100 protein-coding genes are annotated in these 113,779 nt (G+C 63.5%); 40 read left to right on the forward strand and 60 right to left on the reverse strand.

Annotated elements, in window-relative coordinates:
• Positions 1-200: 200 nt before the first annotated feature.
• Genes GM658_RS02505 through GM658_RS02535 form a run of 7 tightly spaced genes read left to right on the forward strand, consistent with a single transcriptional unit; the run spans position 201 to position 6,545 of the window.
• Positions 201-1,166 carry an alpha/beta fold hydrolase gene (locus GM658_RS02505; RefSeq protein WP_155452452.1) on the forward strand — a complete coding sequence of 322 codons (966 nt, stop codon included), beginning with the start codon at positions 201-203 and terminating at the stop codon, positions 1,164-1,166.
• Positions 1,167-1,169: 3 nt separating this feature from the next.
• Complete coding sequence (locus tag GM658_RS02510; RefSeq protein ID WP_155452453.1) at positions 1,170-2,615, forward strand: catalase; 1,446 nt, start codon at positions 1,170-1,172, stop codon at positions 2,613-2,615.
• A gap of 20 nt (positions 2,616-2,635) precedes the next feature.
• A complete protein-coding gene (locus GM658_RS02515) occupies positions 2,636-3,292 on the forward strand; it encodes a hydrolase (RefSeq protein WP_155452454.1) in 657 nt (218 codons plus the stop codon).
• Entirely contained in the window at positions 3,289-3,546 is a 258-nt protein-coding gene (locus GM658_RS29185; protein ID WP_170298640.1) for a DUF1427 family protein, read from the forward strand. The genes GM658_RS02515 and GM658_RS29185 overlap by 4 nt, the downstream gene beginning before the upstream one ends.
• Positions 3,543-5,456, forward strand: coding sequence for an amidohydrolase (locus GM658_RS02525; protein ID WP_155452456.1), 1,914 nt, complete (start codon positions 3,543-3,545; stop codon positions 5,454-5,456). Before GM658_RS29185 ends, GM658_RS02525 begins: the two co-directional genes overlap by 4 nt.
• A 1-nt stretch (position 5,457) precedes the next feature.
• Positions 5,458-5,919: a DoxX family protein gene (locus tag GM658_RS02530; RefSeq protein WP_155452457.1), complete on the forward strand. Its 462-nt coding sequence runs from the start codon at positions 5,458-5,460 to the stop codon at positions 5,917-5,919.
• The gene (locus GM658_RS02535) at positions 5,898-6,545 is read left to right on the forward strand and encodes a YoaK family protein (protein ID WP_229416731.1); all 648 of its coding nucleotides are present in this window, start codon (positions 5,898-5,900) and stop codon (positions 6,543-6,545) included. Before GM658_RS02530 ends, GM658_RS02535 begins: the two co-directional genes overlap by 22 nt.
• Here GM658_RS02535 and GM658_RS02540 read toward each other — a convergent pair.
• Complete coding sequence (locus tag GM658_RS02540) at positions 6,519-7,166, reverse strand: response regulator (RefSeq protein ID WP_155452459.1); 648 nt, start codon at positions 7,164-7,166, stop codon at positions 6,519-6,521. The genes GM658_RS02535 and GM658_RS02540 overlap by 27 nt on opposite strands.
• A gap of 107 nt (positions 7,167-7,273) precedes the next feature.
• Between GM658_RS02540 and GM658_RS02545 the strand changes: the two genes are divergently transcribed.
• Positions 7,274-9,154: a putative bifunctional diguanylate cyclase/phosphodiesterase gene (locus GM658_RS02545; protein WP_155452460.1), complete on the forward strand. Its 1,881-nt coding sequence runs from the start codon at positions 7,274-7,276 to the stop codon at positions 9,152-9,154.
• Here GM658_RS02545 and pepN read toward each other — a convergent pair.
• Complete coding sequence (gene pepN, locus GM658_RS02550) at positions 9,151-11,805, reverse strand: aminopeptidase N (RefSeq protein WP_155452461.1); 2,655 nt, start codon at positions 11,803-11,805, stop codon at positions 9,151-9,153. The two genes, GM658_RS02545 and pepN, sit on opposite strands and share 4 nt — an antisense overlap.
• 70 nt (positions 11,806-11,875) lie before the next feature.
• Between pepN and GM658_RS02555 the strand changes: the two genes are divergently transcribed.
• Positions 11,876-12,325: a GNAT family N-acetyltransferase gene (locus tag GM658_RS02555; RefSeq protein ID WP_155452462.1), complete on the forward strand. Its 450-nt coding sequence runs from the start codon at positions 11,876-11,878 to the stop codon at positions 12,323-12,325.
• Positions 12,322-12,642, forward strand: coding sequence for a nucleotide pyrophosphohydrolase (locus GM658_RS02560; RefSeq protein ID WP_155452463.1), 321 nt, complete (start codon positions 12,322-12,324; stop codon positions 12,640-12,642). Before GM658_RS02555 ends, GM658_RS02560 begins: the two co-directional genes overlap by 4 nt.
• On the opposite strand, the gene GM658_RS02565 is transcribed toward GM658_RS02560, so the two are convergent.
• The 5 genes from GM658_RS02565 to GM658_RS02585 all read right to left on the reverse strand — a co-directional run bounded on the left by GM658_RS02565 (position 12,617) and on the right by GM658_RS02585 (position 22,118).
• Positions 12,617-13,381 (reverse strand): glutathione S-transferase family protein, encoded by a 765-nt coding sequence (locus GM658_RS02565; protein WP_155452464.1) that lies wholly within the window; start codon positions 13,379-13,381, stop codon positions 12,617-12,619. The genes GM658_RS02560 and GM658_RS02565 overlap by 26 nt on opposite strands.
• A gap of 97 nt (positions 13,382-13,478) precedes the next feature.
• Positions 13,479-17,708, reverse strand: a complete 4,230-nt coding sequence (locus GM658_RS02570) for a DUF3857 domain-containing protein (RefSeq protein ID WP_170298641.1) — start codon at positions 17,706-17,708, stop codon at positions 13,479-13,481.
• A 50-nt stretch (positions 17,709-17,758) separates the two neighbouring features.
• Complete coding sequence (locus GM658_RS02575; protein WP_155452466.1) at positions 17,759-18,682, reverse strand: alpha/beta hydrolase family protein; 924 nt, start codon at positions 18,680-18,682, stop codon at positions 17,759-17,761.
• Positions 18,683-18,990: 308 nt separating this feature from the next.
• A complete protein-coding gene (locus tag GM658_RS02580; protein ID WP_155452467.1) occupies positions 18,991-21,153 on the reverse strand; it encodes a DEAD/DEAH box helicase in 2,163 nt (720 codons plus the stop codon).
• A gap of 164 nt (positions 21,154-21,317) precedes the next feature.
• Positions 21,318-22,118, reverse strand: a complete 801-nt coding sequence (locus tag GM658_RS02585; RefSeq protein WP_155452468.1) for an SDR family oxidoreductase — start codon at positions 22,116-22,118, stop codon at positions 21,318-21,320.
• 43 nt (positions 22,119-22,161) lie between these two features.
• Here GM658_RS02585 and GM658_RS02590 point away from each other — a divergent pair, with 43 nt between their 5' ends.
• Entirely contained in the window at positions 22,162-23,763 is a 1,602-nt protein-coding gene (locus GM658_RS02590) for a M28 family peptidase (protein ID WP_155452469.1), read from the forward strand.
• Here GM658_RS02590 and GM658_RS02595 read toward each other — a convergent pair.
• Positions 23,744-26,536 (reverse strand): bifunctional diguanylate cyclase/phosphodiesterase, encoded by a 2,793-nt coding sequence (locus GM658_RS02595; protein WP_170298642.1) that lies wholly within the window; start codon positions 26,534-26,536, stop codon positions 23,744-23,746. The two genes, GM658_RS02590 and GM658_RS02595, sit on opposite strands and share 20 nt — an antisense overlap.
• A 147-nt stretch (positions 26,537-26,683) precedes the next feature.
• Here GM658_RS02595 and GM658_RS02600 point away from each other — a divergent pair, with 147 nt between their 5' ends.
• From GM658_RS02600 to GM658_RS02615, 4 genes are all read left to right on the forward strand, one after another.
• Positions 26,684-27,136: a host attachment protein gene (locus tag GM658_RS02600; RefSeq protein WP_155452471.1), complete on the forward strand. Its 453-nt coding sequence runs from the start codon at positions 26,684-26,686 to the stop codon at positions 27,134-27,136.
• Positions 27,137-27,148: 12 nt separating this feature from the next.
• A complete protein-coding gene (locus GM658_RS02605; RefSeq protein WP_155452472.1) occupies positions 27,149-27,847 on the forward strand; it encodes a dienelactone hydrolase family protein in 699 nt (232 codons plus the stop codon).
• A 67-nt stretch (positions 27,848-27,914) separates the two neighbouring features.
• Positions 27,915-29,183, forward strand: a complete 1,269-nt coding sequence (locus tag GM658_RS02610; RefSeq protein WP_229416732.1) for a PQQ-dependent sugar dehydrogenase — start codon at positions 27,915-27,917, stop codon at positions 29,181-29,183.
• A gap of 64 nt (positions 29,184-29,247) precedes the next feature.
• Positions 29,248-29,691 (forward strand): thioesterase family protein, encoded by a 444-nt coding sequence (locus GM658_RS02615; RefSeq protein ID WP_155452474.1) that lies wholly within the window; start codon positions 29,248-29,250, stop codon positions 29,689-29,691.
• Between the two features lie 9 nt (positions 29,692-29,700).
• Here GM658_RS02615 and GM658_RS02620 read toward each other — a convergent pair whose 3' ends face one another.
• Positions 29,701-30,207 carry a DUF3016 domain-containing protein gene (locus GM658_RS02620; RefSeq protein ID WP_155452475.1) on the reverse strand — a complete coding sequence of 169 codons (507 nt, stop codon included), beginning with the start codon at positions 30,205-30,207 and terminating at the stop codon, positions 29,701-29,703.
• 172 nt (positions 30,208-30,379) lie between these two features.
• On the opposite strand from GM658_RS02620, the gene GM658_RS02625 reads away from it, so the two are divergent.
• Positions 30,380-31,135, forward strand: coding sequence for a DNA-formamidopyrimidine glycosylase family protein (locus GM658_RS02625; protein WP_155452476.1), 756 nt, complete (start codon positions 30,380-30,382; stop codon positions 31,133-31,135).
• 121 nt (positions 31,136-31,256) lie between these two features.
• Entirely contained in the window at positions 31,257-32,762 is a 1,506-nt protein-coding gene (locus GM658_RS02630; RefSeq protein WP_155452477.1) for an HD domain-containing phosphohydrolase, read from the forward strand.
• A gap of 95 nt (positions 32,763-32,857) precedes the next feature.
• Here the strand turns inward: GM658_RS02630 and GM658_RS02635 are convergent, their stop codons facing one another.
• Both GM658_RS02635 and GM658_RS02640 read right to left on the reverse strand, forming a co-directional pair.
• On the reverse strand, positions 32,858-34,819 hold the full coding sequence (locus GM658_RS02635) for a GAF domain-containing sensor histidine kinase (protein WP_155452478.1): 1,962 nt from the start codon (positions 34,817-34,819) through the stop codon (positions 32,858-32,860).
• A gap of 119 nt (positions 34,820-34,938) precedes the next feature.
• Positions 34,939-35,154 carry a hypothetical protein gene (locus GM658_RS02640; RefSeq protein ID WP_155452479.1) on the reverse strand — a complete coding sequence of 72 codons (216 nt, stop codon included), beginning with the start codon at positions 35,152-35,154 and terminating at the stop codon, positions 34,939-34,941.
• Between the two features lie 210 nt (positions 35,155-35,364).
• On the opposite strand from GM658_RS02640, the gene GM658_RS02645 reads away from it, so the two are divergent.
• Together GM658_RS02645 and GM658_RS02650 are read left to right on the forward strand one after the other, a co-directional pair.
• On the forward strand, positions 35,365-35,751 hold the full coding sequence (locus GM658_RS02645) for a hypothetical protein (RefSeq protein ID WP_155452480.1): 387 nt from the start codon (positions 35,365-35,367) through the stop codon (positions 35,749-35,751).
• Positions 35,752-35,804: 53 nt separating this feature from the next.
• Positions 35,805-37,175 carry a serine hydrolase domain-containing protein gene (locus GM658_RS02650; protein WP_155452481.1) on the forward strand — a complete coding sequence of 457 codons (1,371 nt, stop codon included), beginning with the start codon at positions 35,805-35,807 and terminating at the stop codon, positions 37,173-37,175.
• Here GM658_RS02650 and GM658_RS02655 read toward each other — a convergent pair whose 3' ends face one another.
• Positions 37,176-40,109 carry a CHASE domain-containing protein gene (locus GM658_RS02655; protein ID WP_229416733.1) on the reverse strand — a complete coding sequence of 978 codons (2,934 nt, stop codon included), beginning with the start codon at positions 40,107-40,109 and terminating at the stop codon, positions 37,176-37,178.
• Positions 40,110-40,194: 85 nt separating this feature from the next.
• The gene (queC, locus tag GM658_RS02660) at positions 40,195-40,926 is read right to left on the reverse strand and encodes a 7-cyano-7-deazaguanine synthase QueC (RefSeq protein WP_155452483.1); all 732 of its coding nucleotides are present in this window, start codon (positions 40,924-40,926) and stop codon (positions 40,195-40,197) included.
• A 129-nt stretch (positions 40,927-41,055) separates the two neighbouring features.
• On the opposite strand from queC, the gene GM658_RS02665 reads away from it, so the two are divergent.
• A complete protein-coding gene (locus GM658_RS02665) occupies positions 41,056-42,837 on the forward strand; it encodes an autotransporter assembly complex protein TamA (RefSeq protein WP_229416734.1) in 1,782 nt (593 codons plus the stop codon).
• Positions 42,837-47,372, forward strand: a complete 4,536-nt coding sequence (locus GM658_RS02670) for a translocation/assembly module TamB domain-containing protein (protein ID WP_155452484.1) — start codon at positions 42,837-42,839, stop codon at positions 47,370-47,372. Before GM658_RS02665 ends, GM658_RS02670 begins: the two co-directional genes overlap by 1 nt.
• Here the strand turns inward: GM658_RS02670 and GM658_RS02675 are convergent.
• Positions 47,351-47,533, reverse strand: coding sequence for a hypothetical protein (locus GM658_RS02675; RefSeq protein ID WP_155452485.1), 183 nt, complete (start codon positions 47,531-47,533; stop codon positions 47,351-47,353). The two genes, GM658_RS02670 and GM658_RS02675, sit on opposite strands and share 22 nt — an antisense overlap.
• A gap of 85 nt (positions 47,534-47,618) precedes the next feature.
• Between GM658_RS02675 and GM658_RS02680 the strand changes: the two genes are divergently transcribed.
• Positions 47,619-48,140, forward strand: coding sequence for a CcdC protein domain-containing protein (locus tag GM658_RS02680; RefSeq protein WP_155452486.1), 522 nt, complete (start codon positions 47,619-47,621; stop codon positions 48,138-48,140).
• 91 nt (positions 48,141-48,231) lie between these two features.
• On the opposite strand, the gene GM658_RS02685 is transcribed toward GM658_RS02680, so the two are convergent.
• The 3 genes from GM658_RS02685 to GM658_RS28800 are packed head-to-tail and all read right to left on the reverse strand — an operon-like array spanning position 48,232 to position 51,138.
• Positions 48,232-49,671 carry a TIGR01777 family oxidoreductase gene (locus GM658_RS02685; protein ID WP_155452487.1) on the reverse strand — a complete coding sequence of 480 codons (1,440 nt, stop codon included), beginning with the start codon at positions 49,669-49,671 and terminating at the stop codon, positions 48,232-48,234.
• Entirely contained in the window at positions 49,668-50,726 is a 1,059-nt protein-coding gene (locus GM658_RS29640) for a DUF4166 domain-containing protein (RefSeq protein ID WP_308612798.1), read from the reverse strand. The genes GM658_RS02685 and GM658_RS29640 overlap by 4 nt, the downstream gene beginning before the upstream one ends.
• Positions 50,716-51,138: a thiol-disulfide oxidoreductase DCC family protein gene (locus GM658_RS28800; protein WP_170298639.1), complete on the reverse strand. Its 423-nt coding sequence runs from the start codon at positions 51,136-51,138 to the stop codon at positions 50,716-50,718. The genes GM658_RS29640 and GM658_RS28800 overlap by 11 nt, the downstream gene beginning before the upstream one ends.
• Before the next feature lie 235 nt (positions 51,139-51,373).
• Between GM658_RS28800 and GM658_RS02695 the strand changes: the two genes are divergently transcribed.
• Together GM658_RS02695 and GM658_RS02700 are read left to right on the forward strand one after the other, a co-directional pair.
• Complete coding sequence (locus GM658_RS02695; protein WP_155452488.1) at positions 51,374-51,865, forward strand: hypothetical protein; 492 nt, start codon at positions 51,374-51,376, stop codon at positions 51,863-51,865.
• A 69-nt stretch (positions 51,866-51,934) separates the two neighbouring features.
• Positions 51,935-52,126, forward strand: coding sequence for a YgaP family membrane protein (locus GM658_RS02700; protein WP_155452489.1), 192 nt, complete (start codon positions 51,935-51,937; stop codon positions 52,124-52,126).
• On the opposite strand, the gene GM658_RS02705 is transcribed toward GM658_RS02700, so the two are convergent.
• The 5 genes from GM658_RS02705 to GM658_RS02725 form a co-directional block, all read right to left on the reverse strand.
• Positions 52,123-54,942 (reverse strand): ATP-binding protein, encoded by a 2,820-nt coding sequence (locus GM658_RS02705; RefSeq protein ID WP_155452490.1) that lies wholly within the window; start codon positions 54,940-54,942, stop codon positions 52,123-52,125. The genes GM658_RS02700 and GM658_RS02705 overlap by 4 nt on opposite strands.
• Before the next feature lie 3 nt (positions 54,943-54,945).
• Entirely contained in the window at positions 54,946-55,677 is a 732-nt protein-coding gene (locus GM658_RS02710; RefSeq protein WP_155452491.1) for a hypothetical protein, read from the reverse strand.
• Positions 55,670-57,049 (reverse strand): hypothetical protein, encoded by a 1,380-nt coding sequence (locus GM658_RS02715; RefSeq protein WP_211841802.1) that lies wholly within the window; start codon positions 57,047-57,049, stop codon positions 55,670-55,672. Before GM658_RS02715 ends, GM658_RS02710 begins: the two co-directional genes overlap by 8 nt.
• A gap of 81 nt (positions 57,050-57,130) precedes the next feature.
• On the reverse strand, positions 57,131-57,871 hold the full coding sequence (locus GM658_RS02720; RefSeq protein ID WP_155452492.1) for a DUF3108 domain-containing protein: 741 nt from the start codon (positions 57,869-57,871) through the stop codon (positions 57,131-57,133).
• 10 nt (positions 57,872-57,881) lie between these two features.
• Positions 57,882-58,982 carry a DUF3108 domain-containing protein gene (locus tag GM658_RS02725; protein ID WP_155452493.1) on the reverse strand — a complete coding sequence of 367 codons (1,101 nt, stop codon included), beginning with the start codon at positions 58,980-58,982 and terminating at the stop codon, positions 57,882-57,884.
• 87 nt (positions 58,983-59,069) lie between these two features.
• Between GM658_RS02725 and GM658_RS02730 the strand changes: the two genes are divergently transcribed.
• Together GM658_RS02730 and GM658_RS02735 are read left to right on the forward strand one after the other, a co-directional pair.
• The gene (locus tag GM658_RS02730) at positions 59,070-60,227 is read left to right on the forward strand and encodes a low temperature requirement protein A (RefSeq protein WP_211841803.1); all 1,158 of its coding nucleotides are present in this window, start codon (positions 59,070-59,072) and stop codon (positions 60,225-60,227) included.
• 24 nt (positions 60,228-60,251) lie between these two features.
• On the forward strand, positions 60,252-60,902 hold the full coding sequence (locus tag GM658_RS02735; RefSeq protein WP_155452494.1) for a PhaM family polyhydroxyalkanoate granule multifunctional regulatory protein: 651 nt from the start codon (positions 60,252-60,254) through the stop codon (positions 60,900-60,902).
• Here the strand turns inward: GM658_RS02735 and GM658_RS02740 are convergent.
• The 7 genes from GM658_RS02740 to GM658_RS02770 form a co-directional block, all read right to left on the reverse strand.
• On the reverse strand, positions 60,899-61,114 hold the full coding sequence (locus tag GM658_RS02740; RefSeq protein WP_155452495.1) for a hypothetical protein: 216 nt from the start codon (positions 61,112-61,114) through the stop codon (positions 60,899-60,901). The genes GM658_RS02735 and GM658_RS02740 overlap by 4 nt on opposite strands.
• Before the next feature lie 3 nt (positions 61,115-61,117).
• Entirely contained in the window at positions 61,118-62,842 is a 1,725-nt protein-coding gene (locus tag GM658_RS02745) for a response regulator (protein ID WP_155452496.1), read from the reverse strand.
• Positions 62,839-63,540: a sensor histidine kinase gene (locus GM658_RS02750; RefSeq protein WP_155452497.1), complete on the reverse strand. Its 702-nt coding sequence runs from the start codon at positions 63,538-63,540 to the stop codon at positions 62,839-62,841. Before GM658_RS02750 ends, GM658_RS02745 begins: the two co-directional genes overlap by 4 nt.
• A 29-nt stretch (positions 63,541-63,569) precedes the next feature.
• Positions 63,570-65,297: an FAD-dependent 5-carboxymethylaminomethyl-2-thiouridine(34) oxidoreductase MnmC1 gene (mnmC1, locus tag GM658_RS02755; RefSeq protein ID WP_371865018.1), complete on the reverse strand. Its 1,728-nt coding sequence runs from the start codon at positions 65,295-65,297 to the stop codon at positions 63,570-63,572.
• Complete coding sequence (locus tag GM658_RS02760; protein WP_155452499.1) at positions 65,290-65,862, reverse strand: DNA-3-methyladenine glycosylase I; 573 nt, start codon at positions 65,860-65,862, stop codon at positions 65,290-65,292. Before GM658_RS02760 ends, mnmC1 begins: the two co-directional genes overlap by 8 nt.
• The gene (locus GM658_RS02765) at positions 65,859-68,576 is read right to left on the reverse strand and encodes a diguanylate cyclase (RefSeq protein ID WP_371865019.1); all 2,718 of its coding nucleotides are present in this window, start codon (positions 68,574-68,576) and stop codon (positions 65,859-65,861) included. The genes GM658_RS02760 and GM658_RS02765 overlap by 4 nt, the downstream gene beginning before the upstream one ends.
• A gap of 86 nt (positions 68,577-68,662) precedes the next feature.
• Positions 68,663-69,316: a DUF4142 domain-containing protein gene (locus GM658_RS02770; RefSeq protein ID WP_155452500.1), complete on the reverse strand. Its 654-nt coding sequence runs from the start codon at positions 69,314-69,316 to the stop codon at positions 68,663-68,665.
• Positions 69,317-69,423: 107 nt separating this feature from the next.
• On the opposite strand from GM658_RS02770, the gene GM658_RS02775 reads away from it, so the two are divergent.
• The 3 genes from GM658_RS02775 to GM658_RS02785 are packed head-to-tail and all read left to right on the forward strand — an operon-like array spanning position 69,424 to position 71,199.
• A complete protein-coding gene (locus tag GM658_RS02775) occupies positions 69,424-69,780 on the forward strand; it encodes a COG4315 family predicted lipoprotein (protein ID WP_155452501.1) in 357 nt (118 codons plus the stop codon).
• Positions 69,781-69,784: 4 nt separating this feature from the next.
• Complete coding sequence (locus GM658_RS02780; protein WP_155452502.1) at positions 69,785-70,282, forward strand: RNA polymerase sigma factor; 498 nt, start codon at positions 69,785-69,787, stop codon at positions 70,280-70,282.
• Positions 70,279-71,199, forward strand: a complete 921-nt coding sequence (locus GM658_RS02785; RefSeq protein WP_155452503.1) for an anti-sigma factor family protein — start codon at positions 70,279-70,281, stop codon at positions 71,197-71,199. Before GM658_RS02780 ends, GM658_RS02785 begins: the two co-directional genes overlap by 4 nt.
• On the opposite strand, the gene GM658_RS02790 is transcribed toward GM658_RS02785, so the two are convergent.
• Positions 71,196-71,693, reverse strand: coding sequence for a winged helix-turn-helix transcriptional regulator (locus tag GM658_RS02790; RefSeq protein WP_057264480.1), 498 nt, complete (start codon positions 71,691-71,693; stop codon positions 71,196-71,198). The genes GM658_RS02785 and GM658_RS02790 overlap by 4 nt on opposite strands.
• 231 nt (positions 71,694-71,924) lie before the next feature.
• On the opposite strand from GM658_RS02790, the gene GM658_RS02795 reads away from it, so the two are divergent.
• Positions 71,925-72,692, forward strand: a complete 768-nt coding sequence (locus GM658_RS02795; protein ID WP_155452504.1) for a response regulator transcription factor — start codon at positions 71,925-71,927, stop codon at positions 72,690-72,692.
• On the opposite strand, the gene GM658_RS02800 is transcribed toward GM658_RS02795, so the two are convergent.
• Positions 72,676-75,237 carry a TonB-dependent receptor plug domain-containing protein gene (locus tag GM658_RS02800; protein WP_155452505.1) on the reverse strand — a complete coding sequence of 854 codons (2,562 nt, stop codon included), beginning with the start codon at positions 75,235-75,237 and terminating at the stop codon, positions 72,676-72,678. The genes GM658_RS02795 and GM658_RS02800 overlap by 17 nt on opposite strands.
• A gap of 328 nt (positions 75,238-75,565) precedes the next feature.
• On the opposite strand from GM658_RS02800, the gene GM658_RS02805 reads away from it, so the two are divergent.
• The 5 genes from GM658_RS02805 to GM658_RS02825 are packed head-to-tail and all read left to right on the forward strand — an operon-like array spanning position 75,566 to position 80,345.
• Positions 75,566-75,949 (forward strand): BlaI/MecI/CopY family transcriptional regulator, encoded by a 384-nt coding sequence (locus tag GM658_RS02805; protein ID WP_155452506.1) that lies wholly within the window; start codon positions 75,566-75,568, stop codon positions 75,947-75,949.
• The gene (locus GM658_RS02810; protein WP_155452507.1) at positions 75,942-77,189 is read left to right on the forward strand and encodes a M56 family metallopeptidase; all 1,248 of its coding nucleotides are present in this window, start codon (positions 75,942-75,944) and stop codon (positions 77,187-77,189) included. The genes GM658_RS02805 and GM658_RS02810 overlap by 8 nt, the downstream gene beginning before the upstream one ends.
• A 13-nt stretch (positions 77,190-77,202) precedes the next feature.
• Entirely contained in the window at positions 77,203-77,529 is a 327-nt protein-coding gene (locus GM658_RS02815) for an energy transducer TonB (RefSeq protein WP_155452508.1), read from the forward strand.
• A gap of 4 nt (positions 77,530-77,533) precedes the next feature.
• The gene (locus GM658_RS02820; RefSeq protein ID WP_155452509.1) at positions 77,534-78,247 is read left to right on the forward strand and encodes an SIMPL domain-containing protein; all 714 of its coding nucleotides are present in this window, start codon (positions 77,534-77,536) and stop codon (positions 78,245-78,247) included.
• A gap of 10 nt (positions 78,248-78,257) precedes the next feature.
• A complete protein-coding gene (locus GM658_RS02825) occupies positions 78,258-80,345 on the forward strand; it encodes a TonB-dependent receptor plug domain-containing protein (RefSeq protein WP_155452510.1) in 2,088 nt (695 codons plus the stop codon).
• Here GM658_RS02825 and pnuC read toward each other — a convergent pair.
• Positions 80,342-80,905, reverse strand: a complete 564-nt coding sequence (gene pnuC / locus GM658_RS02830; RefSeq protein WP_211841804.1) for a nicotinamide riboside transporter PnuC — start codon at positions 80,903-80,905, stop codon at positions 80,342-80,344. The two genes, GM658_RS02825 and pnuC, sit on opposite strands and share 4 nt — an antisense overlap.
• 43 nt (positions 80,906-80,948) lie before the next feature.
• Positions 80,949-82,442, reverse strand: coding sequence for a tetratricopeptide repeat protein (locus GM658_RS02835; RefSeq protein WP_155452512.1), 1,494 nt, complete (start codon positions 82,440-82,442; stop codon positions 80,949-80,951).
• Between the two features lie 206 nt (positions 82,443-82,648).
• Between GM658_RS02835 and GM658_RS02840 the strand changes: the two genes are divergently transcribed.
• Positions 82,649-83,401 (forward strand): substrate-binding periplasmic protein, encoded by a 753-nt coding sequence (locus GM658_RS02840; RefSeq protein WP_155452513.1) that lies wholly within the window; start codon positions 82,649-82,651, stop codon positions 83,399-83,401.
• Between the two features lie 6 nt (positions 83,402-83,407).
• Here the strand turns inward: GM658_RS02840 and GM658_RS29490 are convergent, their stop codons facing one another.
• The 3 genes from GM658_RS29490 to GM658_RS02850 are packed head-to-tail and all read right to left on the reverse strand — an operon-like array spanning position 83,408 to position 86,001.
• Positions 83,408-83,536 carry a hypothetical protein gene (locus tag GM658_RS29490; protein ID WP_267874948.1) on the reverse strand — a complete coding sequence of 43 codons (129 nt, stop codon included), beginning with the start codon at positions 83,534-83,536 and terminating at the stop codon, positions 83,408-83,410.
• Positions 83,533-83,910, reverse strand: coding sequence for a PH domain-containing protein (locus tag GM658_RS02845; RefSeq protein ID WP_170298644.1), 378 nt, complete (start codon positions 83,908-83,910; stop codon positions 83,533-83,535). The genes GM658_RS29490 and GM658_RS02845 overlap by 4 nt, the downstream gene beginning before the upstream one ends.
• A 57-nt stretch (positions 83,911-83,967) precedes the next feature.
• Entirely contained in the window at positions 83,968-86,001 is a 2,034-nt protein-coding gene (locus GM658_RS02850) for a putative bifunctional diguanylate cyclase/phosphodiesterase (protein ID WP_170298645.1), read from the reverse strand.
• Positions 86,002-86,221: 220 nt separating this feature from the next.
• Between GM658_RS02850 and GM658_RS02855 the strand changes: the two genes are divergently transcribed.
• A complete protein-coding gene (locus GM658_RS02855) occupies positions 86,222-87,091 on the forward strand; it encodes a pirin family protein (RefSeq protein WP_155452515.1) in 870 nt (289 codons plus the stop codon).
• A gap of 85 nt (positions 87,092-87,176) precedes the next feature.
• Positions 87,177-87,815, forward strand: a complete 639-nt coding sequence (locus GM658_RS02860) for a hydrolase (protein ID WP_155452516.1) — start codon at positions 87,177-87,179, stop codon at positions 87,813-87,815.
• Here the strand turns inward: GM658_RS02860 and GM658_RS02865 are convergent.
• The 12 genes from GM658_RS02865 to GM658_RS02920 all read right to left on the reverse strand — a co-directional run bounded on the left by GM658_RS02865 (position 87,812) and on the right by GM658_RS02920 (position 100,198).
• The gene (locus tag GM658_RS02865; protein ID WP_155452517.1) at positions 87,812-88,714 is read right to left on the reverse strand and encodes a DUF2145 domain-containing protein; all 903 of its coding nucleotides are present in this window, start codon (positions 88,712-88,714) and stop codon (positions 87,812-87,814) included. The genes GM658_RS02860 and GM658_RS02865 overlap by 4 nt on opposite strands.
• Positions 88,681-89,130 carry a hypothetical protein gene (locus tag GM658_RS02870; RefSeq protein ID WP_229416735.1) on the reverse strand — a complete coding sequence of 150 codons (450 nt, stop codon included), beginning with the start codon at positions 89,128-89,130 and terminating at the stop codon, positions 88,681-88,683. The genes GM658_RS02865 and GM658_RS02870 overlap by 34 nt, the downstream gene beginning before the upstream one ends.
• Positions 89,131-89,195: 65 nt before the next feature.
• Positions 89,196-90,068, reverse strand: coding sequence for a CPBP family intramembrane glutamic endopeptidase (locus GM658_RS02875; protein WP_155452518.1), 873 nt, complete (start codon positions 90,066-90,068; stop codon positions 89,196-89,198).
• 8 nt (positions 90,069-90,076) lie between these two features.
• The gene (locus GM658_RS02880) at positions 90,077-90,853 is read right to left on the reverse strand and encodes an enoyl-CoA hydratase (protein WP_155452519.1); all 777 of its coding nucleotides are present in this window, start codon (positions 90,851-90,853) and stop codon (positions 90,077-90,079) included.
• A gap of 136 nt (positions 90,854-90,989) precedes the next feature.
• A complete protein-coding gene (locus tag GM658_RS02885; protein ID WP_155452520.1) occupies positions 90,990-92,186 on the reverse strand; it encodes an acetyl-CoA C-acyltransferase in 1,197 nt (398 codons plus the stop codon).
• A gap of 27 nt (positions 92,187-92,213) precedes the next feature.
• Positions 92,214-92,711, reverse strand: a complete 498-nt coding sequence (locus GM658_RS02890; RefSeq protein WP_267874949.1) for a PaaI family thioesterase — start codon at positions 92,709-92,711, stop codon at positions 92,214-92,216.
• A gap of 6 nt (positions 92,712-92,717) precedes the next feature.
• Positions 92,718-95,117 carry a 3-hydroxyacyl-CoA dehydrogenase/enoyl-CoA hydratase family protein gene (locus GM658_RS02895; protein ID WP_155452521.1) on the reverse strand — a complete coding sequence of 800 codons (2,400 nt, stop codon included), beginning with the start codon at positions 95,115-95,117 and terminating at the stop codon, positions 92,718-92,720.
• 13 nt (positions 95,118-95,130) lie between these two features.
• Positions 95,131-96,921 (reverse strand): acyl-CoA dehydrogenase C-terminal domain-containing protein, encoded by a 1,791-nt coding sequence (locus GM658_RS02900; RefSeq protein WP_155452522.1) that lies wholly within the window; start codon positions 96,919-96,921, stop codon positions 95,131-95,133.
• Between the two features lie 59 nt (positions 96,922-96,980).
• Positions 96,981-97,571 (reverse strand): TetR/AcrR family transcriptional regulator, encoded by a 591-nt coding sequence (locus tag GM658_RS02905; RefSeq protein WP_155452523.1) that lies wholly within the window; start codon positions 97,569-97,571, stop codon positions 96,981-96,983.
• Positions 97,572-97,841: 270 nt separating this feature from the next.
• Positions 97,842-98,222 carry an RNA-binding S4 domain-containing protein gene (locus GM658_RS02910; RefSeq protein WP_155452524.1) on the reverse strand — a complete coding sequence of 127 codons (381 nt, stop codon included), beginning with the start codon at positions 98,220-98,222 and terminating at the stop codon, positions 97,842-97,844.
• Positions 98,219-99,382, reverse strand: coding sequence for a cardiolipin synthase ClsB (gene clsB, locus GM658_RS02915; RefSeq protein ID WP_155452525.1), 1,164 nt, complete (start codon positions 99,380-99,382; stop codon positions 98,219-98,221). The genes GM658_RS02910 and clsB overlap by 4 nt, the downstream gene beginning before the upstream one ends.
• A 3-nt stretch (positions 99,383-99,385) precedes the next feature.
• Complete coding sequence (locus GM658_RS02920) at positions 99,386-100,198, reverse strand: endonuclease/exonuclease/phosphatase family protein (RefSeq protein ID WP_155452526.1); 813 nt, start codon at positions 100,196-100,198, stop codon at positions 99,386-99,388.
• 75 nt (positions 100,199-100,273) lie between these two features.
• Here GM658_RS02920 and GM658_RS02925 point away from each other — a divergent pair, with 75 nt between their 5' ends.
• Complete coding sequence (locus GM658_RS02925) at positions 100,274-101,062, forward strand: CPBP family intramembrane glutamic endopeptidase (protein WP_155452527.1); 789 nt, start codon at positions 100,274-100,276, stop codon at positions 101,060-101,062.
• Positions 101,063-101,076: 14 nt separating this feature from the next.
• Positions 101,077-101,736: a penicillin-insensitive murein endopeptidase gene (locus GM658_RS02930; protein ID WP_155452528.1), complete on the forward strand. Its 660-nt coding sequence runs from the start codon at positions 101,077-101,079 to the stop codon at positions 101,734-101,736.
• Here GM658_RS02930 and GM658_RS02935 read toward each other — a convergent pair.
• The 12 genes from GM658_RS02935 to ubiE all read right to left on the reverse strand — a co-directional run bounded on the left by GM658_RS02935 (position 101,729) and on the right by ubiE (position 113,697).
• Positions 101,729-102,628, reverse strand: coding sequence for a DUF3667 domain-containing protein (locus tag GM658_RS02935; protein WP_155452529.1), 900 nt, complete (start codon positions 102,626-102,628; stop codon positions 101,729-101,731). The genes GM658_RS02930 and GM658_RS02935 overlap by 8 nt on opposite strands.
• A gap of 33 nt (positions 102,629-102,661) precedes the next feature.
• Entirely contained in the window at positions 102,662-104,362 is a 1,701-nt protein-coding gene (locus tag GM658_RS02940; RefSeq protein ID WP_371865020.1) for a PAS domain-containing sensor histidine kinase, read from the reverse strand.
• Positions 104,359-105,639 carry an HD-GYP domain-containing protein gene (locus GM658_RS02945; protein ID WP_155452530.1) on the reverse strand — a complete coding sequence of 427 codons (1,281 nt, stop codon included), beginning with the start codon at positions 105,637-105,639 and terminating at the stop codon, positions 104,359-104,361. The genes GM658_RS02940 and GM658_RS02945 overlap by 4 nt, the downstream gene beginning before the upstream one ends.
• 79 nt (positions 105,640-105,718) lie before the next feature.
• Complete coding sequence (gene nudB / locus GM658_RS02950; protein ID WP_155452531.1) at positions 105,719-106,168, reverse strand: dihydroneopterin triphosphate diphosphatase; 450 nt, start codon at positions 106,166-106,168, stop codon at positions 105,719-105,721.
• A 117-nt stretch (positions 106,169-106,285) separates the two neighbouring features.
• Positions 106,286-108,085 carry an aspartate--tRNA ligase gene (gene aspS, locus GM658_RS02955; protein WP_211841805.1) on the reverse strand — a complete coding sequence of 600 codons (1,800 nt, stop codon included), beginning with the start codon at positions 108,083-108,085 and terminating at the stop codon, positions 106,286-106,288.
• Positions 108,086-108,120: 35 nt separating this feature from the next.
• On the reverse strand, positions 108,121-108,708 hold the full coding sequence (locus GM658_RS02960; RefSeq protein WP_155452533.1) for a DUF502 domain-containing protein: 588 nt from the start codon (positions 108,706-108,708) through the stop codon (positions 108,121-108,123).
• A gap of 21 nt (positions 108,709-108,729) precedes the next feature.
• Positions 108,730-109,017, reverse strand: a complete 288-nt coding sequence (locus GM658_RS02965; protein ID WP_155452534.1) for an FmdB family zinc ribbon protein — start codon at positions 109,015-109,017, stop codon at positions 108,730-108,732.
• A gap of 33 nt (positions 109,018-109,050) precedes the next feature.
• Positions 109,051-109,689 carry a methyltransferase gene (locus GM658_RS02970; RefSeq protein ID WP_155452535.1) on the reverse strand — a complete coding sequence of 213 codons (639 nt, stop codon included), beginning with the start codon at positions 109,687-109,689 and terminating at the stop codon, positions 109,051-109,053.
• Complete coding sequence (gene ubiB / locus GM658_RS02975) at positions 109,673-111,232, reverse strand: ubiquinone biosynthesis regulatory protein kinase UbiB (protein WP_155452536.1); 1,560 nt, start codon at positions 111,230-111,232, stop codon at positions 109,673-109,675. Before ubiB ends, GM658_RS02970 begins: the two co-directional genes overlap by 17 nt.
• Positions 111,229-111,837 carry a ubiquinone biosynthesis accessory factor UbiJ gene (locus GM658_RS02980; RefSeq protein ID WP_155452537.1) on the reverse strand — a complete coding sequence of 203 codons (609 nt, stop codon included), beginning with the start codon at positions 111,835-111,837 and terminating at the stop codon, positions 111,229-111,231. The genes ubiB and GM658_RS02980 overlap by 4 nt, the downstream gene beginning before the upstream one ends.
• A gap of 157 nt (positions 111,838-111,994) precedes the next feature.
• Positions 111,995-112,951 carry a Tim44 domain-containing protein gene (locus GM658_RS02985; protein ID WP_155452538.1) on the reverse strand — a complete coding sequence of 319 codons (957 nt, stop codon included), beginning with the start codon at positions 112,949-112,951 and terminating at the stop codon, positions 111,995-111,997.
• Positions 112,952-112,962: 11 nt separating this feature from the next.
• On the reverse strand, positions 112,963-113,697 hold the full coding sequence (gene ubiE / locus GM658_RS02990) for a bifunctional demethylmenaquinone methyltransferase/2-methoxy-6-polyprenyl-1,4-benzoquinol methylase UbiE (RefSeq protein ID WP_155452539.1): 735 nt from the start codon (positions 113,695-113,697) through the stop codon (positions 112,963-112,965).
• Between the last annotated feature and the right edge of the window lie 82 nt (positions 113,698-113,779).

Consider the following 113,779-nt stretch of genomic DNA (forward strand, 5'->3'; position numbering starts at 1 on the left):
TGCGGCGCTGGCTGCCCGGCGGCACGGCCGCCGCAACGCGCCCCGCGTCCGAATAGTCCGGCCCCGGACGGCTGGGTGCGCGGGCCCGGCGCCTCCCCCAAAAGAGGTAGGCGGCGCGCCCCCGGATGGGCGATTTGCGGCAGGCGCCGCGTGGCTATTCTTTTAGTGCAATCAACCACTAAAAAAGAAAGGTCCACTCCATGTCATCCCCTATCAGCAACCGCCGCCGCAACGTCCTGCTGGGCGCGGCCACCGCCGCCGTCGCCGCCGGCGCTTCCCTCTCCGCTTCCGCCGCACCGGCCGCAGCCAAGGCCAGCGCCGCCGCCGGCCGCACTTCCGGCACCTTCACCACCCGCGACGGCGTGGAAATCTATTACAAGGATTGGGGCCCGCGCAACGGCCCGGCGGTCGTGTTCAGCCACGGCTGGCCGCTCAACTCCGACAGCTGGGAATCGCAGATGCTGTTCCTGGCCGACCACGGCTACCGCACCATCGCCCATGACCGCCGCGGCCATGGCCGTTCCAGCCAGCCTTGGGATGGCAACGACATGGACCACTACGCCGACGACCTGGCGCAGCTGCTGGACCTGCTGGACGTGAAGAACGCGGCGCTGTTCGGCTTTTCCACCGGCGGCGGCGAAGTGGCGCGCTACCTGTCGCGCCACGGCAGCAAGCGCATCGCCAAGGCCGGCCTGATTTCCGCCGTGCCGCCGCTGATGCTGAAGACCGCCGCCAACCCAGGCGGCCTGCCGATCGAAGTGTTCGACGGCATCCGCGCCGGCTCGCTGAAAGACCGTTCGCAGCTCTACCTGGACGTTGCCTCCGGACCGTTCTACAACTTCAACCGCCCGGGCGCCAAGCCGTCGCAGGGCCTGATCAACGCCTGGTGGATGCAGGGCATGATGGCCGGCCACAAGAACACCTATGACTGCATCAAGGCCTTCTCGGAGACCGACTTCACGGAAGACCTGAAAAAGATCAGCATCCCGATGCTGGTGCTGCACGGCGACGGCGACCAGATCGTGCCGATCGACGCTTCCGCCAAGGCCTCGGCCAAGCTGCTGAAGAACGCCAAGCTGGTGGTGTACCCGGGCGCGCCGCACGGCCTGACCGACACCCATAAGGACCAGCTGAACGCCGACCTGCTGGCCTTCATCAAGGGCTAAGCCATGGACCGCAAGCTGACAACCGCCGCCGGCGCGCCGGTGGCGGACAACCAGAACGTGGAAACGGCGGGCCCGCGCGGCCCCATGCTGCTGCAGGACGTGTGGCACCTGGAAAAGCTGGCCCACTTCCACCGCGAAGTGATCCCTGAGCGGCGCATGCACGCCAAGGGCTCGGGCGCCTTCGGCACCTTCACCGTGACGCACGACATCACGCGCTACACCAAGGCCGCCCTGTTCGGCGCGGTGGGCAAGAAGACTGAGGTCTTTGCCCGCTTCTCCACCGTGGCCGGCGAGCGCGGCGCGGCCGACGCGGAGCGCGATATCCGCGGCTTCGCCGTCAAGTTCTACACCGAGCAAGGCAACTGGGACGTGGTGGGCAACAACACGCCGGTGTTCTTCATGCGCGATCCGCTGAAGTTCCCGGACCTGAACCATGCCGTCAAGCGCGACCCGCGCACGAACCTGCGCAGCGCCGAAAACAACTGGGACTACTGGACCCTGCTGCCGGAAGCGCTGCACCAGGTCACCATCGTCATGAGCGAGCGCGGCATCCCGGCCTCCTACCGCCACATGCACGGTTTCGGCAGCCACACCTTCAGCTTCATCAACGCGCAAGGCGAACGGCACTGGGTCAAGTTCCACTTCGTCACCCAGCAGGGCATCGTCAACCTGACCGACGCGGAAGCGGCGGAGCTGATCGCCAAGGACCGCGAATCGTCGCAGCGCGACCTGTTCGAAGCGATCGAGCGCGGCGAATACCCGCGCTGGACGCTGAAGGTGCAGCTGATGACGGAGCAGCAGGCGGCGCAGTCGTCCTTCAATCCTTTCGACCTGACCAAGGTCTGGCCGCACAAGGATTATCCGCTGCACGAAGTGGGCGTGCTGGAGCTGAACCGCAATCCGGACAACTACCATGCCGACGTCGAGCAGGCTGCCTTCACGCCGGCCAATGTGGTGCCGGGCATCGGCTTCTCGCCCGACCGCATGCTGCAATCGCGTCTGTTCGCGTATGGCGACGCCCAGCGCTACCGCCTGGGCGTCAACCACCACGCGATCCCGGTCAACACGCCGCGCTGCCCGTTCCACAGCTACCACCGCGACGGCGCCATGCGCGTCGACGGCAACCAGGGCGGCACCATCGGCTACGAGCCGAACTCCAAAGGCGAATGGCAGGAACAAGCCGCCTACGCCGAGCCGCCGCTGGCCCTGGACGGCGCCGCCGCGCGCTGGAACCACCGTGCCGACGACGACTACTACAGCCAGCCGCGCGCCCTGTTCCGCCTGATGGACGAGCAGCAACGTCAGTTTTTGTTCGACAACACCGCGCGTTCCCTGGCCGGCGTGCCGCTGCACATCCAGCAGCGCCACATCCTAAACTGCAACAAGGCCGACGAGGCTTACGGGGCCGGCGTTTCCGCCGCGCTCGATAAATTGCGACCACTCTGGTAATTCAACGAAAGGAAAACAACATGACCATCACCGCTAAAGCCACCCCGGGCGCCCTGCTGCTGACGCCGCGCGACCACACCCTGATCATGATCGACCACCAGTCGCAGATGGCCTTCGCCACCCACTCGATCGACGCGGTCACCCTGCGCAGCAACGCCGCCCTGGTGGCGCACGCCGCCGCCGGCTTCGACGTATCGACCATCATCACCAGCGTGGCCGAAAAGAGCTTCTCCGGCCCGGTGTTCGACGAAATCAAGGAAGCCTTCCCGGGCGCGGAAATCACCGACCGCACCTCGATGAACACCTGGGAAGATGAGAACGTGATACGCCGCGTGAACGCCATCGGCAAGAAACGCATCGTGCTGGCTGGCCTGTGGACCGGCGTCTGCATCGTCGGGCCGGCGCTGTCGGCGCTGGACCAGGGCTTCGAGGTGTACGTGATCGCCGACGCCTGCGGCGACGTGTCGTCCGAGGCGCATGAACGCGCCATGGACCGCATGGTGCAGGCGGGCGCCCGTCCAATGACCTCGCTGCAGTACCTGCTGGAACTGCAGCGCGACTGGGCGCGCACCGATACCTACGAGCTGACCACCGGCATTGCCAAGAAATTCGGCGGCGCCTACGGTTTGGGTATCATTTACGCGCAGACCATGTTCCACGCCAAGGAAGGCCAGTGAAGATCTATCTTCTCTCGCTGGGAGCCGGCCTGCTGGCCGGCATCCTGTACGGCGTACTGAACGTGCGCTCGCCGGCGCCGCCCGTGGTGGCGCTGGTGGGGCTGCTCGGCATCCTGCTGGGAGAACAGCTTCCGCCGCTGGTGCGCCAGTGGCTGGAGCCGAAGGACCAGCAGGTATCCTGGCTGCATGAGCAGGTCAAGCCGCATTGTTTCGGCGAGCTGCCAGGCGCCAGCACCAAGGAGGAAACGCAATGACTGCTGCACCGGAGCTGATACTCCATAACGGCCGCTTCACGACGCTGGACAAGGGCCAGCCCGAGGCCGATGCGGTCGCCGTCACAGGCGGCCGCTTTTCCCACGTCGGCCAGGCCGGCGAGATTTTGCCGCTGGCCGGACCGCAGACCCGCGTCATCGACCTGCAAGGCCGGCGCGTGCTGCCCGGCCTGATCGACAACCACCTGCACCTGATCCGCGGCGGCCTGAACTTCAATATGGAATTGCGCTGGGACGGCGTGCGCTCGCTGGCGGACGCCATGGCCATGCTGCGCGCCCAGGTAGCGATCACGCCTGCGCCGCAGTGGGTGCGGGTGGTGGGCGGCTTTACCGAACACCAGTTCGCGGAAAAGCGGCTGCCGACCATTGAGGAGCTGAACGCCGTGGCGCCCGACACGCCGGTGTTCATCCTGCACCTGTACGACCGCGCCTTGCTGAACGGCGCCGCGCTGCGTGCCGTCGGCTACGACCGCGACACGCCGGAACCGCCGGGCGGCAAGATCCTGCGCGACGGCGCCGGCAACCCGACCGGCCTGCTGCTGGCGAAACCGAATGCCTCGATCCTGTATGCCACACTAGCCAAGGGGCCCAAGCTGCCGCCGGAATACCAGCTCAATTCCACCCGCCATTTCATGCGCGAACTCAATCGCCTTGGCGTGACGGGCGCCCTGGACGCGGGCGGCGGCAACCAGAACTATCCGGAGGATTACCAGGTGATCCAGCAGCTGGCCGACGCCGGCGAGCTGACCATCCGCCTGGCCTACAACCTGTTCACGCAAAAGCCCAAGCAGGAGAAGGAAGACTTCCTGAACTGGGCCGCCAGCAGCAAGTACCAGCAGGGCGACGACTACTTCCGCCACAACGGCGCGGGCGAGATGCTGACCTTCTCGGCCGCCGACTTCGAAGACTTCCGCCAGCCGCGCCCCGACATGCCGGCCAATATGGAAGACGACCTGGAAGGCGTGATCCGCATCCTGGCGCAGAACCGCTGGCCGTGGCGCATGCACGCCACTTACGACGAGACCATCTCGCGCGCGCTGGACGTGTTCGAGAAGGTCAACCGCGAACTGCCGCTGGAGGGCCTGCACTGGTTCTTCGACCATGCGGAAACCATTTCCCCCAAATCCATCGACCGCATCGCGGCGCTGGGCGGCGGGGTTGCGGTGCAGCACCGCATGGCTTACCAGGGCGAGTATTTCGTCGAACGCTACGGCGCAGCGGCGGCGGAAGCGACGCCGCCAGTCAAATACCTGCTGGAGTCGGGCGTCAAGGTGTCGGCAGGTACCGACGCCACGCGCGTGGCTTCGTACAACCCGTGGGTGTCGCTGTCCTGGCTGACCACCGGGCGCACGGTGGGCGGCATGCGGCTCTACCCTCAGCGCAACCTGCTGGACCGCGAAGCCGCCCTGCGCATGTGGACCGAGAACGTGACCTGGTTTTCCAACGAGGAAGGCAAGAAAGGCCGCATCGCCGTCGGCCAGCTGGCGGACCTGATGGTGCCCGACCGCGACTTCCTGCGCTGCGCGGAAGACGAGATTGCCGGCACAACTTCGCTGCTCACCGTTGTGGGGGGCAAGGTGGTGTATGGCGCCGGGCCGTTTGGCGCCTACGATCCGCCAATGCCGCCGGCCATGCCGGACTGGTCGCCGGTCAGCCGCTACGGCGGCTACGGCGCCTGGGGCGTCAAGCCCGGCGCCATGGCCGCCGCCGGCAGCGGCGCAGCGGCGGGCCACGCGCGCACTGCGGCCCTTGCGGCAGCGGCGGCATGCGGCTGCTCCAGCCAATGCGGCATGCACGGCCACCAGCACGCGACGGCCTGGACCCGCTCCCTGCCGATCGCCGACCTGAAGTCGTTCTGGGGCGCGCTGGGCTGCTCCTGCTGGGCGGTGTGACATGGCGCCGCACCTTCCCGGCGCCGCACGCCTGCGCACTGGCCGCGCCAACGCCGGCTGGCGTGTCCTGCGCTGGCTGGCCCTGCTCCTGCTGTGCGCGGCCTACCTGCAGGGCGGCTTGAACAAGCTGCTGGACTTCGGCAGCGCAGTGGGCGAGATGCAGCACTTCGGCCTGGCGCCGGCCGCGCCGCTGGCGGCCGCCGTCATCCTTTTCGAGCTGGGCGCGGCGGCCATGGTCCTGAGCGGCCGCCTGCGCTGGCTGGGCGCTGCCTGGCTGGCATTGTTCACGGTGGCGGCCAGCTTCATCGCCAACCGCTACTGGGAAATGGCGGGCATGGAGCGCTTCATGGCAGCCAACAGCTTTTACGAGCACCTTGGCCTGGCCGGCGGCTTCCTGCTGGTGGCCTGGCACGACCTGGCGCAGAAGGGAGGACTATGGCAATGGCACGCGGAACAAGCCTGAGTTTCCTGGCCGGCTATGTGGACACGCTCGGCTTCGTCGCCTTGCACGGGCTGTTCACGGCCCACGTGACGGGCAACTTCGTGCTGCTCGGGCGCGAGCTGGTGGCGCCGGGCAATGACGTGCTGCTCAAACTTCTGGCCTTCCCAGCCTTCGTGGCAGGCGTGGTTGCGGTGCGCGCGCTGGTGCGGCGCCGCCAGCGCGTGGGCGACGACGCGCTGCGTTCGGCCCACCTGCTGCAGGCGGCCCTGATGCTGGCGGCGGCGGCCGGCGCGCGCTGGGACATGGCGGCCGGCCTGCTGTGCGCCGCCGCCATGGGCGCGCAGAACGGCTACGGCAAGCTGCTGCTGGCCAAGCTGCCGGCCAGCACGGTCATGACCGGCAATGTGACGCAGCTGGTGATCGATTCCCTGGACCGGGTGGGCGGGGCCGAGCGGCCGGCGCTGGCGGCGCTGGGCGGCGGCATCCTGGCATTTGCCCTGGGCTGCGTGGGCGGTGCGCTGGCCTCGCGCTGGGGTATGGCGGTCGGCCTGCTGCCGGCGGTGGCACTGCTGCTGGCGATGGCGGTCCGGTCCGGGACCGACGCTGCCAAGCCCGAAGCGTCAAAGCGCGATAATGCCGCGCTTTAGGGCAATCGTGACGGCGTGGGTGCGGTCGTTGGCACCGAGCTTGGCCAGGATGCTGCGCATATGCGCTTTCACCGTTTCCTCGGAAATGGCCAGCTGGCTGGCGATGCGCTTGTTGGCGTTGCCGGCGGCGGCGCAGCGCAGCACCTCCACTTCGCGTTCGCTGAGCAGGGAAGCGCCCAGGTGGCTGGCCAGCTGCTGCGCAATCTCGGGCGAGATGTAGCGCTGGCCTTCGTGCACGGTGCGGATCATCTGCACCAGCTCCTTGCGCAGGCTGCTCTTTAGCAGGAAGCCGCAAGCACCCGCCTCCAGCGCGCGGCGTACCTGGGCGTCGCCGCCAAAAGTGGTGAGCATCACGATGCGGGCGGCGGGGAAGCGGGCGCGGATCGACTGCAGCGCCTCCACCCCGCACATGCCGGGCATGGCCAGGTCCATGATGGTGACGTCGGGCCGGCTGGCTTCCCAGGCAGCCAGCGCTTCGTGGCCGTCTCCCGCTTCGGCCACGACCCGCATATCCCCCTGGCCGGCAATGGCTTCCGCCAGGCCGGCCCGCAGCAGGGGATGGTCGTCCACCAGGAGCACCTTGATCGGCGCGGCGGGCGGCGGGAAATCGATGATGCTCAACCTTTAACTCCTGTCATACTAGTTTTTCGCCCAAATTTTACCAAGAGTGACACCGCCTGGGTTTGCGCGTACCATCGTCCGTACTTGCGAGATGGAGGATACGCGGCATGCCTGCCCCCGACCAGATCACCCACTGGCGCGAAATGATCTTTGCCCGCCTGGTGCAGGTGGTCCTGATCCTGGGCCTGGCGACGGCCATCCCCAGCGTGGTGCAGTCGGTGCGCGAGGGACTGTGGGGCGTCGTTGCAGTGGACGCCGTCGCACTGGCCTGGCTGGCCGCGCTCTGGCGGCTGCAAGGGGTGGTGGCCTACCCGGCGCGCGCCATGCAATTCCTGCTGATCGCCTTCGCGGTGGGCGTGGCGCTGATGCTGCAAGTGGGCCCGGTGGCGCATACCTACCTGCTGGCCGTGCCCTGCCTGGCCGCCCTGCTGGTGGGGCTCAAGCCCGCCATCTGGCTGCTGATGGCAGGCGCCGCGGCCATCGTGCTGACCGGCTTTGCGCCCGCGCCCGACCCGGCGGCCATGGGCCTGTCGGAGGACAACTTGCTGCGCGCGGCCATCGTGGCGCTCAATTACCTGTTCATCGCCGGCATCCTCACCTTCAGCTGCGGCGTACTGCTGCGCCACCTGGCGCGCTCGCTGTCCGAAGGCGAGCAACTGGCCTTTTACGACCCGCTGACCGGCCTGCCCAACCGGCGCCTGCTGCTGGACCGCCTGGCCGGGCTGCTGGCCAGCTCCGAGCGCCAGCAGGTATTCAGCGCCGTGATGTTTGTCGACCTGGACCGATTCAAGACCATCAACGATGCGCGCGGCCACGCCACCGGCGACCATTTGCTGCGGCTGGCCGGGCAGCGCCTGTCGGAGCTGGTGCGCAAGAGCGACACCGTGGCGCGCATCGGCGGCGACGAATTCGTGGTGCTGCTGTCGCACCTGGGGCCGGAGCTGGCGGCGGCCGGCAATGCGGCGCAAGCCGTGGCGGAAAAGATCCGCATCACGCTGGCGCAGGAATTCGACATCGGCGGCCAGGGCTACGGCTGCTCGGCATCCATCGGCGTGACGCTGCTGCCCAAGTTCGGCCAGAGCGCCGACGACCTGCTGCGCGAAGCCGATACCGCGATGTACCGCGCCAAGGCCGCGGGCAGGAACGGCATTGCCTTCTTCGAAGCGGCCATGCAGGCCGAGGTCGAACGGCGCCTGACGCTGGAACGAGAACTGACGCAGGCCATCGAGCAGGAACGGCTGCTGACGGTGTACCAGCCGCAGTTCGACTGCCAGGGCCGGCTGCACGGCGCCGAACTGCTGATGCGCTGGGAGCGCGACGACGGCAGCATGGTGGCGCCCTCGATCTTCATCCCGCTGGCCGAAGACGCAGGCCTGATCGTCCCGCTCGGGCTGTGGGCGCTGAAGCAGGCCTGCCTGGCGCAGCAGCGCATGGCTGCGCTGGGGTTATCGCTGCCTCTGTCGGTCAACGTCAGCCCGCAGCAGTTCCGCCAGGCCGACTTCGTACAGCAGGTGCGCGGCGTTCTGCAGGCGCACGGCGTGCAGCCGGCGCTGCTGATCCTGGAGGTGACGGAAGGCCTGCTGGTGGAAAAGCTGGAAGAAACCGTGGCGCGCATGAACGAGCTGGCTACGCTGGGTGTGCGCTTTTCGATCGATGATTTCGGCACCGGCTATTCCAGCCTGGCCTACCTGAAGCGCATGCCCCTGTATGAGCTGAAGATCGACCGCAGCTTCATCATGGACATGCCGGACGACGCCAGCGACGTGGTGATCGTGCAGACCATCCTGGCCATGGCCGGCCAAATGGGCCTGCGGGTGGTGGCGGAAGGGGTGGAAACACAGGCCCAGGCCGACTTCCTGGCGGCCCACGGCTGCCATGCTTTGCAAGGCTACCTGCTGGGCCGCCCGGCGCCGTTGCCGGCGCTGCTGGACCTGCTGGCGGCGCAGGCGGCCCTGAAGCCGCACAACGCCACCCGCGCGCCGTTTTAGCTGAACGGAACGGTCAGCGCCTTGCGCATGGAGACGCAGCGCTGGTCTTCCTGGTGCGCCACCAGCAGCGCGCGGCGGGTGCCGGCGCTCAGGTCGGGATTGGCCGCCGCCGCATCGGCCAGGCGCTGCACGCTGGCCGCGGTGCAGGTGGCGGGGATCATGGCGCCAGCGTAATCGCGCATGAAGACCGGGCCGGCCGACTTGTCCAGCGCCGGCAGCTGCGCCAGGCGCTCGGCGGCGCTCTGCTCGTTCAGCGCCACCTGGGTCGAAGGATACAGGCTGTGCATCGCGGCGCGGATGCGCGAGAACGGCAGCTTGGTCTGCTGGTCGCCGATCTTCGCCAGCCATTCCTGCTTCACCTTCGCGTCCGGACGCGCGGCCTGCGCCGCCACTGCGGCCAGTTCGCCGCTGTCGGACTTGTCCTTCGCCTGTTCGGCGGCGATGCGCGCTTCCGCGCCGTCGAAGGCATAGCGGTTCAGAATGGCGATGATGTCCCAGCGCAATTCCTGGCTCAGCGCCAGGCCTTTCACCTTGACCTGGCCGTCGAGCATGGCGGCCAGCCGCTCCAGCGACGCCTTGCTGCCGGCGGCAGCCATGTAAGTGTTGAACCAGCGGCGCTGGAAGTCGCCCGTGGTGGTAGCCGTGCGCGCCCAGGCCATCTTGCCGATACGCTCGGCGGTGTCGCGGGTGTACTTGGCGTCGGCCGACATGGTGCGCAGGTAGCGCAGCGCGTTCTGGGTCTTGCCCAGCACATCGCCCAGCAGCACGTAGTCGCGTTCAGCCGGCGCGTTGGCCAGCACGGTGTCGAGGAACTCGTTCAGAGGCAGGTCGCCGTCGCGCACGTTGTCCCACATGCTGTGCCACAGCATCGTGCGCAGCAGCTTGTCTTCCACCTTGCTCACGTCCTTGCGCGCGGTGGCTGCGGAGCGCGCATCAAGCTTGCCTTTGACGAAGCCCCAGTCCTGGTAGTTCGGGTAGACCAGGTCCGGACAGGCGGCGCCTTTCAGCTCCGCCACTTCGGTAGTGGCTCCCTTGTAGGTCACCGGCAGCACCTTGGCCACGGCCAGCTGCTTGCCCTTCTTCTGCATCAGGGCCAGCTGCACGCGCTGCTCGCGCAGGGTCGGGAACTGCGGCACGGCGCTCTGCTGCAGGCTGAAGGAATCGATCTTGCCGGCCTTGCAGCTGTAGTTGGCGGTGATGGTGTTCACGCCCGGCTGGTACAGCCAGTCCTGGGTCCACTGGCCCAGGTCGCGGCCAGCCGCTTCGGCCAGGCTGCCGATGAAGTCGTCCAGTTTGGCGTTCTTGAACTGGTACTTGACCAGGTAGTTGTGCACGCCCTTGCGGAAGGTTTCCTCGCCCAGCAGGTGGCGCAGCTGCTTCAGGGTGGAGGCGCCTTTCGAGTAGGTGATGGCGTCGATATTGTCAAAGGCGTTGGCGGTCGACGGCACCGGCGTCTCGATCGGGTGGGTGGTGACGCGCTGGTCCTGCACGTAGGCGCCTGCCTTGCCCTGAGAGTAGAAATACTGCCACGCCGAGTCCTTGAACTCCGTCGCTTCGGCGGTGGCCAAGGTGCCCATGAAGGAAGCAAAGCTCTCGTTCAGCCACAGGCCGTTCCACCACTGCATGGTGACCAGGTCGCCGAACCACTGGTGCGCCATTTCGTGCATGATCACGCTGGCCAGTTCGTGCTTCTCGTCGCCGGTCATTTTCTCTTTATGCAGGAAGGCGTGTTCGGCGAAGGTCACAGCGCCGGCGTTTTCCATCGCGCCGTACAGGAAGTCCGGCACCAGCAGCTGGTCGTATTTGCCGTACTGGTAAGGCACGCCGAAGTAGTCGTCGAACCAGGCCAGGCCTTGCGCAGTGTATTTGAACCATTCAGCAGCATCGATCTGGTCGGCCACCGACTGGCGCGCAAAGACGCGCATCGGGTATTTGCCGGTCTTGGTGTCTTCCCACACCTTGTACGGGCCGGCGTGCATCGAGAAGTTGTACGGGCTAAGGATCTTGGAGACCGGGAAGGTCCAGCGCTTGCCATCGCCTGCCGCTTCCACCTTGGTTTCGCGCGTGGTGGAGACCACAGTCCAATCGGCAGGCGCCGTCACATTGACCTGGTAGGTCGCCTTCAGGTCCGGCTGGTCGAACAGCGCGAACATCTGGTGCGCGGCGGCCGGCTCGAAATGGGAATAAGTGTAGACCCGGCCATCGACCGGGTCGACCATGCGGTGCAGGCCCTCGCCATTGGTGCTGTGCTTGCGCTCGAATTCAACGGTCACCGTGTTGCGGCCGGCCTGCAGGTCGGCGGCGGCCAGGGTGATGAACCAGTTGTTGTATTGCGGTGCGGCGATCGCCTTGCCGTTGACCACCAGGCGCTTGACGGTGGCCTTGTCCAGGTCCAGCGTGAGCGGCTGCGCGTTGTCTTTCAGGTCGAAGCTGACAGTGGTGGTATTGCTGAAGGTCTCTTTGCCGGTCAGCGTAAAGTCCAGTACATAAGCTACGTTCGACACGCGCGCCGAACGGGCGGCGGCATCGGACTGGCTCAGGTAAGGGTTTTCCGCGCGCGGGGTATAGGCGCTGTTTTCTGCTGCGATGCCGCTGGTGGCGACGAGTGCACTGACTGCCAGTGTAATGGCATGAGGAACTAGCGATTTCATGGTTATCCTTATTTCTGTCTCACCCCTGACCGGCCCCGGTCAGGTGGCGCGAGGATGATACCATTGGACGATGGACATCAAACTCGAATCTCCCAACCAGCCCGAAGTCGTGGCCCTGATCGACCAGCTGGACGCCTATCAGCTGTCGCTGTACCCGCCGGAATGCGTGTACGCACTCGACATGCATTCGCTGCTGCAGCCGAATGTGCTGTTTGCCGTAGCCCGCAATAACGATGGTGCGGCGGTCGGCTGCGGCGCCATCGTCGTGACGCCCGAGTTTGGAGAAGTGAAGCGCATGTTCGTGCATCCATCGGCGCGCGGCCAGGGCGTGGCGCAGCGCCTTCTCGGCAAGCTTGAACTGGAAGCGCAAGCGCGCGGCTGCCGCCGCTTCATGCTGGAGACCGGACCGTCGCAGCCTGAAGCTATCGGCCTGTATGAGCGCCTGGGCTACCGCGTGCGCGGACCGTACGGCGATTACCCGGACGATCCGATGAGCGTATTCATGGAGAAGGCGGCATGACGGATTCGCTGACCGACTTACGCGACCGCACGCGCGCCTTCGCGGCCGCGCGCGACTGGGAGCAGTACCACACGCCGAAAAACCTGGCGATGGCGCTGTCGGTGGAGGTGGCCGAACTGGCCGAGCATTTCCAATGGCTGCCGACCGGCCGGGCCGGCGAGCTGGCGGAAGGACAGCACCAGGCGATCTGCCATGAGCTGGCCGACGTGCTGCTTTACCTGGTGCAGATCGCCGACAAGCTGGACGTCGACCTGCACGCGGCGGCGCTGGAAAAGATCAAGCTCAACGCCATCAAATATCCGCCGCCGAAGGCGTGACTGGTTGCTTCCAGTAGCGTTCCCAGATGCGGTCGTGATATGCAACCAGCGCCGGCTGGCCCAGCACGTAGTCGTGAATCGGGCTCGGGAAGGGATGGCGTATTTCGGCGTTCAGGAAGCCGAACGCCGTCGCATCGATCAGGCTGGGCTGCCCGCCTAACAGGAAGGGCTGGTCGCCCAGAATTTCCTTCACCGACTTCCAGACTTCAATGCCCATCGCGTTGATGTCTTCGGGCTTGTGCCTTCCCGTGCCCTGTTGCCACGCCATGCGGCGATACTTCATTTGCACGAAGGGGAAAATCAACGGTGCGAAGGTTGTCAGGAATGGCTTTTGCCACGCGGGCGTGCTGCGTTTCGCGTAATCGAGCAGCAGCGGCTTGTAGGCATTGAAGTTGGCCTGCATAGCGTAGCGGTTATACAGCAGCACGAAATACAGGTGCTGCTCGAACAAGGCCCTTAAGGCGCAAGACCGGGCGCGCTCGTCTGCGGAGAGGTTCTGGTCGGAGATGGCTTGAGGGTGGAGATACTGCAGGTGCTGGATGATGAGGCTTGAATCGGGGACCAGTTCGCCGGCAATCATGGCGACGGGTAGTTTCTGGTGCGGCATGGCCTGGTTGGCGCCAGTGCGGGTCTCGTACGGTATGCCCGACATGCGCAGCCAGGTTTCCAGCTTGATCACGAAGGGGCTGATGTCCGGCGAAACCTGGAGGTCCGGATACCCGAATTTGTAGATAATCATGGCGTTCTTTTTATTGATTTATCCAAATTCATTATATCCAGCGCCCCTCCGATAACCAGCCTTTTATTCAGCGGCCAAGCGCCTTGCGGGCGACCGTTCAGCTTTCTTCCGGCATCGCCTGCCCAGGACTCCACTTGGTAACGAACTTTTGGGCCGCTGCCAGCATTTCTGGGGATGCCTTGGCCTTCACTCTTGTCAAGCCAGCCGTCGCCTCGCTCTCGCCGTATTTGCTGGCAAGGAGGTAATAAGCCAGGGGTAGAAATTCGGGCTTGTCGGCCGCAGGATTATTTTCGTAATAGTTCGCCAGGTTCACCATGGCGAAGGTGTGCCCCATTTGCGCGGCGCCGCGCAGCAAGGAGACGGCCCTGTCTATATTGCGAGGGATGCCGTCTTCACCCTGTCGGTAGATTTCGGCCAGGTTGTTCATGGAATCAAGGAAGCCCGACTTGATTGCGAGTTCGTAATACTGAATCGCTTGCGGAACGTCACGCGGAATTCCCTCTCCAGTATGCAGCATCATCGCGAGCGCCTGGGCGGCCTCGCGCTGTCCTAGCGCAGCGCCCTGCCGGAAATACTCGGCAGCTTTGGCCTTGTCGGTCACGCCAGATTTTTCGTTGCGATAAAGTTTCCCCAGCTCGTTAAACGCATCGGGCAGTTTTTCCTGCTCCTGCTTCGCCAACAATTCCATTCCGCGCGTCACGTCTACCTTGACACCCAGCCCTTCAACATACATTCGCCCCAACAGCGCCTGGGCGCTCTCAAGCCCAGCGTCGGCAGCCTGCTTGACCCAGATGAACACCGACTGCAACTCACGCTCGTTTTTGCTCGTATTGAGCACCAGCTTTGAATATTCGAGTTTGGCATAGTTGTTCCCCGCGACCACGGCATCCAGCAGCAAGTTCGTTCCGGCCTTACGTCCCGCCTCGTCCTTTCTCAGTTTCACCATTAACAGGCCCAGTTGTGCCTTATCTTCCCAGTCGTTCTGGTAGTAGCCCTGGGAGGCCCAGAACATCGCAAGGGAATCGTTCTTGGTAGTGCCTTTTCCTTCGAAATACATGCGGCTCAGATAAAACTCGGCACTTGAGTTCCGCATTTCCGCAGCATCCTTCATGAAGCGGAAGGACTGGTCGAGATCTACCGGAAGACCAAGGTCGCCAAACCAGTAAGCTTTGCCAAGGTTATAGGCCGCATGGTGATCGCCATTTTCGGCCGCTTGCCGATAGTAGCTCACTGCACGCATTCCATCCCGCTGGCCCAATTTGCCGAGGGCATAAACCCGCCCCAGCGTATTCATCGCATCAGGATCGCCCTTGGCCGCAGCCGCCTCCAGCAAGGAAACGCCTTTGGCCGGGTCAGCGTCCACGTCCTCGCCATATACGTAACGCCAGCCCAGTGCCCTTTGCGCCGAAGTAATTCCTCGCTCTGCAGCAGCAGTCAAATGGCGTACGATATCGCTACGCGACCCCTTCTTGCCTTCGATTTTCCAGACTTCCCGCATATCCGCATCAGCGTATTCTTCGCTGAATTTGTCACGCGTTGCCAGCACCTCAAACAGACTGCCCGGAAGACTGTAGCGTCTCAGCCAGTTCAGATGTTGATCGGCCAGACGCCTTTCATTGTTTGCGAGATGGGTCTGGCTGATGGCGAAATGCGCCTCCAGCGCAGCGTATTCGCGGGCCGCTGGCGGCAGGGCGTCGACCATGGCCTGCAATTCAGCGTCAGTCAGTTGACCGCGCAGGCGCTTGAACAAGGGCATCGGCCAGGCATCCTGCCGAAGCTCGGACGACAGATTGACAAGTTCCGCTGGCTCGGCCATGCCCATGCGCCGCGATAGCGCCAGTGCCATCATGCCATCGTCAGCGCCCAAGGTATCGGCTGCGTTTTTGGCCTTCAGGAACCGCAGCAAATTGGCACGGGACTGCGCCGGAGCACCAGCGTGGAAGTCGGCCCAAGCCTGCACCATTGTGAGCGGATCGGCGTCGTCGGGCTGCAGCCTGGCCAACTCCTTGCTCGCATTGATGAGATCATGTTTGATCAGAAGCAGCCGGGCGCCGCACAAATCCTTGGTGCGCTGGTCGGCCCGTTCGTCCACGATCTTGTAATAGGGCTCGATCGCCATCCCGATCATCGGATTCCATTCGCTGACCGAGGCGCCCTCCACCACCATTTCGCATAGCGCCCGGTAATTCATCTTGGCATACGCAGCTTCGTCCAGCTTCACCTCGGGCTTTTTGCCGCTGGCCAGTGCCGCCAGGAGCGCATCTTCATGCACGCTAAGCTTTTGCAAGATATCGAGCACGCGCAAAGACGCCTCTTTCGCTGCCTGCGGCGCCACCATCACGGGTGTAAAGCGCAAGTCCGACTCGAACATGGGATTCAGTTTGCGAATCTCGTCAGCCAAGCTTGGCAGCTCGGCCGCTTCGACCTCGGGCTGGTTGATGGCGTAATCGATGAAATAGCTGAGATGGGCGCCGCGCCAGGTGAGCTGGGCGCGCGCATCGAAGTATTTCGTGTGCAGGGCCAGCTTGTCGTCCTCCTTCACAAGGCGCGCTTCGCTCGGCAGCGACGCGTCGAGCGTGTAGCTGGCGCGATAGCGGCCGGCAGCCAACCGGAATGGATACTTGCGCACCAATTTGTCCGGTATGCCCAGCGTGCCTTCCATAATATGCGAGCGCTGCTGCAGATACAGCATGCCGTTCTTTTCCTTCAAGGCCTTGGGGATAATCAGCTGGGCATCAACAATAAAGCTGGTACCGCCGTCACCGTCGCTGAAGGCTGGGGCGCCATCCAGCTTGACGCCGGGATATGTTCGCTCATATTCCGCAAGCATCGCTTTCTTGAGGTCAAACGAGCTCATAGAGCGATAGCCTTGGCGCATTCCTGCTGCAAAGCGGCCACGGTAGACAATCCTGAGTTTCAGCTGCGCGTCACCGTGCAAGGTTTCCAGGTTCAATTGTTCCTTGCGGTCGACCAGCGGCTGGTCAAACGTCTCTTCGGGCAGCATGATCAAACCGGTGCTGTCATTGCTGACAATCAGGGCAGCTGCGGCAGGCACTGGCACCGGCAACGCCGAAATCAAGCCGCGTTCGCCGGCCAGCGTCGGATCGACGAAATAGGGTTTCCCGTTCAGCACAACACGCACAATCGCATGATTGAAATTTCCAGGCGATGGCAGGAACTGCTCCGGTATCTTGGGCGCAGTAGCATGCAGCAATACCGGCTGCGCTTCGATCCCCATGGCATGGTAAAGAGCCACCAGCAGTTGGCTCTTGTCCTTGCAATCGCCAAAGCGCCGCTTCAGAACGACTTCCGGCGGCTGGGGGCGATGCGAGTTTTCTCCCAACGATGCGCTGAAGTAGCGGATGTCATCCTGTACCCAATGCAGGGCCTGCGATGCGCGTTCCTCCAGCGACTCTCCCGTGAATTTTCGCGCCAGCGCTTGCACCTCCGTGACAGGCGTGGTGCCGGAAAACAGCGCACTTGCCCATTGCGCCACCTGGTTCCAGTTTTTGTATTCACTGAAGTCGAGAACTGGCACCGGAATCAGGTTTGGCGGGATGGCAGGTTCATACTCCACCGCCGGCACCGCAGCCTGCTGGAATACCAGCCTGGTGAGGCCGTTGCGTTGCTCAACCTTGGGCTTCGGCAATTCCGCCTGCGGGTCGCCGGACACACGCCACTGCACCTGATGGCCAGCCGGCTGAAGGACGCTCACCTTGCGCAATTCAATCGGTGCTTCCTTCGGCCAAGTGAGAGTCTCGTTCCACGTCGAGCCGAATACCGGGTTGGTGCCTTCGACGGTATAGATAATCCACAAAGTATCGCCGGCCTTCACATCTTCCAGCAGCAATTGGGCCTTTGACGCACCATGATAGTAGCCGCTGGCCGCATTATTTTCATTATCAAGCACGCGTATATTGGCGGTCTTGCTGCGATCCAGCACTTCATTGTCGCGCAAGATTGCCACGCGATGCACGATCAGCTTCTGGTAAGCCGGAATGAACCCGATGGAAAACTGGCCAATTTCCGACAGGCGCGAGGAGGAGTTCACCTGCGTCGCGCGATTCACCAGGTAAGCCGGGTTGGCGCCTGTCCAGAATTGGGTCTCCGACAGGCGGATAACGACAGGCTCCTCGGATTTCGGCGCGGGAACGGGCTCCAGCGGATCAGCCCATTTCGGAAGAACCGGGTTACGTGAAAACGCGCTGGCGCCCGTACGCAGCACGTCCGCTGGCTTTTGTGCAGGCGCTCCTTGCGCCAGGTTGAAGGCAAATATCAGCGCTAGGAGGGCTGGCAATTGGCGGATGAATAAATAATCGCGGTACATGTTCGCTATTGAAATGGAAAACGACTGGCAATACGTGCGCAAGCGGAATCTTAGATGCCAAGCGCTTTGCGGATCTGGGCGCGGATGATCACCCATGATTTGGAATCTGCCGAGACTTCGTCGAAGTGGCTGCCGCCGGGGAGGACCAGCACTTCGGCGGTGTCGCCGGCGGATTTGGCGCGGCGGGCGTAGTTCTCGCCGGTGACGGTGGGCGAGATGGTGTCGAGTTCACCGTGGATCAGCACCGTGTGCACCCCTGCGGGCAGCATTTCGGCTGGCGAGGTGTCGGCGAAGATGTCGGGACGCTGGGCGCTTGGCTTGCCCGCGATGAAGGCCGATTCGCAATCGCAGCTGGTGCGGATCAGGGCTGCTTCATTGCGCAAATCGGCCAGGCCGCCAAGGCTGATCACGGTCTTGATTTTCAAAGGCTGCGGCGCCCAGGCGGGGCTCCATTCCGGCAGCTTGTGGCGCGACACGGCCCATTGCGCCAGGTGGCCGCCGGCGGAGTGGCCGACCGCCACGATGCGGTTCAAATCCAGCGCGCTGGCTTTCGCTTCGTGCTTCAGCAAGTCCACGGCAGTGGCGACGTCCTGGTACATGCCGGGGTAGCCGCCGCCTTCTTCGTCGTAGCGGCGGTATTCCACGCTCCATACTGCGATGCCGTCTTTCGCCATGGCGCCTGCCATATTGCGCATTTGTTCGATGCCGTCATAGTGGCGTGTCCAGCAGCCGCCGTGGATCAGCACCACGACCGGATGTGGCCCCTGGCCGGCGGGCTTGAAGAATTCCACGAACTGGCTCGGTGCGGAGCCGTAAACGATGCGTTTGTCGGGCGCGGGGCCTTTCAGCGCAAGATATTCGTCAAGGCTGAGCGGTTTGGTGACAACGGCGTCGGGCGTGATGGTAGCGGCGGAGGCGCCGACGGCAGCTGCGCCAGCGGCGGCGCACAGAGAATGGCGAATCAGTTTGAGCATGGCTTTCTCGGCAATGTCCGGAACAGCCAGCAGCATAACGTGGGGATGGCAAATCCGGCAACAAGTCTTCATGACGCCGCCAGCCGCGGCTCGCAAGCCGGTGTCCTTTGCACGCTTGTCGGTGACTACTACTGAAAGCCACTGAAACTACTACTGAAACTACTGAAAAAACGCCTGTTTTGGCCGTGATAGCGCTATTTCAGGAAAAATTTCAGTAGCTTTCAGTACATCGGTGCGACGATGATGCGAAGTGGTCCTGACTCACCTGCTCGGCTGGACCGGGCGGCGAGCCCGGCCCTTGGCACGCATCAGCGCTTCGGCTTGGCAACCGGTTTCTTCGGCGGGGTGTGTTTGCCGGACATTGGCGGCATGGCGTCGGCCAGGGTCATTTTCAGCTGCTTGCCGCCGACCCACACTTTGCGCAGGTGCTTGAAGATGTCGTCCGGCATACCGTCCGGCATTTCGACGAAGGCGTGGTTGTCGAACAGTTCAATGCGGCCGATGAAGCGCGATTCGAGACCGCTCTCATTGGCGATGGCGCCGACCAGGTTGCCCGGGTTGATGCCGTCCTGCGAACCTACTTCAACGCGGTAGGCGCGCATTGGCATCGGGGCGCCCTCGCCTGCCTTTTCTTTCTTCTTGCGCTTTGGTGCTTCCTCGAACATCGGCTCGTCGTCATCGTCGCGCGCGGACAAAGGCGGCGCTTCACGCTCGGCACGTTCCGGCTTGGCTGCACGCTCGGGCTTCGTTGCGCGCGGCGCCTTGGCGGCTGGCGCCGGCGGCGGCGTTTCGCCATCGCGGTGCAGGCGCAGCGGCTGGCCGGCGACGCGCAGGGCTTGCAGCGCGTCGATGTCGCCCGGCAGCAGGTCCGCCGGCATGTCCAGCAGCGAGTAGTCGTCGTAAATCTCGATGCGGCCGATGAACTTGGAATCGATGCCGCCTTCGTTGGCGATGGCGCCCACGATGTTGCCCGGCTTGACGCCGTGCTGGTAACCCACTTCCACGCGGTAGGTCGCCATGCCCTGCTCGGGCTCGCGCTCGATGCGTTCCTTCTTCGGACGCGGCTCGCGCGGTTCACGTGGCTCGCGCGGCTCGCGGCCTTCACGCCCCTGGCCTTCCGGGCGCGGTGCGCCGTCTTCGTGCCAGCCTTTTTCGCGCGATTTATCGAGCAGCAGCGGCTTGCCGCCGCAGGCCATCATGGCCAGCGCGGCGGCCACTTCCACCGCAGGGATATTGTGTTCGGCTTCGTACTCGCGCACCAGGTTTTCGAAGAAGGACAGGCCTTCCTGCGCCAGGGTGTCGGTGATCTGGTCCTTGAACTTGCCGATGCGGACGTCGTTGACGGCCTGCAGCGTCGGCAGCGTCATTGGCGTTACCGGCTGGCGCGTGGTGCGCTCGATCAGCTTCAGCAGGTTGCGCTCGCGCGGCGTGATGAACAGGATCGCTTCGCCGCTGCGGCCGGCGCGGCCGGTGCGGCCGATGCGGTGGGTGTAGCTCTCCGGATCGTACGGCACGTCGTAGTTGACCACGTGGCTGATACGCTCCACGTCCAGGCCGCGCGCCGCCACGTCGGTGGCGACCAGGATGTCGATCTTGCCGTCCTTCAGCTGGCCGATGATGCGCTCGCGCGCCGCCTGCTGCATGTCGCCGTTGATGGCGCCGGCCGAGAAGCCGCGCGCCTGCAGGCGTTCCGCCAGTTCCTCGGTGCCGATCTTGGTGCGCGAGAAAATGATCATGCCGTCGAACGGCTCGGCTTCCAGGATGCGGGTCAGCGCGTCCAGCTTGTGCATGCCGGACACCAGCCAGTAGCGCTGGCGGATGTTGGTGTTGGTGGTGGTCTTGGCCGCCACCATCACTTCAGCCGGGTCGTTCAGGTAGGTGGTGGCGATGCGTTTCACCTGGGCCGGCATGGTGGCCGAGAACAAGGCGGTCTGGCGCGAATCGGGCGTCTCCTGCAGGATACGCTCGACGTCTTCGATGAAGCCCATGCGCAGCATTTCGTCCGCTTCGTCCAGCACCAGGGTTTTCAGCTGCGACAGGTCGAGCGAGCCTTTTTCCAGGTGGTCGATGACACGGCCCGGGGTGCCGACCACCACGTGCACGCCGCGGCGCAGCGCCTGCAGCTGCGGGCCGTAGGACTGGCCGCCGTAGATCGGCAGGACGTGGAATTTCGGGATGTGGGTGGCGTAGCGCTGGAAGGCTTCGGCCACCTGGATCGCCAGTTCGCGCGTCGGCGCCAGCACCAGCGCCTGCGGGGCCGCCTGCTTGATGTCGATGCGGGACAGGATCGGCAGCGCGAAGGCGGCGGTCTTGCCAGTGCCGGTTTGCGCGGTGCCCAGCACGTCGCGGTTTTCCAGCAGGTGGGGGATGGTAGAAGCCTGGATCGGAGACGGGGTCTCGTAGCCTACTTCCTTCAGCGCCTTCAAAATGGGGGCGCTGAGGTTCAAATCGGTAAACAGGGTGTCTGACATGGCGGCACTCGTGGGGTTATTGTTGTATCGCCTTGATGCGACGGGAATTCGCTATTTTACCCTTTAAACCCGGTAAACCTGGGTCTGACCCAAGGGTCAGACCCTGTCGGCGCATTCTGCAGTGGATGGGTCTGACCCTTGGCTCAGACCCGGATTTACCGGGTCTAGGTGTGCGGCTTCACATCATCCTTCAGCGCATTCAATGCCATTTTCTCAATCAATCCCGGCGCCAGCAGCTTGAGCCAGCGTCCCAGCCTGCCCTTGGCCGTCATCACCACCTCCCGCTTGCGCCCCTGCATACCCTCAATAATGAGGCGTGCGCATTCGGCCACCGGCATCGCCGCGTCTTCGCGCAGGCTGCTCTTGCCAAGCTCTCCGCCCGCCGCGTTGTAGCCCCGGTAGCGGATCTGCGTATCGACCACGCCCGGATAGGCCGTGGTCACGCTCACGCCATGCGGCTTGAGCTCGGCGCGCAGCGCCTCGAAGAACCCCGCCATGGCGAATTTGGTGGCGCCGTATGCGGTGCGCCCAGGCACGCCCACCAGCCCCGCCAGCGAAGAAACGGCCACAATGCGCCCCTGTGAAGCCTTCAGGTAAGGCAGCGCCGCGTGGGTGCACCAGATCGCGCCCCACAAGTTCACTTTCATCAAATCCTCATACCAGCCCAGGTCCGTGACTTCCTCGAACAGCGCATGCGCCGAGCGGCCAGCGTTATTGACCAGCGCATCGACGCGTCCGAAGCGTTCAACGGCCGCCGCCACAAGATGCCGGCATTGCTCCTGCTGCGCCACGTCGGTCGGCACCACCAGCGTTTCCGCCCCGGCCGCGTTGCATGCGGCGGCCACGGCCTGCAGGGCCGCTTCCTTGCGCGCCGCCAGGACCAGCGCGACGCCTTTTTGCGCCAGCTGGTGCGCCATCTCTGCGCCGATGCCGTCGGACGCGCCGGTGATGATGATCACTTGCATGGGGTCTCCTTTGTTTCGACCATTATGGAGTAAGATCGCCGCCATGAATATCAAGTACTTTATCCCCGCCGGCCTGCTGCTGGCCGCCGCTACCGCCCTGGCGCAGCAGGCGCCCGCCGTCAAGGAAGCGCCGCTGCGCGCCCACCTTTCCTTCCTCGCCGACGACCTGCTCGAAGGCCGCGGTACCGGCCAGCGCGGCGGCGACCTGGCCGTGCGCTACCTGGAAACGCAGGCAGCGGCGATCGGCCTGAAGCCGCTTGCCAATGGTGCATACCGCCAATCCGTGAAATTCCAGGGCACCCGCCTGCTGCCCGGCAGCTCGATCAAGTTCAGCACCGGTGCCAGCACGCTGGCGCCGCGCCTCGGCGAAGATGTCCTGATCGGCACCGGCAGCGGCCGCGCGGACGTGGTGTTCGACGCGCCACTGGTGTTCGTCGGCTACGGCGCCACCGCACCCGAAGAAAACTGGAACGACTACAAGGACGCCGACCTCAAAGGCAAGGTCCTGGTCATGATGGTCAACGACCCGCAGCCGACCGCCGAGGAACCGAACCGCTTTGCCGGCAAGGCCTACACCTATTACGGCCGCTGGATGTACAAGTACGAGGAAGCCGTGCGGCGCGGCGCCGCCGGGGCCTTGCTGATCCACACTACGCCATCCGCCGCCTACGGCTGGAACGTGCCCGCCACCAGCTTCTCGCTGGAGCGTTTCCATGCGCCTGGCGCCGGCAACCTGGTTGAAGGGTGGCTGTCGGAAGATTTCACGCGCACCCTGTTCAAGGCCGCCGGCTTCGACCTCGACACCTTGCGTGCCGCCGCCGAGCGGCGCGACTTCCAGCCGGTTGCGCTGAACCTCAGCGCCCATAGCGAAATCCGCTCCAGCGTGCGCCAGGTGGAACAGTTCAACGTGGTCGGCATCGTGCCTGGCAGCGATCCGAAACTGAAAAACGAAGCGGTCGTGTATTCCGCGCACTGGGACCACCTCGGCAAGGCCGAAGACCAGATCTACAACGGCGCCATCGATAACGGCTCCGGCGCCGCCGCCCTGCTGGCCATGGCCGCAGCCGCGGTACAGAAGCCCGCCAGGCGCTCGCAGGTCTTCCTGTGGCCGGCCGCCGAAGAAGTGGGCATGCACGGCGCGTCCGCCTACGTCGCCAATCCGGCCTTCCCGCTGAACCGCACCCTGGCCGACCTGAATCTCGATTCGATGAATTTCGCCGGACGCACCAGGGATATCGGCGTCGCAGGCGCCGAGCGCAGCACGCTGTACGCCAGCGCGGGCAAGGTGGCGCAGCAAATGGGCCTGAAGCTGGCGCCGGCCATTCCCGATTTGTCGGGCGCCTATTTCCGCGCCGACCATTTCCAGTTCGCCAAGGCTGGCGTGCCGGCCTTTAACGTCGGTTCCGCTGTATTCTCTGGCGACGGCCACTTCGAGTTCGAGCAAGCGCAGGAAGCATCGGCCGCCAGGATCGTGGCCTTCAAGAAGGACTACCACACCGTGCGCGACCAGTACCACGCCGACTGGGACCTGTCGGGCATGGTGCAGCAAGCCCAGTTTACGCTCAACCTGGGCTACGAGCTGGCCAACGGCAAGGACATGCCGGCCTGGAAGAAGGGCGATCCGTTCAGCTTTGTGAAGCGCTGAGCGCGGCCTCGCTCTGCTCCAGCAGCGCGAGGAAATCGGCCGCCGGCATCGGCCGGCCGAAGAGATAGCCTTGCATGTGGCGGCAGCCATGGCGGCGCAGGAAGTCCAGCTGATCCTGCGTCTCCACCCCTTCCGAAATCACATCCAGCCCCAGGTTGCCGGCCAGCGCAATGATGGTGGTGACGATGGCCGCGTCGTCCGGATCGACCGTCAGGTCGCGCACGAAAGTCTGGTCGATCTTCAGCACGTCGATCTCGAAGCGCTTCAAATGCGCCAGCGAGGAATAGCCGGTGCCGAAATCGTCGATCGCCAGTTGCACGCCCAGCTTTTTCAGCTGGTGCATCACTTCCGTGGCATGCGCCACGTCGTCCATCACCGCGCTCTCGGTCAGTTCCAGCTCCAGGCAGCATGGCGCCAGGCCGGTATCGGCCAGCACTTCGGCCACGCTCTGCACGAAATCCGGCTCGGCCAGCTGGCGCGCAGAGACATTGACGGCGATGCGCAATTCCTTGCGCCCCGCTTGCTGCCAGTCGCGCAGCTGGCGGCAGGCCGTGCGCAGCACCCAGGCGCCTATCGCCAGGATCTGGCCCGTCTCCTCCGCCAGCGGAATGAAGCGGTATGGCGCCACCATGCCCATCTCGGGATGGCGCCAGCGGATCAGCGCTTCCATGCCCATGATGCGGCCCGTGGTGCAGTCGACCTGCGGCTGGTAGTGCAGCTCGAACTCGCGCCGCTCGAGCCCTGTGCGCAGCGCGCTTTCGATGCGCAGGCGCTCGCCCAGTTGCTCGTTCATGGCCGCCGTGTAGAACTGGTACTGGTTGCCGCCCATTTCCTTGGCGCGGAACATGGCGATGTCGGCGCGCTCGGCAAGTACGCCCGGCTCCTTGCTGTCGCCGGGGAAAGCGGCGATGCCGGCGCTGGCGGTCAGGAACAGTTCCGTCCCGTCCAGCACCAGCGGCGCCGCCAGGCTGTCCAGCACGCGCTGCAGCTGCTCGGCGCGCGGCGCGTGGCCGCCCCGCTCCGGCAACAGCATCAGCGCGAATTCATCGCCGCCAAGGCGCGCCACCGTGTCCACCGGCCGCACCGCCGACTGCAGGCGCGCCGCGACGATCTGCAGCAGCCGGTCGCCGCCCTTGTGCCCCAGGCGGCTGTTGGTGAACTTGAAGCGATCGAGGTCGATCGACACCAGCCACAGTTCATGCCCTTTGCGCGCCGAGTGCTGGATGGTCTGCGCCAGCCGGTCCTGCAACAGCAGGCGGTTGGGCAGGCCGGTCAGCGCGTCATGGGTGGACTTGTGCTCCAGCTCCGATTCATAGGCCTTGATGGCAGTGATATCGTGCTGGATCGAGATGAAATTGACCAGCTTGCCCTGCTCGTCGCGCACCGGCGACATATACACATCGTTCCAGTACATGCTGCCGTCCTTGCGGTAGCAGCGCAGCACGGCGTGGCCGTCGCGCCCTTCGCGCATGGCCGTGCGCAGCTCGTCAAAGCCCGGCTGTTCGGTGTCCACGCCCAGCAGCATGCGCGGACTGCGTCCGAGCGCCTCGGCGGTGCGGTAGCCGGTAATGCGCTCGAAGGCCGGATTGACGTAGACGATCGGGCTATGCTGCTCGGCCGACGTGATGACCACCGCATTGGTGCTCGATTCGATGGCATGCTGGCGCCACAGCAAGGCCTGGTTGGCCGCCTTCAGTTCCGCCGTGCGCTGCGCCACGCGCTGCTGCACCAGTTGCTTGCGGCGCTTGAGCGAGTCGACGAAGGCGGCGCCGATCAGGGTAGTCAGCACGCCCAGCGCCAGCGCAGCCAGGGAGGCCAGGTGCTCGCTGGCCAGCACGCGCGAGCCGGGCCAGGCCACCAGCAGCCAGCGGCTGCCCGCCACGTCCAGCGGCAGCGTCACCGGCTTGGTGCGCGCAGGATAGAGCCAGGCCGGCAGGGGCAGGCCAACGCCATTGCCCTCCGGCGCCGGGGGCGCGTCGTAGACCAGGGCGCCCGGGTCGGCCTGGGCGCTGGCATAAACCTTCATGTCCAGCGCCGCCGCATCCGGCCCGGCGCTGGCAAAGATGCGTGCAATCATCTCGCCCGGCTGCAAGGTCAGCGCCGTCTCGCCCAGCACACGCCCGCCGCCATATAGCGGCATCGACACCACCACGCCCATGCTGCCGCGCGCGCCGGCGCGCTGCGCCAGGTGCACCAGCGGACCGGCCGCCGGCTGCCCACTGGCATAGGCGCGCTGGCGCGCCGTTTCGTCATGCTGCGGATAGAGTGTATCGAGGCCGAGCGCCTGCTCATTGCCGGCGAGCGGCTCGATATAGTCGATCACGCGATAGCGCGGGCGTACCGCTGCCGGCACTGTCACCCCGTCGTGCATTTCGCGCACGGTGGCGCCGGGCACCAGCGCCTGCAGCGAAGCTTCGAAAGCGGGCCGCTCGGCCTGTTCAATGAAGCGCAAATAGCTGGTACCCAGCACATACGGATGGCGCGCCAGCAGGGGCGCAACGAAGCGCTGGAATTCCTCGCGGCTGGTGTTGGGGCGGCTGACGAAAAGCTGGTTGACCGCCTGCAGGCTGGCCACGGCGCCGTTGATGCCCTCGCGCAGCACGAAGGCACGCGCCTGCACCCGCTGTTCGAAGGCCAGCTGGGCGCGCTGCGCCTCGAGCCGGCTGGCGCCGGCAAACAGCGCGCCCGTCAGGGCGCAGCCGCACAACAGCGCCAACGCCGCGGTGCGGGTACGGAATGCCTGTTGAGGTGCTGTGCTGTCTGCTTGGTCCATAGCTCCCTGCCTTCGCCGTGCGAGCTTACCATTTTCGCACGGCCATACACTTAATGCCATAAAGCAATACTTTCCGCACGGCTCACGCGCGCCCGGCGCCGTACCGGCCGCCTATACTGGACTGCCAACACCACAGGGGAGGCGAGCATGGAAAAGACCTGGATCGTCGTGGCCGACAGCAGCCACGCCCGTATCTTCCAGCTGCGCGACGGCCAGCTGCCAGCCGAGGAAATCCAAGACCTGGCCAATCCGCTGGGCCGGGCCGACAACAAGCAAGTCGCGTCCGACAGCCACGGCCAGTTTGCCGGTCCCGATGGCCACGGCCACACCGCGCCCCGCGTGGAAGAACCGGTGCAGCACGAAGTGCACCAGTTCGCGCGCCACCTGGCGCGCCAGCTCGACACGGCGGCGGCCCAGCAGCGCTTCCAGCACCTGGCCCTGGTGGCCGCGCCGCGCTTCCTGGGCTTGCTGCGCGACAGCCTGGACAAGCAGACGCGCAAGCTGGTGACGGCTGAAGTCGACAAGAACGTGGCCGGCTTGCCGCGCAGCGCGCTCGACGCCTGCCTGCAGGAACTGGCGCGCCCGCGCCACCCGCACTGAGATACATCTGCCATGGACCTCAGCACCCAATGGACCACCGTACGCGGCCCGGACGGCGAGTTCGACGCTTTCCTGGCCTTGCCGCGCGGCGGCCACGGCCCGGCCCTGCTCCTGCTGCAGGAGATCTTCGGCGTCAACGCCCACATCCGCAGCGTGGCCGAGCAGTATGCCGCCGACGGCTATGTGGTACTGGCGCCCGACCTGTTCTGGCGCCAGGGCAAGCGGCTGGAATTCGGCTATGACGAAGCGGACTGGGCCCGCGCAGCGCAGTGCAAGCAACGTGCCGACACGGCGCAGACCCAGGCCGACATCGGCGCCGCTGCGGCCGCCCTGCGCGCCATGCCGGGCGCCGAGGGCAAGCTGGCCGTCATCGGTTATTGCTGGGGCGGGCAGATGGCTTTCCTGGCGCTGGCCAACGGCCATGCCGGGCACGCCGTGGCGTATTACGGCGGCGGCATCCAGAACTGCCTCGCGCGCGCCGCCGCTATCCGCGCCCCGCTACTGATGCATTTCGGCGGGCGCGATGCGCATATCCCGCGCGAAGCGGTGCGCGCGATTGCCGAGCGTTTCGAGCACAACGAGCAAGTCGAGATCCACCTTTATCCCGAGGCAGAACACGGCTTCAACTGCAACCACCGCAGCAGCTATCACCAGCGCAGCGCGGCTGAAGCGCACGGCCATACCTTGCTGTTCCTGAGCGAAAACCAGTAAGTGCGTTCCCGCACAGATGTCCCAACTGTGCAGTCCTAATCTCGAGTGCTGGACCCTTACGGAGGAAATGATGGCTGATGACCTGAATTCCCGGCCTGCACCCGCGGCCGCCGCAGTTTCCCCGGCCGCCACGCTGGCCGCAACCCTGCTGGCAGCAGTCCTCGCTGCTTGCGGCGGCGGCGGTGGCGGCTCTGCCCCGGTGACGCAACCGGAGACGCCCAAGCCCGACCCAGCGCCGCCGACGCCGGCTCCCTTCACCCTGGCTGTGCACGAAGTGGCCAGTGGCCTGCAGACCCCGGTACTGCTGACCGCGCCGGCCAACGACACGCGCCGCTTCATCGTCGAGCGTCCCGGACGCATCCGCATCCTGGCCAGCGACGGCACCTTGGGCACGACGCCTTTCCTCGACTTGACCGGCCTGATCAGCACGGATGGCGAAGGCGGGCTGCTGTCGATGGCCTTCCATCCTTCCTACGCGCAGAACGGGAAGTTCTACATCTATTACACGGACAAATTCGGCAATATCGCGATCGATGAAGCGAAGGTATCGACAGGCAATGCCAACCTGGCTGATGCCAATTCCCTCAAGCGGCTGGTTACCATCCCGCACCCGACCTACACCAACCATTATGGCGGCCTGCTGGCCTTTGGCCCGGATGGCTACCTGTATGCCGGCACCGGCGACGGCGGCGGCAGCGGCGACCCCAGCGGCAATGCGCAGAACCTCGATTCCCTGCTGGGCAAGCTGTTGCGCCTGAACGTCGACACGCCAGTCGCGCCCCTTTATCTGGTGCCGCCAGACAATCCCTATGCCGGCCAGGAAGGCAAGCGCGGCGAGATCTGGGCCTACGGCCTGCGCAACCCATGGCGCTTCGCTTTCGACGCCGCCACCGGCTCGCTCTACATCGCCGACGTCGGCCAGGATATGAAGGAAGAAGTCGACGTGGTGGCAAGTACGCTGAAGCCGGCCAACTACGGCTGGAACGTAATGGAAGGCACGAGCTGCTACAACGCCGCCAGCTGTTCGCAGGCAGGCCTGACCCTGCCGGTCCTCGAATACGACCACGGCAGCAATAACGCCAACGGCTGCGCCATCACCGGCGGCTTTGTGTACCGCGGCAAGGCCATGCCGGAGCTGGCCGGACGCTACCTCTATTCGGATTACTGCAAGGGCTTCCTGAGGAGCTTCCTGTACACCAATGGCGCAGTGAGCGAAGGCAAGGACTGGGCGGTGGGGGATATCGGCCGCGTACCGGCTTTCGGCCAGGACTCCGCCGGCGAGCTGTACATGCTGAGCGAAGGCGGCAAGGTGTACCAGATCGTCAAAGGCCCATGATGCACCCGCGGGCAGCTGCGAAGGCGCGCTACAATGTGCGCTTTCCCACTTGCCCAGTAAAGACATGGCCAGACTGACGCTGTCGTTCCCGGACGATCAATTCTGCTTTTCGACCCAGCTGACGGTGCGCGTGACCGATATCAACGGCGCCAACCACCTGGGCAACGATTCCATGATTTCGATGATCTCGGAAGCGCGGGCGCGCTTCCTGTTCGAGTTCGGCGTGCAGGAAACCGAGGCCGACGGCACCGGCATCATCGTCACCGACCTGGCCACCACCTACCGCGCCGAGGCCCATGCCCGTGACCAGTTGCTGTTCGAAGTGGGCGTGATGGATTTCAACAAGTACGGCGGCGACGTGATCTTCCGCGTTACCCGCCCGGCCGACGGCAAGCTGGTCGCCATGGCCAAGCAGGGCTTTGTGTTCTACAACTACGGGCACAGCCAAGTGGTGCCGATGCCGGACGACTTCCGCGCCAAGTTCAGCCGCGTGAACTGGATCGACTGAGCGCCAGCCTTACTTCTTGCTGAGCTGGGTCGGAGCAACAAAGGTGGCTTTGAACCAATCGTCGATCATCGGTTTTTCGTAGCGCAGCGTATCGCCGGACGCATAGTGGTTAAAGCGCTCCAGGTACATCATGTTTTTCAGATGCTCTTCGCCGCTGGCGATGACCTTGCCATCCTGCTCCAGCGTATAGTTCAGCGACATGGTCGGCCAGTCGGCGCCGCCACGCAGGATGCGCACGTCGTCCACGAAGTGGCGGCGGCGCGGCTCGACCCGGCCTGCCAGGTCGATATCAGTGACTGTAATGTTCAGCTGCTGGTTGGCTGGCAAGCGCTGGGCGAGGCGCTGGAAGTGTTCGGTAAATTCCTTCAGCATTTCCGCGCGGTCGCTTTCCCACGCCGGCACGTCCATGAACTTTTCCGGCTCCTGGTACTTGACGGTCACCGTGCCGGCCGATGCGGCAGCGGCGGCAGCCAGCAACAGCGCGGCGGCGATGCAGAATCGAGTAGCGTGTTTCATGATTGGTTTCCTTTCCTGGATAACCTTCAATATACTCCTCGCCTTCGCCCCCGCTGTCATTGAAACAATTTCTGACAAATAAAACGAGACGGAAAAGACCGCTCACGCACGTGTGCGCGGGCGCACGGCGCGGCGGCCAGCCAGGAGCGACACTGGGCACAGGAGGAAGCCCATGCCCGAAGGTCCATCGATCGTCATCCTGACCGAACTGGTACGCAGTTTCGAAGGCCGCACCATCGCCGCTGCCAGCGGCAACAGCAAAACCGTGCCCTTCGACGAACTGCCCGGCCAGCCCATCCTCTCGCTGCGCAGCTGGGGCAAGCATTTCCTGATCGAACTGCCGCTCTTCACACTACGCATTCACTTCCTGATGTTCGGCAGCTACCGCATCGACGAACGCAAGGAAGGCACCACACCGCGGCTCTCGCTGCAGTTTGAAGAAGGCGGCGAACTGAACTTCTATTCCTGTTCAGTCAAGCTGGTGCCGGGCGAACTGGAACAGGCATACGATTGGCGCAGCGACGTCATGTCGGAGCAATGGAGTCCGCGCCTGGCACTGCGAAAACTGCGCGACGACCCGGAACGTCTTGTCTGCGACGTTCTATTGGACCAGAATATTTTTTCCGGAGTTGGCAACATTATCAAAAACGAAGTATTGTTTCGATTGCACATTCACCCTCTCTCTACAGTAAGTAAATTGCCGCAAGGAAAGTTAAGGGAACTGGTGAAACAGGCACGCCAATACAGTTTCGAATTCAAGGCCTGGAAGCAGGCATACGAATTGAAAAAGCATTGGCTGGTGCATAACCGCCGTGACTGTCCACGCTGCAATATCAAGCTCCACCGAGCCCATCTTGGGCTCACCCAGCGCCGCACTTTCTGGTGCGAACGCTGCCAAAAGCGTTACGGCGACGCAGGGATGTTGTAAAGATTTAGCGTATCCAGTATTGCCTGTTGTTAATAACAATGGGTAAGACTACAATCGTTCAGATGCGCCTAAAAATTGCGCATCGCCCAGGGACTGTGTGTCACATTTGGAATTTGCCAATATGTCTTTCTTGTCTTCTGCTACGCCCAAACTCGCGCCGTGGAGAATCCTGCTGGTCGATGATGAACCCGATATTCACGACATCACCAAACTGACCCTGAGCCGCTTCCGCCTGGAAGGGCGCGGCCTGACTTTCCTGCACGCCTACAGCGGGGCCGAAGCGAAAGAAGTGCTGGCGAAGGAAAAAGACATAGCCCTGGTCTTCCTCGACGTCGTGATGGAAAAGGAAGACTCCGGCCTGGAGGTAGCGCGCTGGATGCGCGAAGACCTGGACAACCAGTTCACCCGCATCGTGCTGCGCACCGGCCAGCCTGGCCAGGCGCCGGAAGAACGCGTGATCGTCAACTACGACATCAACGATTACAAGGAAAAGACCGAGCTCGATCGCACCAAGCTGTTCACCACCACCTTCGCCGCCCTGCGCGCCTACCGCGACATCATGAAGGTGGAAGAAGCGCGCCAGCAGCAGCTGCATTACCGCGAAGGCCTGGAACGCGTGATCGCCGCCTCGGCCCATATCTTCCAGGCGCGTAACCTGAAGGACTTCGCCAACGGCCTGCTGCAGCAAGTGGTAGCGCTGCTGCGCCTTGAGCAAAGCATGCTGGTGCGCCTGCGCGGCGCCACCGCCGTCACCGGCGAAACCGCTTACGAAGTGCTGGCCCAGATCGGCCAGGAAGAGGACAGCCTGCTGACCTCCGACTTGCTGGCGCAGCTGAAGGATGTCGAGCGCAACCAGATCTCGCGCATGGCAGGCGACACCTTCGTCGGCTACTTCCCCAACAGCAGCGGCAAGGCTTCGCTGCTGGTGCTGAAAGGCGTGGAAGAGATTTCCGAGATTGACCAGAAGCTGCTGCAGATTTTCTGCAGCGGCGTCGCGATCGCCTTCGACAATATCCTGCTGACGCAGGAAATCACCGACACCCAGGCCGAGCTGATCATGCGCCTGGGCGACGTGGTGGAATCGCGCTCCAACGAAGCGGGCAACCACGTACGGCGCATGGCCGAATTCTGCCACCTGCTGGCCACTGCGGCCGGCATGCCGGCCGAAGAAACCGCGGTACTGAAACATGCCGCCCCGATGCACGACATCGGCAAGATCGCCACGCCCGATTCCGTGCTGCTCAAACCTGGCAAGCTCGACGCCGCCGAATGGGAAATCATGAAGCAGCACCCGACGGTCGGCCTGTCGATCCTGGACGGCTCACAGCGCCCGATCCTGAAGGCCGCCGCCGTGATCGCCCACCAGCACCATGAAAAATTCGATGGCAGCGGCTACCCGCAAGGCCTGAAGGGCGCCGACATCCACGAATATGCCCGCATCGTCGCCGTCGCCGACGTGTTCGACGCCCTGATGCACAAGCGCTGCTACAAGGACGCCTGGCCGGTGGAGCAAGTGGTCGCCCACATGCGCGAAGTGGCCGGCCAGCACCTCGACCCGAAATACGTCGAGCTGATGGTGCAGAACATCGACAAAGCCCTCGCCATCAACGATCGCTTCCCGGATTAAAGCCGGGGGGGACGGTAAAAAAAAGGGGACGTAACACATTTAGCGCTGCGCGCTAAATGTGTTACGTCCCCTTTTTTTACCGCCCCCCCCGGCTTTTATGCTGATTGCTTGCGCTGGTCGCGCGGGAAGCGCAGGTGGTAGTGCAGGCCCATGCCGGGCGAGCTGACTACTTTCACCGTACCACCCAGGGGGCCGGTCACCAGGTTGTACAGGATGTGCGCGCCCAGGCCGCTGCCGCCGGAACCGCGCTTGGTGGTGAAGAACGGGTCGAACAGCTGCTGCAGCGTGGTCGAATCCATGCCGACGCCATCGTCGCTGTAATCGAACAGTATGTGCTCCCCATCGAGCTTGCCGGTGATGCGGATGCTGCCCTTCTGTCCTTCTTCAAAGCCGTGCACCAGCGAGTTCACCACCATATTCGTGACGATCTGCGAGACGGCGCCAGGGAAGCTTTCGCAGTGGATGTCGGGCGGGCAGTCGACCTGCACGCTGATCGGCTTGCCTTTCAGCTTGGGCTGCAGCGACAGCAGCACCTCGTCCAGGTATTTGCGCAGGTTGAAGTGGCGGATATTGTCGGAAGACTGGTCCACCGCCACCTGCTTGAAGCTGCGCACCAGTGCGGCGGCGCGCTGGGTGTTGGTGGTCATGATCTTCAGCGACTGGTCGACCGTATCGAAGAACTGGTGCAAGCCGTCTTCGTCGAGCGCACCATCGGCGAGGTCGAGGCGGCACAGCCGCAGTTCTTCCACCAGGTGGCTGGTGGCGGTGACGCAGATGCCAAGCGGGGTATTGATTTCGTGCGCCACGCCGGCTACCAGGCGGCCCAGTGAGGCCAGCTTTTCCTGCCGCACCAGTTCCGATTGTGCGGTCTGCAATTGTGTCAGCGCGGAGGCGAGCGCGGTGTTCTGTTCTTCCAGTTCGGCTTTGGCGCGGCGGATCGCCAGGTCGGCGCGGGTGCGCGCGATGGCGGCCGCCGTGTGGTTCGCAACATACGCCAGGATATCGAGTTCGGACTGGGTGTACGTCACCGATGTATCGTAGCTTTGCACGATGATCACGCCCAGCGCCTCTTCGCCGACCGTCATCGGTGCGCCCATCCAGCTGGCAATGCCCTGGTTGCCCAAGGGTTCGTTGATCTCGCCGCTCGCCATCAGCGCGCTGAAGGCCGGGCCGTCGAGCAGCATGGGCTTGCGCTTCTTCAGCACGAAGGAGCTCATGCCGATGCCGTATTCAAAACGCTTGACCGGCGCTTCCAGGTCCTTCTCGTCGACGAAGTAAGGAATCGAGATCTCGTCGCGCTTGGGGTGGTACAGCGCGATCAGGAAATTGCGCGCGGTGATCAGGCCGCCCACGATCTCGTGCAGCCGGGCATACAGCGCCTTGGCGTCGGATTCGGCCGAGGCGGAAGCGGACAGGCTGGCGATTTCGTACAGCGCGCGCTGCAGGCGTTCGGCCTTGCTGCGCTCTGCCACTTCGCGTTCCAGCTCCTGCGTGCGTTCATGAACGGCGCGCTCCAGGCGGTCCATGCTCTGCAAGCCTTGCAGGGCGCTGGAAACGTGGTTGGCGATCTGCGCGAACAGGGCCTGGTCTTCTTCGCTATAGGTGTGCTGCTTGTCGTAGCTCTGGATCACCATGGCGCCGAGCACGTCATGGTTCTGGTCGAGCAGAGGGCAGCCGATCCAATGTTCGGCCACCGTGCCGACACCGAAGACATCGTTCTCGTCGCGCGCACGCTGCTCGTCGCCCGTCATCACCAGGCGCTGCTTGTTCAGGATGACCCAGGCCGTGGGCGACTGGTCGGGCGTGGCCAGCTGCACCAGCTGGTCCTTGTAGGGGTGGTCGTCGACTTCGTCAACAAAGTACACGAAGCGCACCGCATTGCCGGGGGCATCGCGGTCGCTCAGCGCCACATAAAAGTTGGCGGCGTACATGATGCGGCCCAGGGCCGCGTGCACGGATTGCAGGAAGACTGTGATATCGGTGCAGCTGTTGGACAGCTGGCCGATCTCCAGCAGGATTTCCTGGACAGCCTCCAGGCGGCGCAGACGGCTTTCCATCTTTTTCCCAAGATTTACATGCGTCTGGGCAATATATCAGGGTGCGTGCGGGCGAGCCAGCGGAAAACAAAGCCCGCGTTGTATGCGGGCCGACTGGATGTAACGAGGTTTGTGCTATGTCAATGCAAGGACATCGCAGGACGTCGTGGCGGCATGATCGGCGGGCCGAGCGGCGTAATGCGCGGGTCGATGGCCGGATCCGGCGTCTGGTATTTGAAGGGATTGATGATGATTGGTGGAATCGTCGGTGGTGCCGAGGGCGGGCCTTTGGGGCCGCCGCCGAACCAGGAAGATGCGCTGCGCTGGCGCGGTTCGCTGTCGATTCCCAGGAGCAACGATTGGCTCCCGTCTCTTACTAGCCAAGCCATATTCCCCTCCATCTCAGAGATCGGATATTCAGTATAGGCAAACAGTTAATGAATTCAAGCCGCAATCTGCGCGTTTTTTCCATTCATCATGGCAATTCAACCGTTCATCGCAATCCGATGGCTGGGACGGGGCTGCGGGCCTACAGTGACACCATGTTCAACGCCAAGAGGCCCATCATGAAAAAGGTAATTGCCCTCACCCTGCTGCTGCTGTTTTTCGGCATGCTTGCAGCCTGGATGTCGATCGACGCCAATGACCTGGTGGTCACCGTAGGCGACTCGGACTTGGACGGCCCGCTGGGCGCCCTGCTCGGCACCGTGATCGCCGGCGGCGTGTTTGTCATCGTGGCAGTCGTGATGACCTTCGTGGCGGTGCTGGTCGGCTTCATGATGGCCGGTGTCGGCATGCTGGTGATCATGGCTTTGGCCCTGGCTGCGGTCGCGGCCATGGCGGCGGTGTCGCCACTGCTTCTGCCGCTGCTGATCCCCTTCGGCATCTACTGGCTGATGAAGCGCCGCAGCCGCAAGCCCGCCGCGCCCGCCCTGGAACACGCCCCGGTCTGATTGCCCGGGCCGGGTGCTAGAATGCAAATTTGGCAACTACTGGATTTGCTTTCATGCGCCCGACCATTTTGCTGCTTCCCCTCGCCTTAGCCCTTTCCGCTCCCGCCTTCGCCGACAAGCTCGATGACGCCATCTTGGCGGAAATGCAGCGCAGCCATGTGCCCGGCGTGTCCATCGCCGTTGTCAAAGACGGCAAGATCATTCGGGAACAAGGCTATGGTTTCGCCGACCTCGAGAACAGCGTCAAGGTCACGCCGGCGACCATGTTCCAGTCAGGCTCGGTCGGCAAGACCTTCACTGCGGCGCTGGTAATGCTGCTGGCGCAAGACGGCAAGCTGTCGCTGGACGATCCGATTTCAAAGCACCTGGCCAACACGCCCAAGGCATGGGAAGGCATCACCATCCGCCACTTGCTGACGCACACTTCAGGCCTGGGCGACCCTTACGCCAAGCTTGACCTGACCAAGGATTACAGCGAAGAAGAGCTGATCGCGCTGGAAGCGCAGATCCCGGTACTGTTTGCGCCGGGCGAAAAATGGTCGTACTCGAATATGGGCTACCACCTGCTCGGCTTCATCTGCAACAAGGCAGGCGGCAAATTCTATGGCGACCAGCTGCATGAGCGCATCTTCGCACCGCTGGACATGGGCACGCGCATCATCAGCGAAGCCGACATCATCCCGCACCGCGCGCGCGGCTACGAACGCAAGGGCGGCCAGACGGTCAACCAGTCCTGGGTGGCGCCGCGCCTCAATACCACGGCCGACGGGAGCCTGTACCTGACGGCGCGCGACCTGGCCAAATGGGACCTGGCGCTGTACGGCGACAAGGTCCTGCCGGCCAGCGTGCGCCAGGCCAGCTGGACCCCGGCAAAGCTGAACGACGGCAGCGCCACCAATTATGGCTACGGCTGGCAGCTATTCGACCGCAACGGCCACAAGACCATTGCGCACGGCGGCGCATGGCAAGGCTTCCGCGCGCAGTTGTACCGCTTTGTGGACGACAGGCTGTCGGTGGTGGTGCTGGCCAATTCCGCGACCGCGCGGCCGAACAAGCTGGGCGACATCGTTGCCGCCCATTACCTGCCGGCGCTGGCCGTCAAGCCTGTACCGGCGATTGCGGAAACCGAACCTGCGGTCGCCGAGCGCGTGCGCGCCATGTTCGCCAGCATTGCCGGCGGCAAGCAGCCGGACGGCTTGAGCGCCAAGGTGGCCGAAGCCCTGTCGCCCGAATTCATCAAGATGGTGTCGGATGATCTGCGCGAATGGGGCGCGCTGCGCAAGGTCGAAGCGCTCTCGCGCAGCACCGATGGCGAAGTGCGCAAGTACAGCTACCGCCTGAACTACACCAGCGGCGCGATGCTGGTCGACCTCAGCCTGGGCAAGGCCGACCAGGTTGAACAACTGCGCATGCGCCCCGACTGATCATCCTTCCACCCGGTTGCGGCCGCCGCGCTTGGCGCGGTACAGGGCCTGGTCGGCCCGCACCAGGGCTGCATCGCCCGTGCTTTCAACCGGCTCCAGGCCGGCGATGCCGATGCTGACCGTGATGGCGATGGTGCTGCCATTGCGGCCCATCGGCGTATCGGCGATGCGCTGGCGCAGGCGCTCGGCAAAAGCGCGCGCCGCTTCCAGGTCGGCGCCCGGCAGCAGGATGGCGAATTCCTCGCCGCCCACGCGTCCCAGCATGTCGATCTTGCGCTGCGAGTCGCGCATCAGGCCCGCCAGGTGGCGCAGCACGGCATCGCCCCAGTCGTGGCCGTGGGCGTCGTTGATATCCTTGAAGTGATCGATGTCGAGCATCAGCACCGCAGCACGGCCGCCGACGTCGCGCTGCAGGCGGGCCTGCTCGTCTTCCAGGCGCGCCATGAATTCGCGCCGGTTCGGCAGGCCGGTGAGGAAGTCGGTGGTGGCCAGCTGCACCAGTTCCTCATTCATGCGTTTGCGCTCGGTGATGTCGAGGGTCGAGACGATCACGAAATCCAGCGCCTGTTCGTGGCCCGGCATCACCAGCAGCGTCAGTTCGTTCTGGCGCTCCACGCCGTCCAGCCGCAGGAAGCTGCCCTCGGCCTGGAACAGATGGGCGCCCTCCTCCATCGCCAGCAGCGCACGGCCGAAAATGGCCATCGCCGACGGGGCGAAATTCTGCGCCAGGCCAAGCCGGCTTAGCGCCTTATTGGCGGGGTCGGCGCCCACCTGGGCCAGCGCCGCCGAATTGGCGTCGGTGATGCGCACCAGGCTCGCCAGCCGGTGCAGGTGGCTGGGATTGAACTGCAGCCATTGAGCCACATCTTCCACGCCGGATTCGGCCAACTCCTGCAAGGCGCTGCGCACGGCCGACCAATCCTGCTGCCACAGCGCCACCGGGGCGTGGTCATACAGGCTGCGGAAGCGCGCTTCGCCGACGCGCAGGGCCTCGGCGCCGCGCGCCTGCTCCACGGCGATGCCGGCCAGGCTGGCTGCCTGGTCGAGCAAAGCCATATGCGCGACGCTGGGGCGCTGCGGCTCACGGTGGTAGATGGCGAAGGAGCCCAGCACCTTGCCGTTGGCGCCGTGCACCGGTTCCGACCAGCAGGCGCCCAGGCCGGCCCGCAGCGCCAGTTCGCGGTACGGCGCCCACAGCGGGTCGGTGCTGATGTCTTCCGCAATGACGCGGCTGTTGCTGGTGACGGCCTTGCCGCAGGAGCCATTGCCAAAGCCCACGGGCAGGCCGTGAATGGCGTCGTTGAAGAAGGCCGGCAGGCTGGGGCCGGCCGCCACGATCAGGTGCTTGCCCTCCTCGTCCAGCAGCATCACGCTGCAGATCATGCCGGGGTTGACAGCTTCGATGCCACGCAGCAGGCTGTCCAGCACTTCCTGCTGCGGCGCGCCGGCGGCCAGCAGTTCCAGCACCTGATGGCGCCCTTCTTCGCGCCGCTCGTTCAGGGTGCGCTCGGTGATGTCGCGGAAGGACCAGAGCCGCGCCGCTTCGCTGCCCAGGCGCAGCGGGCGCGTGGTCATTTCCAGCACGCGGCCGTCGCGCATCTGCAGGTTGCCCTGGGATTCTTCGTCGTCCGGCTGGTCGTGGGTACAGGCGCGCAGGAAGGCGTCGGGCTGCTCGAGCTGGCCGGCCATATGGGCCAGCAGGATGGCGCCGTCGTTCTGCCAATCGAGCTGCTCCGGTACGTTCCACAGCTGGCGGAAGCGGCGGTTGGAATTCAGGATGGCGCCGCGGTAGTTGTCGACCAGGATGCCGTCCACCGTGGAATCGAGAATACAGCGCAGCACTGCCTGGCTGCCCTGCGCATGTTCGGCCATGGCCAGCAGGGTTTCCTGCCCTTCGCGCAGTTCATCGCCCATGCGGCTGCTGTCCTCCAGGGCAAGGCGCAGGCGCTGGCGGCTTTCCGCCAGCACGTAGGACAGCAGGGCCAGCAAGCCGCTGAACAGCAGGCCGCCGGCCAGGATGGCGTGCGGCTTGTCCGACAGCAGGCCGGCCGGTTTCGGCAGCGCGCTGACTTGCAGTGTCCAGCGGCGCCCTGCCAGGCTAAGGCGCTGGACGCTGTGCAGCCGCTCCGCATTGGCGGTGACGGCCGGCGCGCTGTCGTACATGCGCGCCATGTCGTTGATGTCGTCGCCGTCGTAGATTTCAACGTCCATGCCGCGCTGCGCATCGTGGCCCAGGGCCGACATCACGTCATCCATGCGGAACGGTGCATAAACCCAGCCCTTGGCTGCGGCGCGGCGCTGTATCACGGTATAGCGGCCGACACCGTTCTGGTAGATCGGCAGCGCGATGAGGAAGCCGGCTTGCACCGGCGCGGCCGTCTCCTGTTTCAGCAGCAGCTTGCCGGTCATGGTCGGCAAGCCCGAATCGCGCGCCTGCTCGATGGCGGCGCGTCGCACCGGTTCCGACAGTCCGTCATAACCGAAGGCGCGCTGGTTGCTGCTGTCGAACGGCTCAAGATAGACCACAGGGGCGTACTGGCTGCGCTGGCCGGGCGGCGTGACCGAGTAGTCGGGAAAGCCTTCCGCCTGCACCGTCGCAATATGCGCCGGCAGCTGCGGCCCGGCGACCAGGCGCATGAAGCCGATGCCCTGCATGCCGGGGAAATTCTGGCGCAGCTCAAGGCGCTCCACATAGGTGTGGAATTCGTGGCGGTCGACGAAATCGGAGCTGGCAAACAGGCCCTGCACGCCATACAGGGCCTGGACATAGGCCTGCATGCGCGCTGCGATATTGTTCGCCAGCTCGCGGGCGCGGTATTCAAAGTCGGCACGGGCGTCGCGTTCGGCGTCGATGCGCGCGCTCCACCAGACGCTGGCCGTGGCGGTCAGGCACAGGCCTGCTACCAGCCCCGCCAGCAAGCGGGGTTGGAGCAAGCGTTGGAGCGGCGGGCGGGCAGGTGGCCTCTGCATACCACCATATTAGTTTGTTCAGGGCAAAGTAGTTGCCCTATAGAAAAAGTCAATCGGCGCTGGTATCGCGATTGACAGCCAGTGTGGAATGGTACAGGCGGTAGCCGCGCGCGCGCAGTTCGCAGGCTGGACAGGCGCCGCAGCCGTAGCCCCAGTCGTGCAGGTCGCCACGCTCCCCCTTGTAGCAGGTGTGGGTGTCGGCGCGGATCAGGTCGACCAGCGGCTGGCCGCCAAGCTGCTCGGCCAGTTGCCAGGTTTGCGCCTTGTCCAGCCACATGAGCGGGGTTTCCAGCTTGTTGCGGGTATCCATGCCCAGGTTGAGGGCCACTTGCAGCGCCTTCATCGTATCGTCGCGGCAGTCCGGGTAGCCGGAAAAATCGGTTTCGCACATGCCGCCCACCAGCACGCTCAGGCCGCGGCGGTAGGCCAGGGTGGCGGCCACAGTCATGAACAGCAGGTTGCGGCCGGGGACGAAAGTGTTCGGCAAGCCGTTTTCCTGCATCACGATCTCAATGTCTTCAGTCATGGCCGTCTTCGACAGCTGGGAGATCAGGCCCAGGTCGACCATATGGTCTTCGCCCAGGCGTGCGGCCCATTCAGGCTTCAATGCGCGCATTTTTTCCAGCACGCCAGGGCGCACGGTCAACTCGATCGCATGGCGCTGGCCGTAATCGAAGCCGATGGTTTCGACGCGCGGGTAGCGCTCCAGGGCCCAGGCCAGGCAGGTAGTCGAGTCCTGTCCACCGCTGAACAGGACCAGTGCGGCGTCGTTAGTCAGCATCGCAAAATCTTTCTTCTGGTTTTTTTGAAAATCTTAGGGGTACGCCAATTTGGCTGCTGATCCGGTAACATTCGGTTTCGACATCCAGATCACAGACCACGAATTTTGGCACAAACCGGCATAAAAGTATTGAAGGGCCTTGTACTGGGCGGCATCGCCCTGCTGCTGCCCTTGCTGGCGGCTGCCCAGGATTGGCACTACCAGGTGCGTATCAAGGCGCCCGGCGCACTGGAGTCGCTTCTCGAAGACAACCTGGACCTGGTGCGCTACCGCACGAATGCGCGCATGGACCGCGACCAGCTGCAGCGCATGCTGCGTTCTGCGCCCGAACAGGTCAAGACGCTGGTCGCGACTGCCGGTTACTACTCGCCGGAAGTAAACATCCACCTGGACGAAAGCGAGACGCCGACCGTGACCGTGGACGTGGTGCCGGGCGAACCGGTGCTGGTGGGTGAAGTGGAGATTACGCTGGAGGGCTTCGCCTCGACCTCGGACACGGCGTTCGACCAGGCCGCACTGAAGGCTGGCTGGACCTTGCCTACTGGCTCGGTATTCCGCCAGGACGATTGGGAAAAAGCCAAACGCGACATCCTGCGAGCGCTGGTGCAGACACGCTATCCGCGCGCGCAGATGACGGCCAGCGAGGCGGTGGTCGATCCCGACACGCGGCGCGCGCTGCTGCACATCACGCTCGACAGCGGGCCGGAAATGCGTTTCGGCGAACTGAAGATCGAAGGCTTGCGGCGCTATCCCGAATCGGTGGTGCGCAACCTGAACCCGATCAAGCCGGGCGACTACTACAGCGAGGCGGCGCTGCAGGCCTACCAGGGCAAGCTGCAGGACACCGGCTATTTCTCCAATGTTGAAGTAAGCGCCGACCTGTCGTCCGTGGTGGGCGAGCAGATCGATGCAGCCCAGAACAAAGCTGCCGGCGAGCCGCAGCCGATGGCCATGGCCCCGCTGCCCCTGCTGGTGCGGGTAGTGGAGAACAAGCGCAAAAACGCCAGCGTAGGTATCGGCTTCAGCACCAACACAGGCGCCCGCACCTCGCTCACATACGACGACCTGAACGTGTTCGGCCTGAAGATGAAAAGCGCGCTGACTTGGGAAACCAAGCGCCAGGCCGCACGCAGCGACTTCTACTTTCCCACCACGCCGGACGGCTACAACGACAGCTTCGGCGCGCAGCTTGAACGCAAGGACATCGAAGGCGAGATCACGCGCACTGCTTCCGTTGCGGCCAAGCGGGCCTGGGGCACGCCGCTGCTGGAGCGCAGCGTTTCGCTCGAGTACCTGAACGAGAGCAAGACCGTGAACCGGGTAGTGTCGTCGCACAGCCAGTCCTTGCCGCTCACCTGGGCCTCCACCTGGCGCAAGGTCGACAACCTGGTGTTCCCGACCAAGGGCTATGTGATCAATGCCACGTTCGGCGGCGCGCTGCTGCCGGTGCTGACAGACGAAAAATTCATCCGCGCCACGTCGCGCGGCATTACCTACCTGCCGCTGAACGCCAAGTCCACCGTGATCCTGCGGGCGGAATTGGGCGCCCTGGCTTCGGTGCACCAGGAAGGCGTACCAACCACCTACCTGTTCCGCGCCGGCGGCGACAACTCGGTGCGCGGCTATGCCTACCAGGAACTGGGCGTGCAGCAGGGCGACGCCACGGTGGGCGGCCGCTACCTGGCCACCGCCAGCGCCGAATACCAGTACTGGTTCAAGCCGGCCTGGGGCGCCGCGGTGTTCTACGATGCCGGCAATGCCGCCAACTCGCTGGGCGGCCTGCATCCGAAATCGGGCTACGGTGTTGGTGCGCGCTACAAGAGTCCCGTCGGGCCGATCAACGTCGACGTTGCGTACGGCCACGCCGTGCGCAGGGTTCGGTTGCACTTCTCGCTGGGGTTCACGTTCTGATGGAAACACCACGCAAGCCGCCCGCACCGCCGGTTCCGCCGGCACCGCCGCCGCCGGATGCGCCGCCAACGCCTGGCGGCCGCAAATGGCTGCGCCGCACGCTGATCGGCGGCGGAGTGACATTGGCCGTGCTGGGCGGTGCCGTTTGGCTGCTGGGGCGCGAAACCACGTTGCAGCAACTCGTGGCCCAGATTGCCCGTTCCAGCGGCGGACAGATCGTCGTGACGGGCATCAGCGGTTCGCTGTATGGCCGCATGCATATCGACCACGTCACCTACCGCGACGAATCGAGCGTGCTCACGCTCGACAACATCGACATCAACTGGTCGCCGCTGCAGTATTTCAGCGAAGGCGTGGCGATCAGCGAACTGCATGTGGTGAAAGCAGAGTCGCGCGCCACTGGACCATCCAAACCCGCCGTGATGCCGGCTTCGATCTCGCCGCCATTCCGCCTGCGCATCAGCGACGGGCGCGTCAACGCCCTGTCCATCGTCGGGCAGGACGGCAGCCGCACCGAACTGCGCGCCATCAGGCTGCAATTGCTCGGCGACGGCCAACGCTGGCAGTTGAAGGACGCCAGCGCGGAAACGCCCGTCGGCGCCCTCGCCGCCAACGCCGAAATTTCCACGCTGCGGCCGTACAAACTGAGCGCCACCGCCGCCCTCGCGCCCATGCCGCCAACACCCGCGCCCGATCCCGGCCTGGTCCAGCGCAGCGCTACGCGACTGGAAATCCTGGCCAGCGGCGACCTGGCGCAACTGAAACTGGACGTCAAAGGCAAATCGAATTACGCCAACGGCGAGGGCACACTGATGCTGGCGCCTTTCGACGGCCTGCCCCTGCGCAGCCTCCGCCTGCAGGCGCACGACGTCGATCCTTCGCGCTTCGACCCCGCCTGGCCGAAAGCAGCCGTCGACCTTGCGCTGGACGCCGCCATCAACGGCGACAAGCTGTCCGGCAAGCTGAGCGCCACAAACCGCAGCGCGCCTGGCCCGCTCGACCAGCAAAAGCTGCCCTTGCACAGCGCTGCGGCCCAACTGGGCGGCACGCTGGATCATGCCTTCCTCAGCGGCATGCTGATCGACCTGGGTGAAGCAGGCAGGTTCACCGGCGCCGGCGCACTACATCGCCTGCCGAAAGATGGCGGCATCGATACCGCCACCCTGCGCCTGCATACCGACCGCCTCGACTTGCGCGGCCTGCACAGCGCTGCTATCCGCACCGCCATTGCCGGCGACATCAGCGCCGAAACGAAAGGCAGGCAGCACACCCTGCGCGCCGCGCTTGGCGAAGGCAAGCTGCGCCTCGACGCCCACGCCACGCTGCAGGACTTGCTGCTGACGGTGCATCAGGCCCGCCTCAGCGCCGGGCAGGGCAGCATCGCCGCCACCGCCCAGGCCAGCCTGAAAGAGGACAAAGCATTCAAAGCCAGCGCCACGGTGAAGCGCTTCGACCCTGCCGCCCTTGGCGATTTCCCGTCGGCCGACCTGAATGCCGAATTGCAGGCCAACGGCAAACTGGCGCCCGACTGGCGCGCCAACGCCGAGCTGGCGCTACAGCCCAGCAAATTGATGGGGCAAGCGCTGTCCGGCAGCGTCAAACTGGCCGCCGACGCCCAGCATATCTCCGGCATCGACGCCCGCCTCGCCTTCGCCCGCAACAACGCCAGCGCCAAAGGCGCATTCGGCGCGGCCAGCGACAAGCTCGAATGGCAGCTCGACGCCGCCCAACTTTCAGCGCTCAATCCGCAGCTGCAAGGCAGCGCCACTGCCAGCGGCATCCTGAGCGGGGGCTACAAAGATCCGCGCACCAGCTTCAACGCCGAAGCGCGCGCGCTGGCCTACCTGCCCCCGGCAGGCGGCCAGCGCAATGCGGCCACGACACCAGCCGCGGCGCCTGCGCGCTCCGACAGTGTGATCCGCACCAGCGGCGAAGTGGCGCTCTCCGGCGCCATGGACGTCAAGCTGGAGGGCAGCGCCAGCCGGCTCAATCCTGCCAGCTTCGGCGCACCAGTGAGCGGCAATGTCAACGCCGATTTCAGCGCAACGCTGCGCGCCAGCGCCGACTGGCTGGCCAATGCCGACATCCGGCTCCAGCCCGCATCCACGCTGGGCAATGCAGCGCTGAGCGGCCACGCGAAGTTTGCCGCCGCCCCTGGCCGCGTGCAGGACAGCGACATCGACTTGCACCTGGGCCCCAACCTGCTGCAAGCCAAGGGCTCCATCGGTAAACCGCAAGACCGCGTCGACTGGAAGCTGGACGCGCCGCAATTAGCCGTGCTCGGAAGCGGCTGGTCCGGCAGCTTGCGCGGCAGCGGTTATACAAGCGGCGGCAATAGCGCTGGCAATAGCAGCGGCAGCGGACGTCGCCGCAATGGCGGAAACGGAAGCGAGATCGTGCTGCCCACCCTCAGCGCCACGCTGGACGGCGCCTTCCTGCGCTTGCCCGGCCAGCGCGAAATTTCGACCATCAAAGGCAGCGCCACCATCGGCGCAGCCTTCGCGCCGGACGACCCGCTGCAAGCCGACCTGACGATCACGGGCCTGAACATCCCAGGCCTCCAGCTCGACCGCCTGCGCCTGCAAGCCAGCGGCACCGCAGGCAACCACACCCTGCAACTGGCCGCCGCCAATCCCGACTTCGACGCCGCCACCAGAATGCATGGCAGCTTTGCCGCAGACAGCTGGAGCGGCAGCATAGATTCCCTGCAAAACAAGGGCCGCTTCGCCCTCGCCCTGCAAGCGCCTGCAGCGCTGCGCATTGCAGGGCGCAAAGGCGAAGGCATCGCCGGCCTCGCCCATCCGGAGCAGCTCGCGCTGGGCAGTGCAACCATCGGCATGCCCGAAGGCCGCCTGCGCATCGACGTGCTCGAAAAGGATGGCCTGCGCTGGCGCAGCAAGGGCAGCGCCGCCGGCGTGAATGCCGGCTACCTGGCGCAGTTGTCGGAAACCTGGCGCCGCAACGTCGCCAGCACCATGACGCTGGGCGGCGACTGGTCGCTCGACCTGGCCGCGCCGGCAGCCAAAGGTGCAGCGCCGGCGCTGGACGGCTACCTCCACGTGTTCCGCGAAAAAGGCGACATCACGATTACCGGCGGCGAGCGCCCCGTTCCGCTTGGCCTGCAATTGCTGGACACGCGCCTGACAGTGGCCGGCGACCAGTTACGCGTGCAGGGCGAACTGGCAGGCGAGCGCGCCGGCAACGCGCGCCTGGAAGCCAGCGCCCAGCTGCGCGATGGCCGCATTCCTTCCGACAGCCCGCTCACCTTTGGCGCCAGCGCCAGCCTGCCGTCCATTTCCTGGCTGTCGCCGCTGCTCGGCGTGCAGGGCATGGAACTGGGCGGTGCGCTGCGCGCCAGCGCTTCCGGCCACGGTACGGTTGCCAACCCGCTGCTGGATGGCGAAATAATCGGCGAACAGCTGGTCATCAACTGGGCCGAGCAGGGCATCCGCCTGCGCAACGGCGAGCTGCAAGCCAAAGTCGCGGGCGACCAGCTGCAATTGCAGAAATTGCGCTTCGACGGCACCGGCGGCAATGCGCAGGCCGAGGGCTGGCTGCGGCTGGCCAACGGCGACCTGACGATGGACCTCAAGCTGGCCGCCGACAAGCTGCAGGTGTTCAACCGGCCCGACCGCACCCTGGTCCTGAGCGGCAACAGCACCCTGGTGCGCGACGCCAAGCGCTTTGAACTGGATGGCAAGTTCAGGGCCGACCGCGCCAGCATTGAACTGCCATCGCTCGATACACCGACCATCAGCGACGACGTGGTGATCCTGGGCCGTGAAAAACCGAGGGCCGCCGCAGGCAGCGGACAGCCATTGAACATCGATGTGGAAGCCGACCTGGGCGACGACTTCACCCTGCGCGGCAAAGGGCTGGATGCCCAGCTGGCCGGTTCGGTGCGGGTACGCATGGCCGACCGCCGGCCGCCGCGCGTGAACGGCAGTATCCGCGTCGTCAGCGGCACCTACGCCGCCTATGGACAACGGCTGGCGATCGAACGCGGCGTGCTCAATTTCACCGGCGCCTACGACAACCCAAGCCTGAACATCCGCGCCGTGCGCAAGCGCCCTGAAGGCGAAGAACTGAGTGAAACCAATGTGGAAGCCGGCGTCGAAGTGCGCGGCACCGCACTGGCGCCCTCTGCCAAGCTGGTGTCCACGCCATCGGTGCCCGACAGTGAAAAGCTGGCCTGGATGGTGCTCGGCCACGGCACCGCCGACATGGCCGGCAACGAAATGGGCCTGCTCGGCACCGCCGCCGGCGCCCTGCTGGGTGGCAGCGGCGGCCCAAGCCTGGCCAACCGGGTCGGCCTGGATGAACTGGGCGTGAGCCAGGCGAAGGGCCTGGAAAGCACCGTGGTCACGGTCGGCAAGAAACTATCTTCGCGCGCCTATCTCAGCTTCGAGCAAGGCGCCGGCAGCGCCACCAGCCTGGTCAAGCTGCGCTACAAGCTGAATACGCGCGTAACGCTGCAGGTGCAGACTGGCACCAACAACGCACTGGACGTGCTTTACAACTGGGCTTTCGACTGACCGGGCGGCGTCAATTCAGGATTATGGTTGGGCACCGGCTCGTCTTGCGGGACGGGATTATGCGGGCTGTGCGGATGCACCGGCTCAGGGCGCGGCTGGGACTCATCGACAGGCACCGGAAGGTCCGGCGCGCGGTGGGCGTGGATAGGGTGTTTTTCCATGGCTGGCACTCCCGAAAGCGAGATCACGGAGGACTATTCTACGCCTCCGGTTAAAATCCTTCTTTTTCCATGAATTGCGCCCCCCATGCAACTGACTGTCACTACCGTCGTCCTGCTGATCCTCGTTCCGACCCTGTTCTGGCGCGTTTATTCGCGCCTGAAGCTGGTGTTCCGCCGCCAGGAATCGGTCGCGTGGCGGCACTGGGTGGCGGCAGCCGGCCTGCCGATCCTGTTGCTGGCGGCCGGCCAGTCGATGCTGGCCAATATTCCGGCCCTGTCGATGATGGCCGCCGCCGTGATTGCCGGCGCCTGGATGGCCTTCTTCGCGCTCAGGAAGACCCGGTTCGAAACTGTCGGCCTCAAGCTGTACTTCACGCCGCCGAGCCGCACCGCCATCCTGGTGAGCATGCTGTTTGTAGCCCGCGTGCTGCAGATCGGCGTCGAGTTCTACGCCAACCGCCAATCCGAACACCCGCACATCATCAACCAGGCCGAAGTCATGCAGCACCCGCTGACCGTGATTCCCTTCGGCCTGCTGATCGGCTACCTCACCGCCTACTCCATCGGCCTGCTGCGCTGGCACATGGCACAGAAGCCGCAAGAATAAAAGTCGGGGTCACAGAAAAAGGGGACGTACCCCTTTAAAAGGGTAGGCCTCTTTTAAAGGGGTACGTCCCCTTTTTCTGTGACCCCGACTTTCAAACCAGATCAGACAGTGCTTTTTCTACTGTCGGGAAGCGGAAGGTAAAGCCGCTGGCGAGCAGGCGCGCGGGGGCGATGGCGGCACCTTCCAGCAGCAGGGCCGATTGTTCGCCGAGCAGCAGCTGTACTGGCCAGGCTGGCGCTGGCATCAGGCTGGGCCGGCGCAGGGCCGCTGCGGCAGATTTGGCAAATTCCAGTTGCGTGGGGTGCTGGGGTGCGGTGAAATTCCAAGCGCCGTCGGCTTGCGCGCCCAGGCGCCATACGTGCGCCATTGCGGCGAGCAAGTCGTAGAGGTGGATCCATGAATTGCGTTGGCGCCCCGTCCCCATCCTGCCACCAAATCCCAACCTGAACGGCAGCAGCATGCCTGGCAGCGCGCCGCCGTGGCCGAAGACGACGCCGAAGCGCGCCAGCGCGACCGGAACGCCATACTCGCGTGCGCGGCTGGCGGCGGCCTCCCATTCCTGGCAGAGCTGCGACATGAAGATGGCTTGCGGCGGGCTGGCTTCATTCAGCACTTGTTCACTGCCCTGCGGTTGAATGCCGTAATAGCCGATTGCGGAAGCATTGATCATCAGGCGCGGTTTGCGCCCTGCCTTCGCGATCCAGTCCACTACGTCTTTGGTGAGTCCGGCGCGGCTGCCGCGCAGCACGGCCTTGCGGCGCTCGCTCCAGCGCCAGCCGAGGATGCGGGCGCCGGCGAGGTTGATAATCACGTCGACGCTTTCCGCCGGCGCCAGGTCGCACATGCTGGCAACGGCACGCACGGCCCCGCCGTACTCCCAGGCCGCTTTGCGCGGTTCGCGCGAGAGAACGATGACCCGGTGGCCGCTGGCAAGCAAGGCCGGCACCAGGGAACGGCCAATGAATCCAGTGGCGCCCGTGACCAGCACCGTTTGCGGCCCGCCGTCGAAGTGCACGGGTTCCATTGCGGCTGGCGGCAAGGCGCGCGCTGCAAATGCGTCGCGCATGCCGGAGGCAAACACGCCCACGCCGCACAATGCGAGGAAGACGCTCAGCCAGCCTTGCGGTGCGTACTGGAAGCCGGGCGGTTCGGCCAGTGCTGCGGGCGCGCCAAGCAATAGCAGGCAAATGAAGGCGCCGCCGTTAATTGCCAGCACGGTGTGCGTTACGCGCTCGCTTGCCGGCAGCAGGCGGGTCTGGTCTTCCACTACGAAATCCCATAGCGTGAGGACGATCTCGATGCCGAACAGCGCCAGCAGCACCCACGTCCAGGCTCCCTGCCACACCCAGGCCGACAGCCCGATAAACAGCGCGCCGTAGATCGTGGCGCGCACGGCATGGATGGCAAGCTCGCGCCGGGCGGTGGCTCGCTGTGGAAGCGCCTCCGTAAGTTCGTGATGATAGACGGTGTCGAATGCGCCAAGGCAGCCCTGGGCGGCCATCAGCTGCATCGCAAGCAAATGGGTGTTCATGCTGCCTCCTGCTCTGCCTTGCGCCTTTCGTGGAACAAGCCGGCCTGCACGAACGTGGTGCCGAACAAGGCGTGGCGGATTTCGATGCGGATGTTGAAACGGTTGGGCGCTTCATTGCAATGGCGTAGGTAAGTCTTGCCTGGCGTGACAATGCCTGGGAGGGGAATGCGCCATCCGAGGATGTCCCAGAAGTACCCGTCGCTGGTGAAATGCAGGTTGCCCTCCGCCACGTGCAGCTTGAGCTTCATGCCCAGGCCCAGTCCCACGTACTCCAGCACCTCGCCACGCTCGCCTTCCGCCATATAGGACGTGAATTGAATAGGCTTGCGTCCGTTCAGCATATAGATGCGCTGCTTGTAAATGTTCGCCGAGCCTTCCTTGCCATAGACCCGGATGTCGACCGGAAAATCGCTGTCGTCGTAAGGAATCAGTGCGCCCTGGATGAAAGGCTTGCTGACGAAACCAATCAGCTTGCCAACCGGAGAGGCACGCAATTCGGACAAGCTGCCGTAGTACAGCAGCGGCTTGCCAGGCGCGGGATTCCTGGCAAAGCGCTGCTGGATATCCGGATGCAGCTTGCTCCACTCGCTGCCGAGGACCTTGCGGAACAACTCGCCTTCGCCGGCGATGGGCGGCGTTTCGGCATTGGCATGGAAGGCAGCGTCGATCCGGTACAGGCGCCACGCGGCGGGCAGCAGCAGTGCGAGGGTGGCGAGATCGATCCACACGTTTGGCCAGATATGGGCGCGCAGCGAAACCATCATATCCTGCGGCCCCCACAACAGCAGTCCGGCGGCAATCCACAGCCAGGCGCCGGCCTCGCGGCGCTGGTCGCCGAACCATACGAGGGCCAGCATCCACAGGCCGACGCATTGGATCGTTGGGCCGAACAGCGCCAGCCACCAGGCTTGCAGCGGACGCGAGGCCGGGGCGCCGAGCCAGGCGTGGTACCAGTCCAGCGCGGCGGCATTGGCGACCCATGGCAGCGCCAGGCCGATGATGAGGTGCGCGGCGGCGCTGGCGTACATCCAGCGCACCAGCCATTTACGTTCCATGATGGTCCCCGAAGTAGATCTTGCAGCTGTCGCCGTTGCAGGCTTGATGCGCGGCGCCCAGGCCGATCCAGCGCGATACGCGATAGCGGTTGCGGGCCAGGCTGCGGTAGGCCGATGCCAGCATGGGGCGCAGCAAGCGCAGGCGAAGCGGCCAGACCAGCCAGCGGCGGCCGGCCAGCGTATATGCCTCGAGAATGGCGTCGGTGCCTACCAGCATGGCGCCATCGGCGCGCAAGCCGTGCAGTTCAGCGTTCATGGCGGCCAGCGTCACGCCCAAAGGCGCGGGATCGAAACCGGGCGTCGACATATCAACAAACGCCAGGCACCCCGCGCGATCCCAGCGCCGCAGCCGGCTCATTTCGCGCCGGCAAAGCGGACAGGCGCTATCGAAATACAAAGTCAGGTCGGCCATTGCAGTGGTCCTTGTCTTATAAATACAACACTTCATGAACTTGCGTGGCGACACGATTTGTACCGTTGAGCTAGCTCAAACCATCGCTTTCAGAATGAATAGTTGTTGATTTATGTTATTTTTCATTCATTTCTGTCGTTACAGAAATTAAAGACCAAATTTTGACTGATGTCAATTGCTTAAAGGTCGTGTATTCTAAATTCACACGAAATGATTGCCATGAGGAAATATTCTTATGACGACTTACAATAAGACCGACAAGGGCCGAGAAGAGATCGCTGCACGTACATACGGACTGCAATCGCGGATGCGCACCCTGCTGGTGATGATTGATGGCCGCCATCCAATGGAAGAACTGTTGCCGAAGGTAATGGGGCTTGGACTCGACGCGAGCGCCGTGGCCGAACTGCTGGCACAAGGTTTCATCGAAGAAGGCGAAGCGCCGCCACCGCCGCAGGCGGCACCGGTCATGCCGACCGAACAGGAACTCGCTGCGCAGTATCAACAAGCGCGCGACTTCTATGCGCGTACGATCGAGCCGACTTTAGGCCTGCGTGGGCAAGTCCTGCAGACCAAGCTGGAAGCTGCGCAAACGCTGGAAGACTTGAAAGCGATGCGGATCACCTTCTTTGAGATGGTGAACCGCATTCGCGGACGGCCAGTGGCACTGGCGCTGAAGAAGGAGCTGGACGCCATCCTGGGCGCCTGCTCCAAGGAAGCAGCCTGAATTTGATCTAGGTCATTCCCGGCGGGAGATGGCTTTCTTCATACTGGTCTTCAGTTAAAGGAGAAAGCCATGACCATCATCGAGAATATCGGCACGGTGGACCGTGCCTTGCGCGTAGCTGCCGGCGTGGGCCTGATCGCGGCCACCCTGCTTGGCTACATCGGCCCGTGGGGCTGGATCGGCGTCGTTCCGCTCCTGACGGGCATGATCAAGTTCTGTCCCTTGTATCGCGCCATCGGGATTACCACAAGCGGCGACTAGGCCGCAGCCGCCTGGCGCCGCTGCAGCACGAAGATCGGCTGCGCCCAGGTGGTGTCTTTCTTCTTCTTGCTCGTGATGAGCGTGAGGTCGGAAGGATCGTACACGTCCGTGTTGTGGGTCAGCGGCGTCGTCATCAGGTACTGCGCATCGGTGTTCTTCAGGAACTCGCCGACCAGCTGGATGTTGCGGATGTCCAGGTGGGCAAACGGTTCGTCGATGAAGACGAAGCCGCCGGAACCGTCTTCCGACTTCAGCAAACCAATCAGCAGCACCAGCGATTTCATCACCTGCTGGCCGCCCGACGCTTCGCCGTCGTTCAGGCCGATCGGGCCCTTGCCGTCGAACTTGAAGCGTACCTGCAGGCCGGCCTGCGACAGCAGCAGGTCGTCGTTCTCCAGCTTGACCGGCTCGACGTGCACGTCGATATTGGCCAGCGCACCCAATTCCTTGATGTTCTGCGAATAGGTCTTGATGGTGTAGCGCAGGCGCTCGATGTACGCGCCGCGCGCATTGGCGGTCGCTTCGATCGCGCGGTTGTTCTGGTAGCGGCGTTCTTCGGTTTCCGATTTACGGTTCGACAGCTGCTCGTTCAGGCGTGCGTACTGGTCGATCACGGTCGCATCCAGCTCCCAGTCGTCACGCGCCAGCGAAGACTGCAGGCTGGCGATACGCAGGTCGACCTGATGCGCGTTCTGGTGCTGCTGTACCAGCGCCAGACGGCGCGCTGGACGGCGCCATGCACCCGGCAGGTGGCGCCATTGGCGGCGCAGCGCCAGCATGGCGCGTGCGTGGTCGGAGCGCTGCTCCATCTGGCGCTTGAAATTCAGGCGCATGCCGGCTTCCGCTTCGGACAAGGACATGCGGGCGCTCTGCCACGCGGTGTCGGCCTTGGTGCGGGCTACGGTGGCGTTCTTCATCAGGCCTTGCAGTTCGCCCAGGCGTGAACCCACTTCCAGGCGCTCGGCACGCAGCGGCACGGCGGAGCGCGCGGCTTCATCGAATTCCTCGGTGCGGGCGGACAGCTCCTTCACCGCGTCCACGCCGGCCAGGCGGGCTTTCAGCGCGGAGGTTTCGGAGGCCAGCTTGGAAATCTGCAGCGTGTACTTGTCTTCCTCGGCTTCCAGGTTCGGCAGGTTCTTCTGAATCGCATCCATACGCGAAGTCTTGCCGGCGGAGCCGAAGCGGTAGCGCGATGCTTCCACGAATAGCGAGCGGCCGCCGCGGCGTTCCTTGTGGTAGGCCTCAGGCGTGATCCATTCTTCGATATTGCCCAGCTTTGCGCCGTCTTCCACCGACTCGACGCGGGTGATGCGCGACAGCTGGTCGATCAGCCATTCCGGCGCCAGGCCGCTGAACTTCACCACCGACAGCAGGCTTTGGTTCTTCGGTTCGTGCGCCTTCACGCAATCCGGTACGATGAAGTGGCGATAGCGTTCCTTCTCCGCCAGCCGGTAGGCGGCCGAAGCGTCGGACGAGCGCTCCAGCAGCACCACGGAAGCATAGCCGCCCAGCACACCTTCAACCGCTCCCTGCCATTTCGGATCGGTCACTTCGACAATATCCGACAGCATGGCGTGCGGGATGCCCGCATCGTTCAGCGCGCGGCGCATGGCGCGCACATTGTCCGGCTCCGGCATGGCGGTCTTGCCCGACAGCGCGTTGATGGTGGCCTTGTCCTGCGCGATGCGGTTGGATACCGCGTCGCGCTGCGAGCGCAGTTTCAGCAGCTCGGTTTCCTTCGTTTCGAGCTGCGCGGCTGCATCGGCTACGTCGGCGCCCGATTCGGCGGCCAGCTTCTGCAGGCGGGACTTCTGCTCCGCCAACGATTCCAGGGGCTTCAGTTTGCCGTTAATGTGGTTCAGGCGCGAAGTCAGCGCGGTCTGCTCCTGTTCCAGCAGGGTTTCCTGCTGCTGCGCGTCCTGCAGGGCCTTGGCCTGTTTGGCGACTTCATTGCGCTTGTCGGCCAGCACTTGGTCGGCTTGCGCCAGCGGCTTGCGCGCTTCGCGCAGTTGGCGGCTGATGTTGGCAGACTTCTCGCGCGCCTCATGGTATTCCAGCGACGGCAGCACTTCTTCCTGCAGGTTGCGGCGTTCCTTGTGCAGCGTTTCCCACTGGTGGTAGTTGGCGACGCGCAGGCGCAAGCCTTCCAGGTTGGTCTTGGAACCTTCCAGTTCGGCTTCGAAGCGCTTCAGTTCTTCCTCGGTGTCGCGCTGGTGGCGCTTGGCTTCGTCGTAGGCATCCAGCACTTCCTTGTCGCCGAACACCTGGAACACCAGGTCCAGCAACTGGCGCGGCGCGTATTCGCACAGCTTGTCGGTTTCGCCCTGCTCCAGCGCCAGCACTTTGGACATGGCTTGCGACAGGCCGGCGTTGGCCAGGCGCTTGCGGTAGTTCTCAACGCCAAGCCAGTCGTTCGCTTCGGTGACTTCTTCGATGTCCACATTCCCAGGGCGCATCAGGTACTGGCGCTTCCAGTCGCCGCCGTTTTTCTGGATCTGGCAGAACAGCGTCACTTCGTCTTCGGCGAAGAAACCGCTGCTGCGGAACGGGCGGTTGGAGAGCTGCTTGCCCTGCGGCTTGTTGTCCACCACGGCGCGCAGCCAGGCAGTCTGCTGGCCGCTGTGGCGGGCGTAGTGCTTGTAGGTGCGGCCCATCGAGCAATCGAGGCCGAACAGCGTGCGCAGCGCATCCAGCAAGGTGGTCTTGCCGGAGCCGTTCTGGCCCGCGATGGTGATGATCTTGGCATCCAGCGGAATGTTCTTGATGCGCTGCCAGTAGTCCCAGTGGACCAGCTCAAGGGATTTAATTTGGAACATCGATTATTCTTCCGTTGGGGTTTCTTCAGGCGCAGTTTCAGGAGCCGCTTCGTCGGGCGCGGCATCGTTGGCGGCAGCCAGCACTTCGCGCGGGATGTGCACGATCTGCGCAGGCGCGCGTTTGAACACGTCGGCCAGGGCGCCGTTGATGATGCGCTCTTTCAGCAGGTCGGTATCCATCAGCAGGTCGAGCAGCGGGCCTTCGACGATGATCTCGCCGCGGCGCTCGATGAAACCGAGCTTGCCCAGGATGCCGAGGTTCATGTCCATGCGGGTCTTCTTACCCAGCTTGTCGCCGAAGTCGGCCAGCAGGGCCTTGTACGGGATGCCAATGGAAGTGTCTTCCGCGCGCGGCACCGGCTTCTCGGTGCCGAACATATCGTTCTGGTCATCGTCCGCCGCCTGGTGGGTTTCCTGGCGTTCGCGCTTGGGCAGGATGATCAGCGCCCACAGCACTACCAGCAAGGCCACGCCATCGCGCGCCAAGCCGAAATTATTGTTTTGCCAGGTGTCCTTTGCGCCGAACACCTTCGGTTCGATATTGCGCTGCAGGGCCAGGGTCACGTGGTCGGCGTAAACGTTATCGAGCAGCTTCATGCCGCAGGCCGCCAGGCGCGCATCGACTTCGGCGCGGAACAATTCGTCCGACAGCGCGCGCTTGATCATCTTGTCGTCGCGGCGCAGGGTCTGGTGCGCCATCAGGCGCGCGATCAGGATTTGGGAATCGTCACTCATCGGACTTGCCGCTTTCTTTCTTGTCTAATTCGAGGGTGAGCGCGGCCAGGGACATGGCGGCAATCTCCAGGTCCGGCAGCTGCACCATTTCATCCTGCGGCGCGAAGCGCACCGGCAGGCGGGCCAGGTCGGCGGTCGTGCCCTGCATCGACGCTTCGGCCTCGTCGCCCAGCAGCGGCAGCATGGAAGCGCGGTAGGACGCCAGGGCAAAGGACGCCGGCAGCAGCGCTTCATGCACCTTCACTTCGCGCGGCGATTCCTCGGCCACGGACGGGAAGTTGTTCAGCTGCGCGAAGTCGGACAAGCGGGCCAGCCAGTCGTCCAGCTCCTTCTGCATCGCAGGGCTGTCGTTGATCGTGGTCGGCGCATCCTGGCCGGCAGGCAGGCTATTGAGCCCATTGTTATTGGCACGTTCTGTCATTAATTCTGTCTCGGCGACGTCGATCATCTCGGCAGGCGTGATGAACAGCGGTTTCACCGGTTGGTCGATCGCATCTTGCGCCAGCGAGGACAGGTCCTCATGCGCCAGCAGCCAGCGTTTGATGTCGGTAGTGGAAAGGCCGGACTGCCCCAGGTGTACGCGCTGGCGCTCGATCTGGTTCAGCGCGCGCGAGAACATGCCCTGCATATTCAGCAGCTGCGACTGGGCGCGGCCGATCGCCTGCGCGGCGCGGTGGGTGGCGCTGTCCGCATTTTCATCGGTGGTGATGGCACGCAGGATCTCGGAGCCCTTTTCGACCCAATCGCAGGCCTGGTGCCACTTTGCCTGCGACTCGCGCAGGCGGAATTCGGATCCGGACGCGATGGCGTCGCGGAATTCTTCGGTCAAATCAACCAGGCGGCCCAGCAAATGCTGCAACTGCTCGGTGGTCACGCCGCCCACGGCTTGGGCGCCGGCCACCTGCGACAGCAGGAAGCCCATTTCGGCATCGTCGTCTTCGGGTGCGGCCAGGGCCAGCAGGCTGTCGATGGAAGCCAGCACATTGCGCGCCATCGGCGTCACGCGGTAGACGGATTGCTGCGCATCCCAGGCCAGCAGGCCGTTGGAACGCAAGCGGTTCAGCACCGTCTCCAGGCTCTCCGGCAGCAGGTAGGCCAGGCGCGTGTTGATATCCGCCCGCGAAAACGCGGACGAAGTTGTATCATTGGCAAGTTCGCGCAGAACGAGCAGGCGCACCAGCACCCCCTCGAAGCCGCCATGGAACAGGGCCGTGAACACCTGCAACAGCGGCTGGGCGCGCTTCAGGTGGTAGACCTGCTCGATCTCGTCGGCGGAAATGTGGGGCTGGAAGTGGGCCTGCAGGGCATCCTGCTGCTCTTGCTCAGTCGGGTTGGTGTCGGCCAGGGCCGCACTTGCCATTAAGTCAATCATTACACTCCATCGCACAGCCAAAACAGAAAAAGGGGACGTACCCCTTTTTTTAAGTCCGCCAGTATAACAGGCTGAGTGTGGCTATTTTCGGTTGACTTTCTCTAGGACTTGCTCGAAAGAATCACCGTTTTCTTCCTTGAACAGGATGCGGGCCGGGTACCAGTCCAGGCCCGGGGCCAGCCAGACGTCGACGTCCTGGTCGTTGCCGGCGACCGGCTTGCGGGTGAAGTGCAGCACCCTGATGTCGCCCAGGCCACTGCTTTCCATGGTTTCGTTGCCGATGACGCGGAAAGTCCATGGGGCGCCCTCTTTGCGGCCGGCCACGTAGAAGGTCCATTCACTGCCGGGTGTGAATTTATCCGGGGTGGCGCGGGCCAGGATGGCCAGCTGCCAGGTCACGCTGCTGCGGTCTTGCTCGCCGCCGCGGATAGCGTGGGTGTTCTTGCCGTCTTCGAACTCGATCTGATGCCCGTTGCGATCGAAGCGGGTGGTGGTCGGGTCCTTGCGGATGCGCTTTTCATAATAGGTGACCGGGGCCAGGCCGTATTCGTCCACCAGGCCGTCGCTGCGCTGGTCGACCACTTTGCCGAACAGGCCGGAACGCGCTTCGGTATGCAGGGCGTATTGGCCGTCGCCGTGGCTCCAGCTGATTATCCCTGTCCCCATCAGGGGGATGCCGTGGGTACTGCCTTTGACCGTGTACGTCAGGTCGGCTGCCGGCGGCAGGCTGGTGGCGCGCTTGGCGACCGGGTAGTCGGCCGGCTTTGCGCTGGCAACTGCGCTGGCTGCGGCGAGTGCGAGAATCATCAAGGTGCGGCGCATATCTTTTTCCTTACTTGCTAATGCGGGTGACAGTTTGTGTGGTGACGGAGCCATTGCCTTCCGTAACGCGGATCTGCACCGGATACCAGTCCAGGCTCGGCGCGATCCAGAAATCCAGCCGTGAGTTGTAGCTGCCGGGTTTCGGCGGGCGGGTCAGGTGCCAGGTCACCAGCTTGCCCATCTCTGTTTCCAGTTCGTCTTCGCCGACCAGCTGGAAGCGGTATACCACCGCGTCGCGGTCTTCGCCGACGAGGATGTCCATCTCCTTGCCGTACTGGTTCACGTCGGCGCGGCCGATGGCGGCCAGCTGGAACACCACGGTGGCGCGGTCCTGGGCGCCTGGCGCCAGCGGGATGGTGCGTTCGCTGGCGGAAAATGTGATCTTCTGCTCCTGCTGGTTGAAGTGGGTCGCCGTGGCGGAACGGTTGCGGCGCTTTTCGTTGAACGTGGTCGGCGCGATGCCGGACTCGTTGATCGTGCCTTCACTGCTCACTTGCATGAGGTTGACGCGCGCGAACACGATCGTCACCCCGGCTTCCTGCGTCACCTTGTAGCTGGCGCCATCCTGCTGCCAGACGATGCTGGCGGAGCCGCTCCATTTGGTGCCGTCGGCATCCTTGCGCTTGACGTCCAGCTCCAATTTGGCGGACGGCGGCAACGCAACTTTCCATTTTGCTTGCGTCTCTGCCGGCGCCGCGGGCGGCGGTTGCGGCGATTCTACTGCGGCCGGCGCAGGTGCGGCGTCCGCCTGGCTGGCCGCGGCCGGCGTTTCCGGTTCTGCGGGCGCCGCCGGCGCTGGCTCGCCAGCGCCCGTCTCGGCAACGGCGGTATCGGGAGGCGGCGGCGCCGGCTCGGGAGGTTTCGGCGCCTTGCGCGGCTTTGGCTTTGGCTTGGGTTTGGGCGGCGCCTCGGCCGGCTTCACTTCAGGCGGTGCAGGCGGCGGGGCCAGGCGCAGCTCCGCCTTGATGATGTCTTTTTCTTCGTCATGCTCGCGCTCCGAAGCGCCGATACGGCCGCTGACCCAGTTGATCGTCACGAAATGCAGCGCCACCGTGGCGGCGCAAATGGCAACAACGCGGCGGCGGTGGCGGGGAAAAGTAACAATCGTCATAGTCGATAGTTTAACGTGCCGGGCACGGTTTCCGCTGACAGCAGCTGCAATGGCATAATTTGCTGGATATTTTGTTAAGGAGCTTTGATGTCCCTTTTGCGCCAGCGCGGCCACGCCGATTCCGGCAAGGTCGGCATGGTCGAACTGTTTTTCGATCTCGTGTTTGTGTTTGCCGTGACCCAGCTGTCCCATACGCTGCTGAAAAAGCTCGATGCGGAAGGCGCGCTGCAGGTCGGCCTGCTGTTCATGGCCACGTGGTGGGTGTGGATCTATACGGTGTGGGCCACCAACTGGTTTGACCCGGAAAAGAAAACGGTTCGCGCCGCCCTGTTTGCCCTGCTGGTGGCGGGCCTGCTGATGTCGGTGTCGATTCCGCGTGCCTTCTCGGACCTGGGCTGGCTGTTCGGCGCCTCGATCATGCTGCAGCAGTCCGGCCGCACCCTGGCCATGCTGGCCGCCTGCCGCGGCGAGGACGGCATCTCCTTGCGCCGCAATTTCATGCGCATCAACGTCTGGATTGGCGGCAGCGGTTTGCTGTGGGTGGCAGGCGGACTGTCCGCGCCGGAATCGCGCATAGCCTGGTGGCTGGCCGCCCTGGCGGTGGACCTGGCGGCGCCCATGCTGTTCTATTTCGTGCCAGGCCTGGGCCGCTCTACCCTGGCTGACTGGAACGTGGACGGCAGCCATATGGCCGAACGCTGCGCCCTGTTTGTCATCATCGCGCTGGGCGAGTCGCTGCTGGTTACCGGAGCCACTTTCGCCGACCTGCACTTCGATACCGTCACCGTGTTCGCATTCCTGCTTGCCGTGCTGGGTTCGATCCTGATGTGGTGGCTGTACTTCGACCATGGCCTGGAACAGGGCCACCACCGCATCGTGCATTCGCAAACCCCGGGACGCCATGCGCGCAACAACTACACCTACCTGCATATCCCGATCGTGGCCGGCGTGATCGTCGGTGCGGTGGGCGATGAACTGGTGCTGAGCCATCCCTATTCCGGCAATCCGGCCGCGATGGCGGCCATCGTCGGCGGCCCGCTGATCTTCCTCAGCGGCCTGGCGCTCTTCAAGTGGCTGGCGCATACGCGCGCCTGGCCGCCGCTGTCGCACCTGATCGGCATTGGCCTGCTGCTGGTGCTGGGCGCACTGGCCGTGGTCATGCCGCTGTCACCTCTGCTGGCTACCATTGGCTGCGTCCTGGTGCTGCTCTTCGTTGCTGTGTGGGAGAGCTGTGTGCTACGCTAAACATCCAACCCTCGGAGACCCGATATGACCAATCCACAAATGCCTCACATTCCCGGCGCTGCAGTGATGACGGATACGCTGGACTTCGTCAAATCCCTGTGGGGCAGCATGGGCGTGCCTGGCATCGGCATTCCCGGCATCGCTGCGCCGACGTTGTCGATGGATGACCTGGACAAGAAAATCAGTGAGCTCAAGGCCGTCGAGTCCTGGCTCAACCTGAACGCCACCATGCTGCGCTCGAGCATCCAGGCGCTGGAAGTACAGCGCGGCACCATCGCGGCGCTGAAGTCGATGGGCCAGTCGCTGGCTGCCGCCGTCCAGCAGCCGCCGCATCACGATCCGTTTGCCAACGTGGGCAAGCCGAAGGAGGCCAAGCCTGCCGAAGCAGTCAAGCCGGAAGCCAAACCCGATGCCAAGCCGGCTGCCGACGGCAAGCCGGCGGGCGATGCGGCCAGCGCCGCCGCCAACCAGATGGCCAATCCGGCCGCCTGGTGGAACCTGCTGCAGGAACAGTTCACGCAAGCCGTCAACACGGCCATGGCGACCGACCCGATCGCCAAGCCAGCCGCCGATGCCAAGAACGGCGCGGCGCACGACAACGGCAAGCCTGCCGCCAAACCGGCAGCACGCAAGCCTGCGGCCAAGCGCGCGCCTAAAGCGCCGCCAAAACCCTAATTGAGTTTCTGGATGCGGATGGCTTCGATCAGGCCATCCTCGTCGCGCTGCACCTTCATGATGTTGATCAGGCCTTCGTCTTCCAGCGCCCTGGCCGCATCGTGCGCAGACTGGAAGGATTGAATCGTGTCGCCCTTGGCGCTGACCGGGCGAATCCAGGCAGCAGCCCCCACTTTCATCTTGTTGTAGACCTCTTTGGCGATATCGCGCATGGATCACTCCTTGTCGTGGTCATCGTTCATGGCGGCCGTCAGCTCGGCTTCGATTTCTTCCGCCGACATACGGCCGGGAATCAACTTCTGCAACTGCTCGATCAGCTGGGCAAAGCGCTGCTGGCCCGGCGCGATCCGGTCAACGTGCATCAATACTTCGTTTGCTTCGTTCATCAGGGATTCATCGTAGCCCCTGGCCTGCATGTGGGAGATCAGGATCTGGGCGGAGTTGAACAGGATGCGCATATTGTCCGGCAGGCTGCGGCGCGCTTCACGCATCCAGGCCACGGCGTCATCGAGCTTGTTGGACTTCCATAGCAGTACCCCCTTGTTCATCATCTCCGATGCGTCGCGGCGCGCCGCGTTGATCAGGGCTGTGCCTTCTTCGCCCATCCGGGCTTTTTCGAAGATGCGCTGCACTTCGTCATGGATTACCGTGTTCTCGTCGTTGTTGCGCACCACGTAGCACAGCAGCTCGACGGGTGCGTCTTTGACGCCGACGGCGAACAGCAGCGTGGCCATTTCCAGGCAGGTGGAAGTGTCGGGGCGCGCGCTGTCTTCCTTGAGCATTTCTTCCAGTTCGTCGCCTGACTTGCGCGCGCGGCGGTAGTCGCCGCTCTCGTGGTAGACCAGGCCTTCGGTGATCTTGGTGCGCAGCTCCACCAGCCGGCCCGAAAAGTCGCGCTGTACGGCGGCCAGCAGAAGCATGGCTTCCTTGGCGTCGTTCTTCTGGCCCAGCACACGCGCCAGGCCCAAATAGGCGTCCACAGTTTTCATGATGGAGTATTCGCCGACCTGCAGGCATTTGCGGAAGGCCCGCTCGGCAAGTGCGATATTCCCCAGCTTGAGAGCGGCCGTGCCCAGCGCGCGCTGGCGCGGCACCGAGTTGGGCGACATCTTGGCGGCGCGTTCCAGCACTTCGCACGACTCTTCGACGCGGCCCATGTTTTGCAGTGACTTCGCCAGCTGGTCATAAGCATCAAGATAGAAACGGTTCTCGGCGATCACGCCAGCAAACATCTGGCGCGCCGCTTCGTTGTCGCCGTTGGCCATGCGGATTTTGCCGACGCCGGTGCGGGCCCAGTTGTAGTCGCGCTCCTGCAGCACTTTTTCGTAGACCTGGCGCGCTTGCTCGGGCTCGCCCGCCTTCAGCAGCAATATGGCACGCATGCGCTGCAGGTCCAGTCCGTGCAGCTTGTTGCCCGCTGCGGCTTCGCTGCACAGCCTTGCTGCGCGCAGGTAGTCTTTCTGCAGATACGCTTCGTCGATCTCCTGGAAGACCTGCTTGCGCTGCCAGGCGCGGTTCAGGCGCGTGAGCAGCACGCCTTCGGTGATCGGCTTGAGCAAGTAAGCGTCGGGCTGGTGTTCGGCCGCGCCCATCACGGCTTCCACGCTCTTTTCGGCGGAGACCATCAGCCACACGCAGCTTGGCATCAGCAGGCTGCGGATGCGGGCTTCTTCCAGCACATGCTGGCCGTTCTTGCCGTCGCCGAGATTGAAGTCGCACAGCACCACGTCGTACTGCACGCGCGCCAACAGGCCCATTGCCTCGCCGCCGCTGGAGGCCTGGTCGATATGGCGGGCGCCGAGGCTGCGCAGGGCTTCGCGCAGCAACTGGCGCACACCAACGAAGTCGTCGACGATCAGGTAGCGTTTCTCGGCCCAGTTGACGCCTGGCGCCTTTTCCGGAACCTCTGCTGCGGGCGGAGTGAGGGCTGGCGCGTTCATGGCAGTCGCAGGATAAAGCAGCCGCCACCCAGTGTGCCGCCGTTCTCCAGCGCGACGCTGCCCTGGCGCTGGCGATGCTTGTGGGACTTGGCGACTTCGCTTGCGAAATACAGGCCAAGCCCGCTGCTGTTGGTCAGGAAGTTGATCCCCTGCCCCAGCAGCTTGCCCGCTTCCAGCATATTGGCCGGGAAGCCGGCGCCGTTATCTTCCACGCGCACTTCCATGAAGCCATCCTGCTCGCTGACGATCAGGGCAATGCGGTCGCGCGTGTAACGTACTGCGTTGTTGACGGCGTGCGCCAGCAGGCCCAGGACCAGGTCTTCGTCCAGCGTCCAAATCAGCTCGCGCGGGAATTCGGTATCAAGGCGGATGCCTTTCGATTGCAGCAGTACGCGCTGCTGGGCTGCCAGTTGTTCCACCAGTTCGCTGACCGGCACTGGCGTTGGATCGAAAGGGTAATTGGGGCGGCCGACTTGCTTGTAGAGCGCAAGTAGCTGGATCAGGTGGTCGTTCAGGCGCTTGGTCTGGTACAGCATGTGCGCCATCTGTGGGTAGGCTGGGTTGTCTTGCGCGGAATCCCCGGCCTGCACAAGCAGGTTCTCCAGTGTGCCAGACAGCACGCTGATGGAATTCTTCATGTCGTGCACCGTGGAGGCGAGGAACATGAACAGCTCTGGCGAGCCGGCGCGGTCTTCCATGGATTCTCCAGCCGTTGGATAGGAGACCATTATAGCTTGCGGCGCTGTTTGAGCAGGAAGCGTCCCGGGTCCAGTGCGGCGGCTAGCGTTGCTTCGATGGGAAGGGGTTCCCCTTCCAGCTGGCAGGCCAGGATTTCTGCTGCCAGAGGGGCCCATATCAGGCCCCGGCTGGCATAGCCGAGCAGCCCGTAGAGACCCTGATGGCGCGGCAACTCGCGCAGGCGTTCGGCGCGGCCCTCGCTTGCGCTGTCCGGTAGCGGGCCGACCAGCGGCAGGCGGTCGGGGGCCATGGTGCGGAAGCCTACGCGCCCCTGCAGCGGCGCCCCTGCGCCGTGGGCGCCGCCAAGGATTTCTTCCGCGCGTTGCAGGTTTTCGTCCTGGCTGGATTGCCATAGCTGGCGGTCGTCGGACCTGTCGTAGGTTGCGCCGACGCTGATGACGCCGGCAACCGACGGCGTCATATATGCTTCGCGGCAGACCACCATCGGGAGACTGGGGAACGTACCGTCCTGCAGGTGGGTGACCTGGCCGCGCATCGTGTACAGCGGCAGTTCGCGCGCTTGTTCAAGCGCCGTGGCTCCGGCGCCGTTGGCGAGAATGACGATGGGAGCGCTGGCCAGTTCGCGGCCATCCGCAGCGAGTACGCGCCAGCCCACGCCTGCGCTGATCCCGTTGCCAGGGGCGCGCTCGATGCGCAGTGCTTCCGCATGGAAGATGCGCTGCAGCCTGTCGCCGCAAGCCTGCAGCATTGCGCGGCAAACGGTGGCGGGCGTCGCCCAGCCGCCTTGCGGGAAGTGCCAGGCGCCGTAAGGTGTCGGCACGCCAAGCATGGCGCCCGCCTGCCCGGCATCGAGCCAGCGGACGTATTGTTCGGGGTAGCGCCAGGTGTCGACGACTTCTTTCTGCAGCAGCGCGTGCTCCGCGTCGCGGGCGAGCTGCAGCACGCCGCATTGGTCGCCGCGGATCGCCGGCCTGGAGAGGGTTGCGTCGGCGTCTGGTCCTGCTGCGTGCGGGCCAATGCCGCCGAGGTTCTGCCAGGCGCGCTGGGCATACAGGTAGGCGGCGCGCGTCAGGCGCGTCGGGATATTGTCGTCTTTCGAGAGCAGCGGCATGAAAATGCCGGCGCGGTTGCCGGACGCTTCCTGCGCAGGGCTCTCATGGCGTTCGATCAGGGTCACCTGCCAGCCGCGCGCAGCCAGGCGCTCGCAGGCTGCGCTGCCTGCCACGCCGGCGCCGATGACGATGGCGCGGCGCTCTGGCGCTGGCTCACGCGGCGGCTGTGGCTTGCGGCTGGTGTATGTTGCGTGCTGCCAGCCATCTTCTGCATCGCCCTCCACGCTAAAGCCTGCAGCACGCAGGGCGCGCATGGCTTGCTCATCCGGCTGGTGAATGCGTAGCGTGGATGCGGGCGTTGCAAGGCGCTGCAACGCCCGGATGTGATCCATGGGCGCGGGAATGATGAATTCATCGACGCGGGCGATGATCTCAGGCAGCCATGATTCGACGGGACCGATCAACAGGTCGAGCGTCACGCGTTCGGATGGCAGGTGCAGTCGGTGCAAGCCGGGCACGTCGACCGGCCACTGCGCGGCCAGGCCCGGCGCGCCGGCCGCCAGCGCGGAGGCCGGGGGCATGGCTGGCGCGATCGCAAGGTAATGCAGATGACGCTCGCCGGCGCGATGACGGGCGAGGGCTGCGATGAACTGTGCGCCGCTGCCGAACGCGGTGTCGAGAACGACGTGGCGTGAATCAGCCACGGCACTCCTTGTGGCGGAAGCACGCGAGGTCATGGTCGTTCACCATGCCGATGCCCTGCATATAGGCGTAGATAATCGTCGAGCCGACAAACTTGAACCCGCGCTTCGCCAGGTCCTTGGAGATCCGGTCCGACAGCTCGGTACGCGCCGGCCGGTCGCCCTGCGCGGCAATCCGGTTAACGATAGGCTTGCCGTCCACATACCCCCACAGCAGCGAGCACAGGCTGCCGCCCTCCGCCAGCAGGCGCAGGTAAGCGCGCGCATTGGTCACGACAGCATTCACTTTGAGCTTGTTGCGCACGATTCCCGGATCGGCAAGCAGTGCAGCGATCTTGGTTTCGTCGTACGCCGCAATCTTGCGCGCGTCCCAGCCATCGAACGCCGCGCGATAATTCTCGCGCTTATTGAGGATGGTTTCCCAGCTCAGGCCCGCCTGCGCGCCCTCGAGGTTCAGCATTTCAAACAGGCGCAGCTCGTCGCGGCACGGCACGCCCCACTCCTGGTCGTGGTAGGCGATATAGCGCGGATTATTTGGATTGGCCCAGGAACAGCGATGTTTGCTCATGGGCAGATTATAGTGCGCTCCCCCAGGCTGGTCACGATGCGCGCTTCGCCGCGTTCCACGCAATCGCTTAACTGGTGCACCAGGCGCGGGAACAGTTGCTCCGGCTGCGCCGCGTCCGTGGGCTGAAGCGCCGTCCAGGCATCACGTCCGGAATGCTTGGAGATGTACAGGCCCACATCCGCCAGCTCCACCACCTGCGACCATGACATCAAGCGCGGTTGCGAAGGCAGGAAGGGATAGCAGGCGAAACCGATCGAACAGGTGCGCGCCAGCTGGGTGCCGTCCGGCAGCAGGAAGCCGCGCGAGCATACCGCCTGGCGGATGCGCTCGGCCACCACATGCGCCCCGTTGCGGTCCGTGGCGCGCGCCAGCACCAGGAATTCTTCGCCGCCCCAGCGCACCAGGTAGTCCGATTCGCGGAACACTTCGCGCAGGCGGTCCTTCATCTGCACCAGCACGGAGTCGCCCGCCGCGTGGCCGTACCGGTCGTTGACTTCCTTGAAGTGGTCCAGGTCGACCATGTAGAACACCAGGTCGCGGCCGGAAGCTTCCTCGCCGGCGGCCAGGCCGTCATAGCCGCGCAGGCTGAGCGCCACGTCCGACTCCACATGCTGCAGGAAGAAACGGCGGTTGCGCAGGCCGGTCAACTGGTCGGTCAGGCTGACGTCTTCCAGCGCTTTGTAGGCGCGTTCCAGCTCCAGGTTCTTTTCCAGCAGCTGCGCCTGGGCCGCCGCATTATCCAGCGCAATGGCGCCGTATGCGCACAAGGTGCGGAAGATCAGGCGCTCGCGCTCACCATAAGCGCGCGGCAGCATCGACTGCACCGTCATCACGCCCAGCACGCGTTCGCCAATGGTCAGCGGTGCAAACAGCAGCGTCAATGTCGGCAGCGTGCCGGGAATCAGGTTGGGCGTATCGGACTTGTCCTCGATCTCGATCAGGATTTCGCGGCGCTCGCGCACGCAGCGCGCCGTGTTGAAGTTTTCATCCGACAGCGCAATGCGCATCGGCGGCAGCGGCAAGCCCATTTCAACGCCAAAGGTGCAATCCAGGCACTCGCCATCGGGCTGCAGCAGGAAGATCGAGAAGTGCGTCGAATCCAGCAGGCCATGCACGTGGCGGTCCAGCGCGCGGAACACGGCCGACGCATCCAGCTGCGCCGTGATCTCCTGGCCGATGGCGGAGAGATGGCTCAGGGTAGCGCTGGTCCGGGCCAGCACTTCGGCGCGTTCGGCTTCGGCGGCGGCCAGCTGGCGATGGTGTTCGCCTTCGGTTTGCGCGCGTTCGGTCTGGTGCTGCACCTGCATCGCGATGGCACGGTTGGTGGCTTCCTGGCTATGGGTACGGTCGCGCGCTGCATTGGCCTGCACCGAAAATTCATAGGCGCGCGCAAAATCGCCGACCGCCGCGTATTCGCGCGCCACCGAGTCAAGCAGCTCGCCTGGCAAGATGTAGCCATCGATGGTGGCGGCAATGGCCAGCGCTTCGCGCAGGTACTGCAGCACCGACCGCGCATTCCCTGCGTGGATGTCCGCCAGCACGCGCAAGGCGGAAATCTGGCTGAACGGATCGCTCAAGTCGCGCGCCAGCGTCAGCGCCGACATGGCTGCAGACTGCGCCTCCTGCATCCTGCCCAGCCCCGCCAGCGCGTGCGCCTGGCCGCGCCGCGCGCAGCTTTGGAAATCGTTCTGCGCCAGTGCATGGCCGCGCTGTTCAAGTTCGCGGAAGCTGGCCAGTGCTCCTTCGTAGTCGCCAAGGTCGAGCGCCAGGTCACCCTGGTATTCCAGCGCCATGACGAAGGCGCGCGAGCCGGACAAGGGCGCCAGCATGTGCAGCGATTCGCGCAGCAGGCCCTTCGCCGCCTGGCGCTGTCCGAGGTGGCGCAGCGTTTCCGCCGCCTGCATCTGAGTCAGCCCGATGCACATCGGCCAGCCGGTCGGCCGGGCCAGTTCCAGCCCGCGCTGCATCCATTCCAGCGCCGCTTCGTGCGCGTTGAGGCGGGTAAAGGCATTGCCGATATTGGTGGCCAGGATAATGGCGCGCCGCACCTGGCCCGACATGCGCGCCGCCTCGTAAGCGCCGATCAGGTGGCTGATGGCGCGCCCGAATTCCGCCGCCTGAAAGGCAGCCGTGCCAAGGTAGTCGGAAATCCAGCCCGCCACCACAGGATGGCGGCCGGCCAGCTCGTGCGGAAAGCGCTTGCTCCAGCGCTCAATCGCGGCCGGCGCATTGCGGAAGACACTGAACAGCGCGGCCAGGCTCTCGAAGATGTCGAGGCGCATGCCGTCGCCCGCCGCGCGTGCGTCGGCGATGGCCAGCGCCAGCTCATTCTCGCAGGCGGCGGAATCGCCACGGTCGAATGCCACCCAGGCCAGCAGGCTATGGGTATCGGCCGCGCCCAGCCGGTCGTGCTGGCGTGCGAATTCCAGCATCGCCCGTTCCGCGATGTCGCCGGCGCCGTCAAGGTCGCCGCTCAGCCAGCAGGCTTCGGCCCGCACCAGCTCCCAGCGCGCCGCCAGCACACGACTTTCCGCCGCCGGCAAAAGGAAGGCCAGCGCTTTCGCTTCTTCGGCATACTGTGCCGCTTTTACAACATCGCGCTGGCGCAGGTGCCAGGCCAGGCGGAATAGAAGCTTCGCGCGAGTTTCCCCTTCCGCAAGGGACAATTCCGCTTCCCACTGGGCCAGCTCCTGGTCGAGCGCGAACAATTCCACTACTTGATATCCTTGAAATAGGTGTTACTCCCAAGAATCATACAGCACGATCGCACTTTTCGCTGTTCAAGTAGCTTAAATATCTCCTATCGGCGTTCGGGCTTGGGGTTTTGCATACTGGAGTCCGGCTTATTGCCTCCTGTTGTCCCCGCCGCACGATTGCCCGCTTCGCCCGGTTGCGCGGCGCTGTTGCCGGCACTGCCCTGGGTACCGCTGCTGCCGGCCGTCGTGCCGCCCTGGACTGCCGCATTCAGCTGCTCCGCATTATTCAGGTGCTGGTGGATGGTTGGCTTCAGCCGGGTGGCCAGCGATTTCAGCTCGTCGTCCTTGGCCGAGGTTTCGACCTTGGCGACCAGCTGCTGCGCTTCCTTGTGGGATTGCACCCCGGCCTGCTCCATATAGCTGCGGTCGAACTTGTCGCCCGATAGCTTCTCCAGCTTGGTGGCCAGGGCCTTGTGCTTGGCGTCCAGCTCGTTCGGCAGCGTCACGCTGTGCGCGGAAGCCACTTTGCGCACCTCGTCCAGGCCCTTGGTGTGCTCGTCGACCATTTGCTGGGCGAAGCTCTTGACCCGGTCGCTCTGGGTCTTCTGCAAGGCCATCTTGGCCGTCTCGATTTCGGCCATATTGGCCATGGCCAGGTCAGTCAGCATTTTCTGGTCGGCCTTGGCGAGCCCTTCGGCCCAGGCGCTCCCGGTTCCCAACAGTGCCGACAACACAGCTACACGCATGAAATTGTTCATTTCGTCCTCCGTGACAAAATAGGTAGAAAATTATTTTAGGGAGGATGGAATAAGCCGACCACACGCTACGTATACGCAATACTTCCCACCCAACAAGGAGACTTGCAATGAAACTCATCGCCCTGACCCTGACCGCCCTGGTGAGCACCACCGCCTTTGCCGCCGAACCGCTGAAAAAGGCCGATGGCGTGTATGTCGACGCCGCCGGCATGACGGTCTACACCTTCGACAAGGACGTTGCCGGCAGCGGCAAGAGCGCCTGCGTCGACGGCTGCCTGAAGAACTGGCCTGCCGTTGCAGCCAGCGGCGAACTGGCCGCACCATGGTCGTCCATTACCCGCGATGACGGCAGCAAGCAGCTGGCCTACAAGGGCAAGCCGCTCTACCTGTTCGTGGGCGACAAGAAGGCCGGCGAGCGCGCGGGCGACAACGTCAAGGACATGTGGCACGTGGTCAAGGACTAAGCGGATGCAGGATGTGCGTGAGCTCCTGCTGGCCTGCCTGCCGCGCCTGCGCCGCTATGCGCGGGCGCTGACGGGCGATAGCGCCAGTGCGGACGACCTGGTGCAGGACACGGTGGAACGCGGCTGGTCGCGCATCGGCCAGTGGCGGCCAGATGGCGACCTGCGCGCCTGGCTGTTCGGCATCATGCACAACCTGCACATCGACCAGCTGCGGCGCGCCCCGCCGCCCGCCGTGGAGCTGGAGGATGGCGGCCCGCCCGCCGCGGCCTCTCCCCCGGCGCTGGACTTGCGCGACCTGGAGCGCGCCTTGCAGCAGCTTCCTTCCGCCCAGCGCGAAATGCTGCTGCTGGTGGCGCTGGAAGACATGCGCTACGAAGACGTAGCAGCCATGCTCGATATCCCCTTAGGCACGGTGATGTCGCGCCTGAGCCGCGCACGCGAGAATTTACGGCGGCTGATGACGGGGCAAGCACCCGCCGCCACCCTGAAGGTCGTGAAATGAACGAAGCCGAACTGCAAGCCTGGGTCGATGGCCGCCTGCCCTCGGATCGGCAAGCTGCGGTGGATCGCTACCTGGCCGAACACCCTGCCGAAGCCGCGCGCCTGCATGCCTACCGCGAGCAGAATGCTGCGCTGCACGCCTTGTTCGACGACACGCTGGACGCCCCCATTCCCGAGGTACTCCATCCGCCGCGCGCGGGCGCGCCATCCGCCCCCGCCGCGACGCCAGGCAGCGCTGGCGCCTGGAGCGTAGGCACGGCCGACGCTGGCGCGGAATCCCTGATCGATGCGCCTCCCGTTCCCGCTTCGGCCGGCAGCGCGGCCGGCCACGCGCCTGCATGGCCTGTGCCAGCCTGGCGCCGCATGGCTGCCATGGTGGCGGTAGCCGTCGGCGCGGGACTGGTCGGCGGCACCGCCGGCTGGACGCTGCGCGGCGCCGGCGCGGATAGCGGCGCCAGCCTGGCCGCCAACGCCCTCCCGCAATCCCTGGCCGCACTGCCGCGCCAGGCGGCCATTGCCCACGCCGTCTACACGCCCGAAGTAAAGCATCCAGTGGAAGTCGGCGCCGACCAGCAGCAGCATCTGGTGGCCTGGCTCTCCAAACGCCTGGGCAAGCAACTGCGGCCGCCGCAACTGGCGAAACAAGGCTACGAACTGGTGGGAGGCAGGCTGCTGCCGGGCGATACCGGTCCGGTAGCGCAATTCATGTACGCCGACGCCAGCGGCCAGCGCATGACGCTTTACGTCAGCTCCGGACAAAAGCAGAACCGCGACACGGGCTTCCGTTTCGCGCAGGAGGGCAATGTGGGAGTGTTCTACTGGATCGACGGCAGCTTCGGCTATGCGCTGTCGGCTGCCGTCGGCAAGAAGGAGCTGTCGCAGATCGCCACGGCGGTCTACGAACAGCTGCAGCCTTAATTCGGCATGCGGCGGCCGGCTTCAGTGATACGGTTACGCATCACTTCCGGTGCTGCAGGCCCTGGCGCGAACATATAGTCCTCGTCATTGATGGCCAGGCCACTGTTGGCGTCGACGAGAACCTGGTCGGCCGGTTTGCCGGTTTCGCGGCTCACCACCAGCAAGCTGGCGCCTTCCGGCGACAGGTGCTCATTCCCCCAGGCAATGAAAGCCAGCAGCACAGGTTTGAAGTCGCGCCCAGCCTTGGTCAGGATGTACTCATAGCGTGGCGGACGGGTGCTGTACTGGCGGCGCTCCATCAGGCCGCCCTCCACCAGACCGGCCAGGCGGCGGGTCAGCATGTTCGGCGCGATCTTCAGGCTCTTCTCAAATTCATCGAAGCGGGTCAGGCCATAGAACGCATCACGCAGAATCAGGATGCTCCACCACTCGCCCACCTTGCCGAGGCTACGCGCAATCGGGCAAGGCATTTGGCCAAAGTCGGTATGTTTCATGTTAGCTCCTAGTCGGTTGGATCGTCTGGTTTAACCAGTTGAATGCTTCAGTCTCCATTGAACATCGAAAACACCCTCAAAAGACTCACCAAAAATCACTCTTGCAAGGGACGTAGCTATCTTCTTTCCATTCTGCGTTGTTGCGGCGCACACAATGTTTGCCGGAAGCGAAAATTCCTTTGCCAGATGTGAAATGCGCAACTTTTTTTGAAACATGGGCATAATGAACTCATGTACCTGACCAGCGACGCCCAAGTGCGAAATATCCTCGTCGTGGATGATTCCGCGTTCGAGCAGCGCATGCTTGTGGATTTATTGAGCGAAATGCCCTACCGGGTGTCGGTGGCCTTCAATGGCGAACAGGGATACCAGTTGGCGCTGACCGGCCAGCCGGACTTGATCCTGCTCGACGTGCGCATGCCGAATATGGATGGCTATACCTGCTGCAGGCTGCTCAAGGCGAACCCGGCGACGCGCGATATCCCCATCATTTTCCTGAGCGGCACCGAGGCGGTGGAAGACCGCATCATGGGCCTGCAGCTGGGCGGGGTTGATTTCGTCAGCAAGCCCTTCACGCCGGGAGAACTGGCGGCACGCATCCACGTGCACCTGAACTTGATGAAACGGCCGGCGCAGGAAGCAGCCGGGGCTGAAGTGATCGATACCGATTCAGTCATCGTGAACGCAGCCAAGCGCCTGATCTACGACAACCTGGCCGCCCTGCCCGGCCTGGCCGAAATTGCCGCCAGCGTGGGCACCTATCGCGAAAAACTGAACCAGCTGTTTCGTACCCACACCGGCATGACGGTGTTTGCCTATATCCGCGAAGCGCGCATCCAGCGCGGCATCCAGCTGCTGCGCGATACCGACATGGATGTGCAGGACATCGCGCTGCTGCTGGGCTTTGCCAATGCCGGCAATTTCGCCACCGCCTTCCGCGAGCGGATGGGCACTACCCCCAGCAGCTACCGCGCCTCAATCCTTAAAACTTGTGATTGAGTTTGACTGACGCGAAGCGGCCGCGCGGGTCGCCTTGCGTGTAGTCGACGAGGGCGAACGAGCTATCCCACGAAGGCTTGCGATCGAAGGCATTGGCCACGATCAGGTTCACGCTGGTAGCGGCGTTGAACTTGTAGCCTACGTTCAGGTCCACGGTGGCGAACGGCTTCACGCGCTCGCCGGGCCGGGTAGTCTGCTCGTAGCCGTCCACATAATTCCAGGCGACGTTGGTGTTCCACTGGCCCAGCTCCCAGGTAGCGCTGGTGGTGCCGCGCCATTTCGGGATGGAGCCGAAGTAGTTGGTGCCGGCGCCATTGGTCAGCGGCTCGCCAGGCGACAGCGGCTGTTCGTACTTGAACACGCGGCTCAATTGCGCGTTCAGGGTCACGCTGCCGTAGGCGGTTTTCGCCAGCTTGTGGCGCAGGTCCAGGTCGATGCCGCTCACCACGCGCTCGCCCTGGTTGGCGTACTGGCGGTACAGCGTCAGGATGCGGCCCTGGGCATCGCGCACGACTTTCTCGGGATGGGCCGCTTCGTTGGCCAGGATGGTGTCGGTGCTTTCGGTATCGATCACGCCCTTGGTGCGAATGTGATAGAAGTCCACGCCCACGCTGCTGTTGGCCGACGGCGACACCACGAAGCCCAGGTTGAAGTTGTTGGAACGCTCAGGCGACAACTGGCTGTTGGCGATCGTGATGTTGGTGATGCCGCGCGGCTGGCTTGGCGTGACCGGGTCTTTCGCATCGATCACGGAGCCGTAGCTGACCGAAGTCGAGTTGGTGATCTCCGGCAGCGACGGTGCGCGGAAGCCGCGCGACACCGTGCCGCGCACCAGCAGCCACGGGGCGGCCTGGTAACGCACGCTGGCTTTCGGCGAGAAGGCGGAGCCGAAGTCGCTGTATTTGTCGGCGCGGCCGGCCAGGTTGAGCGTCAGGTCTTGCAGCACCGGCACGTTGAATTCGGCGAAGCCAGCGGCCACTTCGCGCTTGCCCTTGATGATGTTGATCGCAGGACGCAGTTCGGTACCCGACAGCACGGCGGTCGAGGTGTTGGAATTCATTTCTTCCTGGCGCCACTGGCCACCGAAGGCGAAGCCCAGCGCGCCGGCCGGCAGCCGTGCCAGTTCTTTGGAGGCGTTGAAGTCGGCCACTGTCAGCGTCGATTCCGCTGGGCGCAAGGTCGACAGGCGCAGGCGGTTGCGGACCTCTTCGCTGTTCTTCGACTGGTCGGCGAAGTTGTAGCTGCCGTCGGCCAGCACTTTTTCGAAGGCGTAGCGGTTGACGAAGTTCTGCACGGTTTCTTTCAGCTTGCTGCCGGAACGGGCGACGGATGCGTCATAGTCCCAGCCATTCCAGGAGCCCTTGATGCCGGTCAGCACGCGGAAGAAGTCCACCTTGTCCTGTTTCTGGCGCGCGCCCAGGTCGAACAGCGTTGCGGTGAATGGCAGCGGCGTGGCGCCCGGGTTGTCCGGATGGCCGACCGGCAGCACCACGCTGATGTTGTCCAGCTTCTGCTGGGCGTTGTTCCAGGCGCGCAGGCCGCTGCCCACGGTCAGTGGGGCGCCGAACGTCTGCTCGGCCCAGGAGTAACCGTACAGGCCTTCTGCATAGGCTTCGGTGTCTTCATTGAGTTTCAGGGTGCCGCGCAGCGAGGTGTGCACGCGCTCCACGCCCGGAATCAGGGTGCGGAATTCGGCAGGGTTGAAGGCCAGCACCTGGCCGCTCTTGCCCGGCGTGATATCGCCGTAATTCTGCACTTGCAGCGGCCCTTGAACGCCGCCGAGCTGTCTGGTCGGATCGGAGGTGCCGTAGTAATTCGTTGGCGTCCACGCCAGCGTGCCATTGGCATTGCCGCGGAAGTCGCTGCCGCGCAGGTAGGACACATCGCTTTGCTGCAGCTTGTCGCGCTTCAGCGCATCGAGCGAAAACACCACGCTCCAGCCCTGGTCATCCAGGCTGCCAAAGCCTGTCTGCAGCGACGCGCTGCGTTCCAGCTGGCCGGTGCCCTCGGTGGAAGAACCCACTTGCGCACTGACCTCGGTACCCTTGAATTCCTTGTACAGGATGATGTTGACCACACCCGCCACCGCATCCGAACCGTAGACCGACGATGCGCCATCTTTCAGCACCTCGATGCGCTGTACCGCCGCCAGCGGCAGCGAATTCAAGTCGACGAAGACTTCCTGCAATTCCTGCGCAGTCGCGTAAGGCGACACGCGCTTGCCGTTCACCAGGATCAAGGTGTTCTTCTGGCCCAAGCCGCGCAGCGACAAGCCCGCCGTGCCTGCGGAGAAGCTGCCAGTGTATTGCTCGTTGTAGCTATTGCCGCTGTTGGCGGAGATGGAACGCAGCACATCGGCCACGGTAGTCTTGCCGGTAGCCGCGAGTTCCTTGGCGCTCAGCACCTGTACGGCGCTGGCGCCTTCTTTTTGCGAGGTGCGGATATTCGAGCCGGTAACCACCACGCGGGCCAGTTCTTCTTCGGCTTGGGCGAATTGCGGGAAAGCGGCCGCGATGGCCAGGGTGATGCTGAGAGGCTTGATCATGTTCTTCCTTTTGGGTGTGCAGCGCCCTGCCCTGCCTTGTGGGCGGGTTCGGGCAAAACGGTATTACGGGGATTTGCAGAGGCTTAGCAGCGACGCATGTGCTGCGCCATGCAGCTCATGGTGATGGTGTGGCGGTGTTGTAGGACTCGCGTTTTCATGAGGCAACTATAAGGCCACCATTTCATTTCTGAAACGAATTAAATTTCAGACGCATATGCAATTTGGATATATAGACATGGCTGTCTACATTTCGCCACAGGGAAAGCGGCAAAGTATACAACTCTGTCTAGACAGGCTATTCTAGTCAAAACGTTACAAGGAAATAAACATGGCTAGCATTCCGAAACCAACCCCAGCCGAGCTGGAACTGCTGCAAGCGATCTGGCCGCTTGGCTCTGCCACTGCCAAACAAGTACATGAGGCCATGCTGGCCGAGAAGCCGGATCTTGCTTACGGCGCCGTGCTGCGCCTGATGCAGATCATGCATGGCAAGGGCTTGCTGATCCGCGACGAGAGCCAGCGCTCCCACGTCTACGCCGCCGCCGTGGCGCGCGAGGCGATGCAGGGCAATATGCTGCAAGACCTGCTGCAGCGCGCCTTCGCCGGTTCCGCCAAGGCGCTGGTGCTGGCGGCGCTGAAAAGCGGCATCTCGAAAAAGGAACGCGCCGAAATCGAAGAACTGCTGAAGCAGGAGGACAAGCCGAATGAATAACATCATCAACGCCGCCGGCTGGACCCTGATCCACTTCCTGTGGCAAGGCGCGCTGGTGGGCATCGCCACCGCCGCCCTGCTGCGCATGATGCGCGGCGCCAGTCCCGGCTCACGCTATACGGTGGCCTGCCTGGCGCTGCTGGCATGCCTGCTGTGGCCCGCCTATGAATTCGCCGACGCGCTGCAAGCGCCGGGCCGCTCCTGGCAAGCCTTGCTCGCAGCACCCAGTAACGAAGCTGTTGCGAACAGTGAGCTCCTGACCAATATCGACAATCGTCTGCCGCTGCTGGTCAGCGCCTGGCTCGCCGGCGTCTGCGCACTGGCGCTGCGCAGCGCATTCGGCCTGGCCTGGATCGCCCGCACGCGCCGCACCGGCGGACGCAATGCACACTGGCAGCAGCGCTTGTCGCATATGGCGACGCGCCTCGGCATCCGCCGCGCGGTATCGCTGCGCATCGTTGAAGCGCTGGCCAGCCCGATTACCGCGGGCTGGTGGCGCCCCGTTGTCCTGATGCCGGCGGCACTGGTGGCGCGCATGCCGCCGGAACTGCTGGAAGCCCTGCTGGCGCATGAACTGGCCCACGTACGGCGCCACGACTTCCTGGTGAACCTGCTGCAGAACGTAATCGAGACACTGCTGTTCTACCATCCGGCCGTGTGGTGGCTGTCGCGCCGCATCCGCCATGAACGCGAACTGGTGGCCGACGCGATCGCCGCCGACATGACGGGTGAGCCGCGCCGCCTGGCACTGGCCCTGTCGGAGCTGGAAAAAATGCAGTTCGCCAAGCAGCGGCTGGCTCTCGCGGCCGACGGTGGCGACCTGACGCAGCGCATCCGCCAGCTGGTGGTGCCGCAGCAGCAACGCGGCAACTGGAAAGCCTTGCTGGCCGTCCTGGGCGTAGCCGCAGCCTGCCTCGCCGGCTATGCCAATGCCCGCGTCGAGACGGCTAGCACGCCTGCGGCGCGCACGCAGGCAGTCGTCGACTTCCGCAGCTGTTCCAAGCCGCAGTGGCCAACTGAAGACTTGCGTGCGGAGCACACCGGCACCGTAACGCTGTCATTCAACATCGATGAAAAAGGCGGCGTCGCTGGTTCCAGGGTCGTTCATTCCAGCGGACATCCTGGCCTCGACCAGGCAGCACAAACCGGCATCTCCCAGTGCCACTTCGTCCCTGCCAAGGTGCGCGGCAAGCCCGTCTCGACCTGGCAGCAAATGCAGTACGTATGGACCCTCGAATAAGGAGACTGAAACAATGAAACAACTGAACACGGCAGCGCTGTTCGCCACCCTCGCAATCTGCGGCCACGCCATGGCCGCCGACAAGCCAAGACAACTTACGGTGGACTTTGGCAGCTGCGCCAAGCCTGAATGGCCGGCAGAAGATTTCAAGGCCCAGCACACCGGCACCGTGAGGCTCGAATTCACCGTCGACAAGGAAGGCGTCGTCAAGGACTCGGCGATCGTCAAGTCGTCCGGCTATCCCGGCCTGGACGAAGCAGCACGTACTGGCATTGCCAAGTGCCGTTTCAAGAACGGTCCCGGCAAAGCGCCATTGCAATACGTGTGGACCCTGGAGTAATGGCATGAAATTGAGCTCCACCATTGCAGCGCTCGCGCTGTGGGCCGTATCCGCCGCCTGCAGCGCGCAGGCGGCGGGCACCGCCCTGCCCTCGCATCCTTTCGTCAGCACCAGCGGCAAGGCGCAGCTGTGGATGCGGCCCGACATCGGCGAAGTGAAGTTCGAAGCCGGCGCCCAGGACGGCAGCTCGCAGGCGGCCGCCGCCCAATTGCAGGAGCTGAGCGCCAGTGTCATGCAACTGCTGGCCGAGCACGGCGTGCAGGAATCGGACATCGAGTCGTATGACATCGAAAAGAAAACCGTTCCCGTCGACGCCGAAAAGCCTGCGGTCTATTCGATGGGCCGCCTGTTCCACGCCCGCGTGCGCGACCTGGCGCAGTGGCCGGACCTGGTTTCCAAACTGGTGGAAAAAGAACACATTACCAACATCAGTTCCACCTTCGACCGCACCGACGGCGACGACATCAACGCCCAGTTGATGGCCGCAGCGGCCGACGACGCACGCAACAAGGGCAGCTCGCTGGCCAAAGCCTTCGGCCGCAAGCTCGGCCGCGTTGTCGCCGTCGCCCCTGGTCCGCTGACGCAAGTCGGCGCGCCCTTCCTCGAATTGCAGCGAGGACGTGAAACACGCGGCACCGCCCCGCAGAGCGGCAACTTCAGTGTGCCGGACTCGATCGCCTATTCACAGACCGTGAATGCCATCTTCGTCTTGAAGTAACTCCAAACCCATGAAACTTCGATTGATCGCCTGTGCGGCGGTGGTCTGCGCACGCGCCTACGCCCAGGAAACTCCGCCGATTGTGCAGGTAAAGGCCAGCGCCGACACACTGCGCCAGCAAGATACCGCCTCCCGCATCGTCGTCACCCGCGACGAATTGCTGAAGTATGGCGATCCCACCGTGCTGGATGCACTGAAACGCCTGCCGGGCGTAAGCGTGGTGGACAACGTGCCGCGCATGCGCGGCCTCGGCGCCGGCTACACGCAAGTACTGGTGGACGGCAGCACGCCGCCGCCCGGCTTCGCCCTGGAAAACCTCTCTCCCGAGATGATCGAAAAGATCGAAGTGGTGCGCTCCGCCGTAGCCGAATACAGTACACGCGCCATCGCCGGCACCATCAACGTGGTGCTGCGCAAGCCCGCCAGCAAGCCATCCAGCGAATGGCGCGCGAGCCTTGGCGGCGCGCCAAGCAGGTCGATGGACAGCCTCTCGGGCACCCGGGCCGACAAGGCAGGCGACATGTCGTACACCTTCAGCGCAGCGCTCAACCATGGCAGCCTGCAGGCGAGCAGCCACACCGACTTGCGCAGCTGGGATGCAAATGGCGCCCCGCTGTATCTGCAGCGCGAAAACCAGGATCTGGTCGAGCACATCTGGAACGCCAGCACAAATGCCCGCATGTCATTGCAACTGGCTCCGGGCAGGAAGCTGGACTGGAGCCTCCGCGCCAACTACATTGATATTCGCTCAAGCAGCGATGGCGGCATCGCAAGCCTGTTCGGGCCGGAGAATCCTCTCGCCCGCATGCTGAAGTCGCGCGTAAACCGCATGGGTTCCGCCGGCACCGACTTAGGCTGGTCCGTCAAACTGGATGACGGCAGCGCGTTTGAAACCACGCTGAAGGCTTCCGCCGCCAGGGCGTTGCGTCATTTCGTGCGCCACGCTTACACCGCCGGCGGAGAACTTGCGCTTGATCGTGTCAACGACACCGGCCCCACCGGAAAAAGCGTGAGCTGGAAAGGCAAATACAGCACGCCGCTGGCCACTGGGCACATCGCCAGCGCCGGCTGGGATACCAGCTACACCAACCAGGGCGACCATGAACTGCAATTCGAGCCGCCGCTGCCGCTCAACGCAGGCGCTCCGTTCGACCGCGAATACCACTCGCGCCTGACCACTTTTTCCGCGTTCCTGCAAGATGAATGGGAGGTCAATCCCAACCTCTCCGTCTATGCCGGGGTGCGGCGCGAGGCGGGTATCGCCCATTCCGCCGGCTCTGACTTCCCGCCCATCTCAAGCCACAGCGGCGTTACCAGTCCTTTGCTGCAAGCGCTGTGGAAGATTCCAGGCGAGAGCAAGAGCCAGCTGCGGGCCGCCCTGGCGCGAACCTACAAGCTCCCCCCTGCTTACGAATTTGTGCCGCGGCGCGGCACCAACGATTACAACTCGCCGGTCTCGCCCGATTACAGCGGCAATCCGAACCTGCGGCCGGAAATTTCGCACGGCCTGGATCTGGCGTGGGATTACTATTGGGCCGAAGGTGCACTGCTGTCGCTGTCAGCCGGCGCGCGCCGCATCAACGATGCGATTGTGACGATGACGGAATTCGACGGCGTGCGTTGGGTGTCCTCGCCGCATAATATCGGCAAGGCGCGCAGCCGCAGCCTGGAGATGGAACTCAAATTTCCGCACCAGGATTTAAAGTTCTCGTTCAGCGCCGGCCGGCATTTTTCCTCGATCGACAATGCGCCGGGGCCAAACAACCGCTTGGGCCAGCAATCGCCTTGGACGGGCAACTTAATGCTAGATTACGTCCATGGTCCATGGAGCGCAGGGGCCAACCTTGCTCTGTCCACCGGTGGCTGGAGCCGGATCACGCCGGCGCAGTCAAGCTACAGCGGCGTCCGGCGCTCGGTGGAGGCCTATGTCGGCTACAAGATTGATGCCGCCAGCAAAATCCGCGTAACGGCGCTGAACGTCGCACATCCGGCAATTCTTCAGGGTACCCAGGTATATGTTCCGGACGGTCGCTCTGAAAGCATGGAACGAACGCCTGGACGCGCCAGCTTGCGCCTCAATTACGAGCACCGTTTTTAAGCGCCCGCCTCGCGCTGGCGGCGCCAGTGCCGCCACGCGACGATGGCGTTGATCCAGTAGGCCGCGTACAGCGCAGCCGTCAGGTACAAGCCGCGGCTGGCGTACAGCGGCACCGAGACTGTGTTCACTAGAAGCCATACCGGCCAGTTCTCGATGCGCCGCCCCATCAGCAGCACCTGGGCGATAACAGAGAACATCAGCACCGCCGAATCGATGAAGGGCGCATACGCATTGGTGTAATGCTTCAGCATCAGCCCATAACCAGCAGTGGCAAATACGCCGGCCAGCGCCATTTTCAGCAGCGTTGCGGGACGTGTGGTGCGGATATGCAGCGAGTGGCCATGGTCGCCGCGCAGCCACTGGCGCCAGCCGATGATGCAGGTGGCGATGAACAACAGCTGCAGCGCCACGTCGGCATACAGCTGCGAACCATAGAACAGCACCGCGAACAGCGAGCAGCCGGCAATGCCGGTCCACCAGGAATGGATGTTATTGCGCCCAGCCAGGAAGATGGAGACCGCCATGATCGCATTGGCGGCGATTTCCAAAGGTTCGGCCATGCTCATTTGCCTTTGTCGAAGAAGATCATTTGCATAGTGAGATTCAAGCTCCGGACAAGATGGCCAACAGGCCCCGCATGTCTTCGCCGCTTTCCTGGCGCAGCGTGCTCGGGGCGATTTCAAGGATGGCGAAGCCGTGGCTGCGCGCCAGCGACTCGATGCCGGTGCGCGAATGGGCGTAGCGGCCGGAAGTCCGCAAAATGAAGTCTTCCGGGCCCTCGTATTCCTCGACCGAGAAGGCGAAGACGCCGCCGCTGCGCAGCGCCAGCCGCGCTACGGAAAACACCGGCTTCAGATCGCCCACGTAGACGAACACGTCGGCCGCCACGATCACGTCGCTGCTGGCTGGGCGCGTGCGCAAGTAACCCACCATCTCGCCGCAATACAGGCCGTCGTATAAGCCCGTATCGCGCGCCTTGTCCAGCATGTGCGCCGACAGGTCGACGCCCTCCAGCAGGCAGGCCATGGGACGCAGCAGCGGCCCGCACAGGCCAGTGCCGCAACCGGCATCCAGCACATCGAGTTCGCCCGGCGGCAGGTGGCGGCGCAGCGCCTCGACCAGGAGCGTCGGCGTGCGGTAGCGCAGCACGTCGACCAGGTGGTGGTCGAAATTGCCGGCATACTGGTCGAACAGCGCTTTCACGTAGGCCGACGGCGAGGCGCCCGGCGCCTGCTGCGCGCCCATGATGGCCAGCATATAGCCGACGGTGGCGGCATCGGCGCCAACATCCAGCGCGGTCTTGTAGGCTTCGACCGCTTCCCCGTTGCGGCCCATGGCGCGCAGCGTGTTCGCCATGCCAAGCTGGGCACGCGCGTAGCGGGGGCGCACGGTCAGCGCATCATGAAAACTCGCCAGCGCCTCGTCAAGCTCCTGCAAGCGCAACAGCAAGGCGCCGCGTGCGCACCAGGCTTCCGCATATTCGGGCTGCAGCTGCAGCGCGCGCTCGAAGCCCTCCAGCGCATCGACCGGCTTGCCCAGCGCCAGCAAAGAGACTGCGGCGCCATGCAGCGCTTCCGGGTAAGCACGACGCACGGCCAGGGCCGCGCCAAAACTGTCCAGCGCCGCCTCGTGGCGCGCGATCGATTGCAACGCGAGGGCCCGGTTGCACAGCGCTTCCGCATAATCGGGCGACAGGCGCAGCGCCGCATCATAGCTGTCCAGCGCCTTGTCGATATGTCCCAGGTGGCGCAGCGCGTTGCCACGGTTGCTGAGCGCCATGGCGTAATCGGGCTGCAGCGCCAGCGCGCGCTCGAAACTGGCCAGGGCTTCGTCGTAACGCCCCATGTCCTGCAACACCACGCCGCGATTGCAGTGGACCCTGGCGCGGCCGCCGTCAAGGGACAAGGCGCCATCGATCATGGCCAGCGCCCGTTCAGGATCGCCCTGCTGGCGCGCCAGCACCCCACTCAAGTGCAGGGCATCGACATTCAGCGGCTCGGCGCGCAGGACGTCGTCGTACAGCGCCTGTGCGCGGCCCAGTTCGCCCTGCTGGTGCAGCGCCACCGCTTGTTTCAGTATTGCATTGATTTCTGTCATGGGCGCTATTACACCAAGCCGTCACACAGGCGTCAAACCGCCGTCACATTCGGCCCGCAAAATGCTTGCACCTGGCGCTTCGCGGCGTCACTACCGGGGCCGGCGGTCGGGAAATATACCGGCACCACATTCACAAGCTTTCTGCTTTACAGCGACGCGGCCATCTGAAACACTGTCCCTGTGGATACTTTCGGATGCCCTCAGCCATGAGGCTGTTGCTTACTGCCCTCCTGCTACAGCTTGTCAGCCCAGCTGGCGCCTGCACTTTGCGCCTCGCCCCCGAAGAGTGGCCGCCATATTTTTATCATAATGACAAGGCAGTGCTGGGCGGCGTCGATTTTGAACTGCTGCAGGCCATACTGAGCCATGCCGGCTGCAGCTTGCAGCTGGAAAAGGAAATGCCCATTGCGCGGCGCAATGTATTGTTTCAGCAAGGAAAACTCGACTTGCTGATGGCCGCCTCCGCCACCGAGGAGCGGCGCGGCTTTGCCCGCTTCAGCCTGCCGTACCGGCAAGAGACCGTCGGCCTGTTCACCGTGCCGGAGAAGCTGGACAAACTGCGCCGTATCGACAGTTTCCAGTCCATGGCGGCCCAGCACGCCAGCCTGCTGGCGCCGCGCCTGGGCTTTTACGGCGACGATTACGAGCGCGCCCTGCCAATGCTGAATGCCGAAGGCCGGCGCAGTACCTTCAGCACTTTCGAGCAAGGCATCAAGATGCTGGAAGCAGGTCGGGCCGACCTGATCATGGGCGATGCCAACGCCCTGCGGCATGTGGCGCGCCAGCAGAATGTCAAGATCGTGCAGCTGCCCTACATTCCCTATCGTGCGCCGGTGCACCTGATGCTGAATGCCGCCAGCACAACCCAGGCGCAGCTGGCGCGCATCAACCAGGCCATCACCCAGCTCGAACAGAACGGCGCGCTGCCGGCCATCCGCGCGCGCTATGGTGTCAACTAAGCGGCGCTAGCACCCCTTGGCCACGTGCAGCCACTGGCAGGACCACATGCCGACCCGTTGCAGCGATCCGGCGGGATCGCCCCAGATGAAGAAGGCGATTGCGGCCAGCACCAGGACAAGGCCGAAGCGTTTCATTTCAAGACGTAGCTTGCCAGTACGGCCTGCACTTCGTAAATGCTCAGGCGCTTGTTGAATTTTTGCGTGAACGGTTCGGCAGTGCTGGAAATCCAGATCTTCAGTTCCGCGTCGAGGTCCAGCGTGCCACCGGTCTCGATGCTGAAATGCGTCACGCTCCTGTAGGGGATGGAGTGATACTCCTTTTTGCTGCCGGTGACGCCCTGGATATTCACCACTACCAGGCGCTTGTCGGTGAATACCAGGTAATCGCGGATCAGCTGGTAAGCATGTTCGACGCGCTCATTGGGCGCCAGTACCTTGGCGAAGTCTTCGCGCAGGTCCGCCACGTCGATCTTGGAGGCGTTACCCAGCATGCCATCGATGATTCCCACTTCAGCTCCCGGTCGTAGTCGTTTCACCGGAATCTATCACGAAGCGCGCATTTCCGGTCAGGCAGCGGCGCTTTCCCGCTCTTCCATCAGGTAGTTGGTCGCCGCGTAGGCCGCCAGCGGGCGGGCGAAGTAGTAACCCTGCAGGAAGTTGCATCCCAATTGACGCAGTTGCGCCGCCTGCTCCGAATCTTCCACGCCTTCCGCCACGATTTCCAGCCCAAGGTTGCGCGCCAGGCCGACGGCGGTGGCGCAGATTTCGAGGTCTTTTTCGGAAGTGCCGATATCGCGCACAAAGCTGCGATCGAGCTTGAAGGAATGGACCGGCAGCATTTTCAGGTAGCCCAGCGAGGAGTAGCCGGTACCGAAATCGTCAATCGACAGCCGCACGCCGAGGCTGCGCAACTCTTCCAGTTTCTCGATGGAGCGTTGCGGGTCTTGCATCAGCACCGACTCGGTGATTTCAAGTTCCAGGTCCGCACCCATCAACCCGGCCCGCTTCAGTGCCGCCTGCACGCTTTCGCCAAGGTCGCTTAGCAGCAGCTGTTGCGCCGACAGGTTGACCGCCATCCGCACGTCGCCAAAGCCCAGCGCGCGCCAGTCCTGCAGCTGCTTGCAGGCGGTTTCCAGCACCCAGGAACCGATCGCCGCGATGGCGCCCGTCGATTCGGCCAGCGGAATGAATTTGTCCGGCATGACCAGGCCCAGTTCCGGGTGCTGCCAGCGCACCAGCGCCTCCATGCCCAGCACCCGTTCCGTGACCGCGCAGACCTGCGGCTGGTAATGCAGGAAGAATTCGCCGTTGACCAACGCTTCCTTCAGCTCATTCTCAAGGCCGATGCGTTCGCTCAGCGACTGCTGCAGCGATGGATGGAACATGCGCAGGTTGCCTGGCCCCAGGTCGCGTGCCTCGTGCAGGGCCAGGCCCGCCGATGCCAGCAAGTCTTCCGGCGAATTGGCGTGGTCCGGATAGATCGCCACGCCGGCGCTGAATGTCATGTTCAATACTGTGCCCGCCACCGTGAACGGCGGCTTGATCGCTTCCAGCACGCCCTCCACTTCGCGCTCGATGCCGGCCAGGGTCTTATGGCCCGCAATGCCAACGACGAAACGCGCACTGCCAAGGCGCGCCACCAGGCGGCGCTTGCCGCAGTGCTCGCGCAGGCGTTGTGCAACTTCGATCAGCACCTGATTGCCGGCTTCGTAGCCGCGCGTTCCGTTGATGATCGCCAGCCGGTCCAGGTCCAGCAGCAGCACTGCAGTGCGGGTCAGGCTCGATTCGCTCCAGGCGAACATGGCGCGCAGTTTGTCCAGCGCTCCTTCGCGGTTGGGCAATCGCGTCAGCGCATCATTGGTCAGGGCGCGTTCGAAACGCTGGCTGGATTGCTTGTGGCTCTCCACTTCGCGCTCCAGCGCCGCGCTGATGCGGATCTTTTCAGTCAGGCGCTGCGTCGCCTCGCGCCGCACCAGCAGCAGGAAGGACGCCGCCAGGAACAGGAAGCCGAAGCCGCTCAAATACGGTACGCGCAGCATGCCGGTATCGGCCGCACCGCCCAGCGCCGCCGTCCCTGCGACAAGCCCCACCGAGATCCATACCAGGACGTTCGAGAAACGCGCCCGCTGGCGCCAGGCGCGGGCACAGAAGAAGACTGCCAGCACCGCCGTCCCCAGCGACAGCAGGCGGTTCACCGCATACGCCTTGGTGGTGTCGCCAAAGAGCAGGAAAGCACGCTCGCCCCACGCCAGTTCGACAGGGGCATCCACCGCCAGCTCGGAAAAGCGGTAGCCGTATGGCGCAACATAGTTGTCAAGCACCAGCAAGGCGGAAACCACGGAGATGCCGTAGCTGATTCTTAATGCGGCCTTGCGCGTGTCCAGCAAGGCAATCAGGTAGCAGGTCTGCGGCACCAGCAGCAGCGAGAAGAAGTTGACCCATTTATGGGCCCGGATTGCATGCTCCAGGTCCGGCGCCACCTGCTGGTGCACATTCGCGTACTGGAAGCAGGCAAACGTCAGGCAGATGACGGCAAAAGTCCAGCACGCCCGCACATAAGTGCTGTTGCGCGCCAACAGTGCGGCCTGAAATGCAGACATTGCTAGCGCGCCTACGGAGATCAGGTAGAGCGAAGCAAGGGGCGTATCCATAGGGTCATCGAGTTACTTTTAGGCAAACCCGGCTATTTTATTACATTGCTAAGGCGCCGCCCATTGTTCTCCTGGGAGAACGCAGTCGACAGAATTTGCGCCTATCGAAGATGCCATTCATGGCACATACTGATCTGGCAGTTGTCCCTTGCCAGTCCAGGAGCGCATCATGAAGAACGTTATCGGTGTTTACAGCGCCCCGCGCCAGCACTGGGTCGGCAATGGTTTCCCGGTCCGCTCGCTGTTCTCCTACCACGACATGGGGCCGGAGCTCAGCCCCTTCCTGCTGCTGGACCGCGCCGGACCGATGAAGTTCGAGCCGGCCGAGGCAGTGCGCGGCGTCGGGCAGCACCCGCACCGGGGCTTCGAAACGGTGACCATTGTCTACAGAGGCGAGGTGGCGCACCGGGATTCGACCGGCCAGGGCGGGGTGATCACCGACGGCGACGTGCAGTGGATGACGGCGGCCTCCGGCATCCTGCACGAAGAATTCCACTCCGAGGCGTTCACCCGCGCGGGCGGCATATTGGACATGGTCCAGCTGTGGGTCAACCTGCCAGCCAAGGACAAGATGTCGGCCCCCGGCTACCAGCATATCGACAGCAAAACCATTCCCCGCATCGGCCTGCCGGACGGCGCGGGCGCCCTGCGCGTGATCGCGGGGAACTATGAAGGACATCAAGGTCCCGCCCGCACTTTCACCCCCATGAACGTCTGGGACCTGCAGCTGAAGGCCGGCGTACCGGTCCGCTTGCCGGCCGCGGATGGCTGGAACACGGCAGTCACCGTCCTCCACGGCGCCGTGATGGTCAACGAAAACACCGCAGCCCAAGAGGCGGAACTGGTGGTCCTCAGCCGCACCGACCAGGACCTGACGGTCGAAGCCAGCAGCGACGCAGTCGTGCTCTTGTTAAGCGGCCTGCCGATCGACGAACCCATTGTCGGGCACGGCCCCTTCGTCATGAACTCGGATGCCGAGATCGAGCAAGCCTTCCGCGATTTCACCGGCGGCAAATTCGGCAAGATTCCAGGGAACTGAACCGAGCAGGCCATGCCAAACAACGAGCGGCGCCAGACGCTTACGTTTTCAATCCAATTGCTTAACCCACCCAAAGGAGACCGCCATGACAAGCGAAGCTATTCGTGATCCGAAGAAGGACGACTTGCTCACCCCTCAAAACTCGGCATTCGTTATCATCGACTACCAGCCGGTGCAAGTGAACTCCATCGCATCGATGGACCGCCAGCTGCTGGTCAATAACATCGTGGGTACCTGCAAGGCTGCCGTGGCTTACGGCCTGCCGATCGTGCACTCCACCGTGAACGTGAAAACTGGCCTGAACAAGCCGCCAATCGGTCAGATTAACAAAGTGCTGGGCGAATTCCCGACCTACGACCGCACCAGCATCAACTCCTGGGAAGACGTGGAATTCCGCAAGGCCGTGGAAGCCACCGGCCGCAAAAAGCTGATCATGACCGCGCTGTGGACCGAGGCCTGCCTGACCTTCCCGGCCCTGGACGCACTGCGCGAAGGCTATGAAGTCTATGTCGTGGCTGACGCCGTCGGCGGCACTTCGGTGACCGCCCACGAAATGGCGCTGCGCCGCATCGAGCAGGCGGGCGGCAAGATGATCAGCGTGGCACAGCTGTTTTGCGAACTGCAGCGCGACTGGCAGCGCAGGGATACCGTGCCAGCCTTCATGAACCTGTTCATCGAAACCGGCGGCACCGCCGGCCTGCAGTTCAGCTACGACCGTACTTAATCGAAGCCTATGACCTCATCGCCAGGCTGCGCCTCGCAGCCTGCGCCCAAGGGCTGCCAGCCGCGCCGGATCACGATGTGGCTGGTGTTGTAGCAAAGCTCGACGCGCCGCGCCTGCGGCGCTTCACGTTGGACAAAATGTTCAATTGAATCTGGCAGGCTGACCCGCATGGTACGCGCGCTCAGGTCTTCATCCGGATGGTCCAGCACGTGGACCAGCGGCACAAAGTGTGCGGCCAGCACCAGGGCGGCGCCAACGTTGACCGGCTCCGCTTCGTAGTCATGCTCGCGCAGCCAGCGCTGTGCTTCTTCACGTTTTGAAGTTGCCGCGCCCCAGGCACTGGCGATCAGCTCCACCAGCCACTGGTTGCAGTTCTGGTAGCGCGTGCTGTATGCATACGCATTGGCGCTGTATTCGCCGGCCAGCAGCGCCAGCGGGGTTTGCGCATCCAGCGCAGCCGCCTGCAGCGCGTCGCCTTTTTCTTGCGGCAGCATGACCAGCGACAGGTGGCCTTCCGTCGGCTGTTCCGCGCCGAGCACGAATCCAGCCATGCCCTGATCAAAGATGCGCGGGCGTGCTTCGTCGCATGCGTAGTAAAGCTGGCGCACGGACCAGGGGCTGTTGGGATTGGATTTGAGTGCGAGGCCAGCGTGCGAATAACGCAGGCCAAAACGCGCCAGGTCAAGGCCGGCGCGCGATACAACAGCGGCAGTCGCGCCTGAGCGGTCCAGTTCTTCTTTCACGACTGCGCTGAAACGCAGCACGTGGTCCTGCGCCGTCGCCGTCACTTTGGCGGGACGGTCGCAGAATATCATTCCACCAGCCTGCGCTGCGGCATTCACGCCCAGCGCCAGGCAAGCGGCGATCAGATGGCGTGCGAGCGCAGTTCGCGTTGCCATGCGTCGTCCAGGGCCAGGAAGAAGGCCTGGCGGGTGTCGGCGTAGGCAAACTCGTAGCCGTAGGCACGCTCATTCACCTGGACCAGCGAGCCCGCTTGAAGTGCGCGATCGGCCAGTGCAGCTTTCGGCAGATCGAGGAAGAATTCATTGCCCTGGCCTTGCAGCTTCAGGCGGGTCGAACCTGGCTTGCCCGGAGCTTCAGCCACATCGATCACGCGGTACTGGCCCGCAGCCACTTTCTTGTCGTCGCCGCTGGAGCTCTTGCTGGAGCCGGTGATCGAATCAGACACGCTGCCCGAGATATCGGAACCAGCGCTCGAGGCGGAGGAGGCGGAGCTGCCGGCGTGGGCAGGGCTGGCGATGGCGGCAGCCAGCGCGGTCAGCGCAGCGGCGCGGCGCAGGTATTGCATAGACATTAATGGATCTCCGGTTAAAAACGTCGCGAGGATTATACGCGGTGCAGTGCGCGACCCACGCCTTTTCAAGCGGAACGCGGATAGGTGAACACAATGAAATGCGCGAGGTTAAGCAGGAAGTGGGTGGCGATCGGGATCTCGATGCGCCGCGTCCTTGAATACAGCAGCGCGTAGCCCAGTCCCGCCAGGCTGGCGAGCGCGGCAAACTGCCAGCCGCCGCCCAGGTGCGCCGCCCCGAACAGCAGGCCGGAGACAGTGGCCGCCATGGTTTCGCCGAAGCGCGCGAGCTGGCCCTGGATCACGCCGCGGAAGAAGGCCTCCTCCGCCACGCAGACAAACAGCAGGTTGACAACGGCGAACATTGGCAGGAATGGCGACAGCTTGAAATCGGGATGAACCAATCCAATCGCCCAGCCTGCGCCTAACACTCCGCAGACGAGCGCTGCTGACAATGGCGCTTGCGATCGCCACGCGGAGGCAAAATCCCGCCAGGTGCTGGCGCGCCGGCAGAAGAACACCAGCAGCACAAGTCCTGCCACGCCTTTGTCAAAATTCGCGTACATGGTGTACGGGGCTGAATCGGGAGATAGCCGGACATCCTTCAGCAACAGCGGATTGTCAAATCCTGGTACGGCGTGCAGTGCGAGCCCAAATGCCAGCAGCAGCGCTAATACCGTGAAGCACGCTCGCACGACGGCGTTGCCGTGACTGGTCGCAAGCCATGCGAACGCCAGCAAGGCGGCAATGCTGGCTCCGGCGCTCGGGTGAACCACGCCTGCGGCCAAGCCGGCACTGACCGCGAGTCCGAGCAGGACCAGCCAGAGGTGGCGCAGGGATGGTGGCCGTTGAATGTGCGGTGCCGCCGCCAGACCGGCGGTCGCGATCGAAAGGCCAAGAAAGCCAAACGGCAGGCAAGCCAGCGCGGATATCGCTTGCATTGCCCCGGTCACGCGAACTTGGAGAAGTCAGGTTTGCGTTTTTCGAAGAAGGCAGTAAAGGCTTCCTTGGCCTCAGCGCCGCTCAGCATGGCGCCGAACTGCGCGCTTTCCACATCGATGTGGGCTTTCAGCGCTTCGCGGCCGGCCTTCATCAGGCGCTTGGTCTGGCGGATCGATTCGGCCGGCAGCGCGACCAGCTTGGCCGCTTGCGCCTGCGCGTGCGCCAGTACCTGGTCGGCCGGCAGCAGCTTGGAAATCAGGCCCATGTCGTAGGCTTCCTGTGCGCTGAACGCTTCGCCCAGCATCAGTTTTTCCGCCGCACGGGCGTGGCCGCCGTTGGCAGGCAGCAGCATGCTGGAGCCAAATTCCGGGCACAGGCCCAGCGCCGCGAATGGCACCGAGAATTTGGCGTTGTCGGCGGCGTACACCAGGTCGCAGTGCATCAGCATGGTGGTGCCGATGCCGATCGCGGCGCCGTTCACCGCCGCTACCACCGGCTTGGTGCTGGCGAACAGGGCTTTCATGAACTTGATTACCGGACGGTCCGAGAACGCGACACCGTCGTTGGCGGCGGTGGTGGTTGCGAAGTCGACCAGGTCGTTGCCGGCGGTGAAAATCTCTGGCTTGCCGGTGATCAGGATGGCACGCACTTCGGCGTCGCTTTCGGCGGCGTTGATGGTGTCGGCCATGGTCTGGTACATGGCGGAGGTGATCGCATTTTTGCGGTCGAGGCGGTCGAATTCGATGGTCAGGATGCCGTTGGCTTTGCTGGTCAGGATTGCCATTGTTCTTTGTCTCCGTTCTTTAAACCGGTAAACCAGTGTCAGACCCGCAGGGTCTGACACCTGCTGCTCACAGGACTGTGGATGTAAAAAAGGCGGGCTTGTGACCCGCCTTCCTGGCTACGTCGTTGCGCGTGGATTATACGCGCTCGATGATGCCTGCTGCGCCCATGCCGGCGCCCACGCACATCGTGACCATGCCGTACTTCAGCTGGTTGCGGCGCAGTGCGTGCACGACGGTCGCAGCGCGGATCGCGCCGGTTGCGCCCAGTGGGTGGCCCAGGGCGATTGCGCCGCCCATCGGGTTCACTTTGCTGGTGTCCAGGTTCAGGTCGCGGATCACGGCCAGGGCCTGGGCGGCGAACGCTTCGTTCAGCTCGATCCAGTCCAACTGGTCCTGGGTGATGCCGGCAGCGGCGCAAGCGGCTGGGATGGCGACCTTAGGACCGATGCCCATGATTTCCGGTGGCACGCCGCGCACGGCGAACGAAGAGAACTTGGCCAGCGGGGTCAGGTTGTGTTCCTTCAGGATCTTTTCGGAGACCACGATCAGCGCGCCGGCGCCGTCGGACATCTGCGAGGAGGTCGCGGCGGTCACGGTGCCCTTGGCGGCGAACACTGGCTTCAGCTTGGCCATGCCTTCCATGGAGGCGTCGGCGCGCGCGCCTTCGTCGGTATCCACGGTGCGCTTGACAACCTTGATCTCGCCGGTGCGCAGGTCAGGAGTGCGGGTGATGATTTCGACCGGGGTGGTCTCGTCCTTGAAGAAGCCGGCTTGCTGGGCGGCGATCGCCTTGCGGTGCGATTCCAGGCCGAATGCGTCCTGGTCTTCGCGGGAGATCTTCCACTGCTGCGCCACTTTCTCGGCGGTCAGGCCCATGCCGTAGGCCAGGCCCACGTTCTCGTCCTTGAAGGTGTCCATATTGATCGATGGGTGGTGGCCCATCATCGGCACCATCGACATCGATTCCACGCCGCCGGCGATCATCACGTCGGCTTCGCCAACGCGGATGCGGTCCGCCGCCATGGCCAGGGCGGTGATGCCCGAAGCGCAGTAACGGTTGATGGTCACGCCGCCCACGGTGTTCGGCAGGCCCGCCAGCACCACGGAATTACGGGCGATGTTGAAGCCCTGCTCTGCTTCCGGGAAGGAGCAGCCGACGATGGCGTCGACGATCAGTGCAGGATCCAGGTTAGGCACGGCAGCCATGGCGCCCTTGATGGCGGCGACCAGCAGGTCGTCCGGGCGGGTCTTGCTGAACATGCCGCGCGGTGCTTTACCGATCGGGGTGCGGGTAGCGGCGACGATGTATGCGTCTTGGAGTTGTTTGCTCATTTTTAAGCTTTCCAGTATCTGTGTTCGTTAGCGTTTGGCGGAGAGGTACCAGTCCACCTGTACTTGTGCTGCCAGCGTGCCGTGTTCGTCGAAGATGTCGACGTTGACCGGGAACGCTACTTTTCCTTCATCCTTCAGCTGTGCGCGGATCGCGGCCAGGTCGCCCGGTACCTTGCCGGAGGCGCGCGTCGCGCCCTTGGCTACTTTCTGGTACTGGATGCGCGACTCCTTGGCGACCGGGCGCATGTCCATGATCAGGTCGGCGAAGCCGCCTGCCATGGCCGCGCCGGACGCCGTTTCGGCCAGCGTGAAGATCGCACCTGCATGCGGCGTGCCGAGGTGGTTGTGCAGCTTGCCGTCGTCCGGCATCGACACTTCGGCCGTACCAGCGCCGATGCTGTCGATACGGATGCCGAGCAGGCGCACGAACGGCAGCGACTCCGTCATGTGCTTTTTGATTTGCTCATAGACCATGCCAGGTTTCACTCGAAGTAAAAGTTTGAAGGCCAGCGACAGGATGGACATTTGCTCTTAGTTGCGTACCGGCTTACCGGTCTGCAGCATGCCCATGATGCGCTCTTGCGACTTAGGATGGTTCAGCAATTCCAGGAAGGCCTTGCGTTCCATATCCAGCAGCCACTGCTCGCTCACCACGCTGCCCTGGTCGATGTCGCCGCCGGACACGATCTCGGCGATCATGTCGCCCAGCTTGTAGTCGTGCGCGGAGATGAAGCCGCCATCGCGCATATTGACCAGCTGGCCGCGGATGGTGCCCCAGCCGTAACGGCCGGTTACCGGCACTGGGCGCTGGATCGGAGCGCGGTAGCCTGCGTCAGCCATCGCACGTGCAGTGGTCTTCGCCACGTGCAGCAGTTCGTAGGCGTTGAACACGATGATGTCGTCTTCCTTCAGGTAGCCCATGGCCTTCGCTTCCAGCGCGGACTTCGAAACGTTCGCGGTTGCAGCGTTGGTAAAGCCGGTCTTCAGGAATTGCAGGATGTCGTTGCCTTTGGCTTCGCGGGCAGCACGTACCGCCGCTTCTTTCAGGCCGCCGCCGCCAGGGATCAGGCCAACGCCCACTTCCACCAGGCCGATGTAGGATTCCAGGGCCGCTACGCGCTTGGATGCGTGCAGCGCCATTTCGCAGCCGCCGCCCAGGGCGATGCCGGCAACAGCCGCCACCACTGGCACGTTGGAATACTTCATCGACATGAAGGTGTCTTGCAGTTCCTTGATGATCGGGTCGACTGCTTTCGCGCCGCCGGCCATGAAGGCTGGCAGGGCTTCCTGCAGGTCGGCGCCGGCCGAGAAGGCGCCGCCTTCGGCTGCGTCGGTGTTCCAGATCACCAGGCCCTTGAAGTTCTTTTCAGCTTCGGCCAGGCCGCGCTGGATGCCGCCGATCACGCCTTTGCCGATCACGTGCATCTTGGTCTTCAGCGACAGGATCAGGACGTCGTCGCCGGTGTGCCACAGGCGTACGGATTCGTCTTCGTGCACGGTCACGCCGGCAGTCTTAGGATCGGCGCCGCCGCCGCCCACTACAGGAGCGCGGAATTCCTGGCGCTTGTACACAGCCAGGTCGGAACGCGGGGTGTAGGACTTGGTCGCCGGCGAGAACGAGCCATCAGGGGTATGCACGCCCTGCTCGCCCACTTTGCCTTCGAAGACCCACGCTGGCAGCGGTGCATTGCACAGCGCCTTGCCTGCTTCGATGTCTTCCTTGACCCACTGTGCAACCTGGCCCCAGCCGGCTGCTTGCCAGGTTTCGAACGGACCAACGTTCCAGCCGAAGCCCCAGCGCATGGCGAAGTCGATGTCGCGTGCGTTGTCGGCGATCGATTCCAGGTGGATCGCGATGTAGTGGAAAGCGTCGCGGAAGATCGCCCACAGGAACTGGCCTTGCGGGTTGGTCGAATCGCGCAGCGCCTTCATCTTCTTGACCGGATCCTTTTCTTTCAGGATGCGGGCGATGATGTCGTCTGCCTTCTTGCCGCCGGCGACGTATTCACCGGTCGCTGCGTCCAGGCGCATGATGTCCTTGCCGACCTTCTTGTAGAAGCCGGCGCCGGATTTCTGGCCCAGGGCGCCCTTGGCGACCAGGCCGGACAGCACGGCTGGCGTCTTGTACAGCGCTGCGAACGGATCGTTCGGCAGGTTGTCTTCCATGGTCTTGATCACGTGGCCCATGGTGTCCAGGCCAACCACGTCGGCGGTACGGAAGGTACCGGACTTGGCGCGGCCCAGCTTGGCGCCGGTCAGGTCGTCCACCACGTCGACGGACAGGCCGAACTTCTCGGCTTCGTGAATGATGGCCAGGATGCCGAACACGCCAACGCGGTTGGCGATGAAGTTCGGGGTGTCCTTGGCACGTACCACGCCCTTGCCCAGGGTCGAGGTCATGAAGGTTTCCAGCTGGTCCAGGATCTCCGGCTTGGTGGAGGTGGTCGGGATCAGTTCCACCAGGTGCATGTAGCGTGGCGGGTTGAAGAAGTGCACGCCGCAGAAGCGCGCCTTCAGTTCGTCGTCGAAGCCTTCAGCCAGTTTGTTGATCGACAGGCCGGAGGTGTTCGATGCGAAGATCGCGTTCTGGGCGATGTGCGGAGCGACCTTCTTGTACAGGTCGTGCTTCCAGTCCATGCGCTCGGCGATGGCTTCGATGATCAGGTCGCAGCCGGCCAGCAAGTCCAGGTTGTCTTCGTAGTTGGCGACCTGGATCAGTTCCGCGTCAGCCTTGTCGCCGAACGGCGCAGGCGACAGCTTCTTCAGGTTCTCGATGGCTTTCAGGACGATGCCGTTTTTAGGCGTGCCTTCTTTGCCCGGCAGGTCGAACAGAACGACTGGTACCTTGGCGTTGACGCAGTGGGCAGCAATCTGCGCGCCCATCACGCCGGCGCCCAGCACCGCTACTTTTTTCACGTTGAAGTTGCTCATGTTTTTCCTTTAATTAGAACAGGTCAGCATCCAGGGCCATCAGGTTGGCAGCGCCGGAACGCGCCTGGCGGATCAGGGTTGCGGTTTCTGGGTACAGGCGGCCGAAGTAGAAGCGGATGGTTGCCAGCTTCGAGGTGTAGAACTTGTCGCCCGACGCTTCTTTTTCCAGGGCGATCTTCGCCATTTGTGCGAAGAAGTAGGAGTACACCAGGTGGCCCGCTACGCGCAGGTAAGGCACAGCGGCGGCGCCCACTTCGTCCTGGTTCTGGAAGGCTTTCATGCCGATTTCCATGGTCAGCTTGGTCAGCTTCTCGCCCAGGTCGCCCAGCGGAGTGATGAATTCGGACATCGCTTCGTCGGTGCCGTTTTCTTCCACGAAGGCGCGCACTTTCTCGCCGAACTTGCGCAGCTTGGCGCCGTTGTCCATCAGGATCTTACGGCCCAGCAGGTCCAGCGACTGCACGGTGTTGGTGCCTTCGTAAATCAGGTTGATACGCGCGTCGCGCACGTACTGCTCCATACCCCACTCGGAGATGTAGCCGTGGCCGCCGTACACCTGCATCGCATCGGAAGTAGCGATCCATGCGTTGTCGGTGATGAAGGCCTTGATGATCGGAGTCAGCAGGGCCACTTCGTCGCCGGCTTCCTTGCGCACTTCTTCGTCCGGGTGGTGCAGTTCGCGGTCGATCTGCAGCGCCACGTAGGAAGCGAAAGCACGCGCGCCTTCAGCGTAGGCTTTACCGGTCAGCAGCATGCGGCGCACGTCCGGGTGCACGATGATCGGGTCAGCAGGACCGTCCGGGTTCTTCACGCCGGACAGGGAGCGCATTTGCAGGCGGTCTTTTGCGTACACCAGCGCGTTCTGGTAAGCCACTTCGGTCAGGCCCAGGGACTGCACGCCCACGCCCAGGCGGGCGGCGTTCATGAACACGAACATCGCGTTCAGGCCCTTGTTCGGCTGGCCGATGATCCAGCCCTTGGCGCCGTCCAGGTTCATCTGGCAGGTCGAGTTGCCGTGGATGCCCATCTTCTCTTCGATCGCGCCGCAGAAGATCGGATTGCGCTCGCCGATCGAACCGTCGGCGTTAGGGATGAACTTAGGCACCAGGAACAGGGAGATGCCCTTCGAACCTTCAGGAGCGTCCGGCACGCGCGCCAGCACCAGGTGCAGGATGTTTTCGGACATATCGTGTTCGCCGGCCGAGATGAAGATCTTGGCGCCGGTGATGTTCCAGGAACCGTCGGCGTTAGGGATGGCTTTCGAGCGCAGCATGCCCAGGTCGGTGCCGCAGTGCGGCTCGGTCAGGCACATGGTGCCGGTCCATTCGCCGGAAACCAGCTTAGGCAGGTAGGTCGACTTCTGTTCAGGGGTGCCGTGCGCCAGCAGGCACTCGTAGGCGCCGTGCGACAGGCCTGGGTACATGGTCCATGCCTGGTTGGCCGAGTTCAGCATCTCGTAGAACGAGTTGTTCAGGACGATAGGCAGGCCCTGGCCGCCGAATTCAGGATCGCAGGCCAGAGCGGCCCAGCCGCCTTCAACGTACTGCGCATAGGCTTCCTTGAAGCCTTTTGGCGTGGTCACGGTCTTGGCCGCTGCATCGTGGTGGCAGCCTTCGCGGTCGCCCGAGTGGTTCAGCGGGAACAGCACTTCGGAGGTGAACTTGGCGCCCTCTTCCAGCACCTGGTTGATGATGTCCGCGTCGGTGTCGGCGTGGGCAGGCAGCTCTTTCAGCTTCTCTTCCACTTTCAGCAGCTCATGCAGCACGAACTGCATATCACGGATTGGCGCGACGTATTGACCCATTTTTTTCTCCAGAAGGCTAAAAGGTTGTGTTTTTATTGGCTGCTGCGACGCATGCAGCCTTAAGTCGGTTGGTAATCTTCGATCAGTCGGTTGAAGCCCGTGCCGGCCCGGTCCACGCTGCCCGGGGCACGCATGAAACGCGCCTCATGGTGCAGGGCCAGGATCAGGCCATACATCTCGTACACCAGCTGGGAAGCATCGGTATCGGCCCGCAGGTCGCCGTTGTCGATGGCCTGGCGCACGCAACGCAGCAAGGCTGCCTGCCATGCGCCGACCATTGCCAGCAGCTCTTCGCGGATCGGGCCCGGACGGTCGTCGTATTCGACGGCGCCGCTGATATAGATGCAGCCCGAGGCGATTTCCACGCTCACACGTTTGATCCAATTGGCAAACATGGCGCGCAGGCGAGGCAGGCCACGGGCCTCCTTCATCGCCGGATAGAACACTTCCTGCTCGAAACGATGGTGGTACAGCTTCAAAACTTCAATCTGCAAATCTTCCCGCGAGCCGAAGTGGGCGAATACGCCGGACTTACTCATGTTCATCTTATCGGCGAGCAAACCGATCGTGAGGCCTTCGAGGCCGTCACGGCTTGCCAGGTCGAGGGCCACATCAAGGATGGCCGCACGGGTCATTTCGCCTTTGCGCATGAATTTAGTTGGTGTATTTACAATAACGCCGCTCACTTTGGAACCCATCCAGAAAGAAGGAAAAACCTTATTCTCGCTCTAACAGATCGGCCGCTGGTGAAAAGTTTTGCGAACGTTCGTACTATTATCCAGCGTGTGGCGAAAGTCAAACGGCACGACTAGAAGCGCACCTCTATTGTTGCGACGCAACAAATGAAAAAAGGGGACGTACCCCTTTTTTGTTCGCCGGAGGCGAAGAAGACCGTAGAAAAATGGGGTACGTCCCCTTTTTCAATTGTCGGTGGCGCGTTCCCACTGGCGCCGGTCGCGCTTGGTGGGACGGCCCTTGTTGTCGGCGAAGGGCTCGGGAAACAGTTTCTTGCGCTCGATCAAGGCGGCCCGGCGCGCCAGCGATTCCTCGCTTTCCTCATACAGCAGGCGCGCAATCGGCGCTCCTTCCCGCTTACCGGAAATCCCGACCACCAGCACGTCCCATTCGTCCGCGCCATTGTCGATATGCAGGCGCTCGCCCAGCTTTGCATTACGCGATGGCTTGATGCGCTCTCCGCTCGACAGCTTTACCTTGCCTTTGTCGATGGCATCAATGGCCAGCTGGCGCGTCTTGAAGAAGCGCGCCGCCCACAGCCATTTGTCAATTCTGACGTCACTCATGTGTACTTCCCTACTGCAAAAATGCGCATCAGCGTGCGGTAAAAGAAGTACGCGACTTCATAACCGATACGCCGGAAGCGCCCGATGTGTTCAAAGTCCTGGGCGTGGATCGGCTGGCCTTCCGCAATGGCGGCCTCAATCTGCAGGCGCAAGGCACGCGCAAATTCGGCGTCCTTGATCACGACATTGGCTTCCTGGTTGAGGAACAGGCTCAGACCGTCCACATTCGACGAACCGACCGTCGCCCAGTCATCATCGATTACCGCCACCTTGGCGTGCAATTGCGTCTTGTGGTATTCCACCACCTTCACCCCGGCTTGCAGCAGCTTGGCGTAAAAGGAGTGCGCCACCGCGTCCTGCAGCCAGAGTTCGCCGACGCCGATCAGCAGCACCACTTCCACCCCGCGCTGGGCGGTTGCCGCCAACGCGCGGCGGAACTTGCGGCCCGGTGCGAAGTAAGGATTGGCCAGCAGCACGCTCTTCTTCGCCCGCCCCAGCGCCTGCAGGTAGGCGCGCTGGATGGTGCGCCGGTTGCGCAGGTTGTCGCGCACCACAAAGCCGGCCTGCATCGTGCTCTGGCGCGCAATCTTGTTCAGCTTGCGCATTTCGTTGAACAGGGTAATGCGCTTGACGATGTTCATATGGCCCAGGCGGGTCCACTGCGCTTCCGCCTCGGCCTGGATGGACTCGACCAGGGGGCCGCGCACGGCCACGGCAAAATCCCAGCGCGGGGCGGCCAGGGTAATGCGGCGGTCGCGGTCAGAGAACAGGTCGTCGTTGATATTGATGCCGCCGACAAATGCCACCTCGGCATCCACCACGCAAATCTTGCGGTGGGTGCGGGTCACGCCGCGCCGGAACCAGGGGTTGAAGATGCGGTGCTCGATGCCGGCCGCCGTTGCCTCGGCATGCAGGCGGTAGGCCGGCTTGTGGCCGGTGCCAAACCAGTCGGTGATCATGCGCACGGTCACGCCGCGCCTGGCGGCGGCGATCAGCGCGGCCATGACATGCTTGCCCGTCTCGTCCTCGGCAAAGATATAGGTCTCGAAATAAATCTCGGCTTGCGCGGCCTCGATCGCCTCGACCAGCGCCGGGAAATAATCGGTGCCGCAGTGTAGGAGCTTGACTTCGTTATCGGCTAAAAAATCGACGTGACGCATGTGTCAGGAGACCAGTTTCAGGTTCGCCACGATGGGCGCATGATCCGACAGCTTGGCCCACAGCGGGCCATGCAGGACTTCCGCGGATTCTACCTTGAAGCCCCGCACGTAGATGCGGTCCAACCTGAAAAATGGCAAGGCTGCCGGGAAGGTGCGTGCCGGGCGCTGGGCATGCTTGCGCCGCGCCAGGGTACGCACCAGGTCGCCCACCGGATTGCCATGCTTGACCTCGTCAAACACTTCGCGCACCCCGAGTGCGCTCTGCAGTCGGTCCGTCAGCGTGTTGCGCCAGTCGTTGAAATCGCCGGCGATGATGACCGGCTCGCCGTTCGGCGCCGACTCGCGCACCGCCTCGATCAGCATATCGGCCTGCCGCACGCGGCTGCGTTCGAACAGGCCCAGGTGAATCACGTAACAGTGCACCAGCTTGCCTTCCGTTTCCACCACCGAATGCAGGATGCCGCGCGATTCATAGGCATGGTCCGAGATGTCGGTATTGGTCCAGCGCGCAATCGGATATTTGCTGAGCAGCGCATTGCCGTGGTGGCCATGGTCGTACTGCGCATTCAACCCGTACACGGACTGGTGCGATTCGCCGGCAAAGAATTCATGCTGGGCTTTCTTCGGCCAATGACGGTGACCCTGGCTTTCCTCGCCGTAGCGCGCCTCTATCCGGTCGTGCTGGCCCTGCACTTCCTGCAGGAAAACCAGGTCGGCATGAAAAGCCTCAATCGCTTGGCGCAAGGCATGCACCCGGGGGTGGCTGCGGTACGACACGCCCTTGTGGATGTTGTATGTAGCGACACGAATCTTCATGAATTTGATTCTAACCCCAACTGCCCGGCTTGCTGGGTGTCAAAAGTGTCTCGAATTGCATTATAGTCATGCCTCATGAATGAGCGACACACAACCTTCCCTTCCGCCCCGGAGGCTTTCTTCCTGGTGCTATGCGTCTGGGCCCTTGGCTACCTGATGGCATATGCCCTGTACGATGCCCGCCATTGGCTGGGAATGGACGATCTCTACAGCCTGGGTACCATTGCTACGGTACTGACAAACGGCATCATTTTCACCGCCCTGCTCCAATGGAAGAACCTGGGCTACCGTGAACTGTTCAACGCCTCGCCTTCGGCCTCGGCGGCGACCGTCACCCTGGTGGTTCCGCTGGTGCTGCTGGCCACGCCACTCTACCTGCTGGTCATGGGTGGGGTGGAAGACTTGCTGCAGACCGTTTTCCCCATGAATGCGAGCTTGCAGGAAGAATTCAACCTCATGGGCGAAATGCGCTTGCCGCAGATCGTTGCTGCATGCGTGCTGGCGCCCGTGGTCGAGGAAATGCTGTTCCGTGGGATCGTCTTGCGCAGTTTCCTGCAGCAATACGAGCGGCGCTACGCCATCATTGGCTCGGCGGTCGTGTTCGGCTTCGCCCACGGCAATATGTACCAGTTCGTTGGCGCGACTTGTTTCGGCATCGTAGCGGGCTGGCTCTATGAGCGTACCCGCTCCCTGATCCCTTGCATCGCCTTGCACGCCGCCGTGAACACCGGCATCACCTTCTGGCCCGATAGCGGTGCGGCCAGCGCCTCTGTGCCCGGCGTAGCGACCTGGATCCTGGTCGCACTGCCAGCACTGCCCGCCTGCTACGCACTGCGCCGTTTCCTGGCGACGCCTGCACGGTGAGGCTCGCCCGCCTTATGCTCACCGCCCTGCTCGCGGTTTGCACCGCCTCGGCCGGGGCGGCCAGCACCTGCCACGGCACTGTCAACAAGGGCAGCATCGAAGACAGCGTTCAGCTTCCGAGCGAAGGCTCCAACTTTTCCGCCTATAGCGCGCTGGGTGCTGCCATGGGGCGTAACTATGTGCACAGCGAAGTGTCGGCCATCATGCTGGACGCGTATGCAAAGCTCGAGCGCGCAGCACCCGGTGCACTCTATGTATATGGCGAGACCGGCTTCGCACACGGCGGCCGCATCCGCCCCCACCGCACGCATAATAATGGCTTATCGGTAGACTTCTTCGTGCCGGTGCGGGACAAGGCAGGCCAGCCGGCGCGCCTGCCGACGCCACCCACCCAGCGCTTCGGCTATGGCATTGAATTCGACAAGAACGCACGCTACGGCGACTACAGCATCGATTTCGCGGCCATGGCCGAGCACTTGTACCAGCTCGACCAGGCCGCCCGCGCGCGTGGCCACGGCATTGCTCTGGTCATCTTCGACACTGCCTACCTGCCGCGCCTGTTCGATACGCCGCGCGGCGCCGCCCTGAAACAGCTCAATTTCATGAAGGGGAAGCCTTGGGTCCGGCATGACGAACATTACCACGTCGATTTCGCCATTCCCTGCCTCAATTGACGGCATGCTCCATCGCCATCCGGCCGTATATGAAGATCCAGACGCAAAACTTGAAGCTCACGAAGCTCAGGTAAGCGACCACGGAGGCGCGCAGGAACACGAGCAGCCAATTGCCGCCATAAACCCTGCGCATGGATAGCAGAAGATAGATCGGCAAGGCGGCCACGAAGGCGAGCCATGCATAGTGGGTGAACGTTGAGACGGCCAAGCCGAACAGGGCTGCGGACAGCCAGTGCACCGAAAAGACCAGATGCTCGCCGTAACGCCAACCGGTGCCCATTTGCACAAGTTTGAGCCAGAAGGCCATCACCGGAATCATGAGCAGGGCAACGGTCGGTCCGACCGATAGCCATGATGTCATGAATGACTGCGTTTGCTCGTTGTCGGGCATGCGATAGTAACGCGCGAAATTTTCCGCAAATGCCGGGCTGTTGCGCCGGTAGGTTTCAATGACCAGCTTCTGCAGCGGCTCCATTTTTGCCTCTGCCTCCGCCTGCGATGTTGCTGGATGCGCCGCCGCGCCGTTCGCAGGCATGGCTGTATCCACATGAACAATCAGCTTGATGGCCAGGAAGGCCAGCAGCGAGACGGTCAGCAACAGGCGCAGGGGATCGATGAAACGCGTGCGGCGCCCGCCGATGTACTCAAGCGTCAACTGCCCCGGACGCAACAGCAGGGCCTTCAGCGTCGGCCACAGCCTGCCCTCCGCCGCCACATAATGGCCGATGAAATGGTGGATGAACTCGCGGGCGCTAGCGATGTGCACGTGCGCCTTCTGCCCGCACTGGCCGCAATACGTTTCAGAGACGTCGGCGTGGCAGTTATGGCAGGAGCCGGAGTGCTCGGGACGGACGGTGCTGGCGCGCGGGCCAAGATGGAAAAGCTTTTTCATGCGCAGCATCTTAGCGAGCCGCGCCAATATTAGTCAATTTACAACCTCGTTTTCCTCGGCCGCGGGCGCCATCTGTCGCGGCAGGATCACACGGAAGGTGGTGCCTTTGCCGATTTCGCTGTCGACTTCAATGCGGCCGCCATGCTTCTGCACGATGCTGTAGGAAAGGGACAAACCCAGCCCGGTGCCTTTGCCGACGGGCTTGGTGGTGAAGAAGGGTTCGAAGATGCGGCCCAGGTTTTCCGCCGCGATGCCGCTGCCGGTGTCGCTCACCGACACCGTCACCATCTCGTTCTCATAGCTGGTGCGTACTGTGATGCGGCCGCGATTTTCGATGGCATGGGCAGCGTTGACCAGCAGGTTCATGAACACCTGGTTCAACTGCGACGGGATGCATTCGATCTCCGGCACGCCGCCGTATTCCTTGATCACTTCCGCCTTGTATTTCAGCTCGTTCCACACCACGTTCAGCGTGCTGTCCAGGCCCGTTTCCAGGTTCGCGACCAGCACGTCGCCGCCGCCGACGTGGGAAAAGTCTTTCATGTCCTGCACGATGCGCTTGATGCGGTCCAGTCCATCCATCGATTCGGACAACAGGCTGCCCAGGTCTTCGCGCAGGTAGTCCGCGTCGATTTCCTTGCGCAGCGCATTGAGCTCGCTGCGCTCGCCCTCGGGCAGGTGCTGTTCACGCAGCTCGTAGGCATCGAGCAGGCGCATCAGCGATTGCATATAGCGCTGCAGGCTGCTCAGGTTGGAGTTGACGAAGCCCACCGGGTTGTTGATCTCGTGCGCCACGCCGGCTGCCAGCACGCCAATGGAAGCCATCTTCTCCGACTGCAGCAGCTGGTTCTGCGCTTCGCCCAGCTTGCGGATCAGATCCGCCTGGCGCGCCTTCTCGCTTTCCAGCGTCAGGTTGGCCATCTGCAGCGCCAGGGTGCGCTCATGCACGCGGTTTTCCAGCTGGTCGCGCGATTCGCGCAGCACATGCTCGCTATGTTCGCGCTCAGTGATGTCGAGGAAGCCGAACACGCGGCCGATGATGCGCTCGCCCAGGAACTGCGGGCGCGAACGGCATTCGAACACGCGGCCGTTGTGAAGGTGGAGCTGGTCCAGCTTTTCGTGCGGGTCGCTCACCTGCAGCAAGCGCTCGCGGCATAACTCCTGCTCGGCCACGTTCGCGGTCAGGAATTCCAGGATGGCGCCATCGTTGCCGCTCTTGAGGAAGGCTTCCGGGATATTCCACATCTCGCTGAACTGACGGTTCATGCTGGCGATCTTGTTGTGCCAGTCGATCACCAGGATGCCGTTGCCGGTCGCCTCCAGCGTGGTGCGCAACTGGGACAGGGTTTGCTCCAGCACGTCCTCCACCTTGCGCTCGTGGCGCGCATCGCGGGCCAGGATCAGGATCAGCCAACGCTCCTGGTGGCGCAGCACGCGCAGCGATTTCATGACCATGATCTGCGTGCCATCGGCGCGCTGGTATTCGCCCTCCTGTGCATCGATATCCTGGAAGTGGCCGCTGCGCACGTCCTCCCAGTAGAACACGTCCTGCAGCGAGCTTTCGATATCGGTGATCAGCATCTCCATCATCTGCGGCGCCGTGTAGCCAAGCACCTGCTCCGCCACCTTGTTGGCGACGATGATGCGCAAGTCGGAAGGGTCGACCAGCAGCATCATATGCGGGCTGTGGTCAAGCATCAGCTGGCGCAATTCGGAGCGAAGTTCGGAGCTCACCCGGCCGCTCCCTGACCCGGCTTGGTGGCGTCGAAGTAATAGCTGACCCGCTTGCGCGGGCTAAGGTAGGCGTAGATCTCTTTCGGTACTTGCGAAGGTTTGATGGCGCGCACGATGTTCAGGTCGGCTTCGCGTTCCATGTCGACCATGATGGCGTCTTCGCGCGGCACTCCGGCCTCGTAGACTACCAGCTCCGGCTTGTTCGGCTTTTCGGTGTTGATGGTAGCGACCATGCCGGTGGCGCCGTTCGACAGCTGCACGATCGTGCCAGGTGGGTAGACCCCCAGGCAGCGGATGAAGACCTGCAGCAGCTTGGGATCGAACTTGCCGCGGTTCTTGGCGAACATCAGCGAGAGCGCTTCGTGCGGAGTCAGGCCGGGGGTTCCGTTGACCGGATTGCACAGGCGGTCGTAGTAATTGGCGATGCACACGATACGCGCCAGCACCCCGATCTCCTCGCCCTTCAGGTGGCGCGGATAGCCGCTGCCGTCGAACATTTCATGGTGGTCGCGCACGATGGCAACCGCAGCGGCCGGGAACTTGAGCTGGTGCCCCATCTCCGTGCCGACCGCGCAGTGCGTCTCGTACAGGTTTTGCTCGGAGTGGGTCCACGCCTCAGTCTTGGTCAGCACGCGGTCGGGGATGTTGCGCACGCCAATGTCATGGAACATGGCGCCCACCCCCATCGGCCCGGCCACCTCGCGCGGCAGCTTGATGTCGCGCGCGATCATCATCGACAGCATGGTGACGTTGAGCGAATGCAGGTAGATTTCTTCGCCGCCGGTACGGTCGCCCATGACGTGGATCGCCAGTTCAGGCGCACTCAGGATGGAGTCGGCGATCTTGCCGATCATCTCGCTGGCTTTCTGCAGGTTCTCGGCCGGGCGCGCGAAAATGCTCTTTTCCATGTCCTTCATGGCGCGCGCGGTATCGATGAAGGCGTGCTCGATGCGGGCGGCGTTCTCGCGCTGCTGGCGCATGCGCTCCATCATGGCACGCTTGACGGCGAGTTCTGGTGATTCCGGCGCAGGCGGCGGAGGTGGCGCAGCCGCAGCAATCGCCTGCGCCTGGGCGCTCAGCGCGATCGGCTGCACGTCGCTCATGGATGGGTCGATGCGGATCTTGTGCAAGCCCAGGCTGCGCAGCTGGTGGATCTGCTCCTGCGACTTGATCTTGAAATGGCTGAAAGCGAATGGGTGCTCGAACCACTTCAGGTCGAGGTGGACGTATAAGCCGACTTGCAGCTGCTCCAGCAGGATATCCTGGGTCTCCGGCATGGCTTGCGCCCCTTAGCGTGTCAGTCGATGTCCGATTATAGCCAAACGCGGGACGAACGATTAACGAGCAATATGCTAGTTACAGGTGCTGCGGCAGCTGCAGGATGGCTTCGGCGTTGGACGGGGAAAAGCAGCGGTCGGCGGCTTCGAGATAAGGCAGCCAGACGTGGGCGGTGTGCTCGCGTGGGCTGAGCATGACGGGGATCCCGCGCGGCACCTGCACGCTGAAGATGTGCTCGAGGTTGTGCGTCACGCCGGGTTCGTAGCGGTGGCGCCAGACGGGGTAGATTTCGTAGATGTTCTGCAGGCCCCAGTCGCGCAGCACGATGGTCTTGCCGTCGGCGACGATGCCGGTTTCTTCGAACAGCTCGCGGGTGGCGGTGGTGAGCAGCGGTTCATCGAGGGCGTCTTTCGAGCCGGTGACGGATTGCCAGTAGCCGGGATTGCCGGCGCGCTCGATCAGGAGCACTTCCAGGTCGGCGGTGTGGATCACCACCAGGACGGATTCTGGGATTTTGTAGGGCTTCATGCTTAAACCCGGTAAATCTGGGTCAGACGGGACGGCCATCCGGCAAGGGTCTGACCCTGTCTGCGGCGCTGTCAGTGGAGTGTCAGACCCTTGGGTCTGACACTGCCTTACCGGGTTTTAGCCGGCCACTTTCGGCTCAGCCGCACGCAGGCGAATATGCAGCTCGCGCAGCTGCTTCTCGTCCACTGGCGAAGGCGCGTGAGTCAGCAAGCACTGTGCACGCTGGGTCTTAGGGAAAGCGATCACGTCGCGGATCGAGTCGGACTTGGTCATCAGGGTCACGATACGATCCAGGCCGAACGCCAGGCCGCCGTGCGGAGGCGCGCCGTACTGCAGCGCGTCCAGCAGGAAGCCGAACTTCTCGCGTGCTTCCTCGGCACCGATCTTCAGCGCACGGAACACCTTCGACTGCACTTCTTCGCGGTGGATACGGATCGAGCCGCCGCCCAGTTCCCAGCCGTTCAGCACCATGTCGTAGGCCTTGGCGATACATGCACCTGGATTGGTCTCCAGCATGTCTTCGTGGCCGTCTTTCGGCGAAGTGAACGGGTGGTGGGTTGCGGTCCAGCGGTCTTCTTCTTCGTCGTATTCGAACATCGGGAAGTCGATCACCCACAGCGGCGCCCACACGTCGTTGAACAGGCCGTTGGCCTTGCCGAACTCCGAGTGGCCGATCTTCACGCGCAGCGCGCCGATCGCGTCGTTCACAACCTTCGCCTTGTCTGCGCCGAAGAAGATCAGGTCGCCGTCTTGCGCGCCGGTGCGCTCCAGGATGGTGTTCAGGGTCGCGTCGTCCAGCGACTTGACGATTGGCGACTGCAGGCCATCGCGGCCCTTGGCCTTTTCATTGACCTTGATGTAAGCCAGGCCCTTGGCGCCGTAGATGGCGACGAACTGGGTGTAGGCATCGATCTCGGAACGCGACATGGCGCCGCCGTTCGGCACGCGCATGCCGACCACGCGGCCGTTCTTCATGTTGGCCGCGCTGGAGAAGATCTTCGACTCGACGTTGGTCATGATGTCGGTCAGTTCGGTGAACTGCATGTTCACGCGCATGTCCGGCTTGTCCGAACCGTACTTGCCCATGGCTTCCGCGAAGTCCATCACAGGGAATGGGTTTGGCAGTTCCACGTCCATGGTGTTCTTGAACACGTTGCGGATCATGGTTTCGAACAGGTCACGGATCTCCTGCTCGTTCAGGAACGAGGTTTCACAGTCGATCTGGGTGAATTCCGGCTGGCGGTCAGCGCGCAGGTCTTCGTCGCGGAAGCACTTGGTGATCTGGTAGTAGCGGTCGAAGTTGGCGACCATCAGCAGCTGCTTGAACAGCTGCGGGGATTGTGGCAGCGCGAAGAATTCGTGCGCGTTCACGCGGGATGGCACCAGGTAGTCGCGCGCGCCTTCCGGGGTGGACTTGGTCAGTACCGGAGTTTCGATATCGATGAAGCCCAGGTTGTCCAGGTACTTGCGCACTTCCATCGACACCTTGTAGCGCAGGCGCAGGTTGTTCTGCATCTGTGGACGGCGCAGGTCCAGCACGCGGTGGGTCAGGCGGGTGGTTTCGGACAGGTTGTCGTCGTCCAGCTGGAATGGAACAGGCACGGAGGCGTTCAGCACTTCCACTTTGGCGGCAACGACTTCGATCTTGCCCGACTTCAGGTTGTTGTTGACGGTGCCGGCCAGGCGGTCTTTCACGGTGCCGGTGACGCGCAGGCAGTACTCGTTACGCACGGATTCGGCGACGGAGAACACTTCCGCCTGGTCCGGGTTGCAGACCACCTGCACCAGGCCTTCGCGGTCGCGCAGGTCGATGAAGATCACACCGCCGTGGTCGCGGCGACGATGCACCCAGCCGCACAGGCTGACGGTTTGGCCTACGAGGGCTTCGGTAACGAGGCCGCAGTATTCGGTACGCATGGAGGACATATTGATTCTCAGTTTCAGGTTAAGTTTTATTCAGGGACGACAACGCCCATCGAAACGATGTACTTCAGTGCGGCATCGACGCTCATATCGAGTTCGATTACGTCTTTTTTCGGCATCATCAGGAAGAAGCCGGAAGTCGGGTTGGGCGTGGTGGGCACGTAGACGGAGATGTATTCGCCGTCCAGGTGCTTCTGTACTTCGGTGGCCGGTGCGCCGGTCAGGAATGCGATGGTGCGCGAATCCGCGTGCGGGTAAGGCACCAGCACGGCCTTGCGGAAAGCATTGCCCGAATCGGAGAACAGCGTATCCGATACCTGCTTCACGCTGCCGTACAGGGAGCTGACCACCGGAATCCGGTGCAGCAGCTTTTCCCACTGCCTGACGACGAAATTGCCGACCAGGTTATTGGTCAGCAGGCCGGTGATGAACACAATCAGCACGGTCAGGATAGTGCCCAGGCCCGGGATATCGAAACCGATCAGGGTACGCGGCTGCCAGCGCTCCGGAACGATCAGGAGCGACTGGTCCATGGTGCTGATGATGATGTTGAGCACCCAGGCGGTAATCGCCAGGGGGACCAGGATCAGCAAGCCGGTAATGAAATATTTGCGCATCGTGTTCCTTGTGCGGGGTAATTACGCCTCGCTGGTGGACTTCGCAGGTGCAGGCGCAGGCGCCGGAGCAGCTGCCGCCGGAGCTTCGGTTTTAGGCGCACTGGCGACGCCGGTTGCCGGGGCGGTGCCGCCACGGAAATCGGTGACATACCAGCCCGTGCCTTTCAATTGGAAGCCGGCCGCGGTCAGTTGCTTCTTAAAGGTGGATTTGCCGCAGGAAGGGCAATCCGTGAGCTGCGGATCGGAGATCTTTTGCAGCACATCCTTGGCAAAGCCACATTCCTCGCAGCGGTAAGCGTAGATTGGCATCTATTACTCCGCAAAAAACATCAAAACCCTGAATTATAAAGCTTTTTTCCGGCGCCAGGCCATCCACCGCTCCTTGCCCTGGAATACGGGGATGGAGTCTTCTGCCGGTTCGTCCCACTCTTTGGTGAAGTGAGCGCTCATTAACTGTTCCAGCTGCTGCCTGTCGGCGCCGAAAGGCGGCCCTTTCGGGCTGATGTCGAAGAAGAAGTAGCCCAGCAGCAAGCCGTCTTCCGGCAGCAAGTCAGCCCAGCGCTGTACCACGCGCGGCCACATGTCGCGCGGCATGGCGCAGAGGAAGGCGCGTTCGTAGATCAGGTCGAGCGGCTGCGCTGGCTGGAATTCGAAGAAGTCGGCCTGCACCACATGCTCGCGCCAGCGGCCGAGGGCTTGTTGCGCCGCAGCAACGGCGGAGGGGGAGAAGTCGATGGCGGTGGCGTTCCAGCCGGCTTCGCAGAAGGCCTGCAGTTCGTAGCCGGTGCCGCAGCCGGGGATGAGCACCGAACCCCGGCAGTTCGGTGCCTGACCCTGCGGGTCAGGCACTTGTGTACCGGTTTGCAGCCAGGCGGAGAGCTGCCCCGGCACCCCACCCCGATCCCACGGCATAAACTCCGCCTCAAACCGCTGATCCCAAAACTCCGCCGTGCGCGGATCGCGGTTAGTGAAGTCGGGCATAAGCCACGTACGCCACAGCGCCCAGCACAAACGACCCGACGAAGAACGCGAAGAACGACAGCAAGCGATTGGTATGCCGCTGCTCCGCCACCAAATGCGCCAGCAGCTGCTTGGTTTCCACATCGCGTTCCGCCGCCAGTGTCAGCGCCTGGTGCGCCAGGCGCGGCAGCTGCGGGAAGATATGCGAATAGCGCGGCGCCTCGGCCTTGAATTTCTCCACCAGCCCGCGCCAGCCCACCTGCTCCGCCATCCAGCGCTCCAGGTAAGGCTTGGCCGTCTTCCACAGGTCCAGGTCCGGATCGAGCTGGCGGCCCAGCCCTTCGATATTCAGCAGCGTCTTCTGCAGCAGCACCAGCTGCGGCTGCACTTCCACATTGAACCGGCGCGAAGTCTGGAACAAGCGCAGCAGCACCTGGCCAAACGAAATATCCTTCAGCGGACGGTCGAAGATCGGTTCACAGCAAGCGCGCACCGCCGCCTCCAGTTCGTCAACGCGGGTTTCTTTCGGCGCCCAGCCGGATTCGATGTGCGCCTCCGCCACGCGTTTGTAATCGCGGCGGAAGAAGGCCAGGAAGTTCTGCGACAGGTAATCCTTGTCGTAATCATTGAGCGTGCCGACGATGCCGAAATCGAGCGCGATATAGCGGCCGAACGATTCCGGCTCGATCGACACCAGGATATTCCCCGGGTGCATATCGGCGTGGAAGAAGCCGTCGCGGAACACCTGCGTAAAGAAGATTTCCACGCCATCGGACGACAGCTTTTTCAGATCAACCCCGGCCTCGATCAGGCGGTCGATCTGCGATACCGGAATACCGTGCATGCGCTCCATCACGATCACATTGCTGGAGCAATAGTCCCAATACATCTCCGGCACCAGCAATAGCTTCGATTCGGCGAAATTGCGGCGCAACTGGCTGGCGTTGGCCGCTTCGCGCATCAGGTCCAGTTCATCGTGCAGGTATTTGTCGAACTCCTGCACGACTTCCTGGATTTTCAAGCGCTTGGAATCCGCCCACACGCGGTTGATGAAGTTGGCTGCGATATGCATCAGGGCCACGTCTTCATCGATCAATTTCTTCATGCCCGGACGCAGCACCTTGACCGCCACTTGCGTGCCATCCTTCAACGCCGCAAAGTGCACCTGCGCGATGGAGGCCGAAGCCACCGGCACGCGCTCAAAGCGCGCAAACAATTCATCGGGGTGCGCACCCAGCGACTCTTCGATCATCTTGATCGCCAGGTTGGAGTCGAACGGCGGGACGCGATCCTGCAGCTTGGACAGCTCGGCCACGATATCGAGCGGGAACAGGTCGCTGCGGGTCGACAGCACCTGGCCGAATTTCACGAAGATCGGCCCCAGCTCCTCCAGCGCGCGGCGCAGGCGCACGGCCCGCGGCGTCGACAGGTCGCGCCAGAAGAACGCCACATCGAGGAATTTGCTGATGCGCGGCTTGTCAAAGCCCGAAATGGCGATTTCGTCCAGCCCGTAGCGGACGGCGACGCGGACGATCTTGAACAGCCGGAGGAATTTACGGATCATTTAGCCAGTTTTTGTTCGAGTTTTTCCAGGCGCTTGCTGGCGCGTTCCACGTCATCGCGGAAGCGCGTGACATCGGCAGCAAAGCTTTCCGCCGTTACCGGGCGGATCAACAGCGGGTTCTCGTCGAGGAAGTATTCCGCGACATTCTCGGCCACTTTACGCTGGCCGTTGCGCGCGCCCTGCACTAACGCCTTTGCGCCTTGCACCAGGCGCACTGCCGCAATCGGGCCGACCAGTTTTTCCAGGTCGTATTCGGCTTCCCAGCGCAGCGATTGCGACAGGTGCGAAATGGCATTGGCGAATTCGGCGTCGCCATCGATCTGCACATAGGAGAAGGCGCGTTCGCGGTTTTGCGCGATCAGCGGCAAGTCGCTCAGTTTCAGGCGGATCGTTACCGCTGCTGCCGCATCGCTGCCTGCTGCCTCCACCATGCCGTCCGCGGCCACGCGCAGGCGCAGCACGGCCGGGCTGGCGTCGATCACGGCGACCTTGCCTGCGTGGAGCTTGAGCTCAGTGCGCGCCCATGGCTCCTGCGCCAGCAGGTGGTTGATGGTGGCGGCGGCGGGAAGGCTCAGGCCGGGCAGTTTGGGAGGGAATGGCAACATGTTTTTCGTCTTTTTAAACCGGCAACCGCGGCAGTCGCGTCTTAGGTGTCAGACTCCGGGGGCCTGACACCGGTGTGCCGGTTTTAGCCGGGTTACACAAAACAAAACCGCCCCGGAATTCCAGGGCGGTCTCGATCTTACCAGTTACAGCGCCAACTCACGCAAGCTGCTGGATGCCAGCCAGCATCCAGCCGGTGCTACCGTTGAGCGGCTTCACCAGATTCCAGACTTCCTGGAACGGTTCCGGCAGCGCGTCTGAGGCAGGTTTCATCTTGCCCCAGAACTTCACGCTGGCCAGCGTATCCTTGCCATCGCTCTCCATGCCCAGCAGTTCAGCATCGATCGCCACCACATCGGTGTACTCGGCTTGCGCGCCGCGCTCCTGGATCTGCATGCGCAGCTCGGCAAACACTTCCGGCGTGGTAAAGGTACGGATATCCTCCACATCAGCCTTATCCCAAGCCGCCTGCAAGCGGATGTAGTTGGACTTGGCAGCGCGCAGGAAACCTGGCGTGTCGAAATCAGCCGGCACGCCCCAAGGCGTGTGCACCGCAGGCGCCGCCAGTGGCTGCACCACCGGCTCGAAGGCCGCAGGCTGCTGCTGGCTCAGGCCGGAACCGATTTCCGGCGTCGCCGAGCCGCCACCGCTATAGCCGCTGAATGCGGGCTGCAGCGCCGGCTGCGACTTACGGCGCAGCATACCGACGATGAAGAAGATCACGCCGCCGATCAGGGCGATCATCAGGATCGAGCCGATGGCCGATGCCATGGCGCCGCCCAGGCCGAAGTGCGACAGCAGTGCCCCCAGGCCGAGGCCCAGCAGGGCACCGCCGAGCAGGCCTTTCCACATGCTTGGCTTCTGCACCGGGGCAGGAGCCGCTGGGGCAGGAGCAGCGGTGGCGGGACGGGCCGCTGCCGGCGCTGCAGCAGTCGAGGCCGCCGTCGGCGCTGTCGGCGCCGCAACAGGTGCGGTCTGGCGCGGCATGCTGCTGACGTTAGCGGACTGGCGGCCGAAGGACTTGCCGCCGCCCATTGGGCGTGCCGACAATTCGCTCATCATGCTCAGGGCGGTCAGCGCCATCATCGCGCCGGCCAGGAACTTCTTCATCTTCATTGCTTGAAAACTCACATTTTGATGCCGGTGTGGAGAGCGGCCACACCCGCCGTCAGATTGTAATACTGCACACGCTCCAGACCCGCCGCCTGCATCATGGTCTTCAGCGTTTCCTGGTCAGGGTGCATGCGGATGGACTCGGCCAGGTAGCGATAGCTCTCGGCGTCGTTGGCCACTTTCTGGCCCATCCACGGCAGCACCGTGAAGGAGTAAAAATCGTAGGGCTTTTGCAGGAGCTGGTCCACTTTCGAAAATTCCAGCACCAGCAGCTTGCCGCCCGGCTTCAGCACGCGACGCATTTCGGAAAGTGCAACATCCTTGTGCGTCATATTGCGCAGGCCGAAAGCCACGCTGACACGGTCGAAGTAGTTATCCGGGAATGGCAACTTCTCCGCATCGCAAATCAAAGTGGGGGTAACCAGGCCCTTATTCAAGAGACGGTCACGGCCAACGCGCAGCATCGACTCGTTGATATCGGTCAGCCAGACTTCGCCGCTCGGACCCGCGGCTTTGGCGAACGCCTTGGCCAGGTCGCCGGTGCCGCCCGCGATGTCGAGCACCTTCATGCCCGGACGCACCGCCGCATTAGCAATCGTGAACGCCTTCCAGATGCGGTGCAGGCCGCCGGACATGAGGTCGTTCATGACATCGTACTTGGCGGCGACGGAATGGAAGACCTTGGCGACTTCCTTGACTTTATCGTCTTCGTTGACGGTTTTATAACCGAAATGGGTGGTGTTGGTCATATTAAAGGTGCCTAATGTTTGCAGCATTATACATTTGTGGGGTGGCGCACAGATTTTGATGAGGCTTGTCAACCAGAATGCT

Source organism: Massilia eburnea, assembly GCF_009720745.1.
Taxonomy (GTDB): domain Bacteria; phylum Pseudomonadota; class Gammaproteobacteria; order Burkholderiales; family Burkholderiaceae_D; genus Rugamonas; species Rugamonas eburnea.

Excerpts from the sequence above, each read along its gene's own strand:
- GM658_RS02505 (WP_155452452.1), top strand. The coding sequence starts at position 201 with ATGTCATCCCCTATCAGCAACCGCCGCCGCAACGTCCTGCTGGGCGCG.
- GM658_RS02510 (WP_155452453.1), top strand. The coding sequence starts at position 1,170 with ATGGACCGCAAGCTGACAACCGCCGCCGGCGCGCCGGTGGCGGACAAC.
- GM658_RS02515 (WP_155452454.1), top strand. The coding sequence starts at position 2,636 with ATGACCATCACCGCTAAAGCCACCCCGGGCGCCCTGCTGCTGACGCCG.
- GM658_RS02525 (WP_155452456.1), top strand. The coding sequence starts at position 3,543 with ATGACTGCTGCACCGGAGCTGATACTCCATAACGGCCGCTTCACGACG.
- GM658_RS02530 (WP_155452457.1), top strand. The coding sequence starts at position 5,458 with ATGGCGCCGCACCTTCCCGGCGCCGCACGCCTGCGCACTGGCCGCGCC.
- GM658_RS02535 (WP_229416731.1), top strand. The coding sequence starts at position 5,898 with ATGGCACGCGGAACAAGCCTGAGTTTCCTGGCCGGCTATGTGGACACG.
- GM658_RS02545 (WP_155452460.1), top strand. The coding sequence starts at position 7,274 with ATGCCTGCCCCCGACCAGATCACCCACTGGCGCGAAATGATCTTTGCC.
- pepN (WP_155452461.1), bottom strand. The coding sequence starts at position 11,805 with ATGAAATCGCTAGTTCCTCATGCCATTACACTGGCAGTCAGTGCACTC.
- GM658_RS02555 (WP_155452462.1), top strand. The coding sequence starts at position 11,876 with ATGGACATCAAACTCGAATCTCCCAACCAGCCCGAAGTCGTGGCCCTG.
- GM658_RS02560 (WP_155452463.1), top strand. The coding sequence starts at position 12,322 with ATGACGGATTCGCTGACCGACTTACGCGACCGCACGCGCGCCTTCGCG.
- GM658_RS02565 (WP_155452464.1), bottom strand. The coding sequence starts at position 13,381 with ATGATTATCTACAAATTCGGGTATCCGGACCTCCAGGTTTCGCCGGAC.
- GM658_RS02570 (WP_170298641.1), bottom strand. The coding sequence starts at position 17,708 with ATGTACCGCGATTATTTATTCATCCGCCAATTGCCAGCCCTCCTAGCG.
- GM658_RS02575 (WP_155452466.1), bottom strand. The coding sequence starts at position 18,682 with ATGCTCAAACTGATTCGCCATTCTCTGTGCGCCGCCGCTGGCGCAGCT.
- GM658_RS02580 (WP_155452467.1), bottom strand. The coding sequence starts at position 21,153 with ATGTCAGACACCCTGTTTACCGATTTGAACCTCAGCGCCCCCATTTTG.
- GM658_RS02585 (WP_155452468.1), bottom strand. The coding sequence starts at position 22,118 with ATGCAAGTGATCATCATCACCGGCGCGTCCGACGGCATCGGCGCAGAG.
- GM658_RS02590 (WP_155452469.1), top strand. The coding sequence starts at position 22,162 with ATGAATATCAAGTACTTTATCCCCGCCGGCCTGCTGCTGGCCGCCGCT.
- GM658_RS02595 (WP_170298642.1), bottom strand. The coding sequence starts at position 26,536 with ATGGACCAAGCAGACAGCACAGCACCTCAACAGGCATTCCGTACCCGC.
- GM658_RS02600 (WP_155452471.1), top strand. The coding sequence starts at position 26,684 with ATGGAAAAGACCTGGATCGTCGTGGCCGACAGCAGCCACGCCCGTATC.
- GM658_RS02605 (WP_155452472.1), top strand. The coding sequence starts at position 27,149 with ATGGACCTCAGCACCCAATGGACCACCGTACGCGGCCCGGACGGCGAG.
- GM658_RS02610 (WP_229416732.1), top strand. The coding sequence starts at position 27,915 with ATGATGGCTGATGACCTGAATTCCCGGCCTGCACCCGCGGCCGCCGCA.
- GM658_RS02615 (WP_155452474.1), top strand. The coding sequence starts at position 29,248 with ATGGCCAGACTGACGCTGTCGTTCCCGGACGATCAATTCTGCTTTTCG.
- GM658_RS02620 (WP_155452475.1), bottom strand. The coding sequence starts at position 30,207 with ATGAAACACGCTACTCGATTCTGCATCGCCGCCGCGCTGTTGCTGGCT.
- GM658_RS02625 (WP_155452476.1), top strand. The coding sequence starts at position 30,380 with ATGCCCGAAGGTCCATCGATCGTCATCCTGACCGAACTGGTACGCAGT.
- GM658_RS02630 (WP_155452477.1), top strand. The coding sequence starts at position 31,257 with ATGTCTTTCTTGTCTTCTGCTACGCCCAAACTCGCGCCGTGGAGAATC.
- GM658_RS02635 (WP_155452478.1), bottom strand. The coding sequence starts at position 34,819 with ATGGAAAGCCGTCTGCGCCGCCTGGAGGCTGTCCAGGAAATCCTGCTG.
- GM658_RS02645 (WP_155452480.1), top strand. The coding sequence starts at position 35,365 with ATGAAAAAGGTAATTGCCCTCACCCTGCTGCTGCTGTTTTTCGGCATG.
- GM658_RS02650 (WP_155452481.1), top strand. The coding sequence starts at position 35,805 with ATGCGCCCGACCATTTTGCTGCTTCCCCTCGCCTTAGCCCTTTCCGCT.
- queC (WP_155452483.1), bottom strand. The coding sequence starts at position 40,926 with ATGCTGACTAACGACGCCGCACTGGTCCTGTTCAGCGGTGGACAGGAC.
- GM658_RS02670 (WP_155452484.1), top strand. The coding sequence starts at position 42,837 with ATGGAAACACCACGCAAGCCGCCCGCACCGCCGGTTCCGCCGGCACCG.
- GM658_RS02675 (WP_155452485.1), bottom strand. The coding sequence starts at position 47,533 with ATGGAAAAACACCCTATCCACGCCCACCGCGCGCCGGACCTTCCGGTG.
- GM658_RS02680 (WP_155452486.1), top strand. The coding sequence starts at position 47,619 with ATGCAACTGACTGTCACTACCGTCGTCCTGCTGATCCTCGTTCCGACC.
- GM658_RS02685 (WP_155452487.1), bottom strand. The coding sequence starts at position 49,671 with ATGAACACCCATTTGCTTGCGATGCAGCTGATGGCCGCCCAGGGCTGC.
- GM658_RS29640 (WP_308612798.1), bottom strand. The coding sequence starts at position 50,726 with ATGGAACGTAAATGGCTGGTGCGCTGGATGTACGCCAGCGCCGCCGCG.
- GM658_RS28800 (WP_170298639.1), bottom strand. The coding sequence starts at position 51,138 with ATGGCCGACCTGACTTTGTATTTCGATAGCGCCTGTCCGCTTTGCCGG.
- GM658_RS02695 (WP_155452488.1), top strand. The coding sequence starts at position 51,374 with ATGACGACTTACAATAAGACCGACAAGGGCCGAGAAGAGATCGCTGCA.
- GM658_RS02700 (WP_155452489.1), top strand. The coding sequence starts at position 51,935 with ATGACCATCATCGAGAATATCGGCACGGTGGACCGTGCCTTGCGCGTA.
- GM658_RS02705 (WP_155452490.1), bottom strand. The coding sequence starts at position 54,942 with ATGTTCCAAATTAAATCCCTTGAGCTGGTCCACTGGGACTACTGGCAG.
- GM658_RS02710 (WP_155452491.1), bottom strand. The coding sequence starts at position 55,677 with ATGAGTGACGATTCCCAAATCCTGATCGCGCGCCTGATGGCGCACCAG.
- GM658_RS02715 (WP_211841802.1), bottom strand. The coding sequence starts at position 57,049 with ATGATTGACTTAATGGCAAGTGCGGCCCTGGCCGACACCAACCCGACT.
- GM658_RS02720 (WP_155452492.1), bottom strand. The coding sequence starts at position 57,871 with ATGCGCCGCACCTTGATGATTCTCGCACTCGCCGCAGCCAGCGCAGTT.
- GM658_RS02725 (WP_155452493.1), bottom strand. The coding sequence starts at position 58,982 with ATGACGATTGTTACTTTTCCCCGCCACCGCCGCCGCGTTGTTGCCATT.
- GM658_RS02730 (WP_211841803.1), top strand. The coding sequence starts at position 59,070 with ATGTCCCTTTTGCGCCAGCGCGGCCACGCCGATTCCGGCAAGGTCGGC.
- GM658_RS02735 (WP_155452494.1), top strand. The coding sequence starts at position 60,252 with ATGACCAATCCACAAATGCCTCACATTCCCGGCGCTGCAGTGATGACG.
- GM658_RS02740 (WP_155452495.1), bottom strand. The coding sequence starts at position 61,114 with ATGCGCGATATCGCCAAAGAGGTCTACAACAAGATGAAAGTGGGGGCT.
- GM658_RS02745 (WP_155452496.1), bottom strand. The coding sequence starts at position 62,842 with ATGAACGCGCCAGCCCTCACTCCGCCCGCAGCAGAGGTTCCGGAAAAG.
- GM658_RS02750 (WP_155452497.1), bottom strand. The coding sequence starts at position 63,540 with ATGGAAGACCGCGCCGGCTCGCCAGAGCTGTTCATGTTCCTCGCCTCC.
- GM658_RS02760 (WP_155452499.1), bottom strand. The coding sequence starts at position 65,862 with ATGAGCAAACATCGCTGTTCCTGGGCCAATCCAAATAATCCGCGCTAT.
- GM658_RS02770 (WP_155452500.1), bottom strand. The coding sequence starts at position 69,316 with ATGAACAATTTCATGCGTGTAGCTGTGTTGTCGGCACTGTTGGGAACC.
- GM658_RS02775 (WP_155452501.1), top strand. The coding sequence starts at position 69,424 with ATGAAACTCATCGCCCTGACCCTGACCGCCCTGGTGAGCACCACCGCC.
- GM658_RS02780 (WP_155452502.1), top strand. The coding sequence starts at position 69,785 with ATGCAGGATGTGCGTGAGCTCCTGCTGGCCTGCCTGCCGCGCCTGCGC.
- GM658_RS02785 (WP_155452503.1), top strand. The coding sequence starts at position 70,279 with ATGAACGAAGCCGAACTGCAAGCCTGGGTCGATGGCCGCCTGCCCTCG.
- GM658_RS02790 (WP_057264480.1), bottom strand. The coding sequence starts at position 71,693 with ATGAAACATACCGACTTTGGCCAAATGCCTTGCCCGATTGCGCGTAGC.
- GM658_RS02795 (WP_155452504.1), top strand. The coding sequence starts at position 71,925 with ATGTACCTGACCAGCGACGCCCAAGTGCGAAATATCCTCGTCGTGGAT.
- GM658_RS02800 (WP_155452505.1), bottom strand. The coding sequence starts at position 75,237 with ATGATCAAGCCTCTCAGCATCACCCTGGCCATCGCGGCCGCTTTCCCG.
- GM658_RS02805 (WP_155452506.1), top strand. The coding sequence starts at position 75,566 with ATGGCTAGCATTCCGAAACCAACCCCAGCCGAGCTGGAACTGCTGCAA.
- GM658_RS02810 (WP_155452507.1), top strand. The coding sequence starts at position 75,942 with ATGAATAACATCATCAACGCCGCCGGCTGGACCCTGATCCACTTCCTG.
- GM658_RS02815 (WP_155452508.1), top strand. The coding sequence starts at position 77,203 with ATGAAACAACTGAACACGGCAGCGCTGTTCGCCACCCTCGCAATCTGC.
- GM658_RS02820 (WP_155452509.1), top strand. The coding sequence starts at position 77,534 with ATGAAATTGAGCTCCACCATTGCAGCGCTCGCGCTGTGGGCCGTATCC.
- GM658_RS02825 (WP_155452510.1), top strand. The coding sequence starts at position 78,258 with ATGAAACTTCGATTGATCGCCTGTGCGGCGGTGGTCTGCGCACGCGCC.
- pnuC (WP_211841804.1), bottom strand. The coding sequence starts at position 80,905 with ATGGCCGAACCTTTGGAAATCGCCGCCAATGCGATCATGGCGGTCTCC.
- GM658_RS02835 (WP_155452512.1), bottom strand. The coding sequence starts at position 82,442 with ATGACAGAAATCAATGCAATACTGAAACAAGCGGTGGCGCTGCACCAG.
- GM658_RS02840 (WP_155452513.1), top strand. The coding sequence starts at position 82,649 with ATGAGGCTGTTGCTTACTGCCCTCCTGCTACAGCTTGTCAGCCCAGCT.
- GM658_RS29490 (WP_267874948.1), bottom strand. The coding sequence starts at position 83,536 with ATGAAACGCTTCGGCCTTGTCCTGGTGCTGGCCGCAATCGCCTTCTTC.
- GM658_RS02850 (WP_170298645.1), bottom strand. The coding sequence starts at position 86,001 with ATGTCTGCATTTCAGGCCGCACTGTTGGCGCGCAACAGCACTTATGTG.
- GM658_RS02855 (WP_155452515.1), top strand. The coding sequence starts at position 86,222 with ATGAAGAACGTTATCGGTGTTTACAGCGCCCCGCGCCAGCACTGGGTC.
- GM658_RS02860 (WP_155452516.1), top strand. The coding sequence starts at position 87,177 with ATGACAAGCGAAGCTATTCGTGATCCGAAGAAGGACGACTTGCTCACC.
- GM658_RS02865 (WP_155452517.1), bottom strand. The coding sequence starts at position 88,714 with ATGGCAACGCGAACTGCGCTCGCACGCCATCTGATCGCCGCTTGCCTG.
- GM658_RS02870 (WP_229416735.1), bottom strand. The coding sequence starts at position 89,130 with ATGTCTATGCAATACCTGCGCCGCGCCGCTGCGCTGACCGCGCTGGCT.
- GM658_RS02875 (WP_155452518.1), bottom strand. The coding sequence starts at position 90,068 with ATGCAAGCGATATCCGCGCTGGCTTGCCTGCCGTTTGGCTTTCTTGGC.
- GM658_RS02880 (WP_155452519.1), bottom strand. The coding sequence starts at position 90,853 with ATGGCAATCCTGACCAGCAAAGCCAACGGCATCCTGACCATCGAATTC.
- GM658_RS02885 (WP_155452520.1), bottom strand. The coding sequence starts at position 92,186 with ATGAGCAAACAACTCCAAGACGCATACATCGTCGCCGCTACCCGCACC.
- GM658_RS02890 (WP_267874949.1), bottom strand. The coding sequence starts at position 92,711 with ATGTCCATCCTGTCGCTGGCCTTCAAACTTTTACTTCGAGTGAAACCT.
- GM658_RS02895 (WP_155452521.1), bottom strand. The coding sequence starts at position 95,117 with ATGAGCAACTTCAACGTGAAAAAAGTAGCGGTGCTGGGCGCCGGCGTG.
- GM658_RS02900 (WP_155452522.1), bottom strand. The coding sequence starts at position 96,921 with ATGGGTCAATACGTCGCGCCAATCCGTGATATGCAGTTCGTGCTGCAT.
- GM658_RS02905 (WP_155452523.1), bottom strand. The coding sequence starts at position 97,571 with ATGCGCAAAGGCGAAATGACCCGTGCGGCCATCCTTGATGTGGCCCTC.
- GM658_RS02910 (WP_155452524.1), bottom strand. The coding sequence starts at position 98,222 with ATGAGTGACGTCAGAATTGACAAATGGCTGTGGGCGGCGCGCTTCTTC.
- clsB (WP_155452525.1), bottom strand. The coding sequence starts at position 99,382 with ATGCGTCACGTCGATTTTTTAGCCGATAACGAAGTCAAGCTCCTACAC.
- GM658_RS02920 (WP_155452526.1), bottom strand. The coding sequence starts at position 100,198 with ATGAAGATTCGTGTCGCTACATACAACATCCACAAGGGCGTGTCGTAC.
- GM658_RS02925 (WP_155452527.1), top strand. The coding sequence starts at position 100,274 with ATGAATGAGCGACACACAACCTTCCCTTCCGCCCCGGAGGCTTTCTTC.
- GM658_RS02930 (WP_155452528.1), top strand. The coding sequence starts at position 101,077 with ATGCTCACCGCCCTGCTCGCGGTTTGCACCGCCTCGGCCGGGGCGGCC.
- GM658_RS02935 (WP_155452529.1), bottom strand. The coding sequence starts at position 102,628 with ATGAAAAAGCTTTTCCATCTTGGCCCGCGCGCCAGCACCGTCCGTCCC.
- GM658_RS02945 (WP_155452530.1), bottom strand. The coding sequence starts at position 105,639 with ATGCCGGAGACCCAGGATATCCTGCTGGAGCAGCTGCAAGTCGGCTTA.
- nudB (WP_155452531.1), bottom strand. The coding sequence starts at position 106,168 with ATGAAGCCCTACAAAATCCCAGAATCCGTCCTGGTGGTGATCCACACC.
- aspS (WP_211841805.1), bottom strand. The coding sequence starts at position 108,085 with ATGCGTACCGAATACTGCGGCCTCGTTACCGAAGCCCTCGTAGGCCAA.
- GM658_RS02960 (WP_155452533.1), bottom strand. The coding sequence starts at position 108,708 with ATGCGCAAATATTTCATTACCGGCTTGCTGATCCTGGTCCCCCTGGCG.
- GM658_RS02965 (WP_155452534.1), bottom strand. The coding sequence starts at position 109,017 with ATGCCAATCTACGCTTACCGCTGCGAGGAATGTGGCTTTGCCAAGGAT.
- GM658_RS02970 (WP_155452535.1), bottom strand. The coding sequence starts at position 109,689 with ATGCCCGACTTCACTAACCGCGATCCGCGCACGGCGGAGTTTTGGGAT.
- ubiB (WP_155452536.1), bottom strand. The coding sequence starts at position 111,232 with ATGATCCGTAAATTCCTCCGGCTGTTCAAGATCGTCCGCGTCGCCGTC.
- GM658_RS02980 (WP_155452537.1), bottom strand. The coding sequence starts at position 111,837 with ATGTTGCCATTCCCTCCCAAACTGCCCGGCCTGAGCCTTCCCGCCGCC.
- GM658_RS02985 (WP_155452538.1), bottom strand. The coding sequence starts at position 112,951 with ATGAAGATGAAGAAGTTCCTGGCCGGCGCGATGATGGCGCTGACCGCC.
- ubiE (WP_155452539.1), bottom strand. The coding sequence starts at position 113,697 with ATGACCAACACCACCCATTTCGGTTATAAAACCGTCAACGAAGACGAT.